Source organism: Streptomyces abikoensis (genome assembly GCF_014648775.1).
Classification (GTDB): Bacteria; Actinomycetota; Actinomycetes; order Streptomycetales; family Streptomycetaceae; genus Streptomyces; species Streptomyces abikoensis.
Genome location: NZ_BMRT01000004.1, coordinates 57,003 through 171,585, shown reverse-complemented (window position 1 = coordinate 171,585; position 114,583 = coordinate 57,003). Strand labels below are relative to the sequence as shown.

Annotated in this window: 97 protein-coding genes, 1 other RNA gene and 1 pseudogene (2 of these 99 only partly in view); 49 read left to right on the top strand and 50 right to left on the bottom strand. The window is 72.0% G+C overall.

The genetic code is table 11. From position 1 onward, the window contains the following. The 6 genes from IE096_RS14755 to IE096_RS32270 form a co-directional block, all read left to right on the top strand. Positions 1-189: the final stretch of an aldehyde dehydrogenase gene (locus tag IE096_RS14755; protein WP_189451918.1), read on the top strand. 1,281 nt of this gene lie to the left of the window's left edge; the window shows 189 of its 1,470 coding nt (coding positions 1,282-1,470); its start codon lies beyond the left edge, outside the window; its stop codon occupies positions 187-189. Next, entirely contained in the window at positions 182-430 is a 249-nt protein-coding gene (locus IE096_RS14750; RefSeq protein WP_189451917.1) for a ferredoxin, read from the top strand. The genes IE096_RS14755 and IE096_RS14750 overlap by 8 nt, the downstream gene beginning before the upstream one ends. Positions 431-646: 216 nt before the next feature. Further along, positions 647-3,325 (top strand): class III lanthionine synthetase LanKC, encoded by a 2,679-nt coding sequence (gene lanKC / locus IE096_RS14745; RefSeq protein ID WP_189451916.1) that lies wholly within the window; start codon positions 647-649, stop codon positions 3,323-3,325. Positions 3,326-3,373: 48 nt separating this feature from the next. Continuing rightward, positions 3,374-3,496, top strand: a complete 123-nt coding sequence (locus IE096_RS14740; RefSeq protein ID WP_189451915.1) for a SapB/AmfS family lanthipeptide — start codon at positions 3,374-3,376, stop codon at positions 3,494-3,496. A 254-nt stretch (positions 3,497-3,750) separates the two neighbouring features. Continuing rightward, positions 3,751-5,460: an ABC transporter ATP-binding protein gene (locus IE096_RS14735; protein ID WP_189451914.1), complete on the top strand. Its 1,710-nt coding sequence runs from the start codon at positions 3,751-3,753 to the stop codon at positions 5,458-5,460. Between the two features lie 56 nt (positions 5,461-5,516). Next, positions 5,517-7,370, top strand: coding sequence for an ATP-binding cassette domain-containing protein (locus tag IE096_RS32270; RefSeq protein ID WP_229820203.1), 1,854 nt, complete (start codon positions 5,517-5,519; stop codon positions 7,368-7,370). On the opposite strand, the pseudogene IE096_RS14725 reads toward IE096_RS32270, so the two are convergent. Continuing rightward, positions 7,296-7,757: pseudogene (locus IE096_RS14725) on the bottom strand (LuxR C-terminal-related transcriptional regulator); the annotation flags it as partial. The gene IE096_RS32270 and the pseudogene IE096_RS14725 sit on opposite strands and share 75 nt — an antisense overlap. Before the next feature lie 292 nt (positions 7,758-8,049). Continuing rightward, on the bottom strand, positions 8,050-8,709 hold the full coding sequence (locus IE096_RS14720) for a TetR family transcriptional regulator (protein ID WP_189451913.1): 660 nt from the start codon (positions 8,707-8,709) through the stop codon (positions 8,050-8,052). 240 nt (positions 8,710-8,949) lie between these two features. On the opposite strand from IE096_RS14720, the gene IE096_RS14715 reads away from it, so the two are divergent. The 6 genes from IE096_RS14715 (at position 8,950) to IE096_RS14690 (ending at position 15,251) form a co-directional block, all read left to right on the top strand. Continuing rightward, entirely contained in the window at positions 8,950-10,308 is a 1,359-nt protein-coding gene (locus IE096_RS14715; protein ID WP_229820201.1) for a glycosyltransferase family 4 protein, read from the top strand. A 115-nt stretch (positions 10,309-10,423) separates the two neighbouring features. Then, entirely contained in the window at positions 10,424-11,158 is a 735-nt protein-coding gene (locus IE096_RS14710; RefSeq protein WP_189451912.1) for a class I SAM-dependent methyltransferase, read from the top strand. Further along, positions 11,155-12,237 (top strand): prenyltransferase/squalene oxidase repeat-containing protein, encoded by a 1,083-nt coding sequence (locus tag IE096_RS14705; RefSeq protein ID WP_189451911.1) that lies wholly within the window; start codon positions 11,155-11,157, stop codon positions 12,235-12,237. Before IE096_RS14710 ends, IE096_RS14705 begins: the two co-directional genes overlap by 4 nt. A 159-nt stretch (positions 12,238-12,396) precedes the next feature. Next, positions 12,397-12,963: a hypothetical protein gene (locus tag IE096_RS14700; RefSeq protein ID WP_189451910.1), complete on the top strand. Its 567-nt coding sequence runs from the start codon at positions 12,397-12,399 to the stop codon at positions 12,961-12,963. 58 nt (positions 12,964-13,021) lie between these two features. After that, a complete protein-coding gene (locus IE096_RS14695) occupies positions 13,022-13,810 on the top strand; it encodes a maleylpyruvate isomerase family mycothiol-dependent enzyme (RefSeq protein ID WP_189451909.1) in 789 nt (262 codons plus the stop codon). A 13-nt stretch (positions 13,811-13,823) separates the two neighbouring features. Then, positions 13,824-15,251 (top strand): M1 family metallopeptidase, encoded by a 1,428-nt coding sequence (locus IE096_RS14690; protein ID WP_189451908.1) that lies wholly within the window; start codon positions 13,824-13,826, stop codon positions 15,249-15,251. Between the two features lie 10 nt (positions 15,252-15,261). On the opposite strand, the gene IE096_RS14685 is transcribed toward IE096_RS14690, so the two are convergent. From IE096_RS14685 to IE096_RS14660, 6 genes are all read right to left on the bottom strand, one after another. Next, complete coding sequence (locus IE096_RS14685; protein WP_189451907.1) at positions 15,262-16,278, bottom strand: LLM class F420-dependent oxidoreductase; 1,017 nt, start codon at positions 16,276-16,278, stop codon at positions 15,262-15,264. Between the two features lie 135 nt (positions 16,279-16,413). Continuing rightward, complete coding sequence (locus IE096_RS14680) at positions 16,414-17,316, bottom strand: DUF5336 domain-containing protein (RefSeq protein WP_189451906.1); 903 nt, start codon at positions 17,314-17,316, stop codon at positions 16,414-16,416. Between the two features lie 161 nt (positions 17,317-17,477). Beyond that, positions 17,478-18,425: an N-acetylmuramoyl-L-alanine amidase gene (locus tag IE096_RS14675; RefSeq protein WP_189451905.1), complete on the bottom strand. Its 948-nt coding sequence runs from the start codon at positions 18,423-18,425 to the stop codon at positions 17,478-17,480. A 23-nt stretch (positions 18,426-18,448) separates the two neighbouring features. Beyond that, the gene (locus IE096_RS14670; RefSeq protein ID WP_189451904.1) at positions 18,449-19,093 is read right to left on the bottom strand and encodes a class I SAM-dependent methyltransferase; all 645 of its coding nucleotides are present in this window, start codon (positions 19,091-19,093) and stop codon (positions 18,449-18,451) included. 124 nt (positions 19,094-19,217) lie between these two features. Then, entirely contained in the window at positions 19,218-19,823 is a 606-nt protein-coding gene (locus tag IE096_RS14665) for a response regulator transcription factor (RefSeq protein WP_189452786.1), read from the bottom strand. 8 nt (positions 19,824-19,831) lie between these two features. Beyond that, the gene (locus IE096_RS14660) at positions 19,832-21,010 is read right to left on the bottom strand and encodes a sensor histidine kinase (protein ID WP_189451903.1); all 1,179 of its coding nucleotides are present in this window, start codon (positions 21,008-21,010) and stop codon (positions 19,832-19,834) included. 203 nt (positions 21,011-21,213) lie between these two features. Here IE096_RS14660 and IE096_RS14655 point away from each other — a divergent pair, with 203 nt between their 5' ends. The 3 genes from IE096_RS14655 to IE096_RS14645 are packed head-to-tail and all read left to right on the top strand — an operon-like array spanning position 21,214 to position 24,147. After that, on the top strand, positions 21,214-22,098 hold the full coding sequence (locus tag IE096_RS14655) for a MaoC/PaaZ C-terminal domain-containing protein (protein WP_189451902.1): 885 nt from the start codon (positions 21,214-21,216) through the stop codon (positions 22,096-22,098). A gap of 43 nt (positions 22,099-22,141) precedes the next feature. Then, positions 22,142-23,218, top strand: a complete 1,077-nt coding sequence (locus IE096_RS14650; RefSeq protein WP_189451901.1) for a Zn-dependent alcohol dehydrogenase — start codon at positions 22,142-22,144, stop codon at positions 23,216-23,218. Then, positions 23,218-24,147: a 3-oxoacyl-ACP reductase gene (locus IE096_RS14645; RefSeq protein WP_189451900.1), complete on the top strand. Its 930-nt coding sequence runs from the start codon at positions 23,218-23,220 to the stop codon at positions 24,145-24,147. Before IE096_RS14650 ends, IE096_RS14645 begins: the two co-directional genes overlap by 1 nt. Before the next feature lie 92 nt (positions 24,148-24,239). Here IE096_RS14645 and IE096_RS14640 read toward each other — a convergent pair whose 3' ends face one another. Further along, positions 24,240-24,413 carry a hypothetical protein gene (locus IE096_RS14640; RefSeq protein ID WP_189451899.1) on the bottom strand — a complete coding sequence of 58 codons (174 nt, stop codon included), beginning with the start codon at positions 24,411-24,413 and terminating at the stop codon, positions 24,240-24,242. Positions 24,414-24,663: 250 nt separating this feature from the next. Continuing rightward, a complete protein-coding gene (locus tag IE096_RS14635; RefSeq protein WP_229820199.1) occupies positions 24,664-25,740 on the bottom strand; it encodes a hypothetical protein in 1,077 nt (358 codons plus the stop codon). 282 nt (positions 25,741-26,022) lie between these two features. On the opposite strand from IE096_RS14635, the gene IE096_RS14630 reads away from it, so the two are divergent. The 4 genes from IE096_RS14630 to IE096_RS14615 all read left to right on the top strand — a co-directional run bounded on the left by IE096_RS14630 (position 26,023) and on the right by IE096_RS14615 (position 29,923). Then, positions 26,023-27,069 (top strand): ABC transporter substrate-binding protein, encoded by a 1,047-nt coding sequence (locus IE096_RS14630; RefSeq protein WP_189451898.1) that lies wholly within the window; start codon positions 26,023-26,025, stop codon positions 27,067-27,069. 76 nt (positions 27,070-27,145) lie between these two features. Further along, complete coding sequence (locus IE096_RS14625; RefSeq protein WP_189451897.1) at positions 27,146-27,985, top strand: Nif3-like dinuclear metal center hexameric protein; 840 nt, start codon at positions 27,146-27,148, stop codon at positions 27,983-27,985. A 14-nt stretch (positions 27,986-27,999) separates the two neighbouring features. Then, complete coding sequence (locus IE096_RS14620) at positions 28,000-28,743, top strand: zinc ribbon domain-containing protein (RefSeq protein ID WP_189452784.1); 744 nt, start codon at positions 28,000-28,002, stop codon at positions 28,741-28,743. A gap of 7 nt (positions 28,744-28,750) precedes the next feature. Beyond that, on the top strand, positions 28,751-29,923 hold the full coding sequence (locus IE096_RS14615; RefSeq protein WP_189451896.1) for a bifunctional RNase H/acid phosphatase: 1,173 nt from the start codon (positions 28,751-28,753) through the stop codon (positions 29,921-29,923). Positions 29,924-30,031: 108 nt separating this feature from the next. On the opposite strand, the gene IE096_RS14610 is transcribed toward IE096_RS14615, so the two are convergent. Next, positions 30,032-30,622 carry a response regulator transcription factor gene (locus IE096_RS14610; protein WP_229820197.1) on the bottom strand — a complete coding sequence of 197 codons (591 nt, stop codon included), beginning with the start codon at positions 30,620-30,622 and terminating at the stop codon, positions 30,032-30,034. A gap of 159 nt (positions 30,623-30,781) precedes the next feature. On the opposite strand from IE096_RS14610, the gene IE096_RS14605 reads away from it, so the two are divergent. Then, positions 30,782-31,240, top strand: coding sequence for an RICIN domain-containing protein (locus tag IE096_RS14605; RefSeq protein WP_229820196.1), 459 nt, complete (start codon positions 30,782-30,784; stop codon positions 31,238-31,240). A 470-nt stretch (positions 31,241-31,710) separates the two neighbouring features. Here the strand turns inward: IE096_RS14605 and IE096_RS14600 are convergent, their stop codons facing one another. Beyond that, positions 31,711-32,058, bottom strand: coding sequence for a hypothetical protein (locus IE096_RS14600; RefSeq protein WP_189451894.1), 348 nt, complete (start codon positions 32,056-32,058; stop codon positions 31,711-31,713). Positions 32,059-32,168: 110 nt separating this feature from the next. Between IE096_RS14600 and IE096_RS14595 the strand changes: the two genes are divergently transcribed. Together IE096_RS14595 and IE096_RS31450 are read left to right on the top strand one after the other, a co-directional pair. Further along, a complete protein-coding gene (locus IE096_RS14595) occupies positions 32,169-33,107 on the top strand; it encodes a helix-turn-helix domain-containing protein (RefSeq protein ID WP_229820193.1) in 939 nt (312 codons plus the stop codon). Next, complete coding sequence (locus tag IE096_RS31450) at positions 33,058-33,192, top strand: DUF397 domain-containing protein (protein ID WP_229820286.1); 135 nt, start codon at positions 33,058-33,060, stop codon at positions 33,190-33,192. The genes IE096_RS14595 and IE096_RS31450 overlap by 50 nt, the downstream gene beginning before the upstream one ends. On the opposite strand, the gene eda is transcribed toward IE096_RS31450, so the two are convergent. Both eda and yaaA read right to left on the bottom strand, forming a co-directional pair. Beyond that, complete coding sequence (eda, locus tag IE096_RS14590) at positions 33,189-33,824, bottom strand: bifunctional 4-hydroxy-2-oxoglutarate aldolase/2-dehydro-3-deoxy-phosphogluconate aldolase (protein WP_189451893.1); 636 nt, start codon at positions 33,822-33,824, stop codon at positions 33,189-33,191. The genes IE096_RS31450 and eda overlap by 4 nt on opposite strands. Positions 33,825-33,880: 56 nt before the next feature. Then, complete coding sequence (gene yaaA, locus IE096_RS14585; RefSeq protein ID WP_189451892.1) at positions 33,881-34,681, bottom strand: peroxide stress protein YaaA; 801 nt, start codon at positions 34,679-34,681, stop codon at positions 33,881-33,883. A gap of 140 nt (positions 34,682-34,821) precedes the next feature. On the opposite strand from yaaA, the gene rnpB reads away from it, so the two are divergent. Then, positions 34,822-35,231: RNase P RNA component class A (gene rnpB / locus IE096_RS14580), an RNA gene on the top strand. A 69-nt stretch (positions 35,232-35,300) separates the two neighbouring features. On the opposite strand, the gene IE096_RS14575 is transcribed toward rnpB, so the two are convergent. Both IE096_RS14575 and IE096_RS14570 read right to left on the bottom strand, forming a co-directional pair. Next, the gene (locus tag IE096_RS14575) at positions 35,301-35,603 is read right to left on the bottom strand and encodes a hypothetical protein (RefSeq protein WP_189452887.1); all 303 of its coding nucleotides are present in this window, start codon (positions 35,601-35,603) and stop codon (positions 35,301-35,303) included. Beyond that, on the bottom strand, positions 35,600-35,980 hold the full coding sequence (locus IE096_RS14570; RefSeq protein WP_229820191.1) for a DUF6247 family protein: 381 nt from the start codon (positions 35,978-35,980) through the stop codon (positions 35,600-35,602). Before IE096_RS14570 ends, IE096_RS14575 begins: the two co-directional genes overlap by 4 nt. A 180-nt stretch (positions 35,981-36,160) precedes the next feature. Between IE096_RS14570 and IE096_RS14565 the strand changes: the two genes are divergently transcribed. Further along, on the top strand, positions 36,161-39,010 hold the full coding sequence (locus tag IE096_RS14565) for a M4 family metallopeptidase (RefSeq protein WP_229820190.1): 2,850 nt from the start codon (positions 36,161-36,163) through the stop codon (positions 39,008-39,010). Between the two features lie 21 nt (positions 39,011-39,031). On the opposite strand, the gene IE096_RS14560 is transcribed toward IE096_RS14565, so the two are convergent. After that, the gene (locus IE096_RS14560) at positions 39,032-40,114 is read right to left on the bottom strand and encodes a hypothetical protein (RefSeq protein WP_189451890.1); all 1,083 of its coding nucleotides are present in this window, start codon (positions 40,112-40,114) and stop codon (positions 39,032-39,034) included. A gap of 153 nt (positions 40,115-40,267) precedes the next feature. On the opposite strand from IE096_RS14560, the gene IE096_RS14555 reads away from it, so the two are divergent. Beyond that, a complete protein-coding gene (locus tag IE096_RS14555) occupies positions 40,268-40,819 on the top strand; it encodes a superoxide dismutase family protein (protein WP_189451889.1) in 552 nt (183 codons plus the stop codon). 10 nt (positions 40,820-40,829) lie between these two features. On the opposite strand, the gene IE096_RS14550 is transcribed toward IE096_RS14555, so the two are convergent. Then, complete coding sequence (locus tag IE096_RS14550; protein ID WP_189452775.1) at positions 40,830-42,629, bottom strand: stealth family protein; 1,800 nt, start codon at positions 42,627-42,629, stop codon at positions 40,830-40,832. 537 nt (positions 42,630-43,166) lie between these two features. Here IE096_RS14550 and IE096_RS14545 point away from each other — a divergent pair. Genes IE096_RS14545 through IE096_RS14535 form a run of 3 tightly spaced genes read left to right on the top strand, consistent with a single transcriptional unit; the run spans position 43,167 to position 49,241 of the window. Continuing rightward, positions 43,167-44,237 carry a hypothetical protein gene (locus IE096_RS14545; protein ID WP_189451888.1) on the top strand — a complete coding sequence of 357 codons (1,071 nt, stop codon included), beginning with the start codon at positions 43,167-43,169 and terminating at the stop codon, positions 44,235-44,237. Between the two features lie 46 nt (positions 44,238-44,283). Continuing rightward, positions 44,284-47,181 (top strand): stealth family protein, encoded by a 2,898-nt coding sequence (locus IE096_RS14540; protein WP_189451887.1) that lies wholly within the window; start codon positions 44,284-44,286, stop codon positions 47,179-47,181. Between the two features lie 11 nt (positions 47,182-47,192). Next, positions 47,193-49,241 (top strand): PIG-L family deacetylase, encoded by a 2,049-nt coding sequence (locus IE096_RS14535; protein WP_189451886.1) that lies wholly within the window; start codon positions 47,193-47,195, stop codon positions 49,239-49,241. 71 nt (positions 49,242-49,312) lie between these two features. Here the strand turns inward: IE096_RS14535 and IE096_RS14530 are convergent, their stop codons facing one another. The 4 genes from IE096_RS14530 to IE096_RS14515 all read right to left on the bottom strand — a co-directional run bounded on the left by IE096_RS14530 (position 49,313) and on the right by IE096_RS14515 (position 54,933). Next, positions 49,313-50,854, bottom strand: coding sequence for a trypsin-like serine protease (locus IE096_RS14530; RefSeq protein ID WP_189451885.1), 1,542 nt, complete (start codon positions 50,852-50,854; stop codon positions 49,313-49,315). A gap of 91 nt (positions 50,855-50,945) precedes the next feature. Then, a complete protein-coding gene (locus IE096_RS14525; RefSeq protein ID WP_189451884.1) occupies positions 50,946-52,541 on the bottom strand; it encodes a S1 family peptidase in 1,596 nt (531 codons plus the stop codon). Between the two features lie 112 nt (positions 52,542-52,653). Next, the gene (locus IE096_RS14520; RefSeq protein ID WP_189451883.1) at positions 52,654-54,324 is read right to left on the bottom strand and encodes a trypsin-like serine protease; all 1,671 of its coding nucleotides are present in this window, start codon (positions 54,322-54,324) and stop codon (positions 52,654-52,656) included. Between the two features lie 120 nt (positions 54,325-54,444). Continuing rightward, positions 54,445-54,933, bottom strand: coding sequence for a hypothetical protein (locus IE096_RS14515; protein ID WP_189451882.1), 489 nt, complete (start codon positions 54,931-54,933; stop codon positions 54,445-54,447). A gap of 525 nt (positions 54,934-55,458) precedes the next feature. On the opposite strand from IE096_RS14515, the gene IE096_RS14510 reads away from it, so the two are divergent. After that, entirely contained in the window at positions 55,459-58,989 is a 3,531-nt protein-coding gene (locus IE096_RS14510; protein ID WP_189451881.1) for an ALF repeat-containing protein, read from the top strand. Next, positions 58,989-59,429, top strand: a complete 441-nt coding sequence (locus IE096_RS14505; RefSeq protein WP_189451880.1) for a hypothetical protein — start codon at positions 58,989-58,991, stop codon at positions 59,427-59,429. Before IE096_RS14510 ends, IE096_RS14505 begins: the two co-directional genes overlap by 1 nt. A gap of 76 nt (positions 59,430-59,505) precedes the next feature. Here IE096_RS14505 and IE096_RS14500 read toward each other — a convergent pair whose 3' ends face one another. The 7 genes from IE096_RS14500 to IE096_RS14470 all read right to left on the bottom strand — a co-directional run bounded on the left by IE096_RS14500 (position 59,506) and on the right by IE096_RS14470 (position 69,550). Beyond that, entirely contained in the window at positions 59,506-61,491 is a 1,986-nt protein-coding gene (locus IE096_RS14500; protein WP_189451879.1) for an FG-GAP-like repeat-containing protein, read from the bottom strand. 85 nt (positions 61,492-61,576) lie between these two features. After that, positions 61,577-63,136, bottom strand: coding sequence for an FG-GAP-like repeat-containing protein (locus IE096_RS14495; RefSeq protein ID WP_229820189.1), 1,560 nt, complete (start codon positions 63,134-63,136; stop codon positions 61,577-61,579). Positions 63,137-63,229: 93 nt separating this feature from the next. After that, entirely contained in the window at positions 63,230-64,843 is a 1,614-nt protein-coding gene (locus IE096_RS14490; protein WP_189451878.1) for a S1 family peptidase, read from the bottom strand. Between the two features lie 116 nt (positions 64,844-64,959). Beyond that, positions 64,960-65,448, bottom strand: coding sequence for a hypothetical protein (locus IE096_RS14485; protein WP_189451877.1), 489 nt, complete (start codon positions 65,446-65,448; stop codon positions 64,960-64,962). A 251-nt stretch (positions 65,449-65,699) separates the two neighbouring features. Further along, complete coding sequence (locus IE096_RS14480) at positions 65,700-67,718, bottom strand: FG-GAP-like repeat-containing protein (RefSeq protein WP_189451876.1); 2,019 nt, start codon at positions 67,716-67,718, stop codon at positions 65,700-65,702. A gap of 213 nt (positions 67,719-67,931) precedes the next feature. Further along, positions 67,932-68,435 carry a WD40 repeat domain-containing protein gene (locus IE096_RS14475; protein WP_189451875.1) on the bottom strand — a complete coding sequence of 168 codons (504 nt, stop codon included), beginning with the start codon at positions 68,433-68,435 and terminating at the stop codon, positions 67,932-67,934. A 242-nt stretch (positions 68,436-68,677) separates the two neighbouring features. Then, a complete protein-coding gene (locus IE096_RS14470) occupies positions 68,678-69,550 on the bottom strand; it encodes a PhzF family phenazine biosynthesis protein (RefSeq protein WP_189451874.1) in 873 nt (290 codons plus the stop codon). A gap of 235 nt (positions 69,551-69,785) precedes the next feature. On the opposite strand from IE096_RS14470, the gene IE096_RS14465 reads away from it, so the two are divergent. Next, positions 69,786-70,979: a multidrug effflux MFS transporter gene (locus IE096_RS14465; RefSeq protein ID WP_229820283.1), complete on the top strand. Its 1,194-nt coding sequence runs from the start codon at positions 69,786-69,788 to the stop codon at positions 70,977-70,979. Positions 70,980-70,989: 10 nt separating this feature from the next. Beyond that, complete coding sequence (locus tag IE096_RS14460; protein ID WP_189451872.1) at positions 70,990-72,024, top strand: small ribosomal subunit Rsm22 family protein; 1,035 nt, start codon at positions 70,990-70,992, stop codon at positions 72,022-72,024. A gap of 39 nt (positions 72,025-72,063) precedes the next feature. Here the strand turns inward: IE096_RS14460 and ddaH are convergent, their stop codons facing one another. Next, a complete protein-coding gene (gene ddaH / locus IE096_RS14455; protein WP_373298123.1) occupies positions 72,064-72,966 on the bottom strand; it encodes a dimethylargininase in 903 nt (300 codons plus the stop codon). A gap of 31 nt (positions 72,967-72,997) precedes the next feature. After that, positions 72,998-73,183 carry a DUF6243 family protein gene (locus IE096_RS14450; protein WP_189451871.1) on the bottom strand — a complete coding sequence of 62 codons (186 nt, stop codon included), beginning with the start codon at positions 73,181-73,183 and terminating at the stop codon, positions 72,998-73,000. Between the two features lie 264 nt (positions 73,184-73,447). Here IE096_RS14450 and IE096_RS14445 point away from each other — a divergent pair, with 264 nt between their 5' ends. Further along, complete coding sequence (locus IE096_RS14445) at positions 73,448-74,182, top strand: bifunctional DNA primase/polymerase (RefSeq protein WP_189451870.1); 735 nt, start codon at positions 73,448-73,450, stop codon at positions 74,180-74,182. A gap of 121 nt (positions 74,183-74,303) precedes the next feature. Here the strand turns inward: IE096_RS14445 and IE096_RS14440 are convergent, their stop codons facing one another. The 7 genes from IE096_RS14440 to IE096_RS14410 form a co-directional block, all read right to left on the bottom strand. Then, positions 74,304-75,212 (bottom strand): SCO2278 family lipoprotein, encoded by a 909-nt coding sequence (locus tag IE096_RS14440; protein ID WP_506005073.1) that lies wholly within the window; start codon positions 75,210-75,212, stop codon positions 74,304-74,306. Beyond that, positions 75,148-76,131 carry an iron uptake transporter permease EfeU gene (efeU, locus tag IE096_RS14435; protein WP_189451868.1) on the bottom strand — a complete coding sequence of 328 codons (984 nt, stop codon included), beginning with the start codon at positions 76,129-76,131 and terminating at the stop codon, positions 75,148-75,150. The genes IE096_RS14440 and efeU overlap by 65 nt, the downstream gene beginning before the upstream one ends. 31 nt (positions 76,132-76,162) lie before the next feature. Further along, positions 76,163-77,638, bottom strand: coding sequence for an iron uptake transporter deferrochelatase/peroxidase subunit (gene efeB, locus IE096_RS14430; protein WP_229820186.1), 1,476 nt, complete (start codon positions 77,636-77,638; stop codon positions 76,163-76,165). A 15-nt stretch (positions 77,639-77,653) separates the two neighbouring features. After that, a complete protein-coding gene (gene efeO, locus IE096_RS14425) occupies positions 77,654-78,787 on the bottom strand; it encodes an iron uptake system protein EfeO (protein ID WP_189451867.1) in 1,134 nt (377 codons plus the stop codon). A 138-nt stretch (positions 78,788-78,925) separates the two neighbouring features. Further along, positions 78,926-79,759, bottom strand: a complete 834-nt coding sequence (locus IE096_RS14420; RefSeq protein ID WP_189452767.1) for a heme ABC transporter ATP-binding protein — start codon at positions 79,757-79,759, stop codon at positions 78,926-78,928. Positions 79,760-79,904: 145 nt separating this feature from the next. After that, positions 79,905-80,981, bottom strand: a complete 1,077-nt coding sequence (locus tag IE096_RS14415) for a FecCD family ABC transporter permease (protein ID WP_189451866.1) — start codon at positions 80,979-80,981, stop codon at positions 79,905-79,907. 1 nt (position 80,982) lies between these two features. Beyond that, positions 80,983-81,951 (bottom strand): heme/hemin ABC transporter substrate-binding protein, encoded by a 969-nt coding sequence (locus tag IE096_RS14410; RefSeq protein WP_189452765.1) that lies wholly within the window; start codon positions 81,949-81,951, stop codon positions 80,983-80,985. A gap of 193 nt (positions 81,952-82,144) precedes the next feature. Between IE096_RS14410 and IE096_RS14405 the strand changes: the two genes are divergently transcribed. Together IE096_RS14405 and IE096_RS14400 are read left to right on the top strand one after the other, a co-directional pair. Continuing rightward, positions 82,145-83,665 carry an HtaA domain-containing protein gene (locus tag IE096_RS14405; RefSeq protein ID WP_189451865.1) on the top strand — a complete coding sequence of 507 codons (1,521 nt, stop codon included), beginning with the start codon at positions 82,145-82,147 and terminating at the stop codon, positions 83,663-83,665. After that, positions 83,662-85,200, top strand: a complete 1,539-nt coding sequence (locus IE096_RS14400; protein WP_189451864.1) for an HtaA domain-containing protein — start codon at positions 83,662-83,664, stop codon at positions 85,198-85,200. The genes IE096_RS14405 and IE096_RS14400 overlap by 4 nt, the downstream gene beginning before the upstream one ends. Before the next feature lie 166 nt (positions 85,201-85,366). On the opposite strand, the gene IE096_RS14395 is transcribed toward IE096_RS14400, so the two are convergent. Both IE096_RS14395 and map read right to left on the bottom strand, forming a co-directional pair. After that, positions 85,367-86,029: a biliverdin-producing heme oxygenase gene (locus IE096_RS14395; protein WP_229820185.1), complete on the bottom strand. Its 663-nt coding sequence runs from the start codon at positions 86,027-86,029 to the stop codon at positions 85,367-85,369. 155 nt (positions 86,030-86,184) lie between these two features. Beyond that, entirely contained in the window at positions 86,185-87,042 is an 858-nt protein-coding gene (map, locus tag IE096_RS14390; RefSeq protein ID WP_189451862.1) for a type I methionyl aminopeptidase, read from the bottom strand. A gap of 45 nt (positions 87,043-87,087) precedes the next feature. Here map and IE096_RS14385 point away from each other — a divergent pair, with 45 nt between their 5' ends. After that, positions 87,088-87,297, top strand: coding sequence for a hypothetical protein (locus IE096_RS14385; protein ID WP_189451861.1), 210 nt, complete (start codon positions 87,088-87,090; stop codon positions 87,295-87,297). 145 nt (positions 87,298-87,442) lie between these two features. On the opposite strand, the gene IE096_RS14380 is transcribed toward IE096_RS14385, so the two are convergent. Together IE096_RS14380 and IE096_RS14375 are read right to left on the bottom strand one after the other, a co-directional pair. Beyond that, positions 87,443-88,735: an MFS transporter gene (locus IE096_RS14380; RefSeq protein ID WP_229820282.1), complete on the bottom strand. Its 1,293-nt coding sequence runs from the start codon at positions 88,733-88,735 to the stop codon at positions 87,443-87,445. A gap of 162 nt (positions 88,736-88,897) precedes the next feature. Then, a complete protein-coding gene (locus IE096_RS14375; protein ID WP_189451859.1) occupies positions 88,898-89,524 on the bottom strand; it encodes a hypothetical protein in 627 nt (208 codons plus the stop codon). A gap of 99 nt (positions 89,525-89,623) precedes the next feature. Between IE096_RS14375 and npdG the strand changes: the two genes are divergently transcribed. Together npdG and IE096_RS14365 are read left to right on the top strand one after the other, a co-directional pair. Further along, entirely contained in the window at positions 89,624-90,340 is a 717-nt protein-coding gene (gene npdG, locus IE096_RS14370; protein ID WP_189451858.1) for an NADPH-dependent F420 reductase, read from the top strand. A gap of 121 nt (positions 90,341-90,461) precedes the next feature. Next, positions 90,462-90,650 (top strand): hypothetical protein, encoded by a 189-nt coding sequence (locus tag IE096_RS14365; RefSeq protein ID WP_189451857.1) that lies wholly within the window; start codon positions 90,462-90,464, stop codon positions 90,648-90,650. 22 nt (positions 90,651-90,672) lie between these two features. Here IE096_RS14365 and IE096_RS14360 read toward each other — a convergent pair whose 3' ends face one another. After that, positions 90,673-91,482 carry a site-2 protease family protein gene (locus IE096_RS14360; protein WP_189451856.1) on the bottom strand — a complete coding sequence of 270 codons (810 nt, stop codon included), beginning with the start codon at positions 91,480-91,482 and terminating at the stop codon, positions 90,673-90,675. Between the two features lie 110 nt (positions 91,483-91,592). On the opposite strand from IE096_RS14360, the gene IE096_RS14355 reads away from it, so the two are divergent. Beyond that, positions 91,593-95,045: an AfsR/SARP family transcriptional regulator gene (locus tag IE096_RS14355; RefSeq protein ID WP_189451855.1), complete on the top strand. Its 3,453-nt coding sequence runs from the start codon at positions 91,593-91,595 to the stop codon at positions 95,043-95,045. A 78-nt stretch (positions 95,046-95,123) separates the two neighbouring features. On the opposite strand, the gene IE096_RS14350 is transcribed toward IE096_RS14355, so the two are convergent. From IE096_RS14350 to panB, 3 genes are all read right to left on the bottom strand, one after another. After that, positions 95,124-95,948, bottom strand: coding sequence for an ABC transporter permease (locus IE096_RS14350; RefSeq protein WP_189451854.1), 825 nt, complete (start codon positions 95,946-95,948; stop codon positions 95,124-95,126). After that, a complete protein-coding gene (locus IE096_RS14345; protein WP_189451853.1) occupies positions 95,945-96,994 on the bottom strand; it encodes an ATP-binding cassette domain-containing protein in 1,050 nt (349 codons plus the stop codon). The genes IE096_RS14350 and IE096_RS14345 overlap by 4 nt, the downstream gene beginning before the upstream one ends. A gap of 164 nt (positions 96,995-97,158) precedes the next feature. After that, a complete protein-coding gene (gene panB, locus IE096_RS14340; RefSeq protein ID WP_189451852.1) occupies positions 97,159-98,028 on the bottom strand; it encodes a 3-methyl-2-oxobutanoate hydroxymethyltransferase in 870 nt (289 codons plus the stop codon). Between the two features lie 233 nt (positions 98,029-98,261). Between panB and IE096_RS14335 the strand changes: the two genes are divergently transcribed. The 5 genes from IE096_RS14335 to IE096_RS14315 all read left to right on the top strand — a co-directional run bounded on the left by IE096_RS14335 (position 98,262) and on the right by IE096_RS14315 (position 103,351). After that, complete coding sequence (locus IE096_RS14335; protein WP_189451851.1) at positions 98,262-99,902, top strand: DHA2 family efflux MFS transporter permease subunit; 1,641 nt, start codon at positions 98,262-98,264, stop codon at positions 99,900-99,902. An 11-nt stretch (positions 99,903-99,913) separates the two neighbouring features. After that, on the top strand, positions 99,914-100,579 hold the full coding sequence (locus IE096_RS14330) for a TetR/AcrR family transcriptional regulator (RefSeq protein WP_229820183.1): 666 nt from the start codon (positions 99,914-99,916) through the stop codon (positions 100,577-100,579). 212 nt (positions 100,580-100,791) lie between these two features. Continuing rightward, positions 100,792-101,826, top strand: a complete 1,035-nt coding sequence (locus IE096_RS14325; RefSeq protein WP_189451849.1) for an endonuclease/exonuclease/phosphatase family protein — start codon at positions 100,792-100,794, stop codon at positions 101,824-101,826. A gap of 75 nt (positions 101,827-101,901) precedes the next feature. Beyond that, positions 101,902-103,131, top strand: a complete 1,230-nt coding sequence (locus tag IE096_RS14320) for an MFS transporter (RefSeq protein ID WP_189451848.1) — start codon at positions 101,902-101,904, stop codon at positions 103,129-103,131. After that, on the top strand, positions 103,079-103,351 hold the full coding sequence (locus tag IE096_RS14315) for a DUF2277 domain-containing protein (protein ID WP_189451847.1): 273 nt from the start codon (positions 103,079-103,081) through the stop codon (positions 103,349-103,351). Before IE096_RS14320 ends, IE096_RS14315 begins: the two co-directional genes overlap by 53 nt. A gap of 19 nt (positions 103,352-103,370) precedes the next feature. Here IE096_RS14315 and IE096_RS14310 read toward each other — a convergent pair whose 3' ends face one another. Next, entirely contained in the window at positions 103,371-105,125 is a 1,755-nt protein-coding gene (locus tag IE096_RS14310) for an NAD+ synthase (RefSeq protein WP_189451846.1), read from the bottom strand. Positions 105,126-105,307: 182 nt separating this feature from the next. Here IE096_RS14310 and IE096_RS31445 point away from each other — a divergent pair, with 182 nt between their 5' ends. Continuing rightward, the gene (locus IE096_RS31445) at positions 105,308-106,132 is read left to right on the top strand and encodes a DUF4234 domain-containing protein (protein WP_229820182.1); all 825 of its coding nucleotides are present in this window, start codon (positions 105,308-105,310) and stop codon (positions 106,130-106,132) included. A gap of 72 nt (positions 106,133-106,204) precedes the next feature. Here IE096_RS31445 and IE096_RS14300 read toward each other — a convergent pair whose 3' ends face one another. After that, positions 106,205-107,815, bottom strand: coding sequence for a multicopper oxidase family protein (locus IE096_RS14300; RefSeq protein WP_189451845.1), 1,611 nt, complete (start codon positions 107,813-107,815; stop codon positions 106,205-106,207). An 86-nt stretch (positions 107,816-107,901) separates the two neighbouring features. Continuing rightward, complete coding sequence (locus tag IE096_RS14295; protein WP_189451844.1) at positions 107,902-108,357, bottom strand: DUF6153 family protein; 456 nt, start codon at positions 108,355-108,357, stop codon at positions 107,902-107,904. Positions 108,358-108,546: 189 nt separating this feature from the next. On the opposite strand from IE096_RS14295, the gene gadC reads away from it, so the two are divergent. Together gadC and IE096_RS14285 are read left to right on the top strand one after the other, a co-directional pair. Further along, the gene (gadC, locus tag IE096_RS14290; RefSeq protein WP_189451843.1) at positions 108,547-110,034 is read left to right on the top strand and encodes a glutamate/gamma-aminobutyrate antiporter GadC; all 1,488 of its coding nucleotides are present in this window, start codon (positions 108,547-108,549) and stop codon (positions 110,032-110,034) included. A 69-nt stretch (positions 110,035-110,103) separates the two neighbouring features. After that, positions 110,104-111,009, top strand: a complete 906-nt coding sequence (locus tag IE096_RS14285; RefSeq protein WP_189451842.1) for an alpha/beta fold hydrolase — start codon at positions 110,104-110,106, stop codon at positions 111,007-111,009. A gap of 22 nt (positions 111,010-111,031) precedes the next feature. Here the strand turns inward: IE096_RS14285 and IE096_RS14280 are convergent, their stop codons facing one another. Next, the gene (locus tag IE096_RS14280) at positions 111,032-111,613 is read right to left on the bottom strand and encodes a Uma2 family endonuclease (RefSeq protein WP_189451841.1); all 582 of its coding nucleotides are present in this window, start codon (positions 111,611-111,613) and stop codon (positions 111,032-111,034) included. A 220-nt stretch (positions 111,614-111,833) separates the two neighbouring features. On the opposite strand from IE096_RS14280, the gene glnA2 reads away from it, so the two are divergent. Together glnA2 and IE096_RS14270 are read left to right on the top strand one after the other, a co-directional pair. Then, positions 111,834-113,195, top strand: coding sequence for a gamma-glutamylpolyamine synthetase GlnA2 (gene glnA2, locus IE096_RS14275; protein WP_189451840.1), 1,362 nt, complete (start codon positions 111,834-111,836; stop codon positions 113,193-113,195). A gap of 58 nt (positions 113,196-113,253) precedes the next feature. Further along, positions 113,254-114,583 carry the 5' end (the start) of a bifunctional [glutamine synthetase] adenylyltransferase/[glutamine synthetase]-adenylyl-L-tyrosine phosphorylase gene (locus IE096_RS14270; protein WP_189451839.1) on the top strand. 1,784 nt of this gene lie beyond the right edge of the window, so the window shows 1,330 of its 3,114 coding nt (coding positions 1-1,330); it begins with the start codon at positions 113,254-113,256; its stop codon lies beyond the right edge, outside the window.

Here is a 114,583-nt window from a genome sequence, read left to right as displayed (position 1 = left end):
CGCGGCCTGGAGGTCGCCCGCCGGGTGCGCACGGGCACGTACTCCGTGAACACCTTCAGCCTCGACCTGTTCGGCCCCTTCGGCGGCTACAAGGACTCCGGCCTCGGCCGGGAGGGCGGCCCCGAGGGCTACGCCGAGTACCTGGAGCAGAAGACCATCCACCTGCCGAAGGGGACGGGCGGTGGATGACCTCCGCTGGCGCGTGACCGTCGACCGGACGCGCTGCGTCGGCTCGGGCCAGTGCGCGGGGGTCGCCCCGGGGGCGTTCCGGCTGGACGCGACGACCCGGCGCTCGCACCCGGTCGCGGAGGAGACCGCCCCCGCCGACGAGCTCCTCGCCGCGGCCGAGTGCTGCCCCGTGGAAGCCGTCGCCATCCGGGTGCTCGGCACGGGCGAGGCGGTGTTCCCGCCGGAGGAGCCCTGTGAGTGAGCCCCGGAACCCCTGCGAGTGAGCCCGGGGAGCCCGGGGAGCGTGCCCGCGCCTCCGGCGCGCCGCGTGCGCCCCGGTATCGGTCCTGACCTGCGTTCGCCCTGGTCCGTACATATGTTTACGCGTGCGTTCCGCACGACATGTTCGTGACAGATACGACTGTCCCGGCCCCCCGTGGCGTGGAAATCTCTTCCCGTCGCAGCTCAAGGGGGGCCGATGGAGAAGCGGTACGAGGTCTACTGCCTGGCCGACAGGCACTTCTACGAGATCCCGGACCGGCTGTCCCGCCCGGCGTCCGGTACGGGCGGCAGCCGGGTCGAGGACGCGCTGTTCGAAACCGCGCGGCGGCCCGTGCCCGAGGGGTGGACGAGCGGCCGCAACGGCGACTGGCTCCACCTCGCGCCCCTCGGCGCGGACGGACGGCAGCCCGCGCAGGGCTGGAAGATCCATGTGTCGGCCACGGCGGACGGCGCCGACAAGACCGCCGCCGACGTGTGGGACTACTGCGTCCCCCGGGGCATCCCGTTCAAGTTCGTCCCCGCGCCCCACCTGCTCCACCTCCGCAACAACAAGTACGCGCCACGCGACGCCAGCGGAAAGTTCGTCACGATCTACCCCGCCGACGAGGAGGGCCTGCGCACCGTCCTCACCGACCTGGAGGGGATCCTCGGCGGGCGCCCGGGCCCGTACATCCTCACCGACCTGCGCTGGCACGAAGGGCCGCTGTACGTGCGCTACGGCGCCTTCGCCCGCCGCTACTGCGTCGACGCGCGCGGCAGCCTCGTCCCCGCCATCGAGGACGCGGACGGCACGCTCGTCCCCGACCCGCGCGACCCCGCCTTCCAGGTGCCCGCGTGGGTGACCCTGCCCGCGTTCCTGGAGCCCCACCTGGCCGCCCGGAACGCGACCACCGTCGCCGACCTGCCCTACCGCATCGAGAAGGCCCTGCACTTCTCCAACGGCGGCGGCGTCTACCGGGGCACCGACACCCGCGACGGCTCGCGCGTCGTGCTCAAGGAGGCCCGCCCGCACGCCGGGCTCGCCGCCGACGGCGCCGACGCCATCGCCCGGCTGGAACGCGAGAAGGACGCCCTCGACCGGCTCGCCGGCCTCGGCGTCGCCCCCGGCGTCCGCGACTGGCTCACCATCGGCGACCACCGCTTCCTCGTCATGGACTTCGTCGAGGGCCGCCCCCTCAACTCCTTCTTCGGCGAACGCCACCCGCTGCTCGCCGCCGACCCCGACCCGGCCGCCGTCGCCGACTACACCGCCTGGGCCCTGCGGATCCACCGAGGGGTGGAACGAGCCGTCGAAGCCGTCCACTCCCGGGGCGTGGTCTTCAACGACCTCCACATGTTCAACATCATGGTCGGGCCCGACGAGGAGTCCGTCACCCTCATCGACTTCGAGGCCGCCGCGCCCGCCACCGAGGGCGGCCGGCAGATCGTCGCCCACCCCGGCTTCTTCGCCCCGCCGGACCGCACCGGCACCGATGTCGACCGCTACGCCCTCGCCTGTCTGCGGATCGCGCTGTTCCTGCCCGTCACCACGCTCTTCGTCATCGACCGGGCCAAGGCCGCGCACCTCGCCGACATCATCGCCGAGCACTTCCCCGCCGTGCCGCGGGAGTTCCTCGACGAGGCCGTCGCCGAGATCACGCGGGAGGCGTCCGGTGGTACCGTCACCACCGCCGCCACCGCACGGTCCGGGCCCGCCCTGGTGGGGCCCGTGTCCGCCGGGCCCGTGGCGGCCACGGTCCTTCCCCCTACGGACGACTGGCCCGCCGCCCGCGACTCCATGGTCCGCGCGATCCTCGCCTCCGCCACACCCGAGCGCGACGACCGGCTCTTCCCCGGGGACATCGCCCAGTTCTCCGAGGGCGGCGGCCTCGGCCTCGCCCACGGCGCCGCCGGCGTCCTGTACGCGCTCGCCGAGACCGGCCCCGACCGCTACGAGCAGGGCGAACGCTGGCTGCTCGCCCACACCGACCCCGGCGCGACCCCGCCCGGCACCCCGCTCGGCCTCTACGACGGACTCGCGGGCGTCGCCCACGTCCTCCACCGCCTCGGCCACACGCGGCGCGCCCTCGACCTCACCGCCACCCTCCTCGGCGAGAAGTGGCAACGCCTCACCTCCGGCCTGCGCGGCGGGCTCGCCGGCATCGGCCTGCACCTCGACGACCTGGCGCGCACGACGGGTGAACGCCACTTCCACGAACGCGCGGTGGAAGCCGCCCAGTTGCTGGCCGACCGGCTCGCCGCCGACGGCGGCGAGGCGCGGCAGCGCGCGGGGCTGATGCGCGGTGCCACCGGCTCCGCCCTCCTCTTCCTCCGGCTGTACGAACGCACCGGCGCGCCCGCCCTCCTCGACCTCGCCGGCACGGCCCTGCGCGCCGACCTCGCGCGCTGCGTCCGCACCGCCAACGGCGCCCTCGACGTCGACGAGGGCTGGCGGACCATGCCCTACCTCGGCGACGGCAGCGTCGGCATCGGCGCCGTCCTGGACGACTACCTCGCCCACGTCCCCGACCCGGACGAGGAGCTCATCGAGGCCCGCGCCGCGATCCTGACCGCCGCCCGGTCCCGCTTCTACGCCCACCCCGGCCTCTTCCAGGGGCGCGCCGGAATGATCTGGCACCTCGGCCGTACGACGACGCCGGGGTCCGCTCCGGCCGACCTGGCCGCCCAAGTGGCCGCCCTGGGCTGGTACGGCATCCCCTACCAGGGCGAACTCGCCTTCCCCGGCAGCCAGATGATGCGGCTGTCGATGGACCTCGCCACGGGCACGGCGGGCTGTCTGCTCGCGCTCGGCTCCCTCCAGGGCGACGCCCGGCTGCCCTTCCTCCCGCCCCCACGGGGGCCCCAGAGCCGGCTCCACCACGTCGTGGAGTCGTGACCAACCGTTCCACCGTTCACTTCCGTCCCCACGAAAGGAATCAGAACCATGGCGCTTCTCGACCTGCAGAACATGGAGTCCGACAGCCACGACGGTGGCCACGGCGGCGGCCAGAGCACGGTCAGCCTGCTCTCGTGCATCAGCACGGCCAGCGTGCTGCTGTGCCTGTGACGACTCACGCTCGCGGGTGACCGCTCAGGGTGGGCCCTCCCCGAGAGGGGAGGGCCCACCCGGGCGTCGTCGGCCGGTGGGGTTCCTCCCCTGCCCGGGCCCGGGGCGAAGCCCTCGGGCCGCGGGGGCCGGGGCGCAGCCCCGGGAAACGGTGAAAGGGCGGGACCGGGGCACTGCTCCGCCGCCACGGCGCCCAGCCACCGCCTGCCGGCCCGGCGGTGCCGAACCCGCCCCCGGTACAGGAGGACGACCGCATGACCTCGACGGCACTGCACGAGGCAACGCGCCGCGACGGCGACCGCCTCCTCGCCACCACCCTCCGCACCGCCGCCCCCCGCACCGCCGCCCTCGTCCTGATCGCCACCGCGAGCACGGGCGCGGCCCTGCTGCTGCCCGCCGTGCTCGGGCACACCCTCGACCTGCTGCTGAAGGGGCAGGCGACCCGCCGCTGGGTGGCCCTCTGCGCCGCCCTCGTCTGCGTCCCCGCGGCCCTCGACGCGCTCGGCGAGTACCTCAACGCCACCACCACCGCCCGCACCACCGCCCGGCTGCGCCGCACCGCGCTCGGTCACGTCCTCGCGGCGGGCCCCCGGGCCACGGCCCGGATGACGCCGGGCGACCTCGTCGCCCGGCTCGTCGGCAACGCCGCGCAGGCAGGGACGGCCCCGGCGACCGTCGCCGGTACCGTCACCGCCGTCGTCGGCCCGATCGGCGGCATCGTCGCGCTCGCCCTCCTCGATCCGTGGCTCGCCCTGGTGTTCCTCGCGGGCGCACCGCTGCTCGCGCTGCTGCTCCGGGCGTTCACCCGCGCCTCCACCGACAGCCTCGCCGGCTACCAGCGCCTGCAGGGCGAGCTCGCCGGGCGGCTGATGGAGGCCGTCGGCGGCGCCCGGACCATCGCGGCCGCCGGCACGGCCGCCCGCGAACGGGACCGCGTCCTCGAACCCCTCCCCGGCCTCTCCCGCCACGGCCACCGCATGTGGCGGGTGCAGGGCCGCTCCTCCGCCCAGGCGACGGCCCTGGTGCCGCTGCTCCAGATCGCCGTCCTCGCCGTCGCCGGACTGGAGCTGTCGCGGGGCGCGCTGAGCGTCGGCGACCTGCTGGCGGCGTCCCGCTACGCGGTCCTCGCGACGGGCGTCGGCATGCTCGTCGGGCACCTGGGGGCGCTGGTCCACGGGCGTACCGCCGCGCGCCGCCTGGCCGAGGTCCACGCCCTGCCGCCGACCGTCCACGGCACCCGGCGGCTGCCCGCCGACGGCGACGGGACGCTGCGGCTGCGCGGCGTCGCCGCCGAGCGGGGCGGGCGGACGGTGCTGCGCGGCGTGGACCTCGTCGTACCGGGCGGCTCGACGACGGCCGTCGTCGGCCGCTCCGGCACGGGCAAGTCCGTCCTCGCCGAACTGGCCGGCCGGCTCGCCGACCCCGACGCGGGCGAGATCACCCTCGACGGGGTCCCGCTGCGCGAGCTCGCCCACGACGAACTGCGCCGCCAGGTCGGCTACGCCTTCGCCCGCCCGGCGCTGCTCGGCGGCACGATCGGCGGGACGCTCGCCTTCGGCTCGTTCGCGCCCCCGCCCGAGGTCGTCGTCGACGCCGCCCGCGCGGCGTGCGCGGACGACTTCGTACGCCGGCTGCCGGACGGCTACGACACGGCGTGCGCGGCCGCGCCTCTCTCCGGCGGCGAGGCCCAACGCCTCGGCCTCGCCCGCGCCTTCGCCCACGCGGGCCGGCTGCTGATCCTTGACGACGCCACGTCCAGCCTCGACTCGGTCACCGAGTCGCGGGTGGCCGACGCGCTGCTGCACGACGTCGCCGCCCGCACCCGGCTGATCGTCGCCCACCGGCTCGCGACGGCGGAACGGGCTGACCGCGTCGCCTGGCTGGACGGGGGCCGCGTACGGGCTGTCGGCCCGCACACGGAGCTCTGGCGCCTGCCGGGGTACCGGGCGGTGTTCGAGGGGTGACGGGGAGAAGGCCGCCCCGCCGCCACGCCGCGCAACCGAAACGGAGGCTCCCGGCGGTGCCGAACCAACCGAACCACCCCCTCCTCACCCACCTGTCACGCCACCGCCGCGTCCTCGCGGTCCTCGCCGCCTGGTCCGCCGTCGAGGCCGCCCACACCCTCACCACCGGCTACGCCCTCGCCCGTGCCCTCGACACCGGTTTCCTGGCCGGTCGCCCGGCCACCGGCCTGCTCTGGCTCGCGGCCGCCGCGGTCGCCGTCGTCGTCGGCGCCTACGGCACCGGGCGGACCTTCCGGGGCGTGGCCGCGCTCGTCGAGCCCTTCCGGGACGCGCTCGTCCGCCGCGTCGTGACCCGCGCGCTGGGCGACGGCGACGCCGCCGCCGTCTCACGGCTCACCCACCAAGTGGAGATCGCCCGCGACACGTTCGCCGGCCTGGTGATGGTGACGCGCTCGTTCGTCTTCACGGCCGCCGGCGCCCTGGTGGGCCTGTTCCTGCTCGCGCCCGTCCTCCTCGCCGTCGTGGTCCCGCCACTCCTCCTCGGCCTCGGGCTGTTCCTCGCGACCCTGCGGCCGCTGGCCCGCCGCCAGGAGGCGTTCCTGGTCGCCGACGAGGCGCTGGCGCAGTCGTGCGGCGAGGCGTGCGCGGGGCTGCGCGACATCGCCGCGGGCGGCGGCGAGGCACGCGTACGCACGGACACGGGCGCGCTCGTCGACGCCGAGCTCCGCGCCTCGACCGCGCTCGCCCGCTGGTCCGTGGCGAGGGCGGCGGCCCTGGCCCTCGCGGGCCGCTTCCCCGTCGTGCCGCTGCTCGTCGCGACGCCCTGGCTGCTGGACCACGGGGTGACCCCGGGCGCGCTCGTCGGCGCGCTGGCGTACCTGACGCAGTCGCTGCTGCCCGCGCTCCAGAGCCTCATCCACGGGCTGGGCACGAGCGGTTCACGGCTGGCGGTGGTCGTCCGCAGGCTGACGGCGCCGGGCCCGGCCCCGGCCTCGGCCCCGATCCCGGCCTCGGCCCCGGCGCCCGCCGTCACCGACGCCACCGCTCCCGCCGTCGAGCTGCGCCGCGTCACCTTCGGCTACGGCGCCCACGCCGAGCCCGTCGTCCGCGACCTCGACCTCACCCTCCCGCCCGGCACGCGGCTGGTCGTCGTCGGGCCGAGCGGGGTGGGCAAGTCCACGCTGGCGTACCTGATCGCGGGGCTGCTGGAACCCTCGTCCGGCGAGGTGCGGGTGGGCGGCGCGGCGGCACGCGCCGAGGGGGCGGCGGCGCGGCGCGTGCTCATCCCGCAGGAGGCGTACGTCTTCTCCGGCACCGTCGGCGACAACCTGCGCTACCTGCGCGACGACCCCGTCGGCGAGCGCGAGGTGCTGGCCGCCGCCGAGGCGATCGGCGCTGACGCGCTCGTCCGGCGGCTGGGCGGGCTGGACGCCCCGGTGACACCGGACGAGCTCTCGGCGGGGGAGCGGCAACTGATCGCGCTGGTCCGCGCGTACCTCTCGCCGGCCCCCGTGGCGCTGCTGGACGAGGCGGCCTGCCATCTGGACCCCGCCGCCGAGGCGCGCGCCGAGGGCGCCTTCGCGGCGCGCCCCGGCGGCACCCTCGTGGTCGTCGCGCACCGCGCGGGCTCGGCCCGGCGCGCGGATCGCGTGCTGGTCATGGACGGTCCCGGTACGGTCGCCGGCACCCACCGGGAGCTCATGGCGCGTTCGGCGTCGTACCGGGAGCTGATGGGCGGGGGGCGGCGTTCCTCACACCCAGCCGGCGCCGCGCGAGATGCGGATCGCGTCCACCCGGTTGCGCGCCCCGGTCTTCCGGGTGATGGCGGCCATGTAGTTGCGCACGGTTCCGTTCGACAGGTGGAGGCTGCGCGCGATCTCGCCGACGGAGGCGCCCTCGGCGGCGAGTGAGAGCACGCTCAGCTCCCGCCGGGTCAGGGGGATCTCGGCCGCCTGGAGGAAGCCGAAGCCGAGGGTCTCGTCGATGTAGCGCTCGCCCTTCGCGACTTGCCGTATGCCTTCGACCAGCCGGTCAGGAGAAGCGTTTTTGCTGAGGTAGCCCAGGGCGCCGGCCTCATAGGCGCGGCGCAGCGGGCCGGGGCGTCCGGTGGTCGTCAGCGCCAGCAGGACGGGCCGGCCGACGACCCGTTCGCCGCCGTCGACCTCCGGACATCGCCCGTCCCCGTTCCGCCCGTCCCTGTTCCGTCCGCCCCCGGTCCGTCCGTCCCCCGCCCGGACGTTCCCCGGCCGGGTGTCCGCCCGCAGGTTCACGCACTCGACCGCGTCCGGGCTGTCCATGTCGGCCACGCACACGTCGGGCCGGGTCGTCCGGGCCGCGGTGGCCGCGCCCCGCCAGGAGGTCGAGAACACGTCGAGGTCCGGTTCTCTGCCGAGGAGTGCCGCCAGTGCCATGCGCAGCAGATAGGTGTCGTGTATCAGAAGGACCCGTATCACGGTCTGCCTCTCCCGCTCCGTGTGGCGAAACGCCTCGGACACGCCAGTAAATTCATACCGGCGCGAGCCATCGCTCCGGGTGCAGTTACCCGCTACCCGGGGGGCGTAAGGGCGTAGGGGGCAGGTCGGGTCCGCCTCAACTCCGGGCGCTGTACGCCTGGCGCGACGGCTCCGGGCCGATGAGGCGGCAGACCGTCTCGATGTCGATCCTCACCTGCGCGATGGACGCCCGCCCCGACAGCCAGGTGATCAGCGCCGAGTGCCAGGTGTGCTCGATGACGCGGACGGCCGACAGCTGGGCCGGGGTGGGCGGGCCCGCCGGGCCCATGGCGTCCAGGATGATGGTGGTGGTCAGCCGGGAGACCGTGTCCACCTCGGCGCTCACCGACCGGTCGGCGAAGGTCAGGGCGCGCACCATGGCGTCGGCCAGATGCGGTTCGCGCTGCATCGCGCGGAACGCCCGCATCAGGGTCTGGGCGACGCGGGCGGCCGGGTCGTCCTCCGTCGGGGGGCGCTCGCGCAGCGCGGCGTGGAGCTGCTCCAGCTGGTCGCGCATGACGGCGACGAGCAGATGGACCTTGGACGGGAAGTAGCGGTAGAGCGTGCCGAGGGCGACGCCGGAGGACTCGGCGACCTCCCGCATCTGGACGGCGTCGAAGCCGCCGCGGCTCGCCAGCCGGGTGGTGGCCTGGAGGATCCGGCGGCGCCGGGCCTCCTGACGCGCGGTCAGGGCGGGGGCGGACACGAGGGGCGGCACGGCCGACGTGGATTCCGTCGTCCTGGATTCCGTCGTCATATGTCCCGTTTCATCGTGTCGTGCAACACTCCGTCCGGTGGCACCCGGGGGCCTTGCCGGGGGGCCTTGGACGGCACAGCATGACAGGGGTCGGGTCGTGGCGCGAATCACCCGGCGACGCTCTTTCGGTCCCCTGACATCCCGGTAGATTCAAGCTTCTGACGACCCAGTCTGAAACTTGTTCTAGATTAGCGCGACCCGTTACGCTCCGGCGGAACAGCCAGCGAGAAGGAGGCCGGAGTGACCGCTGAGGCCACGGAGGCATCGGTCACGCGAGCCCGCAGCAGCCTCCCGGCCGGGGGCGACCCCGCGCGTGGCGATTCGCCGCTGCGCATCGCGATGCTCACCTACAAGGGCAACCCCTTCTGCGGCGGCCAGGGCGTCTACGTCCGCCACCTCTCCCGCGAGCTCGCCCGCCTCGGCCACTCCGTCGAGGTCATCGGCGCCCAGCCCTACCCCGTCCTCGACGAGGGCGTGCCGCTCACCGAGCTCCCCAGCCTCGACCTCTACCGGCAGCCGGACCCCTTCCGCACCCCGCGCCGCGAGGAGTACCGCGACTGGATCGACCTCCTGGAGGTCGGCACCATGTGGGCCGGGCGCTTCCCCGAGCCGCTGACGTTCTCGCTGCGCGCCCGCCGTCACCTCGCCGCCCGGCGCGGCGACTTCGACGTCGTCCACGACAACCAGACCCTCGGCTACGGGCTCCTGGGCGGCCCCGGCGCCATCGGCGCGCCGCTCGTCACCACCGTCCACCACCCCATCACCGTCGACCGGCAGCTGGAGCTGGACGCCGCGAAGGACTGGAAGCGCCGGGCGTCCGTACGCCGCTGGTACGCGTTCACCCGCATGCAGAAACGTGTCGCCAGGCGGCTGCCGTCCGTGCTGACCGTCTCCGGCTCCTCCCGCCAGGAGATCGTCGACCACCTCGGGGTGCGCCGGGAGCGGGTCCACGTCGTCCACATCGGCGCCGACACCGATCTCTTCTCGCCGGATCCGTCCGTCGCCGAGGTGCCGGGCCGGATCGTCACCACCTCGAGTGCGGACGTCCCGCTCAAGGGCCTGATCCACCTGATCGACGCGCTCGCCTCGGTTCGCGCCCGGCACCCGGACGCCCACCTGGTCGTCGTCGGCAAGCGCGCCGAGGACGGGCCGGTGGCCACCGCGATCCGCCGCCACGGCCTGGAGAACGCCGTGGAGTTCGTCAAGGGCATCACGGACGAGGAGCTCGTCGACCTCGTCCGCTCGGCGCAGGTCGCGTGCGTGCCGTCGCTGTACGAGGGGTTCTCGCTGCCGGCCGCCGAGGCCATGGCCACGGGCACCCCGCTGGTGGCCACGACCGGGGGAGCGATCCCCGAGGTCGCCGGGCCGGACGGCGAGACGTGCCTGGCGGTGCCGCCGGGGGACGCGGACGCGCTGGCCGCCGGGCTCTCCCGGCTCCTCGGCGACGCGGACCTGCGGCGGCGCCTGGGTGCGGCGGGCCGGGAACGCGTCCTGGCCAGGTTCACCTGGCGGCAGGCGGCGATCGGGACGGCCGAGCACTACCGCGCGGCGATCGCGCGGGCCGGAGCGACGCCGGGCCGGTCGGGCACCGCCGGATGACGCCGGCGGGGGCCGACCAGCGCCGCGGCGGTGGGGGCACCCCTCCCGCCGCGACGGCGCGCAACCACCGTCAACGAGCCCGGCGGTGCCGAACCCACGAGAAAGTGAACACTCCGTGCTGACCGTCGATTTCTCCCGCTTCCCGCTCGCCGCGGGCGACCGCGTCCTCGACCTCGGCTGCGGCGCCGGCCGCCACGCCTTCGAGTGCTACCGACGCGGCGCCCGCGTCGTCGCCCTCGACCGCAACGCGGACGAGATCCGCGAGGTCGCCAAGTGGTTCGCCGCCATGAAGGAGGCTGGGGAGGCCCCCGAGGGCGCCACCGCCACCGCCATGGAGGGCGACGCCCTCGCCCTGCCCTTCCCCGACGCGAGCTTCGACGTCGTCATCATCTCCGAGGTCATGGAGCACATCCCGGACGACAAGGGCGTGCTCGCCGAGATGGTCCGCGTCCTCAAGCCCGGCGGCCGGATAGCCGTCACCGTGCCCCGCTACGGCCCGGAGAAGATCTGCTGGGCGCTCAGCGACGCGTACCACGAGGTCGAGGGCGGCCACATCCGCATCTACAAGGCCGACGAACTCCTCCGCAAGATGACCGAGGCCGGCCTCAAGCCCTACGGCACCCACCACGCCCACGGCCTCCACAGCCCCTACTGGTGGCTCAAGTGCGCCTTCGGCGTCGACAACGACAAGGTGCTGCCCGTCCGCGCGTACCACAAGCTGCTGGTCTGGGACATCATGAAGAAGCCCGCCGCCACGCGCGTCGCCGAGCAGCTCCTCAACCCCGTCATCGGCAAGAGCTTCGTCGCCTACGCGACCAAGCCGCACCTGCCCGAGGGCGCCGCCAAGTGACCGCCTTCAGCGGCCCCGGCCGCACCGAACGCCTCGTCCTGCCGGGCGTCCTCACCGCCGAGGAGGCGGCCGGCACCGTCGCGGGCATCGCCGCCGTCCAGCGCCCGGACGGCGCCATACCGTGGTTCACCGGCCACCACCTCGACCCCTGGGACCACGTCGAGGCCGCCATGGCCCTGGACGCCGCGGGCGAGCACCCCCGCGCCGAGGCCGCCTACCGCTGGCTCGCCGACCACCAGAACCCCGACGGCTCCTGGTACGCCGCCTACGCCGACGGCGACGCCGCACGGCCCGCCGACCGCTCCCGCGAGACGAACTTCGTCGCCTACGTCGCCGTCGGCGTCTGGCACCACTACCTCTCCACCGGCGACGACGCCTTCCTCGACCGCATGTGGCCGACCGTCTTCGCCGCCGTGGAGTTCGTCCTCCGGCTCCAGCAGCCGGGCGGCCAGATCGGCTGGAAGCGGGAGGACGACGGCACGGACGTCACCGACGCCCTGCTCACCGGCTGCTCCTCCATCCACCAGGCGCTGCGCTGCGCGCTGGCCATCGCCGAGCACCGCGAGGAGCCGCAGCCGGACTGGGAGCTGGCCGCCGGCCTCCTGGCCCACGCCATACGCCACCACCCGGAGCGCTTCCTCGACAAGAGCCGCTACTCCATGGACTGGTACTACCCCGTCCTCGGCGGCGCCCTGACCGGCCCGGCGGCCAAGGAGCGCATCGAGGAGCGCTGGGACGACTTCGTCGTCCCCGGCCTCGGTGTCCGCTGCGTCGTCCCCAACCCCTGGGTCACCGGCGGCGAGAGCTGCGAACTGGCGCTGGCCCTGTGGGCGATGGGCGAGTCCGACCGGGCCGTCGACATCCTCCAGTGGATCCAGCACCTGCGCGCCGAGGACGGCATGTACTGGACGGGCTACGTCTTCGACGACAAGGCCGTCTGGCCCGAGGAACGCACGACGTGGACGGCGGGCTCCCTGCTGCTCGCCGTCGCCGCCCTCGGCGGCGACGAGGCGACGACGGCGGTCTTCGGCGGCGAGCGACTGCCGTCCGGCCTGGAGCCCGACTGCTGCGACGGCTGACGGCCCGGAGGCCCCGGCCCGCTCGGTGTGCCTGACGAAATCGTCGCCGCGCGCCGGGGCGGCGTGGAGGGGGACGCTGTCGCCACCGGTCGGCGCGAACCGGTGGCGGAACCGCACGCGGTGGGTGAACCTGTGAGGGACCACCCCCGGGAGGTATCCGTGTCCCAGCGCGCCCGCCGGGCGGCCGTCGCCCTGCTCCTGGCCTGCGGCCTGCTCCTCACGGGCACGGCCTGCGGCGGCGGCAAGACCGCGAAGAGCGGGACGCAGGGCGGCGAGCCCGGCCCCACCGCCACCGGATCGGCGGAACGCCAGCGGTTCGCCAAGACCCGCTTCGTCACCAACGCGGGCCTCGCCGCCGGCGCCACCTACCAGTGGATCGTCAAGCCCTTCCGGAACGGCGCCTTCAAGAAGGGCGCCGACGGCCGCACCGGCTCGCTGATCAAGGCGGGCCTGGCCGGTACGTTCGCGTACAACCGGCTCAAGGCCGCCGTCAACAACGCCAAGGGCGATCCGACGCTCAGCAAGGCCCTGGCCCCGGTGACCGCCGGCATCGAGTCCCTCAAGGGGCTGGGGACCAAGCTCCGCAAGGGCGAGGCCGGGGACGCCGACATCAACGACTTCGACAAGGTCGTCACGAGCGTCAAGGACGCGGGCAGGAGCGCGGGCGCCCCGGTCACCGACAAGGTGCCGTCGTTCTCCGACGTCCAGAAGGGCGGAGGGAGCTGACGCCCGAACGGGGCCACGCGCCCTGTGCGTTGTCATACCCCCGCTCTAAAGTGGCGTCATGACCCTTTTGAGCCACGCCCGTTACTGTTCGGAGATCCTCGCCCAGACCGACCGGATGCGCGCCGTCCTGCGCGGCGTCCCCGTCGATACCACCGTGCCCACATGCCCCGACTGGACCGTCGCCCAACTGGCGCGGCACCTCGGCCACGCCCACCGCTGGGCGGCGGGGCTGGTGCGTGAGCGGATCGTCGACTTCACCCCGGACCCGTCCCTCGATTCCACCGCCGGGGCCGAGGAGCTGGACGCGGCCGGGCTCGACGCGTGGCTGGCCGAGGGGGCCGAGGAAGTGGTCGCGGCGCTGCGGGAGGCGGGGCCGGACGTGCCGGTGTGGACGTTCGGGCGGGAGCGCACGTCGGGCTTCTGGGCCCGCCGGATGACGCACGAGACGGCGATGCACCGCGCCGACGCCGCCTCCGCCGCCGGCGCCCCGTTCACGCTCGAGCAGGACGTCGCCGCGGACACCATCGACGAGTGGCTGGACATCATCACGTCGCCGCTCGCGATGGCCTGGAAGCCGCAGCTCAAGGAGCTCCTGGGGGAGGGGCGCACCCTCCACCTCCACGCCACGGACACCCCGCCGGAGCTGAACGCCGAGTGGTTCATCGACGCGAGCGGTGAGAGCGTCGAGTGGCGCCGGGCGCACGAGAAGGCGGCCGTGGCCGTCCGGGGCCCGCTGACGGAGGTCCTGCGCGTGTTCTACCGGCGGCTCCCGGCCGACACCGGCCTGGTGGAGGTCGTGGGCGACCGCGCGGTGCTGGAGCACTGGCTGGAGCGGGCCTCCTTCTGATGAAGGGCCGTCGATGAAGGTGAGGACACGGCGGCGGCCCGCCGTGTCCGCCCTGCTGGCGCTCCTGGCCGCCACCGCGTGCGTCGGCGGTGGCGGCGGCCACGGCCCCCGCCCCGGCGCGGCCGGCGTGGGCGACGCCCTCTTCCCCCGCCTCGGCAACGGCGGCTACCACGTCCGCCACTACGGACTCACCCTCGACTACGACCCCGGCACCCGCCGCCTCGCGGCCACCGCCGTCATCAGCGCCCGCGCCACCCAGGACCTCTCCTCCTTCGACCTCGACCTCGAGGGCCTGACCGTCCGCGCCGTCCGCGTCGACGGAAAACCGGCCCGGACGCGCCGCGCCGGCGGCGAACTGACGGTGCGCCCGGCCGCGCCGCTGCGGAAGGACGCCGCCTTCGAGACGGTCGTCGAGTACGCCGGCCGGCCGGAGGAGATCACGGACGCGGACGGCTCGATCGAGGGCTGGGTCCGCTCGGCGTCGGTCGACGGCGCGGTCGCCCTCGGCGAGCCGGCGGGCTCGACGGCCTGGTTCCCCGGCAACCACCACCCCTCCGACAAGGCCGCCTACGACATCACCGTCACCGTCCCCGACGGCTACACCGCCGTCGCCAACGGCGAGCTCGTCCGGACGGAGCGCGAGCCCGGCGGCCGGACCGCCTTCGTCTGGCACAGCGGGGAGCCCCTGGCGAGCTATCTGGCGACCGTCGCCGTCGGCCGGTTCACCGTGACGGCCGGCAGGACGCCGCACGGGCTGCCCTACTACATCGCCGCCGCCCCCGAGGAGACCGCGGCCGTGCCGGACATGGTGAAGCTGCTGCCCGAGGTCGTCGAGTGGGAGAGCGGGCTGTTCGGCCCGTACCCCTTCTCCTCGACGGGCGGGGTCGTCGACCACAACGTCCGGGTCGGCTACGCCCTGGAGACCCAGCCCAAGCCGTACTACCAGGGCGCCCCCGGCGCCACCACGATCGTCCACGAGCTGGCCCACCAGTGGTTCGGCAACGCGGTCACCCCGAGCACCTGGCGGGACGTCTGGCTCAACGAGGGCTTCGCCACCTACGCCGAATGGCTGTGGGAGGAGAAGCGGGGCGGCCGTACGACGCGGGAGATCTTCACCGACTACTACGACGGGCGGGACCCGAACAGCAAGGGCCCCGGTGGCACGACCATCTGGGACTTCCCGCCCGACTCGCCCACCCCGCGGAACCTCACCGACCCGCCCGTCTACGGCCGGGGCGCGATGGCGCTCCAGAAGCTCCGGGAGGCGGTCGGCGACCGCGAGTTCTTCGGCATCCTCCGCGCCTGGGTCCGGGAACACCGCTACGGGAACGCCGACACGAAGGCGTTCGTCCGGCTCTGCGAGAGCCGGACGGGCAGGGATCTGGGCGGTCTCTTCGACACCTGGCTCCACAAGGAGGGCAAACCCGCGCTCACGGGATGAGCCTTCGAGCTCAGGAGTTCAGCTCTGCCAGCAGGGTGAGGGCGTCCGGGTCCCGGGTCGTCACCAGGAGGTCGGTGACCGGGCCCGCACGCCACAGCGCCAGCCGCTCGGCGATGCGCTCGCGCGGCCCGACCAGCGAGATCTCGTCGGCGAAGGCGTCGGGCACGGCCCCGACCGCCTCCTCCCGCCGCCCGGCGAGGAACAGCCGCTGGATCCGGCGCGCCTCCTCCGCGTACCCCATCCGGCCCATCAGGGCGGCGTGGAAGTTGCGGGTGGCGTGGCCCATGCCGCCGATGTAGAAGGCGAGCATGGCCTTCACCGGCCGCAGCCCCTCCGCGAGCTCACCCGCCGGGCAGACGCGCACCTGCGCCATGGGGGCGACGAGGAAGCCCTTCGGCGCCTCGGCGAGGGCCTCGGCGTGGAGCCCGGTCCGGTTCGGCGACCAGTACAGGGGGAGCCAGCCGTCCGCGATGCGCGTGGTCTGGGCGATGTTGCGCGGGCCCTCGGCGCCCAGCAGGACCGGCAGGTCCGGGCGGAGGGGATGGGTGACGGACCGCAGCGGCTTGCCGAGCCCCGTCGCTCCGGGCCCCGGGTAGGGGAGGGGGTGGTAGCGCCCGTCGAGGGCCACCGGCGCCTCGCGACGCAGCACCTGCCGGACGACGTCCACGTACTCGCGGGTCGCGGTCAGCGGACTGTCCGGGAACGGGCGCCCGTACCAGCCCTCCACCACCTGCGGCCCCGACAGCCCCAGCCCGAGCAGTAGCCGGCCGCCGGAGAGGTGGTCGAGGGTCAGGGCGTGCATCGCGGTGGCGGCGGGGGAGCGGGCGGCCATCTGGGCGACGGCGGTGCCGAGCCGGATGCGGCGGGTGTGGGCGGCGATCCACGTCAGCGGGGTGAAGGCGTCGGAGCCCCAGGACTCGGCGGTCCAGACGGAGTGGTAGCCGAGCCGCTCGGCGTGCCGGGCGAGCTCCACGTGCCGGGGGTCGGGGCGGCGGCCCCAGTAGCCGAGGGCGAGACCGAGCCGCATCGCGGACCTCCTCTGACGCACCGTCAGGCGAAGGACTTTAGGCCCGCCGGGTGGCGGTGACAAGGGCGACGAGGCCGGACGCGCGACGGCCCGCCGGGTGGAACCCGGCGGGCCGTCGCTACGAACTCGGGGAACTCAGCCGCGCTGAATGCCCGTCGTGTCCTGCAGCAGGCCGCGACGGCCGTCCTGCGTCTGCGCGACGATCGCGGCACCGCGCTGGTCGACCGCGAGGTACCAGGTGCCCGGCGCGAGCTCACCGACCTGGTTCGAGGAGCCGTCCTCCGCGAACAGCGGCCGGTTCACCGGCACCGCGAACCAGAACGGGGCGAAGTCCGCGGCGGGCGCGCCCGGCTGACCGGCGGCGGGCTGCGCGGCGGCCGGCTGGGCCTGCTGCTGCGGCTGGGCCTGCGCCGGCTGAGCCTGCTGGGCCTGCTGCGGCTGGGCGGCCGGGCCGCCGAACGGCATGGTGGCCTGCGCGCCGTACGGGGACGGAGCCCCCGGCTGCGGGGCACCGGCCGCCGGGCCAGGGTAGCCGTAGCCCGCGTGCGGCGGCTGCGCGCCGTACGGGGCGGGGGCCGCGGCCTGCGGCGCGGGCATCAGCGGGGCCTTGAGGGCGGGCGTGCGCGGCGTCAGCACCGCGACGGCCGCGAGCACGAGGTTGGCGATCAGCCCCAGGATCTGGCCGACACCGGGCGAGATCTGCTCCACGTCCGGGCCACCGAAGATCGTCCACAGCGAGGACCAGGCCGCGAACACGGCGAACGCGGTGCCCCACTGGTCGAGGCTGAGCCCGACGAGCTTGCGCCCCTCCGGCTGGAACCGGGCGGCGACGATCAGAGCGGCGGCGATGATTCCGGCGAGGAAGATCGACGGCAGTACGGGGAAGAGTTCAGGCTTCCAGCCGATCGGCTCCTTGGGGCAGCCGACCGTCGCCTGCCCGCAGTCGTACGAACGGAAGCTGAGGAACGAGGCGATGAACAGCAACACCGCTGCTCCGATCACCCCGCCGTCGCCTCGAGTGAGGGAGCGGATGTTCACCTAAAATCCTTTGTCAGTACTGTCAGTAATCGTCGCTGCGGGGGTGGCGGCCACCCATCGTAAGGGGAACCTATCGCCTGGGCGGCCAGGGCGTCCTCTTCGTATCACCCTCGTGACACGGCCGTGGCCTGCCTGTTCGGGGGCCCGCGCTCCGGTCCTCCTTACCCGTGCAAGAAGTCCGTAATGCCGTCCGCGATCCCCTGCGCCGCCTTTTCGCGCCAGTTCCCGTCGGTGAGCAGAGCGGCGTCCTGCGCGTCGCGCATATTGCCGCACTCGATGAACACCTTGGGAATCGTCGACAGATTGAGACCGCCCAGATCCCCCCGGGTGTCGAGCCCGGTGCCGTGCCCGATGTAATTGGACGGCGCGCTGCCGGTGACCTTCACGAAGTTCCCCGCGACGCGCGCCCCCAGCTCCTTCGACGGCTCCACGATCGGGGCGGTGTCGGCCGCGCCGCCGCGCACCCGCGCGGGCAGGATCACATGGAAGCCGCGCTGGCCGGGCTCCGCGCCGTCCGCGTGGAGGGACACGGCGGCATCGCCGTGCGCCTTGTTCCCGATCTCGGCGCGCTCGGTGACGCACGGCCCGTACGGCCGGTCGCCGTCGTGCGTCAGCACGACCTTGGCGCCCCGCGACTGGAGGATCGCGCGCAGCCGGTGCGCGACGTCGAGGCTGAAGGACGCTTCCGCGTACCCGGAGTTGGTCTCGGTGCCGGTGGTGTCGCACTCCTTGTGGCCGGTGCCGATGTCGACCTGACGGTTGATCTCGGCGGAGTGCTCGGCGTTGTGGATGTTGTGGCCGGGGTCGATCACGACGACCTTGCCCCGCAGCGGCCCGTCACCGGCGGGGGCGGCCTCGGCGCCCTTCGGCTCGGCGGAGGCCGGCTCGCTCTTGGCGGGCTGGGGCGCGGAGCTCGCGGGCGACGGGGAGGAGGGCGAGGGCGCGCTCGGCGAGGACGACGAAGCGGCGGCCACGGGCTTCTTCCCGTCGTCACCGCCGCCCGTACCGACCGCACCACCGCCGCACCCGGCCAGCCCGGCCGCCAGGAGCACCACTGCCGGCCCGGCGGCGAGACGCCGGGCTATGGGGAGAACGCTGCCGTGGGACACGCGGGCGATGCTAGCGCCGCCGCTCAGTTTCCGAGACCCGTACGCCGCAGTACGCGCAGCGAGCGCGTCACGGAGACCTCGGTGAACGCGCCGGACGCGAGCGCCCGGAGATACACGCGGTACGGGGCCTGACCGCCGTCGGCGGGGTCGGGGAACACGTCGTGGATGACGAGCAGACCGTCGGGCGCGACGTGGGGCGCCCACCCCTCGTAGTCGGCGTTCGCGTGCTCGTCGGTGTGCCCGCCGTCGATGAAGACCAGCCCGAGCGGCGCCTGCCACACCTTCGCCACCTGGGGCGATCGCCCGACGACGGCGATGACGTGCTCCTCCAGGCCCGCCTTGTAGAGCGTCCTGCGGAACGTCGGCAGCGTGTCCATCCGGCCCACGCCCGGGTCGTCGTCCACGACGGACGGGTCGTGGTACTCCCAGCCGGGCTGCTGCTCCTCGCTGCCGCGGTGGTGGTCCACGGTCACCGTGACGGTGCCGGCTTCGCGGGCCGCGTCGGCGAGGAGGATCGTCGAACGGCCGCAATACGTGCCCACTTCCAGCAGCGGCAGCCCCAGCCGCCCCGCGTCCCGCGCGGCGGCGTACAGGGCGAGGCCCTCGTCCACCGGCATGAATCCCTTCGCGGCCTCGAAGGCGGCGAGTATGTCGGGCGTGGGTGCCATTGCGTGTCCGTCCCCGGTTCTGAGTGCGTGCTGGTCGGTGGCCATGCTGCCGTATTCCCCGGGGGCTCCGCCCCCGGACCCCCGCGCCTCAAACGCCGGCGGGGCTGGAATCAGCCCTTGGGGCCTACAACCACCCGTTCTGGCGGGCCGCCCGAACGGCCTCCATCCGGTTCCGAGTCCCGGTCTTCCCGATCGCCGCCGACAAATAATTCCGCACCGTCGCCGGCGACAAGTGCACCTTCGCCGCGATGTCGGCGACCGTCGCCCCGTCGACGGCGGCGCTGAGAACATCCCGCTCCCGCTGCGTCAGCGGATTCGGCCCCGCGCTGAGCGCCGCCGCCGCCAGCGCCGGGTCGATGACCCGCTCGCCCGCCAGCACCCGGCGGATCGCCGCCGCCAGGTCCTCGACCGGGCCGTCCTTGACCAGGAACCCCGACGCCCCCGCCTCCATCGCCCGCCGCAGATAGCCGGGGCGGCCGAACGTGGTCAGTATCAGCACCCGGCACTCCGGGAGCCGGGTGCGGAGGTCGGCGGCGGCGTCGAGGCCGCTGCGGCCGGGGAGTTCGATGTCCAGCAGCGCGATGTCGGGGCGCGTCTCAAGGGCCTTGGGGACGATGTCGTCGCCGTTGCCGACCTGCGCGACGATCTCGAGGTCGTCCTCCAGCCCGAGCAGCAGCGCCAGCGCGCCCCTCATCATCCCCTGGTCCTCCGCCAGAAGCACCCTTGTCAGCTCGCTGCTCACGCGACCCGCTCCTCCTCGTCGCTCTCGACCCCGTCGTTCTCGTCCACCGGAAGCTCCGCCACCAGTCGGAAGCCCCGCTTCCCGTCGGGGCCCGACGTCAGGGAGCCGCCACCGGCGGCCAGCCGCTCGGCCAGGCCCTTCAGACCGTTGCCGCCCGACCCGGGCGCCCCGCCCGGCTCCGACCCTACGCCGCGCCCGTCGTCGCTGATCTCCAGATGAACCCGGTCCTCCGCGCCCCGGACCTCGATCACGCACCGCTGCGCCCTGCTGTGCCGGACGACGTTGGTGACCCCCTCCCGGACGACCCAGCCCAGCAGCGCCGCCGTCTGCGACGGCAGCGGCGGGCCCGACTGGCGGATGTCGGCCGTGATGCCGGACGCGTCGAGCACCGAACGGGCGCGGTCGAGCTCCGTGGTGAGGCTGCCCTCGCGGTAGCCGGTCACCGCCTCGCGGATCTCGGTGAGGGCCTGCCGGCCCACGGCCTCGATGTCGGCGGCCTGGCCGAGGGCGGCCTCCAGGTTCCTGGGGGCGAGCCGGCGCACCGCCTCCGCCTTGACCACGATCACGGACATGGTGTGGCCGAGCAGATCGTGGAGATCGCGGGAGAAACGCAGCCGCTCCCGCTCCACGGCCGAGCGGGCCAGCTCCTCGCGGGTCTCGCGGAGTTCGGCGACGGTCTCGAAGAGCCGCAGCACCGCCGACGTCACCATGCCGGACATGACGGAGCCGTAGCCCGTGATCATCGCGTTCTCGGCGCCGCTGTGCCAGCCGGCGATCACCCCCGCCGACGCCGCGATGCCCAGCACCGCGAAGGCCAGCGCCCGGTCGCCGCGCAGGACGATGCCGGCGGCCAGGGACAGCACGGGGAAGCACATCAGCCATTCGCCGCCGTACCCCAGCGACAGCGCGTAGGCGGTCACGGCCACGCCCAGGAGCAGCAGCCGGGGCGTCCGGGTGCCCAGCCGCGCCCGGTCCAGGCCGAGCACCACCGCCGCCGTGTAGAGGGCGGCGAACACGGCGACGCCCAGGCCGCCCAGCCAGGGATGCGGGAACGCCCCCTTGGCGAGGTCCTGCACATCGCCGGAAATCATCAACAGCCAGGGCAGGAAGGCGAACTTGCCCGGCGGTTTGTGCCGCTCCATGTCGTCGAGCGGGGCCCCCGTGGTCTTTCTCATGACCGGAATCCTAGGGAAGGGGTTAACGGAGGGTCAGGTCCGGATGTCCGCGGTCGGCCATGACATTTGTCGGTCGCGTGCCGCCCGGTGTCTTCCGGCGTCAACGGGAATCGGCTATACATGAGGGCCCGTTGAGTAGAACGCGTTCTAGTCATCGGCCTCGTGCATCACCGATTCCGGACGGCGAAGGAGCGCACACCTCCATGCCCATCGACCCGGTCAAGGCGACCACCGCCGCACCCCGGACCGCCTCGCTCGCCTGGGACCACAAGGACGTCCTGCTCTACCACCTCGGCATCGGCGCGGGCTCGCACCAGGACGGACGGAGCCTCGCCACCGACCCCGGCGAACTGCGCTACACCCTGGAGAGCCGGCTCCACGTCCTCCCGAGCTTCGCGACGGTCGCCGGCGGCGGCCGAGCCGTGGCCGGCGCCCTGACCATGCCCGGCATCGACATCGACCTCGCCGCCGTCCTCCACGGCGGACAGACCGTCACCCTCCACCGCCCCCTGCCCATCCGCGCCACCGGCGTCACCCAGACCTCGCGCGTCGCCGCCGTATACGACAAGGGCAAGGCGGCCGTCATCGTGCTCCGCTCGGACACCGAGGACGACGACGGACCCTTGTGGACCGGCGTCAGCGAGATCTTCGTCAAGGGCGAGGGCGGCTTCGGCGGCGAACGCGGCACCACCGAGCGCCTCCCCGCCCCGGACACCGAGCCCGGCCTCACCGTCGACCGGCACGTCCGCGAGGACCAGGCCCTCCTCTACCGCCTCTCCGGCGACTGGAACCCCCTCCACGCCGACCCCGAGTTCGCCCGGATCGCCGGTTTCGACAAGCCGATCCTCCACGGCCTGTGCTCCTACGGCATCGTCCTCAAGGCCGTCGTGGACACCGTGCTCGGCGGCGACGTGACCCGGGTGCGCTCCTACGCCACCCGCTTCGCCGGCGTCGTCTACCCCGGCGAGACCCTGCGCGTACGGATCTGGCGCGACACCCCGGGACCCGGCCGCGTGCAGGTCACGGCCGGGGTCGTCGAACGCGACGACGCGCCCGTGCTGACCGACACGCTCGTCGAGTACGCGTAACCGCAACCACCGAGGCACCCGCACCCGTGAAGGGAGCACCGCCATGCGCGCCGCCGTACAGCACAAGACCGGGCAGGAGACCCTCGACGTCCTCGACGGCGTCCAGACCGTGGGGTTCGGCCCCGGCAAGGTCAGGATCCGCGTCCGGGCCGCCGGACTGTGCCACTCCGACCTCTCCGCCATGTCCGGGGTCCTGCCCCAGCGCGCTCCCCTCGTCCCCGGCCACGAGGGCGCGGGCGACGTCGTGGAAGTGGGGGAGGGCGTCACCCACGTCCGGCCGGGCGACCGCGTCCTGATCTGCTGGCTGCCCCCCTGCGGCGACTGCGCCTCCTGCGCCCGCGGCCAGACCCACCTCTGCCTCGCCGGCCTCGCGAACGCCGCCGCCCCCAACTTCCGCCACCGCTCCGAGGACCTCTACGGCTTCGCCGGCACCGGCACCTTCGCCGAGGAGGTCGTCGTCGGCGCGGGCTGCGCCGTGCCCATCCCCGACGACGTGCCCTACGAGATCGCCGCCCTCCTCGGCTGCGGCGTCACCACCGGGCTCGGCGCGGTCCTCAACACCGCCAAGGTGGAACCCGGCGCGTCCGTCGCCGTCATCGGCTGCGGCGGCGTGGGCATCTCCGCCGTCCAGGGCGCGAAGGTCTGCGGCGCCGCCCGGATCGTGGCCGTCGACCCGGTGGCCTCCCGCCGCGAGGCGGCCCTGCGCTTCGGCGCCACCGAGGCCGTCGCCCCCGAGGGCCTGACCGACGCCTCCTCACGCGTCACCTCCGGCGAGGGCTTCGACTACGTCTTCGAGGTCGTCGGCACCTCCGCCACCGCCCGCACCGCCTACGAGGCCACCCGGCGCGGCGGCACCCTCTGCGTCGTCGGCGCGGGCGCCCTCGACGACCACTTCCGCATCAGCATGTTCGAGCTGTTCTTCGACGAGAAGCGGATCCTGCCCTCCCTGTACGGCGGCGGTGACGTCCGCCGCTCCTACGACCGCGCGATCGCCCTCTGGCGGGCGGGCCGCGTCGATCTGGAGGGCCTGATCACCCACCGGGTGCCGCTCGCCCGCGTCAACGACGCCATCGAGCAGATGCGCACGGGCGAGGCGCTGCGCACCTGGGTGATGCTGTGATGCCGCCGCGCCCGCTGCGCGGCAGGACGGCGATCGTCACCGGCGCCGGGCGCGGCCTCGGCCGGGCCGAGGCCCTGGAGCTGGCCCGGCACGGCGCCCGTGTCGTCGTCAACGACTACGGCCGCCCGGGCCGCGACGGCACCGGGGCGCCTTCCGCCGCCCCCGCCGAGGCCGTCGTCGCGGAGATCCGCGCGGCGGGCGGCGAGGCCGTCGCCCACACCGGCGACGTCTCCGACTTCGGGCAGGCCCGCGCGCTGGTGGAGCTGGCCGTCGCCACGTACGGCTCGCTGGACATCCTGGTCAACAACGCGGGCATCCTGCGGGACCGGATGGTCTTCTCGATGTCGGAGGACGAATGGGACGCGGTCGTCCGCGTCCACCTCAAGGGCCACTTCAATACGATCCGCTTCGCCGCCGCGCACTGGCGCGACCGCTCCAAGGCGACGGGCGGCGCGCCGGTCCACGGCCGGATCGTCACCACCTCCTCCGAGGCCTTCCTGGCCGGTTCGCCCGGCCAGCCGAACTACGCGGCGGCCAAGGGCGGCATCGTCGGCCTGACCCTCTCGACGGCGGCGGCCCTCCGGAAGTACGGCGTCACCGCGAACGCGATCTGCCCGCGAGCGCGGACCCGGATGACGGAGGACGTCTTCGCCTCCGCCCCGGCCGCAGGCGAGGGCGGCGTGGACCCCCTCGCCCCGGAGCACGTGGCTCCGCTGGTCGCGTACCTGGCGTCACCACCGGCGGCGGGCATCACGGGGCAGGTCTTCGTCGTCCACGGCGGGATGGTGGCGGTGATGGAGCGGCCGAGGGTGGCGGCGCGCTTCGACACGAAGGGCGACGTCTTCACGATCGAGGAGCTGGACGGGGTCCTGACCCCTTATTACGCGGGGCGCGACGCGGGCGAGGGCTTCGCGGCGCTGCTCCCCTGACAGGCGTCGTCCTCAAACGCCGGACGGGCTGACAAAAGTCAGCCCGTCCGGCGTTTGAGGACCGGGGGTCCGGGGGCGGAGCCCCCGGGACGTCAGTCGGTTTCCCGCCGGTGCTTGCCGTGCGCGGCACCAGCCACCGCGCTGTCGTCCGGCGACGCCGGACCACGGTGCCTGCCGGCACCAGTGCCGGCGCCGGCGGCTGCGGCCCGGGCGGCGGACGCGTCGAACGGGCGCGCCTCGGTCGTGTCGGTTCGGGCATCGGGCATGAGGAAAAGTCACTCCGTCGGATGGGGAAGCGTACGCATCGGGGGCCACGGCACCGCCTCACACGGCGTAAGCTCGGCATAACACCACGTCAGACGCAACCGCCAACACGCCACCCAGCCACGGTCGTTGGGAAGACCGGCCACGGCCGCGCGACCCCCATCCGAAGTTTAACGGGGCCTTGATCAACGGGCCACCCGTCCCCTACGGTGTGTCCGCCTTGTGCCCCGTTACGGAGTACGTGGTGCCCCGTTAGGGAGTACGCGCACAGGGAGGCGCCTGCTGGAGCGGCGCCTGCTGCAGCGGCACGGGCCGCGGCGGCCGCGGTACGGGCACCGCGGTCATGGCCGACGCCGCCGAGGGGTCGGAGAGTTCCTCGACGAGCTCGTCGACCTCCTCCGGCACCCGCGCCAGCCCGCACGGCACGCTCGCCGTCACGAACGGCAGCCGCAGTTCCCCGCTCGCCGTCCACAGCCCGGCCCCGGCGAGCCAGCCGGTCGGGCCGGGGAAGCGGCGCAGCCGTTTGGCGGCCGGGCTCCACACGCCCACCCAGTCGCCGCCCGCCCCCTGGTCGACGCGGAACGCCACCGCGCAGTCCTCGGGGGCCAGGCCCTGGCCGGGCCGGGCGGCGAAGGGGGTGAGCTCGGCGTCCGCCGGCAGCAGGCACTCGGGGAAGCGCACGGGCCGGGCCGAGCCGAGGACGCCCCAGCCCAGCCGGTCGACGCCGGGCGCGTCGGAGCGGACGAGCAGCAGGCCGCTGTCGGGCTCGGCGAGGAGCAGGCGGTCGTTGCTCTTCTCGGTGATCTGGAGCAGCGGGCTGGTCTCGCCGCCCCGGCCCAGGTCGACGACGACGGCCTTGGTCAGCCCGTCCAGCTCGCGGTCCAGGGCGAGCAGCCGTCCGGAGCGGTCGAGCCAGGCGCCGCCCTCGCACCGGCCGGGCACGGTGGCCAGCAGCTCGGGGCCGCCGCTGCCGCCGTGCACCCGCCAGAGGGTGGTCTGTGTCTCGCCGTGGACGAGCGCGTAGGCCGACCTGCCGTCGGGCGCGGGGGGCAGCAGGCACAGGTAGGGGCACTCGATGGCGCCGAGCGGCAGTTCGCCGGTGCCGGGCCCGGCGGGGTAGAGGAGCGACAGCGCGTACCGCTCGGCGACGCGGCGGCGGATGAGGACCCGGCCGTCGCTGAGCGGGAGCAGCTGGCTGTCGGGCTCCTCGGGCTGGGTGCCGGGCAGGGAGACCGCGTAGGGCTCGGGGCCGTCGAGGGTCCAGCGCTCGGGGAACCAGCCGTCGGTGCCGCGGCCGAGGGCGAGCCAGGCCGCGTACGAACCGTCCACCGTAACGGTGAACGCCGGGCGTCTCGGTTCCTCCGGCGGCGCGCTCCGCGGAAGGCTCTGCGGAGTGCTCTGGGGGCCGTGGGGAGCACAGACCGTCATGGGAAACGTCACCTCCGGCACAGAACGTAGTTATCCGGATTCCTGTGGAGCGTCACGACCCCGGGTGCTTCACCTGTATGGGTGGTTAGTTGTCCGGTTCGCCGGAGAAAAGGGGGTGAGTGTGCTTCCTGGAGGGCATGTGATTAAGGTAAGGCGATCCTAAGTACCTAGCCGGGAGGCTCCATGTCCCTCCGCCGCCGCGGCACCACGACCGCCGCCGCAGCCCTGTCCATAGCCGCCGCCGTCGCGCTCACCGCCTGCGGCGGTTCTTCCGGCGGCTCCTCGGAATCGGGCAAGGACGGCGGCGCCGGTTCGAAGGCGGTGTCCGAGAAGGGCAAGGACTTCGGCAAGGCCGCCGAGCAGACCGCGAAGATGGGCACGGACGCCGCCCCCGGCCAGTTCCCGCGCACCATCACCCACGCCCTGGGCAAGACGGAGCTCAAGCAGCGCCCCCAGCGCGTCGTCGTCCTCGACGTCGGCGAGCTCGACAACGTCGTCTCGCTCGGCCTCAAGCCCGTCGGCTGGGCCCCCAGCGAGGGCAGCAAGGGCATCCCCGACTACCTCAAGAAGGACGTCGGCGACCCCAAGAGCGTCGGCACCGTCAGCAACCTCAACCTCGAGGCGATCAACGAGCTCAAGCCCGACCTGATCCTCGGCAGCAAGCTCCGCGCCGAGAAGCACTACAAGGACCTCTCGAAGATCGCCCCCACCGTGTTCTCCGTCCGCCCGGGCTACACCTGGAAGGAGAACTACCTCCTCAACGCCGCCGCGCTCGACAGGACGGCCGAGGCCAAGAAGCAGCTGGCGGACTACGAGGCCAAGGCGAAGAAGCTCGGCGCCGACCTCGGCGACAAGAAGCCGACGGTCAGCATGGTGCGCTACCTGCCGCAGTTCACCCGTCTGTACGCGCAGCAGTCGTTCATCGGCACGATCCTCAAGGACGCCGGCCTGCCCCGGCCCAAGAACCAGCAGGTCGACAAGCTCGCCGTGGAGATCAGCCCCGAGAACATCGACCAGGCCGACGCCGACTGGATCTTCACCGGCGTCTACGGCGACCCCGACAAGACCAAGCGCGACACCGCCGAGGACAACCCGCTCTGGAAGAGCCTCAAGGCGGTCAAGGACGGTCAGGCGAAGAACGTCCCCGACGAGACCTGGTACCTCGGCCTCGGCGTCACGGCGGCCAACAGCGTCCTCGACGACCTCCGCGGCTTCCTCGTGAAGAAGTAGGGAAAGAAGTAGGCCGGAGCTGCGGAGCCACCCGCGTCAGCGAAGGCCGGGCACGGAGGAAGGTAGCCTTTCCTCCGTGCCCGTACTGTCTGAAGTCATCTCCGCCCTCGAAGCCCTCTGGCCCCCGGAGCGAGCCGAGCAGTGGGACGCCGTCGGTACGGTCTGCGGCGACCCCGACGCCGAGATCACCCGGGTCCTGTTCGCCGTCGACCCCGTCCAGGAAGTCGTCGACGAGGCCGTGGAGCTCGGCGCCGACCTGATCGTCGCCCACCACCCGCTCTATCTGCGCGGTACGACGACGGTCTCGGCCGGCACCTTCAAGGGCCGCGCCGTGCACACCCTGATCAAGAACGACATCGCGCTGCACGTCGCGCACACCAACGCCGACCGCGCCGACCCCGGCGTCTCCGACGCCCTCGCCGGCGCCCTCGACCTGCGCGTCGTCGCCCCCCTCGTGCCCGATCCCAGCGACCCCGCCGGCCGCCGGGGCCTCGGCCGGATCTGCGAGCTCGACCCGCCGCTGACCCTGGCCGCCTTCGCCGAGCGCGCCGCCAAGCGCCTGCCCGCCACCGCCCAGGGCATCCGCGCCGCCGGCGACCCCGAGCAGCTCATCCGCACGGTCGCCGTCTGCGGCGGCTCCGGTGACTCCCTCTTCGAGGACGTACGGGCCGCCCGCGTCGACGCCTACGTCACCGCCGACCTGCGCCACCACCCGGCGTCCGACGCCCGGGCCGAGAGCCCGCTGGCGCTCGTCGACGCCGCCCACTGGGCCACCGAATGGCCCTGGACCGAGCAGGCCGCCGCCCAGCTCGACGAGATCTCCGACCGCCACGGCTGGGGCCTGCGCACCCATGTCTCCCGTACGGTCACCGACCCCTGGACCGCCCACGCGGCGTCGTCCTCCCATCACCAGTAATCAGGAGCCCCCAAATCAACGCCGCGCCCGCCGACCAGATCCGCCTCCTCGACCTCCAGGCCCTGGACGTCCGTCTCACCCAGCTCGCCCACAAGCGCAAGAGCCTCCCCGAGCACGCCGAGATCGTCTCCCTCGAGGGCGACCTCGCCCAGCACCGCGACCTCCTCGTCGCCGCGCAGACCGAGGAGAGCGACTGCGCCCGCGAGCAGGCCAAGGCCGAGCAGGACGTCGACCAGGTCCGCCAGCGCGCCGCCCGCGACCAGCAGCGCCTGGACTCCGGCGCCGGCATGTCCCCCAAGGACCTGGAGAAGCTCCAGCACGAGATCGCCTCCCTCGCCAAGCGCCAGGGCGACCTGGAGGACGTCGTCCTCGAGGTCATGGAGCGCCGCGAGGCCGCCGCCGAGCGGGCCGCCGAGCTGACCGGCCGCGTCGCCTCCGTCCAGGCCAAGGTCGACGACGCCGTCGCCCGCCGCGACGCCGCCACCGCGACGATCGACGCCGAGGTCGCCACCGTCACCAAGGAGCGCGAGGTCGTCGCCGGCTCCATCCCGGCCGACCTGATCAAGCTCTACGACCGGCTGCGGGAGAAGCAGGGCGGCGTCGGTGCCGCCCGCCTCTACCAGCGCCGCTGCGAGGGCTGCCAGCTGGAGCTCGACATCACCGAGCTCAACGAGGTCCGCCGGGCCGCCAAGGACGAGGTCGTCCGCTGCGAGAACTGCAGCCGCATCCTGGTCCGCACGTCCGACTCGGGCCTGTAAGCCGGCCATGCCCAACCGCTTCATCGTCGAGGCCGACGGCGGCTCCCGGGGCAACCCGGGCCCCGCCGGCTACGGCGCGGTCGTCCTCGACGCCGTCACCGGCGAGGCCCTCGCCGAGGCCGCCGAGTACATCGGCACGGCCACCAACAACGTCGCCGAGTACAAGGGCCTGATCGCCGGCCTGGAGGCCGCCCATGCCCTCGACCCCGACGCCGAGGTCCAGGTCCGCATGGACTCCAAGCTCGTCGTCGAGCAGATGTCCGGCCGCTGGAAGATCAAGCACCCCGACATGAAGCCGCTCGCCGCCCGGGCCCAGCGGGCCTTCCCGGCGGGCCGGGTCTCCTACCAGTGGATCCCGCGCGAGAAGAACAAGCACGCGGACCGGCTGGCCAACGAGGCCATGGACGCGGGCAAGGCGGGCCGGCAGTGGGAGCCCAGCCTCTCGTCGGCGGACCGGGGCACTACCGGTGTCGCCGCGGCCCTGGAGGTCCCCGCCGCCGAACCGCTCGCCGAGCCCAAGGCCGCCCCCGTCGGCTGGGCCGCCCCCGCCGACCTCGGCGCGCCCACCACGTTCGTCCTGCTCCGCCACGGCGAGACCGCCCTCACCCCGGAGAAGCGTTTCTCCGGCAGCGGCGGCAGCGACCCGGAGCTGTCCCCCGCCGGCCGCCGCCAGGCCGAGGCGGCCGCCGCCGCGCTCGCCGCGCGCGGCACCATCCAGGCGATCGTCACCTCACCGATGCGCCGGTGCCGGGAGACGGCGGAAGCCATCGCCGGCCGTCTCGGCCTGGACGTCCGCGTCGAGGAGGGCCTCCGCGAGGCCGACTTCGGCGCCTGGGAGGGCCTGACGTTCGCCGAGGTCCGCGAGCGTTTTCCGGCGGACCTCGACGCCTGGCTCGCCTCGACCAAGGCCGCCCCCACGGGCGGCGGCGAGAGCTTCGCGACGGTCGCCCGCCGCGTCTCCCTCTCCCGCGACAAGCTCCTCGCCCGCTACGCGGGCCGCACGGTGCTGCTGGTCACCCATGTGACGCCGATCAAGACCCTGGTCCGGCTGGCGCTGGGCGCCCCGCCCGAGTCCCTCTTCCGCATGGAACTCTCGGCGGCGTCGCTCTCGGCGGTGGCGTATTACGCGGACGGCAACGCGTCACTGCGCCTGCTGAACGAGACGTCGCACCTGCGGTAGCCCAAACCCCTCCGGGGTTTGGGGCGGAGCCCCAGGAAACTGGGGGCACCTCCCAGCGGTAGCTGGGGGAGAAAGGGCGGGACCGGGGCCTCAACCCCCACCCGCCCCTCACAGCCAGCCCTCCTCCCAGGCGAGCTGCGCCGCTTCAAAACGCGTACGCGCGTTGAGTTTGGTCATGGCCGAAGACAGATAGTTGCGCACGGTCCCGGGCGACAGGCTGATCGACTGCGCGATCGCCGCGACAGCGTTCCCCCGCCTCGTGTGCAGCAGAACGTCGAGTTCCCGCGCGGTCAGCGGACACCCCGGCCGCGTCAGGGCCAGCGCCGCCACCTGTGGATCCACATACCGCTCGCCGGAATGCACCCCCCGCAGGATCCCCGCCAGCTTCGACGCGTCCGTGCTCTTCGGAACGTACCCGTGCACGCCCGCCGCGAGCGCGCGCCGCAGCGCCCCGGGCCGGGTGCACCGGGTGAGCAGGACGATCGGCACGTCCCCGGCCCGGCGGATGGTCCGTGCCGCCTCCGCCGCGTCCCGAGCGGGCGGTTCCAGATCCAGGACGACCAGATCCGGTCGCTGTTCGGTCACGGCGTCGACGGCGCCGAGGCAGTCATCGGTCTGTGCGACGACACGGAAGTCGGCCTCACGCTCCAGCAGCGCGGCCAGCGCTCCACGGCAGAGGGGGTCGTCGCCGGTGAGCACGACACGGATCGCGGATGCGCAGGCGCGTGACATGTGTCAGACCCTTTCCGTGCGAACTCCCGGCGAACCGATGACTTCTCGCACTACTGAGTCAATTCTTCGGCGTTCAAGCTGTGTTCGAACGAAACAGCAGCTAACGGGTTCGACAGGGAGGCATCAATGAGGTCCATGTTCAAGGGCCGGACGTCCGCGCTGGCCGCCGGAGCCGTCGTGATCACCGCAGCGCTCACCGCGTTCGCACCGTCCGCCGGCGCGAGCGCGTCGTCGGCGCTGGACGGTCCCTTCCAGTTCCAGAACGTCGCGACGGGCAAGTGCCTGGACACCAACGGCTCGTCGATCTACCCGCACGAGTGCAACGGCGGCAACTACCAGCGCTGGTACAGAAACGTCGGCGGCGGCTACCAGCTGCAAAACGTGGCGACGGGCAAGTGTCTCGACACCAACGGCTCGTCGCTCTACCCCCACGACTGCAACGGTGGCAACTACCAGCGGTGGATCTTCAACGGCTACCCGTACCAGCTCCAGAACGTGGCGACGGGCAAGTGCCTGGACACCAACGGCTCGTCCATGTACCCGCACGACTGCAACGGCGGCAACTATCAGCGCTGGATCATCTGACCACCATCCGACCACCGGGACCCAGCCCGCGCCCCGCGATCACGCGGGGCGCGGCTTTGTCACGACGAGGCGAGGGTCGATCCGACCCGGTCGCAAGTGGGGCACTCCCAGCGGTCCGGTGCGCCCATACGCGGCGGAATCATGTCGACATCGCACTCCGGGCACCGCATGGTGATCGGCTCCACGTGCCCGCACGTCCCGCACACCCACAGCGGCCCCTCGGAGTCGTGCTGCCGCCAGGCCGTCCGCAGGCACCGGGAACACCCGGTCGTGACGATCCCGGCCCCCCGGCTTATCACCGGGGGCTCGGGCGTCGTGTCGGCGTACTCGATGATCTGCGCCCGGAGCCGGTCATCGGTCGTATTGGCCATCCGGAGCAGATGTGCGACTCGCGAGCGTGCTTCGTCAACGAAATCGTTCATGGCGGCAGCAGGTTAGCGCGCCACCGGTCACGTGCCGGGCAGATGTTGTCAGTGAACCGCTCGTTGGTGTCTCCCCATGGCCGTGGCGGCGGCGGCCGCCGTGGTCATGTCCTTGTCCCTGATCGCCTGGGCGCGTCGCCGTTTGATCGCCGCGCACTCGGCACAACGGTTGTTGAGCAGCCGCCGCAGCCCGGCGACGATTTCCTGCGCCACGTCCACACGAAGCGGCGGGAACTGCACATATGCGCTGCCGTTCGCGGGTTCGCCCGCGGTGATGTGCAGGGCCCACCCGTGATCGCGGCAGACGCTCTGCAGCTCGCCCGCCGTCTGCGCGGAGAGCCGGCGCAGGTCGGCGTCGGAGGGGGGTGGGGAGGTGGAGTAGGTGAGAGGAACCATCGGTTTCCTTGATTTCGGCCGTTGAATCACGCCCATGTGGGTGACCAACTACTTGTTGTAGGGACAGAGTTGCGGACGGCTGCCTACGCTCTCAACGTTCTGCACGTGCCATGGGCAATCTGGAACAGGGGGAGGACAGTGCGATGCGGCAAGGAGCCACGACGGCGGCGGTCTTCGGAGAGGTGCTCCGGCACCACCGGGAGGTCGCGGGACTGACGCAGGAGGGCCTGGCGGTCAAGATCCCGTGCGATCGGTCGCTGGTCGCGAGGGTGGAGACGGGGACGCGGGTTCCGCAGGAGCGGTTTGTACTGGCGTGCGACCGGGTGCTCGGCGCGGGTGACATCTTCTCCCGGCTGTGGGAGAAGATCGACTGGTATCCGCAGGTCACCCACCCCGACTGGTTCAAACGACGGGTGGAGATGGAGGCGAAGGCGGTCGAGCTCCAGACGTACCAGATCGACGTGGTGCCGGGCCTGTTGCAGACCGAGGAATATATGCGAGCGCTGTTCTCGCAATTCTTCTCGGGGCGCGAAATGGAAGAGCGGGTCGCGGCCCGCATGAGCCGAAAGCAGCACTTCCTGAAGCCTGATAGCCCGCTACTGGTGGTGGTCCTGGACGAGAGCACCATTCGCAACGTCGTGGGGAATGAGGCGGTGATGCGCGATCAGTGCGAGGAGCTGCTGCTCGCGGGTGAACGTCAGAACATGCGCATCCAAGTGGCGCCCTTCGCCAAGCCGCTGATCAGGCCGAAGGGCTCGATGTCGCTGATCACCCTGCCTGATGGCCAGGACTGGCTGTACTCGGAATCCTTGGAGGCGGGCCACTTCATCAACGATCCGGCGATTACCGCGCGCTATACCAAGCTCTACGATGTGCTCAGGGCTGACTGCCTCTCAGGCTCCGACTCCGCCGCCTTGATCAGAGACGTGATGGAAGGGTATGGGCGCGATGGCAACGTGGCACAAAAGCAGCTACAGCGGGAACGACGCCGGCGACTGCATAGAAATAGCCCCCGGTATCCCCGACTTCGTCCCCGTAAGGGACAGTAAGTTCGCCCCCCAGGGCCCCGCCCTGGTGTTCCGGGCCGCCGCCTGGGCGGCCTTCGTCAACGGGTTGAAGCGGGGCGCCTTCTAGGCGCCCGCGCCCCGCAGGGCCGCCGCCTGCGCGGCGAGCTCCCGGACCCGGCCCCAGTCATGGGTGCGCACCGCGTCCGCAGGCAGCATCCACGTACCGCCGACGCACCCCACGTTGGGCAGGGCCAGATACTCGCGGGCCGACTCCGGCCCGATCCCGCCCGTGGGGCAGAAGCGGGCCGTGGGCAGGGGCGCGGACAGCGACCGCACATAGCTCACCCCACCCGCCGCCTCCGCCGGGAAGAACTTCATCTCGCGCACCCCGCGCTCCAGCAGCGCCAGTACCTCCGACGCGGTGGCGACGCCCGGCAGGAAGGGAACGCCCATCGCCTGCAGGGCGTCCAGCAGCCGGTCCGTCCAGCCCGGGCTGACCAGAAAGCGGGCCCCGGCCTCGACGGCGGCTTCGGCCTGCGCGGGGCGCAGGACCGTGCCGGCGCCGACGATCGCCCCCGGTACCTCAGCGGAAATCGCACGGATCGCGTCGAGCGCGGTGTGGGTTCGCAGGGTGACCTCGATGACCGGCAGCCCTCCGGCGACCAGCGCCCGCGCGAGCGGTATCGCGTCGGCGGCGTCGTGGAGGACGACGACGGGGATGACGGGCGCGAGATCAAGGAGATCGGTCACGCCCGTCATCCTGCCGAGCGGGGCCGTTCACCACAACGGACGTTGCACCACGTGCAACGGACCCGTCAGAGCTCGGTCACGATCACGTCCAGAGCCTGCGGCTTTCCGCGCTTCGCGGGGGCGTCGTCGCCCTCCACGACGTAGCCGAGCTCCCGCAGGGCGGTCGCGAGGTCGGCCGGGGTGGCGGGGTCGAGCCCGGCGGTCAGCAGCTCGCGGACGAGCCGTCCCTTGGTGGCCTTGTTGAAGTGGCTGACAACCGTCCGCTTCTCCACGCCGGCGACGGTCTTGGAGTGGAGCACCCGGACCGTGGCGGTCCGCTCGGCGAGCTCGCCCTTGGGCTTCCAGGCGGTGGCGTAGGCGGCGGAGCGCAGGTCGAGGACGAGGCCGTCGCCGGCGGCCTCGGGCAGGACGTCGGCCATGGGGGCGCGCCAGTAGGCGCCGAGGGCGCCGAGGCCGGGGAGCTTGACGCCCATGGAGCAGCGGTAGGAGGGGATGGGGTCGGTGATCCGGACGGCGCCCCAGAGGCCGGAGAAGACGAGCAGGGAGCGCTCGGCGGCGCGGCGGGCGGGGGCGGTGAGGGTGGCGAGGCCGAGGGCGTCGTAGAGGACGCCGGTGTAGATCTCGCCGGCGGGGCGGGTGCCGGAGGCCCGCAGGGCGGCGTTCTTGGCGATCTCGCCACGGAGGCCGGGGCTGAGGCCGAGGGTGTCGGCGGCCTTGTCCTGGTCGCCGGTGCAGAGATCGACGAGCTCGGCCAGCACGGTCTCGCGGGCGGCCGTGAGGCCGGGGAGCGAGAGCTTCCCGGTGTCCAGGGCGGGCCCGGTGCCGCCCGTGGCCTTGCCCTCGGACGGCGGCAGCAGCACGAGCACGGTCGATCTCCTTGGGTGAGCGTCTTGCGTATACGTATGCGTATCCGTGTCGTCGCACCCTAACGCGGCCGGTGATCGCCCCGGCGTGACCGGAGTGAACGGGCCTGGTGGCGGGCCGGTAGCATGGGGGGCACGGCGGACGAGCCGGCCGGGCGGCCGCGTGGGACCTTTCGGGGTCTCCCGAGGAACGTCCGGGCTCCATACGGCAGGGTGGTGGGTAACGCCCACCCGGGGTGACCCGCGGGACAGTGCCACAGAAAACAGACCGCCGGGGATCTTCGGATTCCCGGTAAGGGTGAAACGGTGGTGTAAGAGACCACCAGCGCCTGGGGTGACCCAGGCGGCTAGGTAAACCCCACCCGGAGCAAGGTCAAGAGGGGCGGTCGCTTCACGGCGACGGCCCTGCGCGGACGATCGAGGGCTGCCCGCCCGAGTCCGCGGGTAGACCGCACGAGCCTGTCGGCAACGGCAGGCCTAGATGGATGGCCGCCGCCGCGGCTCCCGCAAGGGACCGCGCGCACAGAACCCGGCGTACAGGCCGACTCGTCCGCCCCTTACCCCGTCTGACCTGCGAAAGCAGGCAGGCGCTGGGGCGCGTCATGGTTACTGCGCATTGTGGCTACTGCCAGAAGAGTTCTTCGATCACGATCTGCGGGTCCGCGGTGCGGCGGAAGAAGACGAAGCGGGCCCATCCGCGCCCGCCGTCGAAGGCCAGGATGTGGGGGCCCCGGAAGCGGGTGGACCTGGCGGGTTCGACCGGGATGTGCTCCCCGGGCCGGTAGGGGTCCTTGGCCGTGAGGATGTCGATCAGAGCGTCCCGGAAAGTCTTCCGCACGTCTTCGGGCAGCGAGTCGCGGTAGGTGCGGGCGGCTTCGACGTAGTCGATCTGCCACGGCGGGCCCATGAACCCGTCGTCGGTCACTGGCCGGGCTCCGTGTGTCCGGCTTCCCGCCGCAGGTGCGCGGCCTGTTCGAGCAGCGCGCGGGCCTCTGCGGCGTCACCGGCTTCGGCGGCGCGGTCCTCGAGGTCGGACACCAGGGCGTCCAGTCGGGGGTCGCGGGCGAGGGCGTACTCGGTCCACCAGCGGGCCATGAACGCCGGGACAGGTGTGAGGTCGTAGGTGTCGGCGATGTCCCGCTTCCAGTGCCGGTCGAAATCGGCGAGGAGTTGCGGGGCATGGGCGGCGATCGCTTCCCGGAGCGCCTTCGGGTTGCGTTCGGGCATGGGCGGGACATCGGCGGGGCGCTGTGTGGCGGAGTGGGCGCTCAAGTGGAGCTCCTTCTCGGGCGGCGCAGTCATCGCTCTCGGAAGCGTGTGGGTACAACAGTAGCCACGCCGTACGTCCCTCGGCCCATTCGGGCCGAAAAGCCACCCAACCCCGCGCCGCCCCGCGCCCGCCCCATTGTGCGACCCACCCCCCACCGGTTGCATATGCGCCGACCGAAGGTATTCCGGTTCCGGTACGTACGAGGGGGAGTCGTGCGCACATCCAGAGCGCGTTCAGGTAGAGGATCGGGCAGAAGACAGGCCGCCGCGAGGAGCGGCATAGCAGGGGCGGCCGCGCTGATCGGCGCGGCCGCCCTTGTCGTGTCGGCGGTGCCCGCACAGGCCGTCGCCGCGCCGCCCACCCCGGGGCCCGCCGAGGTGGTGCCGGGGAAGGGGACCTCCACGCCCTCCCTGGTGGGCGGTATCCGCGAGGACGCCGGGGCGGCCGGCAGCGCCGCCGACGCGGCGAAGCGGCACCTCGCGGGGAAGAAGGACCGTTACCGCATCGACCGCCCCGACCGTGACCTCGCCCTCGTCCGGGCCGTCACGAGCGGCACGGCCGAGACCGTGCGGCTCCAGCAGAAGCACCACGGGGTCGACGTTCTCGGCGGGCAGTACGTCGTCCGCATGCAGCGTCAGAACGGTCAACGTGTCGTGACCGGCACGTCCGGCAAGTACTTCACAGCGCTGACCACCGGCACCACGCCCGAAGTGAGTGAGGAACTCGCTGTCGAGCGTGCCGTCGACGCCACGCTCGCCCAGCTCGGCCGCGACGGCTTCGCCGTCGACACCGGCGACGAGGGCGACGCGCCACCCCTCAGCGGCACCGCGCGCGGCCTGGTCGTGCTGCCCAAGGGGCCCGGGGTGCTCACCCACCACGTGACCGTCCGCGGCACCGACCCCGCCACCGGGCAGCCCGTGCTGCGCGAGGTGTACATCGACGCCCAGGCCGGATATCCCGTCCTGCAGTACAGCGGTATCAAGACATTCGGCACCCCAGGAGGCGGCAGCTCCGCGTCCGGAACCAAGGCGACCACCTCCGGGGCGCGGTCCCTCGCCGACGGCTCCGCCGTCAAGGGGTCCGGCGTCAAGTTCGACGGGACGACCGTCGAGCTCGATCTGACCCACGACGCCTCCAACAACCAGTACGTCATGCGCGACGACGCCCGCATGCGCGACGGCAGCAAGGCCGCGATCTCGACCTGGGACGTCCGCAAGAAGAGCGTCGACGAGGTGTCGAAGCAATGGCCCGCCGACGTCCTGGAGTTCAGGTCGGCGAACCCCGCCTTCGACAAGGAGGCCACCGAGGCCGGGGCCGTCGACGCCCACTGGGCGGCCGGGAAGGTCTACGACTACTACAAGTCCGTGCACGGCCGGGACAGCCTCGACGGCCGGGGCATGGCCATCGACTCCATGGTCGGCGCCACCTTGTACGGAGGGCCGTTCGTCAACGCCTTCTGGGACGGCGCCAAGATGGTGTACGGCGGCGGCGACCAGGAGTACCGCCCGTTCTCCGCGAGCCTGGACGTCGTCGGGCACGAGATGACGCACGGCGTCGTCGAGAACAGCGCCGACCTCGTCTACGCGGGCCAGTCCGGCGCCCTCAACGAGGCGATCGCCGACTACTTCGGCAACGCCATCGACACCGACGCGCACGGCATCGCCATGGACAGCCCCGAATCGGGCCTGCTGGGCGAGGGTCTGTGCCGGACGAAGTCGCCGCGCGCCTGCGCCACCCGGGACATGAACGACGGGAGGGCGACCTCCAAGGGCTTCCTCGGCGTCGACTTCGCCACGGACAACGGCGGCGTCCACCTCAACTCCACGATCTTCTCCGGTGCGTTGTGGGACATCCGCAAGGACCTGAACCGCACCCTCGCCGACAGGATCGTCTACCGGGCGCTCACCGAGTACATGACCCCGCTGGACGGCTTCACCGAGGGCCGCAACGCCGTGCTCGCCGCCGCCAAGGACCTCAAGGTCCCGGCGAAGGACCTGAACGCCGTCACGCGCGCGTTCAACGGCCACGGCATCGTCCCCGACTGGGAGCTGGCCATCGGCGTGGACACCGACCGGCTGCTGGGCCGGCTCAACACCGTGGACTCGCGCGTCGGCGCGGGCGGCGGCTGGTGGGTCGCCTCGAAGTCGAACGAGAGCGGCAGCGAGCCCTACTCGATCTGGGCCGGCCGCGCGGACGGCACCGGTGAGAAGCAGCTGATCAGCCCCAACGACGGCCGCTACCACGTCAACCCGGTCACCGACGGGAAGACCGTGGTCTGGCAGGCACGGGGGCCCCGTGGCTACGACCTGCTGTCACGGCCGCTGGCGGGCGGTCCCGTCAAGACGCTGACGCACAGCCGGTACGGGTTCCACCAGCAGGCGAAGGTGGACGGCGACGTCGTCGTCTTCGTCCAGCTCTTCCGGCGCGGCGTCTCGCAGCTGGGCTACCTGCGCAAGGGCGACAAGGAGCCGACCTGGGTCGACGACGCCGTCGGCCGCCGCAACGCGATCGGCCAGCACTCCCTGAAGAACGGCAAGATCGCCTACGGCACGCGCGTCTTCAAGGGGCGCGGGACGTACGAGTACTCCACCAAGGTCCTGGACCTCGCGTCCGGGAAGACGACCGTGATGCCGCAGCTCGGCACGCCCCTGGGCGTCGGCCAGACCGCCCTCACGAGCCGTTACGTCTTCTGGACGGTGGACGAGGTCGCCGACCAGGGCCAGCGGGCCGTCCGGCGCGCGAACCTCGACGGCACGGGCGTGGTGGACATCAGCAAGGAACAGGGAGCGGACGCCCTGTACCCGGAGGGGCTGACGGCCTCCGAGGACGCGGTGACCGTCTCGTCGACGACGCCCGGCACGCCGGGGGCCCGCAGCAACGAGACCCTGCCCAAGCTCTGGCAGTTCTCCACCGACGGCTCGCGCCGCGCCCGGGTGTCCTGCAACCGCGGTGAGCAGGGCCTGCCCGCCGCGCTCTCCGGCACGCAGGTGGTGTGGACCGACTCCTCCACCGGCTACGCCGACCTCGTCACCCGCACCCGGCCGGCGGGCAACTGCGGCTGACGGCACCAGTTCTCAAACACTTCACGCCGCCTCCTGCGGCTCGCACCCCGCGCCCGCGTACGGCCGGGCGTGCGGACCGCAGGAGGCGTTCATCACCGCCAGGCCCTGGTCGTCGACGAACTTGGTGAACACCTGCTGGGCGTAGCCGAAGATCAGGGCCCAGGCGATGATCTGCCCGGACGAGTCCAGGGCGCTGAGGCCGGGCAGGAAGTCGCCGCGCATCAGCACCAGGCCCAGGACGGCGGTCAGCGCCCCCATCGGCAGTTTCAGCAGCGCCAGCGCCACCGGCACGTTGTAGGGGGCGGACGTGCCCCGGATGTGGCGCAGGGAGAGCGCGGCGGCCACCGACGCCGCCACGGTCCCGGTCATCTCGACCACGGGGTAGTCCCACTTCGACACGGCGCGGCCGAACGCCTCGTCGAGGTCCTTCACGTCGGACGGCGGCTCCATGCCCGTCGGGCAGACGACGCCGATCCCCTCCGGCCGGAAGCACAGCGGCACCACGTCCGGCGCCCAGACGCCGAGCAGGGCGACCGCGAGCGCCATCACCGCCAGCCCCAGGCTGACGATCACCACGATGCGGACGAAGCCGAGGGCGCGGAGCTTCTCGCGCTGCAGGGCCTGCTGGGCGGTGACGACCGCGCCGACGAGGGCCGCGCGCCGGTCGGAGGTCAGCGGGGTCTCGCAGATCTCCCGGGCGATCTCCTCGGCCCGCTTCCTGCGTTCGTCGGTGACCGGCAGCTGTTCCCGGACGAGGGCCACCAGGCCGGGGATCAGCGCCTGGACGTCGGCCAGCGGGGCCATGCGCAGCATCAGGCCGTACGCCGCGTCGATGTGGACGTTCGCGACGGCGAGGTGCTTGTTCGGCCGGTGGCCGGGGTGGGAGCCGTGGCTGAGGGCGTCCTCCGCCGCCTGGAGCTCCGCGAACGCCTCGTCGGCCAGGGCCGGGGCCGCGGCCCGCACCTCGATGTCGGCGTCCGCGAGCGCCCTGTCCTTCGCGATGCGGACGCGCGCCCGGAGTTCGCCGATGCGCGAGCGGGCCCCTTCGCGGAGCTCCCACGTGCCCTTCTCGAAGCGACGCTGATGGTGTCGGTTCCCGGCCATAGCGGCGAATATCGCCCATCGCGGTGGGCGGGGTCGGCGCGATGCGGCCGGGTTAACCCCATTGGTCCATCGGGGCCGCGCGCTCTTCGCGGTACGCGGCTAGCGTGAACGAGGATCCACCCTGCCGAGCACCGCGCCTGAAAGGGGCGGAACATGCCCTTCCTTGTCTCAGCCGTCGCCGCTGCCCTTGCCGTCGCCGCGCCCCTGGGCGCGACCCCGGGGCACGGCCCGAACGTCCACGGGCAGTTCGAGGCCGCCGGCAGCGGTAACCACCGGGCGGTGACGTTCGACAAGAAGGCGGTGCCCGAGAAGAGCCGGGTCGCCGTGGTGGAGCGGACGGTGAAGGACGGGACGCGGATCGTGCTGAGGGTGCGGGGGATCCAGGCCGGCCGGGCGTACGGGGCCCACGTCCATCAGAAGCCGTGCGGCAACGCGCCCGACGACTCCGGGGCGCACTACCAGAACGTCAAGGACCCCAAGTCCCCGTCGGTGGACCCGAAGTACGCCAACCCGCAGAACGAGGTGTGGCTGGACTTCACCACCGACAAGCGCGGGAACGGCCGCTCGACCGCCACCGTGAAGTGGCGCTTCCGCGCCGGCGAGGCCCGTTCCGTCGTCATCCACGAGCACGCCACCGAGACCGCGCCCGGCAAGGCGGGGACGGCCGGGGCCCGGCTCGCCTGTGTGAACGTGCCGTTCACGTAGGAGAAGCGGCTCAGGCGCGCTTCTCGAACGGGCTCGGCACCGGGAAGTAGCTCTCCAGGAACGGGGCTATCAGCGCGTCCGTGCGCGCCATGTCCTCCGCCGTGGACACCGTGTCGTTGATGCAGAACACGTCCAGGTCGCGGTTGGCCAGCAGGCGGTTGAGACGGCGCGAGGTGTTCTGGTGCGCCAGGTCCACGTACACGTAGCGGAGGTCGGACGGTATCGCCCGGGCCTGGTGGTACGCGTAGTAGTGGTGGAGCGAGGAGGCCAGGGAGAGGTCCTCGGGGCTGCGGAAGCGCGCGGCGGCGGTGGCCGCGTGGGCCTCGGCGTAGCGCTCCTCCAGCTCGGTGAGGACGGCGCGGCTCAGCGCGTGCGGCACGTGCCGCATCTTCTGGGTGAAGGTGGTGGAGAAGCCCTCCTCCACCAGCGCCCGGTTGTTCTTCGCGGCCGCCGCCACCGGCGGGTCCTCGGGGCGGTGCTCGCCGAGGGGGACCAGCGCGGGGGAGGGGAAGAACTTCGTGAGGCCGTTGGAGAGGAAGAACGTCTGCGGGGTCAGCGGGTTGCCGAGGAAGACGTCGTCGTTGAAGTAGAGGAAGTGCTCCGAGAGGCCCTCGATGTGGTGCAGCTGGCTCTCGATGGCGTGGGAGTTGAACGTCGGCAGGACGTCCGGGTCGGAGAAGATCTCCTTGTGGCTGACCACACGGATCCCCGGGTGGGAGGTGTCCAGCCAGGACGGCGTCTGGTCGTCGGTGACCAGGAAGACGTTGCGCACCCACGGCGCGTACTGGTGGAGCGAGCGCAGCGAGTACTTCAGCTCGTCGCGGCTGATGTAGCGGGCGTCGTTCGCCGCCTCCTCGTGGAGCTCCTCGACGGACGCGTCGGCGCCCTGCGCCTTGGCGCGGCGCGCGGCCCAGGCGGGGTCGCTGCCGTCCACCCAGGTGTAGACGACGTCGATGGGGAAGGTGATGTCCTGCGGCAGCCGGATCGTGAACTGCGGGCGGGTGCGGACCGTGGTCCGCTCGGGGCGCGGCGCGTACCCCAGCGGGCCGGTGAACAGCTCGACGGGGGCGTCCACCGACGCGTCGGCCTCGTCCGCCGGGACCTCCTCGACCACGCCGTTGCGGCGCGGCGCGACGAGCAGCGGCCCGTGCGGGCCGTCCTCGCGCGTCCAGAACTGGATGTCGCAGCCGTGCTCCTGCCCCAGGACCAGCGAGCCGTCGGCGGTGGTGCGGAACCAGGTCACACGCGTGGCCGGGCTCTTCTCCACCTGGCGCCAGGTGCCCTGGACGAAGCCGGGAAGCGCCTGACCAGGGGTGTTCTCCCGGTTCACCGGGGCGACGTAACCGGGTATTCGGGCGCACAGCCGGGCCAGCTGCTGGTGGACCCGGCGGCGGTCGGCGGCGGCGACCGCGACGACCGGGGCGGACTCGGTGGTCGCGGCCCGGACGCAGAAGTAGTCGATCCCGGCCTGCTCCAGCGCGGTGCACACCAGGTCCAGGGCGGCGGCGCGGGAGCCGTGCGGGGTGAGATCCGGGTCGACGAGCGCGATGTGGGCCTTGCCGTCGACGAGGACCACGCGCGGCTGGGCGGCGGCCGTGTCCGAGGAGTCGGTGAATCGGCGCTGGAGGCGCTTGCCGCGCAGCTTCTGGCGGCGCTGCTCCAGGTCGAGGGAGTCGGCCATGTGCTGCATCAGGGCGCCGCGGGTCTCGACGGAGACCCGCTGGGCGATCGCGCGGCGCGCACTCTCGGGGAGCAGCCGGCGGTAGGCCTTGACCAGGCCGGACTTCTCGGGGTTCGCCCCCCGCTTCACCGGAGCGGGAGCGGAGGCGGCGGCCGGGGCGGTGACGGGCGTGGCGTCGTCCGTGCGCTGGGCCGGGACGGAACCACCCGTGCCCGCGGCGGCCGGGGTCGAGGTCGAATGGTCGATAGTCAAGATCGCTTCAACCCCTCGGCCGCATCTCGGCGATGCGGCGCAACGCGTAAAACAACCAGTACGTCCAGTGACGACCGGTCCGGAAAAAGACAGAGACTCAAGTAATTACCAGAGCGCTCAACAGCGAGGCAATCGCAGGCCACCGCCCCGATGCCCCTCCGGAGCCGCCGGGGGGCGCCCGGGGGCGACCCGCGCGCACCGCTCCCGACCGTGCCCCTCAAGGGATCCACGCCCGTCGGCCGCGCTTGGTTGCCTCGTCGCCCTGTGGGGTATTTCACCACCCGGTAACGTCCCCGTAGAACCGGGGTGGTAGGGGAATTATCCGATTCCGCCCTCCGGGCCGGGCCCCGCCGACGTTTACTCTGAATGGGTGCACGCTCAGATCATGACCCCCGGCGGCCGCGAGGAGCGCCCGTGACCGCGCCCCGTCACGCCCTGCGCGTGATCAAGAAGTCGGCCCGTATCGCGCTGACCCGCAGCCCTGCCTGGAAGGTCGGCCAGACGGTCCGCCGCCGGGTGAACACCGGGCTGGCGACCGGCCGCGACACCTACGTCGATTCCGTCCTGATGCCCGCCTCCCAGGGCTCCGCGGCGCGCGTCCAGTACGCCGCCGTGCTCGACGGCCACACGCTGAACCTGCACGCGACGCTGCCCGCCGGCACCCTCCCCGAGGGCGACACCGGCACCACCGCCCACCTCGTCCTGCTCAGCGGCGCCACCCGTCTGCGCACCGAGGCCGCGCTGAGCCGCGAGGAGAACGGCGAGATCTCCGTGACCGCCACCGCCCTCCTCGGCGAGCGCCTAGGCGGCGTCCCCGTCACCCCCGGCCGCTGGCACCTCTCCCTGGAGCTGGAGCCCGCCCGGCACGAGGGCCGCGCCGCCCTGCGGCTGCGCCTCCTCGGCGACGGCGCCCCCAGCTACACCGGGCCCACCCGCGCCCTGGCCACCTGCGCCGTCACGGGCCGCCGCCACCGGCTCGGCATCACCCCCGCCGGCCAGCTGCGGCTGACCGTCGCCCCGGCCCGGCCCCGCGCCGAGGTGCTGCGCGTCGAGCGCTCCTTCAGCGGCGTCGGCGTCCTCTTCGCGATCTACGGCTCCGGCACGGCCGTCGCCGACGGGGAACGCCCCGTCGTCGAGGTCGCCGAGCTCGACCGCAAGCACGCCCTCGACCGCAGGCCCGCCGAGCCGCTGCCCGGCGATCCCAGCGCCTGGCGGCTGACCGTGCCCCTCGCCCAGCTGCTCGACACCTCCCGTCGGCAGACCCTGACCCTGCGCCTGCCCCGCGGCGCCTGCGGCGGCAAGCCGCTGGAGATCGGCCGCCGCGAGCACGACCTCCGCTCCCCGCGCCAGGTCGTCACCCCGCCCAAGTTCACCGTACGGGCCGAGGACGGCACGTTCGTCCAGGTCAAGCCCCAGTACACCCGCCGCGGCGCGCTCCAGCTCGTCTGCACCCCGCGCACCCCCGTCGCAGGCTCCCACCAGTGACGCGGGGAAACCGCCACCGGACCGCCGCACACCACGAAGGCCGCACGTGAAAATCACCTTTCTGCTGACCTCCGCCGACACGATGGGCGGGACCGAACGCGCCACCATGACCCTCGCCGAGCTGCTGGCACGGCAGCACGACGTGGAGATCCTCAGCGTCTTCCGCACGGAGGACGAGGCGTTCTTCGACAGCGGTGCCGTGCGCGTCCGCCACCTCATCGACGCCCGCGGCGACGCCCAGCGCCCCGTGCGGAGCGACGCGGCCTCCGGCTCCGACATGGCCGCCGCCCACCGGCGCCTGGCCGCCGCCCACCGGCGCCTGGCCGCCACCCCCAGCGAGCTGGTCCGCCCCGAGTGGGAGGCCGCCTTCAACCGGCTGGCCGACCTCGAGCTCTCCGAGGCCCTCGGCACCATCGACACGGACGTGCTGGTCTCCACCACCCCGGCCCTGATGGCGTACATGGCCCAGCTCGCGCCCCGCCGGGTGCTCACCGTCCACCTCGACCACCGCGTCTCCGAGCTGCGCGGCGTCACCGGCGAGCCCCTGCGGATGTACACCTCGCACATCGACGCCCTGGTCTCCCTCACCAGCCGCACCCGCGACTGGTTCGCCGAGACCCTCGGCGCCTGCGCCCCCCGCCTGGCCACCATCGGCAACTCCCTGCCCGACGGCTTCCGCCCCCGCTCCACCCTGGAGACCCGCACCGTCGTCCTGGGCGCCCGCCTGGCCGGCGAGAAGCAGGTCGAGCACGCCATCCGCTCCTTCGCCACCGCCGCCGCCGACCGCCCCCGCTGGACCCTGCGCGTCCTCGGCGGCGGCCCGCGCATGCGTGCGCTGAAGAACCTGGCCGCCCACCTCGGCGTCGCCGACCAGGTCCAGCTCGTGGGCTCCACCGCCAACATGGCCGAGGAGTGGGCCAAGGCGTCCATCGCCATGCTCACCTCCCGCGTCGAGGCCTTCGGCCTCGTCCTCGTCGAGGCCCAGGCCGCCGGCGTGCCCGTCGTCGCCTACGACTGCCCCAACGGCCCCGGCGAGATCCTCACCGACGGCCGCGACGGCCTGCTCGTCCCGCTCGGCGAGGAAGGCGAGCTCGCCGACGCCCTGGCCCGGCTCATGGACGACGACGACCTCCGCCGCGAGATGGGCGCGGAAGCGCATCGGAACTCCGCCCGCTTCACCGGCGGCCAGGTCACCCAGGAGTGGAACCGCCTCCTGGAGGAGCTCGCCCGGGACCGTGACGGCGGCGACCGCGACGCCGCCAAGGCCCGCCGCCGCGCCCTCCAGGCCGCCGCCGACGCCGAGGGCGGCATCGCCGGCGCGGCCGTCCCCAAGGGCGTCGACCGGCCGTTCTCCGACGTGGCCCACAAGGCCCAGGAAGTACGCGTCGAAGCCGCGCGCCCCGACGTCAAGCGGGCCGGTGGCCAGATCTGCCTCGTCAAGGAGAACACCACCCCCTTCGAGGTGATGCAGGACAACCTCGACCTCGCCGTCGACGTCCTCGACGCGCTCGGCCTCGCCTACGCGCTCACCCCCACCGCCATGCTGCGGCACACCATCACCGTCGACGGCGCCGACCGCGACGCCTTCGTCGCCGACTTCGCCGAGCGCTACCGCGACGAGCCCGTCTACGCCGGCCTGCTCAACGACCGCGGCTCGGTGCTCCGCACCGTCCTCGCCTCCTTCCTCACCCCCGACGTCATCCCCGCCAACTGCAGCCGCATCCGCGTCTTCCGCCCCGTCCTCACCGGCGGCGGCCAGCTGCGCGTCAGCGGCGTCTACGGCTGCGACGTCGTCTTCTGGCAGGACACCGAGGACGACGAGACCACCGTCACCATCCCCGGCAACACCCGCTACGGCGCCACCCTGCCCCGCACCGAGCTGGAGCGGCCCGCCGTCACCCGCATCGGGGAGCGCGACTACCGCACCCTCGACGCCTTCGCCAAGACCTTCGTCGACGAGGTCGACTTCCCCATCGACGTCGTCTACACCTGGGTCGACGGCACCGACCCCGAGTGGCTGGCCCGCAAGGAGCGGACCCAGGCCGAGCACGGCATCCTCGCCGCCGAGTCCGCCGGCAGCTCCGCCCGCTTCCGCAGCCGCGACGAGCTCCGCTACTCCCTGCGCTCCCTCGACCTCCACGCCCCCTGGGTGCGCACCATCTACCTGCTCACCGACGACCAGACCCCCGACTGGCTCGACACCGACCACCCCCGGGTGCGCGTCGTCAGCCACCGCGAGGCCTTCGGCGACACCGGCAAGCTGCCCTCCTTCAACTCCCACGCCATCGAGAGCCGCATCCACCGCATCGAGGGCATCGCCGAGCACATCCTCTACTTCAACGACGACGTCTTCCTCGGCCGCCCGATGAAGCCCGAGTCCTTCTTCCACGGGTCGGGCGCGGCCAAGTGCTTCATGTCGCCCACCGCGATCCCGGCCGGCGACCCCTCGCTCGACACCGACCTCGTCTTCGCCGCGGCCAAGAACAACCGCGCCCTGATCGAGAAGGAGTTCGGCAAGACCGTCGCCAACACCTTCCTCCACACCCCCCACCCGCTGCGCCGCAGCACCCTGGAGGAGATGGAGGAGCGCTTCCCCGAGGAGATCGGGCTCACCGCGTCCGCGCAGTTCCGCGCCCGCACCGACCTCGCGATCGCCTCGTCGCTGCACCACTGGTACGGGCTCTTCACCGGCCGCAGCATGCCGGGATCCATCAGCTCCGCGTTCGTGAACGTCGGTCTGCGCGAGCACCACGTCCGGCTGCACCGCATCCTGGCGACCCGTTCCCACGACGTGTTCTGCATCAACGACTACCACGACGGCGACGTCCCCGAGGACGAGCAGGCCGACGCGCTCGCGGTGTTCCTCGCGAGCTACTTCCCCGTCGCCTCGCAGTTCGAGAAGGGCTCCGAGCGCAACCGTCGCCTTGTCCACGGTGGTGAGTGAGGAGCATGGACATGCGTGCCTTCCGCCGTAGAACGGTCCTGACCGGGCTCCTCGCCCTGGCCGTGGCCGGCTGCTCGACCGGTACGCCGCACTCGTCCTCCACCGCCCAGGGGGACGTCGCGGCCGACCGGTCGAACGGCGCGGTCACCACGCTGCAGATCGTCGCCCACCCGGACGACGACCTGTACTTCATGAACCCCGACGTCAACCAGTCGATCGGTGGTCAGCACCGCGTCGTCAGCGTCTACTTCACCAGCGGCGAGGCCAACGGCATCAACAAGGTGCCCGGTTCGAAGGACCAGCCGCGCAAGGACTTCGCCGGCTACGCGGGCGCCCGCCAGCAGGGCCTGCGCCAGGCGTACGCCTTCATGGCCACGGGCAACGCCCACGCCGAGTGGAAGCGCGGCGCCCTGGAGCTGCCGGGCGGCCTCAAGGCCGAAACCGACAGCCTGGCCGACAACCCCGCCGTGACCCTGGTCTTCCTCGGCATCGCCCAGCACACCCAGGACCGGCCGGGCCAGCCCGACGTCCGCGTCTCCACCCTGTGGTCGAACCCCAAGACCAAGAGCGAGAACCGGGTCGCCACCGGCTCCACCGTCACCGAGGCCCGCTCGCTCACCAAGGCCCAGGTCACCGACGCCCTCACCGGCGTGCTCGACCGGTTCAAGCCCACGCTCGTCCGCACCATGGACCTCGACCCCGACATGCAGGTCCACGACGAGGCGAACCGGCTCCACCACGACCAGCGCGGCTACTCCGACCACCCCGACCACACGGCCGTCGCCCAGTTCACCTACGCAGCGCTCCAGCGCTACAAGGGCCCGGGCAACGGACGGCACTACGTCGTCGCCGCCTACCGCGGCTACTACAACGAGCGCTGGCCGCGGAATCTGCCCGTCTCCGTGGTGCGCCGCAAGGCCGACGTCCTCAACGTCTACGGCGGCGAGCCCGGTTCCTGCGGCTTCGCCGCGGGCTGCGGCGACTACGACGTCGGCAAGGACCGCTCGTACGGCACGGGCTGGATGCAGCGCACCAGCCCCCGCTACCCGGGCAACGCCACCTGGATGCTGCCCGGCCCCGACGGCCGCCTCACCGCTTTCGGCGTCCTCGACCAGCAGGCCGCCATGTGGCAGGAGACCGCCCCGGGCAGCGGCACCTGGGACGGCCCCAAGCTCCTCGGCGGCGGCCAGCTGCTGCCCACGCTCACGGCGAGCCTCACCAAGGACGGCCGCTGGCAGCTCTTCGCCGAGCGCATCGCCGGCCTCGGCGTGAAGCCCGAGGAGAACCGCCGGGAGATCGTCACGGTCGAACAGCGGGACAAGGGCGGCGCGTTCGGCTCCTGGACCTCGCTCGGCAACCCCGAGCAGGACCCGGCCCGCGGCCGCCGCGTCGGCGCCCCCGTCGTCGCCCGCAACGCCGACGGCTCCCTCCAGCTCTTCGCCCGCAACTGGGCCAAGGGCGTCGCCACCCGCCAGCAGCAGCCCGACGGCTCCTGGTCCCCGTGGACCGACCTGCCGGAGGCGGAGGTCCAGGAGGGCCTGACCGCGATCACCGACGCCAAGGGCCGCGTCCACCTCTTCGGCGCGGGCCACGACACGGTCAGCCACTGGGAGCAGCAGACCCCCGGCGGCCCCTTCTCCCTCGACCGCTCCAACCTCCCCGCCTCGGTCGACCCCCCGGCCGCCCTCGCCAAGCGCGACGGCTCGGTGCAACTGGTCTTCCGCGAGGCCAAGTCCACCAACATCGTCGCCTACCGCCTCCCCCCGGGCGGCGGCACCTGGCAGCGCGAGAACGTCGACCTGGCGGGACGGGGCTTCGGCGCCCTGAGCCTCCTGGCCGCCCCGTCGGGCGACGGCACGCTGATCGCGGCCCGCAACAACGACGGCTCCACCAGCCTCGCCACGATCGGCGTCGGCGGCAACCGTGCCCCGCGCTGGTCCACGGTGCCGGGCGCGGTCGTGGGGACGGCGTCCCTGGCGACGAGCTCCGGTTCCGGTGACAAGCCGCTGCTGGGCTGGCTTGGGCCGGACGGGAAGCTGCACAGCGCGCGGGTGAAGTAAACACGTGCGAAGGGGTCGGCCCCCACCTCGTAGAGGTGGGGGCCGACCCCTTTCACATTCAGGTCCGGTTGTCAGGCACCGAGCCAGAAGACACGACCGTCGGCGAGGGCACCCTTGCCGTCACCGGCGTACCAGCGCAGGTTGCCGCGGCCCCAGCGGGTGAAGAGGTCGCCCTTGCCGTCGCCGTCGAAGTCGCCGCCGAGGACGTACTGCATGGTGTCCCAGGACGCGTCGCGCCACATGTCGCGACCGTTCTCGAACGAGCCCTTGCCGTTGCCCGCGTAGAAGTGCAGCTGGCCGTTGGCGGCCACCGCGGCGATGTCGTCGCGGCCGTCGCCGTTGAAGTCACCGGTGGCGATGTGCTTCTTGGTCCAGGTCTTGTCGCGCCACATCTCCTTCCGGGCACCGTCGGCCAGCGTGCCGTCGGGGGCGGTCGAGTAGGCCATCAGCGTGCCGTCGTCCCACTGGGCGATCAGGCCGTCGCGCTTCCAGCCGTCGCCCTTGTAACGGGCCACGAGCGGGATCTTGCCCCAGGAGGTGTCGTTCCAGGCCTTCTTGCCCGGCGCGAGCTTGCCGCTCTCGGTGCCGGCGTAGAGGGCCATGCTGCCGTCCGCGCCCACGGCGAGGATGTCGGCCATGCCGTCGCCGTTGAAGTCACCGCCGATGATCTTCTTCTTGCCGTCCCAGGTGTTGTCCTTCCACAGGGCGCGGCCGTAACCGAGGGTGCCGTCCGGGCCGGCGTAGAAGGCCAGCAGCGAACCGTCCTTCATGACCGCGGCCACGTCGGTGCGGCCGTCGCCGTTGAAGTCGGCGGTCGTGACGACGTTGGTGAGCTGGTCGGACTTGCCGGTCAGCCGCAGCTGCTGAATCCAGGCGTTGACGTCGTCGACGCGGGCGGAGACGGCGCCGGTCCGGGTCTCGCTGTCGGGGGTGCCGAAGCAACCGCCCTGCCAGGAGGTGCTGTTGACGGCCGCGAGCTCGGGCTTGCCGTCCTTCTCGCGGAAGGCGGGACCGCCGGTGTCACCCTTGCAGAGGGCGGCGCCGGTGGACTTGCCGCCGAGGTCGACGGTGGTGCCGGAAACGGCGCCGACCCCGAAGACGGCGGTGTGCAGGAGGTCGGGGGCCCACTCGTCCTTCGTCCGGCCATAGCCGGTGACGCGCAGCTCGTCACCCGCCTTGGGCTCGTAGCCGGCGACGTTCACCGGGGCGATGCCGGTGACGGGCTTGGCCAGCCGGACCATGACCACGTCACGGTCGCCGCGGGGCGTCAGCTCGGCACCCTCGATGGTGACGCCACCGTCACGGCTGAGGTCGGTGCGACCGACGGTCACCATGGTCTTCATCTTCGGGGCGCCGCCGGTGATGCGGAAGCCCTGCGAGGGGTCGTCGGCGAAGCAGCTGGCGGCGGTGAGCACCCACTGCTCGTCGACGAGCGCGCCGGTGCAACCGCGCTTGCCGTCGCCGATGTCGAGCCGGGCGGTGAAGGCGTACTGGCCGTCCTTGGCCTCGTCACCGACGACGGCGGAGGCGGGCACGGCGCTCAGGGCGACGGCGCCGACGGTGGACGCGATGAGGCCGGTGGCCCATGCGACGCGCGAACGCTTGTCAAACATGAAGGATTACTCCTGGGATGGTTCAGGAATGTGGCGAAAAAGGGGAGGGCCGCCCCATGGGCGAAGGGGCGGCCCTGCGATGCGAAGTGGCTCAGCCGACGAGCTGGACTTCGCCCTTCGGGGTACCGGTGCCGGTCACGCCCGGGTAGTAGCTGAGGTTGCCGTCGTTCCAGCGGACGAGCAGGTCGCTCGGACCGCCGTTGGCTGAGGTGAAGTTGCCCACCGTCATCTGCGCGATGTTCTTCCAGGCGGACTTCACCGGACGGACCTCGGTCCGGCCGTGGTAGCCGGCGGTGTCGAGGCCGGGGAAGACCTGGTTCTGACCGTCGTTCCACTGGATCATCAGGTCGCCGGTCTTCTTGCCGGTGAACTCACCCGCCGCGATCAGCTGCGCGTTGTTCCAGCCGGCGTCGGCGCTGGTGAGCTGGGTCTGCTTCTCGACACCGTTGACGCCGGTGTCGGAGTACATCGACGTCGAGCCGTCCTTCCACAGCACGTAGAGGTCATCGCGCAGCGGGTTGGAAGTGAAGCGGCCTGCGGTGATCTTGAGGGCGCTCTGCCAGGAAGGACGGTAGGCGAGGGTCTTCTCGTCGTGGAAGCCCTGGGTGTCGACGTGGGTGTACGTCGACAGCTTGCCGCTGGCCCAGCGAACGGTGATGCCGTCGCTGCCGCTCTCGGCGACGCGGGTGCCGGTGATGGTCGCCGCGTCCTTCCAGTAGCTTCCCGGGGCGCTCAGCTTGTACTCGGCGACGAAGGGCACCTTCGGGTCGCTGCCGTCGGAGCCCTGGAAGAGGGAGGTGGAGCCGTCGGTCCAGACGACGAACAGGTCCATGCGGCGCTTGCTGTTCGTCGCGCCACCGTCGGTGAAGTGACCGGACGCCAGGTGGGCGGCGTTCCTCCAGTTGGACCGGGACAGCAGCGTACGGGCGTAGGTCTGCTGGACCCAGTCGGCGATGTCGTCGACGCGAGTGCTCGCGACACCCTTGCGCTTCTCGGCCTCGTCGGTGCCGAAGCAGCCGCCCTGCCAGAAGTTGGTGTTGATCGCGGCCAGCTCGGGCTTGCCGTTGGCCTCACGGAACGCGGGGCTGCCGGTGTCGCCCTTGCAGAGGGCGCCATCGGCGGAGGTGCCGTTGAGCTCGACACCCGTGGCCGAGACTCCGCTCACGCCGAAGGCGGCGTGGTGCAGGCGCTCCGGCAGCCACTCGTCCTTGGTGCGGCCGTAGCCGGCGACGCGGAACTCATCGCCCTGCTTGGGCGAGTAGTTGGCCAAGGCGACGGGCATGACATCGGAGACCGCGCTCTTGAGCTTGACCATGACGAGGTCGCGGTCGCCGCGCGGGACGAGCTCCTCAGCCTCGACGGTGGTGCCGGTCTCACGGGTGAGGTCGGTGCGGCCGACGGTCACCTTGGTCGGCATCTTCGGGGCGCCGCCGGTGATGCGGAAGCCCTGCGAGGGGTCGTCGGCGAAGCAGCTGGCAGCGGTGAGCACCCACTGGCTCTCCACCAGTGCGCCGGTGCAGCTGCGCTTGCCGTCGCCGATGTCGAGCTTGGCGGTGAAGGCGTACTGGCCGTCCTTGGCCTCGTCACCGACGACGGCGGAGGCGGGCACGGCGCTCAGGGCGACGGCGCCGACGGTGGACGCGATGAGGCCGGTGGCCCATGCGACGCGCGAACGCTGGTCAAACATGAGGGAACGCTCCTGGGAATGAGGGGCTGCGAGATCGGGGAGGGCCGCCCCTGGTCGGAGGGGCGGCCCTGGGATGCGCGGTGGCTTAGTCGACGGGCTGGATTCGGATCCTTCAGTCCAGCCCGTTGTCCCAGACACGACGTGGGTCTGCGAATGTGCCGCCCTTGCTCGCGAACGCCCACAAGCCGATCTGAGCGCGTCCGGCCTTGTTCAGGCCGTAGTCGTAGGTGATGGTCAGGTCGGCCTTGCCATCGCCATTGAAGTCACCGGCGACGGGCTCACTGGATGCCCAGTTCCAGCTCTCCTTGCCGTTCATCCACGTTGCGGTGTCCCAGACCTTGCGGGGCTCACCGAAACCGTCCTTGCTACCGTCGAAGACCCACAGGCCGGTGCGGTTGCGGCCGTCGAGCTTGTCGTAGCCGTAGAGGACGGCGAGGTCGGTCTTGCCGTCGCCGTTGAAGTCACCGGACGCTAGCTTGCTGGCATCCCAGCTCCAGCTCTTCCAGACGCTGGTGGAGCTGTCCCAGACCTTGCGCGGTTCGTCGACGCCGTTCCCGTTGCTGGTGAACGTCAGCAGCGCGCTCCCATTGAGGCCGTCCGCGCCCTTGCCGTAGTTGTAGAGGACGGCGAGGTCGGTCTTGCCGTCGCCGTTGAAGTCGCCGGAGGTCAGCTTGCTGGCGTTCCAGTTCCAGCTCTTCCAGGTGCTCGCCGCGCTGTCCCAGACCTTCCGGTGGGAGTCGAAGTGATCCCCCTGGTTGGTGAACGTGAACAGGCTCGACCGCATCCGGTTGCCGTCCAGACCGTAGTTGTACAGGACGGCGAGGTCGGTCTTGCCGTCGCCGTTGAAGTCACCCGTGGTCAGCTTGCTGGCTTCCCAGCGCCAGCTGTCCGTGCCGCTGTCCCAGACGGAGCGCGGACTGCGGTAACCGTCACCGTTGGCGGTGTAGATCCACAGAGCCGCGCGGGAGCGGCCGTCGGCCGTCTGGCCGTAGTCGGTGAGCATGGCCAGGTCGGCCTTGCCATCACCGTCGAAGTCGCCGCTGGCGGTCGCGAATCGCTTGGGCAGCGAGCTGACTTGGAGCACCCAGTCGGCGACATCGTCGACGCGGATGCTGCTGATGCCCTTGCGGGTCTCGGCCTCGTCGGTGCCGAAGCAGCCGCCTTGCCAGAAGTTGGTGTTGATGGCGGCCAGCTCGGCACTGCCGTTCTTCTCACGGAAGGCGGGGGATCCGGTGTCGCCCTTGCAGAGGGCGGCGTCGGCGGTCTTGCCGGTCAGGTCAAGGGTGGCTCCGGAGACACTGCTGACGCCGAAGGCAGCGGTGTGCAGGCGCTCGGGTGCCCACTCGTCCTTGGTGCGGCCGTAACCCGCTATGCGCAGGTCGTCGCCTGTCCTGGGCGCGTACTTCGTGAGCTCGACAGGCTTGACGCCGGACACGGGGGTCTTCAACTTGACCATGACGAGGTCGCGGTCGCCGCGCGGGACGAGCTCGATGGCCTCGACGACGGTGCCGTCATTATGGGTGAGGTCGGTGCGGCCGACGGTCACCTTGGTCGGCATCTTGGGGGCGCCGCCGGTGATGCGGAAGCCCTGGGAGGGGTCGTCGGCGAAGCAGCTGGCGGCGGTGAGCACCCACTGGTTCTCCACCAGTGCGCCGGTGCAGCTGCGCTTGCCGTCGCCGATGTCGAGCTTGGCGGTGAAGGCGTACTGGCCGTCTTTGGCCTCGTCGCCGACGACAGCGACAGCCGGGGTGTTGGTCATGACGCCGGCGGCGACGCAGGTCACGAGAAGACCCGCTATCCGCGCAGAGCGAGGACCCTTGCCTGACATGTGGTTTTCCTAAGCGTGCGGTGGACCGAGATCGGGCCGTGTAGGAGGCGGAGTCTTAGGGCAAGAGATGTGTCGCTACTTCTTGGCGACGATCTCCAGCAGCGTGAAGTCGCGCTGCTGGTCGTCAGCGGTGTCGCCGACCGGAGTCCAGTTTTCCTTGCTGAGATCCCAGTGCTTTTCTTCGCTGCCAGTGATCATGTTGAGGCGCACCGAGAAGCTCGAACCCTTGGCGTTCGCCCCGTACGTCCTGGGCAGATCCAGGGTCAGGCGGCCTTCCTTGCCTGTGAGGCGGAAGCAGAACTTGCCTCCGCCCTTCTTCTCCTTCAGGCCCCACGCATGAATGGTGATGAGGTCGGGACGGCTGTCGCACTCAACAAGCGTGATGTGACCATCGCCTCGCAGCAGCTTGATGCCGCGCTCCTGGTAGATCTTGTCGGCCTGCGGGTAGTCGAAATCCTCGACGCCAGTCGGAGGGATCTCGGCAGCGGCAGCGGAGACAGTGCCGGTCAGTGCCATCGTGGCCGCGATGGCACCTGTGGTCAACGCACGAGAAAACAGACGCATCAGTTGGTTCCTTGCCTCTTGTAGGAAAGCGTGAAGAAGGCCCGGCATGCGGGAGCACGCAGGCGAGTAAGCCCGCCGGGCAAGGAACCGGTGAGTTGGATCAGACCCCCAGCAGCTGGTACACGATCTGAGCGCGCCTCAGCTGTCCCCCTGTGCTCGGACTGGCGAGCTATTGATATCACCTGAGTCGCTTGTCCGGAAAACGGGGTTGGCGGGGCGTCCACCCCCTCCGCAGCTGTCTGTTGCGGTGTGTCCGTCACGCCGTGGCGGAGACTTCCGCACGAGGCGCAGCTCAAAAGACCGTCTTGCCGGTTTCACTATACGATCAGGCGCTGTGTGTCGTGGTGACCGCGACCGCATGACAGGTCCCCCGGGTGGGAGCCTGCAACGTATTGAGGGGATATGATCAACAAGAGAACAGTGCCGTCATATGCAGCGAGAGTGCGCTCATCGGGGACTGTGGGCATAGCCCTTGCGCTTGCAATGGGGGTATTCGCCACTTCGTTTCTAGGCGCCGCGCCAGCGATGGCCGAGTCGGCGACCGTGAGCGACCGGGCCCAAGCCTTTGAGCTCTGGAGCCATGGGGGCAAGAGCGTCAAGGCCGCTGCGGAGAAGGCGCTCCTAGGCTCGGACGAGCAGGTGAAGGAGTTCCTTGGCAGCGGTAGGCAGTCCGCTCAGCAGGAGGATGACCGCAGAGCGGTCCTCGGAATGCTGGGATCCAGCGGCAAGTCGGTCCGGGAAGCAGCAGACCAGGCTCTGAGCGGTTCCCCGGACGACGTACGGAAGTTCCTGGAATCCGGCTGGAAGGGGCCTTGGGAGGACGACCTCCGGGCCTCGGTTCTGACGCTCATGAACGTGGGTGGCAAGAGCGTCAAGAAGGCTGGATCGGATGCGTTGGACAACGGTTCGGTCGCTGCCTTGCAGAACTTCGTCCTGGAGGGCAGCCGTCAGGCCAGGGAGGACGACGATCGGGCCAGCGTTCTGCGAGTCATCGCCTCCGGCGGTCCTCAGGTAAAGAAGGCGGGTTCGGAGGCTCTCGACGGTTCGGCGGCAGACGTCGCAGATTTCCTGGAGAATGGTCAGTACCTGGCCCGGGCGCGCGACAAGGAGCAGATGACGCTCTCTCAGCTCGCTGATGCGGCGGCCACAGCCGGTAAGAAGGCTCGCGAGGAGACCGAGGCGGCCAAGGAAGCCTCAGCTCGCGCGGTAGCCGCGGCGAAAAGGGCGAAGGAAGCCGCTCAGCGTGCGGCTGCCGAGGCCAAGGCAACGAAGAATTCGGCAGATCGTGCGGCCGGAGCGGCCAACCATGCCGCAGAGGCTGCCAGCGAGGCCGCAGCTGCTGCTCAGACTGCAATTGACGCGGCGAACGAGGCACATTCGGCCGCACGGGTCGCGGCAAGCGCGGCATCGAACGCTGCATACCTTGCCGCAGCGGCAGGTGAGGCGGCTTCTCGCGCGTACATGTCAGCTAATGCGGCCGCAGCGGACGCGAGTCAGGCCGCTGCCGCTCGTAAGGCTGCCGAGGAGGCGCGCGGGGTAGTCGAGAAGATCGACAATGTCATCGCGACGCTGGACTCGGCAGTGACCGCGATGGTTGAGGCCGTCGTCGCCGCACAAGCCGCCGCCAGTGCCGGAGCCAACGCCGCTGACGCTGCGGAGGCCGCCGCCGAGGCCGGCAGCCTATCTGAGGCTGCCGGAGCGGAGGCCGAGCGAGCCAATGCGGCTGCCGCACAGGCTCGACAAGCCGCCGCGAGGGCGAACCGTGCCGCCAGCGCCGCCGAAAGCCTGGCGAACGAGGCTGCATCGGCGGCAAGGGAAGCCCGCCAAGCCGCTCGTGATGCGGCCGTGCACGCCCGGAAGGCGGCAGACGCCGCTGACGATGCCGCGAAGCACGCCGGGCAGGCTGCGAAGGACGCCAAGCTGGCGACCGATCACGCGGATGCCGCGGTAGCGGCGGCGACCACGGCATCTGATGCCGCTGACAAGGCACGCAAGGTCGAGGAGGCCGCGCGCAAGGCTGAGGCAGCGCAGTTGGAAGCCGATAAGGCGAAGTCCGTGCAGAAGGCCGAAGAGCTGCGCAAGGAGTACGAGGCGGAGCAGGCCAAGAAGGCTCGGGGCGAGCTTGAGGGCGCTCGAGTCGACACGGAAACGAAGCAACTGCTCGATGAAGCCGTCAAGCCCGGCACGGAGGCGAGGGTGGCTGCGACCCTCGGACGCAAGGCCGCCTTGCGGTTGGTGACCGTTGGTAGCCCCTGGACCCAGACTGCGGCGGCAATCGCATTGTCCGGTGACGATGCCGATGTGAAGCAGTGGCTGCGGTCGGGCAGGCAAACTGCCGCTGAGGAGGATGACCGGGCTCGCGTTGCTTACCTTGCGGAATCGGATAAGGAAGGGCTGCGAAAGGCGGCAGTCGCCGCACTGCCTGGTTCCATCGACGAAGTTCAGAAGTTCCTGCGTACTGGGCAGCACGTGGCTCAGGCTGACGATTACCGGGCCCAGATCCTCAGGATCATGAATGCGGGCGGTCGCAGCGTCAAGGCAGCCGGCACTGCCGCGCTTGATGCGGATACTCCCGACGCCTTCCGGGAATTTCTGGAGTCCGGTCAGCACAAGGCTCGTGAAGATGACGATCGTGCAGCTGCCCTGCGACTCAAGGACAAGGGCGGCCCCTTGATGCAGGCGGCCACTGAGGTCGCGCTGGCTGGCCCTCCTTCGCTGCTGCACGAGTTCGTAGCCGTCGGACAGTACAAGGCGGCCAAGAAGGATTACGACACGGCTGTCCATGTGGCCGGTGTGCAGCGCCTCGTCGCCGATGCTGCGCGATCGGCGGCACTGGCTCGACAGAACGCGGCAACGGCAGCCGCAGCGGCGCAGAACGCGCGTGGCGCGGCCGACAAGGCGGCAGGTTACGCGGAACAGGCAAAGAACTCTGCCAACGAGGCAGCGGGATACGCCGAAAAGGCGAACAAGTCCGCAGTGGAGGCCGAGCAGTCCGCTGAGCGTGCTGCGGCGTCGGCCCGAGAGGCCCGGAACGCAGCGAATTCCGCAAATGAAGCGGCCGCTGCAGCAACGAACTCTGCTGCCCAAGCAGACGCCTCGGCGGCACAGGCGCGCACATATGCGGAAATGGCCTACGACTCGGCAGACCGTGCTCGCGCCTCGGCGATATCCGCGCAGAAGGACGCGGACGCGGCAGCCAAGGCGGCAGACGAAGCGGTCGCGCTGTGGACGTCCAAATTGCTCAAGCAGGTAGAAGCGTGGAGCAAGGCCCAGGAGAAACCGTCGGAGGGTGAGGGCTCAGGCATTGAAGGCCTCCGCAATTATGAGAACGGTTCGGTTCTCCTCACCTTCGATGGCGCGTGCATTCTCAACGGTGTGCCGTTGCCAAAGAATCTGGGTACCTCCTGCAAGTCCCTAGCTTCTGGTTTCGACAAGTGGGTCGGTGACTTTTCGGGAAATATTCGCTGGGAGCGAATAAAGGGCGACGATAAGGCCAGCGCCATGCTGCTGGCCGCTTACTGCAATTACGATGACGATCGTCCTTTCTTTGGGTCGGGTAGTAACCGTGGGAAATGTGGTGACGACCTCCTGAAGCAGCTGGGCCCGGAAAGCTTCGGCCTCTACTATCGCGAGAGCGGAATCGGATCGGGGACTCTCAAGGGAATCTTCAAGCCTGTTGCCAGGAAGTTTGGCATGAGGTTTGCCCGGCCGATGGAGCAGGTGGCCCACAACCGTTACCTCTTCGAGGAGTACAAGGACATCCTCCGCGAGGAAATGAAGAGGCCGACTGCAGAAGACCCTGAACTTGCGAAGCACATCAACTACCTCTACCGTGAGAATGCCAAGATTGGAAGTGGTAGTACTGCTGCAGCCGTTCGGTTCGAGTTGAAGAACGCTGGGGCCCGGGTGGGCGGGGCGAGTCACTCCCAGAAAGCCAAGGACTCCATCAGGTTTTTGGAGAAGTGGCTGTATAACAACCCTGAGGCGAGTCAGGCTGACACGGCTGTTGCGCGGGACTTGATCCGTGATATGGAGAATGCGTTGAAGGGGAAGTGATGTCCACGCCGTCGTGGTGGGAAGAGCTGATCGGAAGCAGCGAAATCCTTGCGACTGTGGATCGAGTCGCGGTAAGGGAGTGGCAAGGAAATCCGGGCAGTGTGGATGAAGGGGCTGCTCAGATCGATCCGGATGATGTTCCACCGTTGACTGTTCGCCTCGGCAACCTGGCTACTGCTCTCGCTGAGCAATCGGAAGGTTTCACGCTGCAGCAGCGCGTTGACCTGCTTGGCGTTCTCGAAAGTGTTTTGGTTAGCGGTGCCGAGTACGACCAGACGGCTGTCGTCACCGGATTCTTCGAGACTTTGCTGGCACAGAGCGATGAAGGGCTTGATCTGCGTCCCATATGGGATGAGATGGGTCCTAAGGCGCGGGACGTCTGTGTGTCTTTGAATGAGTTCTGGGGTGTTGAGATGCCTTCGTGGATGCGCAAGCCTTAACGCTGTCGCTCAACAGGGGTGGGCCCCGATCCTCTATGGGGATCGGGGCCCACCGCGCTTTTTGGAATTCGGCTGGTCACCACCCGTCCGTCAGCCGCAGCGGCCTGCTGAAGTCCGCGCCGCCCCTGTTCACCCACTCCCGCAGTACGCCCGATTCGTCGTCGCGGGCCAGGAGGTGGGACGTGCCGCCGCCGTAGAAGGTGCCGGCCGTCGTTTCCGAGTAGTGCCAGCCGCCCGTCAGGGGCTTGGAAAGGTCGGGGCGGGTGAAGGTGCCGTCGCCGTCGCCCTTCCAGAGGTGGAGGTTGCCGGCGGGGTCCTTTGCTATCAGGTCCGGTTTGCCGTCGGTGGTGAAGTCGCCTGCCGTGGTTTCGGTGTAGTTCCAGTCGCCCGACAGTCGGGTCGGCTCGCCGAGGGTGCCGCCCTTTTGGCCCGTCCAGCGGTAGAGGTTGCCCTTGGCGTCGCGGGCGATGAGGTCGGCCACGCCGTCGCCGGTGAAGTCGGCTGCGGTGGTTTGGGTGTAGTCCCAGGCGGTGCGGATGGCGCGGCGCGCCTCGAAGGTGCCGTTTCCTCGGCCCGCCCACAAGTACAGGTTGCCGTCCGTGCCCTTGGCGATCAGGTCGGCTTTTCCGTCGCCCGTGAAGTCGGCCGCCTTCGTCTCCGTGAAGTGCCAGTCGTCGGTCATCGGGTGGGCCAGGTCGGGGCGGGTGAAGGTGCCGTCGCCCAGGCCCTTCCACATGTAGAGGTTGGCGTTCCTGTCGCGGGCGATGAAGTCCGCCATGCCGTCGCCCGTGAAGTCGGCCGCCGCCATTTGCGAGAAGTTCGGGGTGAAGGGGACCGGAGGGACCGGGCCCGCGAGGGTGTCGGCGAGGACCTGGGCACCGTTGTCGGTGAAGTGGAGCTTGTCCTCGTCGGCGCGGTAGGCCGTGAAGAGTCGGGCCGGGTCGAGCGGGTCGCGGGTGGCCGCGTCGAAATCGACGTACGCGTCGATGTCACGGGTGGTGCGGAGGTAGGCGTTGACCTGTTGGCGCTCCGCTTCCTTTTCCGCGGTGAAGTTCCAGTTCCCCTTGAAGGGCGGGATCGTGGCCGCTGTGAAAGGGAGGCCCGCCGCGCGGGAGCGGTCGGCGAGCCGGCGGATTCCGGCGATGAGGTCCGTCGCCTTCGCGCCGTTGGTGATGTCGTTGATGCCCTCGTAGAAGACGACGGATTTCACGTTCGGGACGGCCAGGACGTCGCGGTCGAAGCGTTCCAGAGCGCTTTCGCCGTACGCGGCGCGGGCGCCGCGCGACAGGACGCGGTTCGCCGAGATGCCGGCGTTCGCCACACCCATCGGGCGGCCCTGGGCGCGGAGGGCGCGGGCGTAGGCGTCCGTCCAGCGGCGGTTCGAGGACCGTGTCGTCGCCGCCACGTCCGTCTGCGAGTCGCCGATCGCGACGACCGTTCCCACGCCGCTGTCGGCCGTCACGTCGAGGCCGCTGAGGAACGCCCAGTGTGTGTATTCCGAGCGGAAGTTCGCGCCCGTCGGCTCGTCGGTGTGGTCTGTTGTGTCCCCTGGCGCCGATATGTATGAGGTGGTCCAGGCATCGGGGTGGTACGGCGCCGCCTTCACCGGGTTCGGCAGATGGACGCTGACCAGGAGGTCCTCGTCAGCCCTCACCGGGAAGGACGCCGCGTCGCTGTACACGCTCTGTCCGGGTGCCAGCACCACCTCCCGGCTGCCCCCGAACGTGAGCGTCACCGGCCTGTCGGTGGCGGACGAGCCGCTCGACTGGCGAGCGAGGGTGGCGTGCCCGATCGTCACCGGCTCCTGGCTGAACGTGTTGCTCAGCTGGATCCTCGCCGTACCGCCCCCGACGCTCGTGTGCACCACCATGCGCAGGGTCTGCCGGCCGGTCACGCCGGACTCGTCAGCGGGTGCGGAGGTGGTCAGGGCGGTGCCCCACGTCCGCGTCCAGGTGGCGGGCGGCGCGGCTGCCGCGGGGTGTGCCACGAGCGTTCCGCAGACGAGGAGGGCCGCCGCGGCCGCTCCCACGTACCTGCCGCTCGACGACATGGGGTGTCTCATCCGTCCTGACTCCTTACCGCCAACAGATGGAGGGCATCGGCACTCGGTGCCGATGCCCTCCATCTCAACGCCTATTCAGGACATTTTACGAACGCGGCCACGCCGAGCGCGCGTCCGCCAGCGCGCCCTTGCCGTCACCCGCGTAGAGGTAGACCTTGCCCGGGCCGACGATCGTGCGGGCCCAGCGGGCGAGCAGGTCGGGCTTGCCGTCACCGTCGAAGTCACCGGCGAGGACGTTCTGCATGGTGCCCCAGGACTTGTCCCGCCACATGGAACGGGCGCCGTCGAACGAGCCCTTGCCGTTGCCGGCGTACAGGGCGAGGCCGCCGTCCTTGGCGCCCGCGACGATGTCGTCGCGGCCGTCGCCGTTGAAGTCACCGGTGACGATGAAGTTCTTGGTCCAGGACTTGTCGCGCCACATCTCGGTCTTCTTGCCGGTCAGCACGCCGTCGGCCCCGGACGGGTACGCGAACAGCGAGCCGTCGTCCCACTGGGCGATGAGGCCGTCGCGCTGCCAGCCGTCGCCCCGGTAGCGGGCGATGGCGGTCATCTTGCCCCAGGAGGTGTCGGTCCACATCTTCTTGGCGGAGGCGAGCTTGCCGTCGGGCTTCCCCGCGTAGAGGTGGAGGTTGCCGTCGGGGGCGACGGCGGCGATGTCGGTCAGACCGTCGCCGTTGAAGTCACCGGCGATGATCTGCTGCTTGCCGTCCCAGGTCTTGTCGTACCAGAGGTCGCGGCCGTACTCGAGGGTGCCGTCGGGGCCCGCGTAGTAGGCCACCAGCGAGCCGTCCCTGAGCACGGCGGCGACGTCCGCGCGGCCGTCGCCGTTGAAGTCGCCGGAGGTCATGACGCCGGTGAACTGGTCGAGCTTGTTGAACAGGCGCAGCTGCTGGACCCAGCTGTTGACGTCGTCGACGCGGGTGGCGACGGCGCCGGTGCGGATCTCGGTGTCGTCGTCGCCCCAGCAGCCCTTCTTCCAGGAGCCGGTGGCGACGCCGGCGAGCTCGACCGCGCCGTTCGTCTCGCGGAAGACCGGGCCGCCCATGTCGCCCTGGCAGAGCGAGGCGTCGGCGGGGGCCTTGGGGGCGAGGCCGACGGTCTTGGCGTCCACGGCGCCGGCGCCGAAGACGGCGGTGTTCAGGCGGGTGGGGGACCACTCGTCCTTGGTGCGGCCGTAGCCGGTGACGCGCAGGTCCTCGCCCTGCCGGGGCTGGGCGGTCGACACCTGGACGGGCGTGACGCCGGCGACCGGCTTGGCGAGACGGACCGCGACCAGGTCACGGTCGGTGCGGGGGACGACCTCGGCGGCCTCGGTCACGGTGCCGCCCGTGCTGCCGAGGTCGGTACGGCCGACGGTGACCGTCGCCTTCAGCGCGGGCACGCCGGGGGTGACGTTGCCGCTCGCGTCGGCGAAGCAGGACGCGGCGGTGAGCACCCAGATCGGGTCGACCAGCGCACCCGTGCAGGCGCGCTTGCCGCCGCCGATGTCGAGCTTCGCGGTGAACGCGTACTGCCCGTCCTTGGCGGCGTCACCGACGACGGCGCTCGCCGGGGCGGCGGCGGTCAGGGCGCCGGCGGCGACGGCGGTGGCGAGGGCGGCGGTCGTCCACGCGGTGCGTGAACGCTTCCGGGATATCTGAGACAACAGTGCTCCTGAGACTGCCCTGTAGGGGTACGGGTCTGGGTACGGGTACGAGTACGGGGCGTGGTGAAACGGCGTCAGACGTGCGAGGTGGCCTCAGCCGACGAGCTGGACCTCGCCAACGGGGCCCCGGTCCTTGGACGGGATGGCGTTGGGGGTCACGTTCGGGTAGTAGCTGAGGTCGGTGGTGTCCCAGCGGACCAGGATGTCGTTGAGCGGGCCACCGGGCTTGGTGAAGTTGCCGACGGTGATCTGGGCGGCGTGCGTCCAGTGGTAGCCGACCGGGGTGACCTGGATGCGGGTGCGGTCGTTCTTGGTGTCGCCGCCGGGGAAGATCTGCGTCTGGCCGTCGCTCCAGCGGATCATGAGGTCGGCGGTCTTGCCGCCCGTGAACTCGCCGGCGTTGATCTGGACGGCGTTCTTGAACCCGTCGTCCTTCAGCGTGAGCTGGGTCTCCTTCTTCACGCCGTTGACACCGGTGTCGGTGTACATGGACGTGGAGCCGTCCTCCCAGAGGACGAGGAGGTCGTCGCGCAGCGCGTTGGCGCTGAAGCGGCCGGAGGTGATCAGACGGGCGTGGGACCACCAGGAGCCCGGCTCGGCGAGGGTCTTCTCCTCGTGGAAGCCCTTCTCGTCGACGTGGGTGTAGGTGGAGAGCTTGCCGTTGTTCCAGCGGACGGTCAGGCCGTCGGTGCCGGTGTCGGAGTAACGGCCGGCGGTGACCGCGACGGCGTACTTCCAGTAGCTGCCCGCGCCCTCGAGCTGGATCTCACGGGTGAAGGGGTACTTCGGGTCGTCGTAGTCGGCGCCCTGGAAGAGGCTGGCGGAGCCGTCCTTCCACGCGACGAACAGGTCCATGCGGCGCTTGCCGGTGGGCTCACTGGTGAAGTAGCCCGACGCCAGGTGCACCGCGTCGCCCCAGCCGCGCCGCCCCAGCAGCGTGCGGGCGTACGTCTGCTGGACCCAGTCGGAGAGGTCGTCGACGCGGGTGGCGACGGCGCCGGTGCGGGTCTGGGTGCCGTCGGTGCCCCAGCAGCCGTTCTGCCAGGAGGCGGTGGCGACGGCGACGAGCTCGGCGGTGCCGTTGGTCTCGCGGAGGACCGGGCCGCCCATGTCGCCCTTGCAGAGGGCGGCGTCGGCGGGGGCCTTGGCGGCGAGGTCGACGGTGGTGGCGGCGACGGAGCCGGCGCCGAAGGCGGCGGTGTTCAGGCGGGTGGGGGCCCACTCGTCCTTCGTGCGGCCGAAGCCGGCGACCCGCAGGTCCTCGCCCTGCCGGGGCGCGGCGGTGCCCAGGGGGGCCGGGGCGACACCGGTGACGGGCTTGGCGAGCTTCACCATGACCAGGTCGCGGTCGCCACGGGGCACGAGCTCGACGGCGTCGACGGTGGCGCCGCCGCTCGTCGCCGTGAGGTCGGTGCGGCCGACGGTCACGGTGGTCCGCTGCTTGGGCGCGCCGGCGGTGATGCGGAAGCCCTGCGAGGGGTCGTCCGCGAAGCAGCTCGCGGCGGTGAGCACCCACTGGCTCTCCACCAGCGTGCCGGTGCAGGAACGCTTCCCGCCGATGTCGAGCTTCGCTGTGGAGGCGTACTGTCCGTCCTTGGCCGCGTCACCGACGACGGCCTGCGCGGGAACGGCCGTGAAGGCACCGGTCGCCACGGAACCGGCGATGAGCCCTGCTATCCACGCGACGCGCGGACCTTTGCCAGACATGTTGCTTTCCTTACGGACCTTGAGGCTATGAGGACTTCGAGGAACAGCCGGTGGCGCGCGGATACCGGCTCGCGCGCCACCGAGGAGAAGGACGTGCTGTGGGTTACTGCTGTGGGTTACTTCTTCGCGACGATCTCGAGCAGCGTGAACTCACGGCCCTGCGGGTCGGCGCTCTCGCCGACCGGCGTCCACTTGTTCTTGTCGAGGTCGAAGGACTTCGACTCGTTGGAGGTCACCATGTTGACCTTGACCGCGTAGTCGTTGCCCTTGGCGCCGTAGACGGTCGGCAGCTCCAGGCTCAGGTAGCCGGAGGGGCCGTTGACCTTGAAGCAGAACTTGCCCTGGCCGACCTTGTCGCGCTCCTGCATGCCGCGCGAGTAGACCTCGATGAGGCCCGGGGAGCTGTCGCAGGTGGCGAGCATGATGTGCCCGTCGCCGCTCTTCAGCTTGATGCCGCGCTCCTGGAAGATCTTGTCCGCCTGCGGGTACTCGAAGTCCTCGACGATGGGCGGCGGGGTGTCGGCGGCCATCGCGGCGTTGGCGCCGGTGATCGCGACACTGCTAGCGATGACGGCGGTGGCCAGCACGCGGGAAATAACCTTCATTGTTCCTTGCCTTCGTAATGAATGCGCTAAGAAATCGTTTGGTGTTCGGCAAAAACGCGCGTGGGCGGTTACCGCACACATGCCTGTCCGGCAAGGAAACCGGGATGGTTGGTTCCGCTCTCCGCCGGACCGGGCGACCTATTGATATCACCTGGATCGGCGCGGCTAGAAGTGGAGTTGCATTCCCCGATGTGAAATCACAGATTCCGCTTTTTGGGCCGATGGGAGGGGCGACCGGCCCTTGCGCGGTGTCAGCTGTCGGGGTGCCGCAGCGGGCGGCTGAACTGGGCGTTCCCCAGGTTGAACCAGGTGTGGAGCACGCCCGTTTCCGCGCTTCGGCCGAGGAGATGGGCGATGCCACCCTTGCGCAGGGTGAACGCCGAGAGCCCGGGGGACGTCCAGTCGCCGAGCACCTTTTTGGGACCGGTGAAGGTTCCGTTATCGTGGCCCGTGAAGAGCTGGAGGTTTCCGGCGCCGTCCTCGGCAATGAGATCGGCCTTGCCGTCACCCGTGAAGTCGCCCGCCGCGGTGCGGGTGAAATTCCACTTCTTGAGAACGGGCCGAGCGGGGCCGAAGGCGGTTTTCCGGTTGCCGGGCCAGAAGTACAGGCCGCCGTCGCTGCCACGGCCGATGAGATCGGGAATTCCGTCGCCGCTGAAGTCGGCGGCGACGGTCTGGGTGACGGCCCAGCCGTCGAGGAGCTTCTTGGGCTTGCCGAAGGTGCCGTTGCCACTGCCGCTGATGAGCTGCAGGTTTCCGGCGCCGTCCTTCGCGAGGAGGTCGTCATGGCCGTCGCCGTCGAAGTCGCCGGCCACGACCTGGGTGTAGTTCCAGTCGTGCATGACCGCCTTGGGGCCGCCGAAGGTCCCGTCGCCGTGACTGCTGTCGTCGACGTCCTTGTTGCCGGGCCTGAGTCGCAACTCGCCGTTGGCCTCACGGGTGATGAGGTCGGGAATGCCGTCCCCGGTGAAGTCGGCGACGACGGTCTGCGGGGGAGCGTTGGACGTGGGCGCGGCGGGGGAGCGGCCGGAGGCGATGGCGTCCGAGAGCGCCTGGCTGCCGTTGTCGCTGAAATGCAGACGGTCGTCGCCACGGCCGTAATAGCCGGCGAAGAGCCGGGCGGGATTCAGCGGATCGCGCGTGGCCAGGTCGAAGTCCACGTGCGCGTCGATGTCCGGGGTGGAGCGGATGTAGTCATTGACCTCCTGCCGCACCTTGTCCTTCGCCGGGGTGTACCTCTCGAACCCCTTGAACGGGGGAATCGTGGCCACGGTGAAGGTGAGCCCCGCCGAATGGGCGCGCGCGGCGAGCTGCCGTATCCCGGATATGACCTCCGGGGCGGACGAGCCGGCGAGGCCGATGTCGTTGATGCCTTCGTAGAGGAGGACGGACTTGACGTTGGGCACGGCCAGGACGTCGCGATCGAACCGGTTGAGCGCACTCGGACCGGCCTCCGCCTGGTCCCCGTCGGCGAGTAGCCGGTTCCCGGAGATACCGGCGTTGACGACGGTCATCGGCTTGTCCCGGTCCGTCGCCCGGAGTGCGCGCGCGTACGCGTCGGGCCAGCGGCGATTGCCGTCGGCGGTGGTGTGGGCGCCGTCGGTCTGGGAATCGCCGAGGAGAACGACGGTGCCGGCGCTGCTCGCCATGACGTCGACGCCGTCGAGAAAGGCGAAGTAGGGGAATTTGGTGGTGAAGCCACCGTCCGCCGTATCCATGGTGCGGTCACCCGTATCCCCGGCCGCGGATGTGTACGAGGTCGTCAGCGCCCATTTGTGATAGGGCGCCGTACGAACGGGGTTGGGGAGATAAATGCTGACCAGCAGATTCTCGTCGGCGTTGACGGGAAACGCGACCGCGTCACTGTAGACGCTCCCGCCGGGCGCGATGACGGTGCCCGGACGGCCGCCGAAGGTCAGGGCCATCGGGGCTGCCGCCGCGGCGGCACCGCGCGCCTGCCGGGCGATGGTGGCGCGCCCGATGGCCACGGGTTCCTTGCTGAAGGTGTTCACCAGGTGGATGCGGGAGGACACCCCGGCGACACCGGCGTGCACGACCATGCGCAGCGTCTGACGGCCGGTCACATTGGTTCGGTCGGACGGATAGGCCGTGGCCATGGCGGTGTTCCAGGTCCGCGTCCAGGTGGGCGGGGTGGGCTTCTTCTCGACGGCGGCCTCGACGTCGACGCCGTCGGGGCCGGATGAGTTGTCGGAGTGACCGAACAGTGTCGTGAGTGAGAGAGCCAGACCCGTGATCAGGGTGGCCACCACCGCCGTGACGGTGGCCAGAGGAGCCTTCCGGGGTGACCGTCGGGCCCGCGCACCGTGCCGCGCACGACGGTGACTCGCCACTGCTGCTTTCTCCTCGCTGAGCGCGCGTGGGTCGCACACTCAGCGAATGGCCTCACGCTCGACAAATCAGGCTCGATGATAAGCAGCGCGGATCGCTCGCCTCGACCGGATATCCGCAGGGGGGGGCGGCCCCTACGCCGTGTTGAACGTGAAGTTCGAGTGGCCCGTCGCCAATTGCGCTCCCTCCGGGCTGAAAGCCGTCACCTGGAGCTGCCAGTGGACCGGCGGGGTCGGGACTATGAAGGTGGGCTTCCAGTCCGTGCTGTCCCAGTTGAGGGCCGGGGTGCTGATGGTGCTGTCCTCGCTCATGGAGAGCTTGGTGGTGTCGTTGTACGTGTGCCACTTGATGTAGCCCGAGCGGCCCTTGAGGCCCGTCCAGGTCATCGTCACCTGGACCTTCGTCACCGTCGGGGTGACCGCGCCCAGGGGGACGATGCTGGTGATCCTGGCGGTGACGGGGGGCCGGGTGGGGGCTGTGGGTGGGGTGGTGCGTGGAGGTGTGGTGTTGAGTTCCGGGCGCGGGGGTGCCGGGATGGTGGGGGAGGCCGTGGGGGTTGGCTTGTTCGGGGCGAAGGGGCCCTTCTGGAGCAGGACCGGGATCACCGCCGCCAGGACCACCGCGAGGCCGCCCGTCACCCAGTACGTCCAGACGCGAGGCCAGAAGGGTGCGTGGGCCGGTGGTCGAGGTGGGTCTCCGTCCGGGTTCACTTCGCCGTCCCCCTCGGATCCGGTGCCGTCTGCCGTCTCGCTCCGGGCGCTTCGTCCGCCGCCCCCGCGCATCCGGACCGTACACCCGGAATTGGCCATTCAGGCGTGGGGCGGGCTCGGTTGGGGGCGCGCGTCGCCCGATGGCGCCCCCGGAACCGTGAAGCCGGCACTCAGGCGATTCGCGTCGCCGTACCGCTCACCCGCACCCTCCGGTCGCCCTCCCGCAGCTCCACCCCCAGCAGTCCCGGCCGTCCCATGTCCGCGCCCTGGTGGAGGGTGAGCCGGGCCGCCGCTCCCACCAGGCCGTGCTCCCGCAGGTAGGCGCCCAGTGCGGCCGCCGCCGCGCCCGTCGCCGGGTCCTCCACGACACCGCCCACCGGGAACGGGTCCCGTACGTGGAAGACCGTCTCGCTCTCCCGCCACACCAGCTGGACCGTCGTCAGGTCGTGGGCGCGCATCAGCGTCGCCAGGCGGTCGAAGTCGTAGTCCAGGTGCGAAAGTCGCTGCCTGGTGGCCGCCGCCAGGATCAGGTGGCGTGCTCCGGCGTACGCGATGCGGATCGGGAAGGCCGGGTCCAGGTCGTCCGGCTGCCAGTCCAGGGCCGCCAGGGCTTCCGTCAGGGTCTCCGCCGGCACCTCTTCCGTGTGCGGGTCCACGCTCGTCAGGGTGGCGCGCAGCTGCTCGTCGACCTCCACCGGCACCGTCCCCACCGGCGTCGCGAAGACGAACTCGCCCGGACCTCTCCGTTCCGCCAGCGCCACCGCCGTCGCCACCGTCGCGTGGCCGCAGAACGACACCTCCGCCAGCGGGCTGAAGAAGCGCAGCGTGAACGCCCGTCCCGGCTCGCCCAGCCCCTCCGGCGGTGCCGTCAGGAACGCCGTCTCGCTGTAGCCCAGCTCCGCCGCGATCGCCAGCCGTGCCGAGTCGTCCAGGGCCGAGGCGTCCAGGACGACACCGGCGGGGTTGCCCCCGGACGGGTCCGAGGAGAAGGCCGTGTAACGGAGGACGTCGCCGGTGCCGGGGGAGTGCGTCTGTGTCTTCATGAGCAGGTCAACTTTTGGTCACCGGCCCCCTATTCCGTAGCGGATCTCACCTCCGTAAGGGGTGGGATCCGGCCTCGGCCATGACATCATGGAAGTAATTTGAAACTACAAGTATTGCGACTTCCATGGAGCGACGATGACGGACTCCGGCCGTACCCAGGCCGTTGACGAGGGCACGGCCGGTCGCGTACGCGGTGACGAGCCGGAGGCGCGGGGGCGTCGGGCCGGGCTGGTCATGACGCTCGTGCTCGGCGGGCTCACCGCTCTGCCGCCCCTCTCCATGGACATGTACCTCCCGGCCCTGCCCGAGGTCACCTCCGCCCTGCGCTCCCCGGCCGCCACCATTCAGCTCACCCTCACCGCGTGCCTCATGGGCATGGCGCTCGGCCAGCTGATCGTCGGGCCGATGAGTGATCGCTGGGGGCGCAGGCGCCCGCTGCTCGTGGGCATGGTCGTCTACGTCCTCGCCACCGCCGCCTGCGTCGTCGCGCCCACGACCGAGCTGCTGATCGGCTGCAGGCTGGCGCAGGGGCTCGCCGGGGCGGCCGGAATCGTCATCGCCCGGGCCGTCGTCCGCGACCTGTACGACGGCGTGGCCATGGCCCGCTTCTTCTCCACCCTCATGCTGATCTCCGGCGTCGCCCCCGTCGTCGCCCCGCTCATCGGTGGGCAGATCCTGCGGCTGACCGACTGGCGGGGTGTCTTCGTCGTCCTCACCGTCATAGGTCTTCTTCTCACGCTCGTCGTCTGGCGGCGGCTGGACGAGACCCTGCCGCCCGCCCGCCGTCAGGACGGCGGTCTCGGCCAGGCGCTGCGCACGATGCGCGGGCTGCTCGCCGACCGGGTCTTCACCGGCTACATGCTGGCGGGCGGCTTCGCCTTCGCCGCGCTCTTCGCCTACATCTCCGCCTCGCCGTTCGTCGTCCAGGACATCTACGGCGCCTCCCCGCAGACCTTCAGCCTGCTCTTCGGCCTCAACTCCATCGGGCTCGTCCTGGTCGGCCAGATCAACGGCAAGGTGCTCGTGGGACGCGTCAGCCTCGACAAGACGCTGGCCGTCGGCCTCGCCGTGATCACCCTCGCGGCCGGGGCCCTGCTGCTGATGACCTCCGGGGTGCTGGGCGAGGTGGGGCTCGTCCCGGTCTCCGCCGGGCTCTTCGTCCTGATGTCGGCCATGGGCCTGGCCATGCCCAACACCAACGCCCAGGCCCTGATGCGCTCCCGGGACGCCGCCGGGTCGGCGTCCGCGCTGCTGGGCACGTCCACGTTCCTGCTGGGCGCGATCGCCTCGCCGCTCGTCGGTATCGCGGGCGAGCACACGGCGGTGCCGATGGCGCTCGTGCAGCTCGGCTGCGCGCTCGCGGCGGTGGTCTGCTTCGTGGGGCTGTGCCGGCCCTGGCGGCGGCGATCGGATGAGCTCACCGCATAGACTTCGCCAAATGCACGCCCCCGCACACGCGCCGACCGGCGAGGCCCCGGTCACCGGCGAGACCCTGCGCACCGCCCTCGCCGGACTCCTCGACGGCCTGCCGCCCAAGCAGGCCGCCCAGGCCGTCGAGCGGCTGATCGCCAACTACCGGGGGCGCACCCCCACCCACACTCCCGTCCTGCGCGACCGTTCCGACGTCGCCGCCTACGCCGCGTACCGCATGCCCGCCACCTTCGAGGCCGTGCGGTCCGTGCTGGAGGCCTTCCGCGACCGGCTGCCGGACTTCCACCCCGCCACCCACGTCGACGTCGGCGGCGGCACGGGTGCCGCGACCTGGGCGGTCGCCGCCGCCTGGCCGGGCGACGCACGGACGACCACCGTCCTGGACTGGGCCGAGCCCGCGCTCGCCCTGGGCGCCGAGCTGGCCGGAACGGTACGGTCCGAGCCGGCGCTGAGCGGCGCGCGCTGGCAGCGCCGGGCCATCGACGCCGGCCTCGACCTGCCCGAGGGCACGGACCTGGTCACGGTCTCGTACGTGCTGGGCGAGCTCACCGAGACCGACCGGCACGCGGTCACCGACGCCGCCGCGCGCGCGGCGCGGGCCGTCGTGATCGTCGAGCCCGGGACGCCCGAGGGCTATCTGCGGATCATCGAGGCGCGGGACCGGCTGATCGCGGCCGGTTTCCGGGTGGCCGCTCCCTGCCCGCACAGCGCGGCTTGTCCTATTGAGCCGGGCACGGACTGGTGCCACTTCTCGGCGCGCGTGAGCCGGTCGTCGCTGCACCGGCAGGTGAAGGGGGGATCGCTGCCCTACGAGGACGAGAAGTTCTCGTACGTGGCGGCGGTACGGGACATGGAGATTCCCCCGGCGCCCTCGCGGATCGTGCGGAAGCCGCAGATCCGCAAGGGCCAGGTGCTGCTGGAGCTGTGCACGCCCGAGGACGGGCTGGCCCGGGAGACCGTCACCAAGCGGCACGGTTCGCTCTACCGCGCGGCGCGCGACGCGGAGTGGGGCGGGGAGTGGCCCCCGCCCGGGGTCGACTGACGGCCGGGGCCGGCATGGGGGCGGGGTCGCCCGGAGCCGTTACCTCAGCTCCTGCGTGCAGCACTTCACGCTGCCGCCGCCCTTGAGGAGTTCGCCGAGGTCCATGCCGATCGGTTCGTAGCCTCTCGCTCGTAGGGGGTCGAAGAGGCCGACCGCCGCCTGGGGGAGCAGGACGTGCTTCCCGTCGCTCACCGCGTTGAGGCCCAGGGCCGCGGCGTCCTCCTCGGTCGCGATCAGCGCGTCGGGGAAGAGGCGCTCCAGGACCGCCCGGCTGCCGGCGGAGAAGGCGCCGGGGTAGTACATGACCTCGTCGGCGGCGTCGTCGAGGACGCACAGGGCCGTGTCCAGGTGGTAGTAGCGCGGGTCCACCAGGTCGAGGCCGATCACCGGGCGGCCGAAGAACTCCTGGGCCTCGGGGTGCGAGAGGGGGCTGCTGCGGAAGCCGCGCCCCGCGAGGAGCCAGGTGGCCGTGACGGCGAAGTCGCCCTCGCCCTCGTTGATGTGCTCCGGCTCGCGCACCGCCTCGTAGCCGTGGGCGCGGAACCACTCCCGGTGCGCCGCCGCCTCGGCCCAGCGCTCGGGGTGGGCGAAGCGGGCGCCGAGGACGCGGCCGTCGACGACCGTGGCGCCGTTGGCGGCGAAGACCATGTCGGGCAGACCGGGGCGCGGGGCGAGTTCGTCGACGGTGTGGCCGAGGGCGCGGTAGCGGTCGCGGAGCTCCTCCCACTGCGCGAGGGCGAGCTGTAGGTCGACCGGCTTGCCCGGGTCCATCCAGGGGTTGATCGAATATGTGACCCGGTAGTACGTGGGCGGGCACATCAGATAGCGGCGCGGGGTGGATGCACGCGGGGATGTACGCAAGTCGCGCTCCTCACGGTGGTGTTGGGCACGCACGTGGATCGTGCGTGCCCAAATGGTCCACGCTGTGAGGGCGTCGCGCATGAACCGTACGGGTGGTTTACAAGCCGCCCGTTCACCTACTGGTGTCACCGTTCCGCTGCGCCTTGAGGGCGCGCAGCAGCTCGCGTTTCTGCGCGTTCGGGTCCGTGCCGCCGCCCGCCCCCCTGCCGCCCCTGCCGCCGCCGCGCAGAGAGGCGCGGGAGAGGTTGCTGCGGGTGCCGCCTACGCCGAGCATGCCGCGTGCGTTGCCTCGAGTCATGGTGGGTCTTCCTCTCGTTCCGGTCGTTCTCGTTCTGACGGTTCTGAACCGCTCCGGCGAGACGGTGCGTCTCGCGATGCCCTTTACTTTGAACGAGACGGTTCGTCTTGTCAATGGGGTGGGGAAGGCCCTTGCCGTGGATGCCGCCTCCTCAACCGGCCCCGACGCGGCCGGTCTCACACCCCCCGGATGCGTCCGGCGGTCACACCAGGAGCAGGATGGTGGCAGCATTGACCGAAGACCGCGGTCGAAGTGAGGGGATAGATGGAACGCAAGAGCAGATTCTCCCAATGGCTGCGCCGCCCCAGGAGCGGAGCGGGCGGCGATACGGGCACGGGGGCGGCGATCGGAGCCGCCCGCGAGGAACTGCTCCTGGCAGCGGCCGCCGCGGGGTTCCCCCTGGCGCCCGCCGCGCACCCTTCGGGCTACGGCTGTTCCTGTGAACGCATCGGGTGTCCCACCCCCGGCCGGCACCCCGTCTCCTTCGCCTGGCAGACCCTCGCCTCGACCGACGCCGACAAGGTCACCAAATGGCTGCGCGGCCAGCCGGAGGCCAACTTCGTCACCGCCACCGGCATCGCCCACGATGTCCTCGACGTCCCGGCCGAGGCCGGCCGGCAGGCGCTGGACCGGCTGACGGCCGCCGGAGTGGAAGTCGGCCCCGTCGCCACCGTCGCCCCCGACCGCATGCTCTTCTTCACCGCCACCCGCGGCACCCCCGACGACGAGGACGAGTGGTGGCCCTGCGAGCTGGACTGCCATCCCGAGACGATGGACGAGCATCCGGGGCTGCGGTGGCACTGCCGGGGCAGCTATGTGCTGCTGCCGCCGTCCGTGCTGCCGGGGGAGGAGCGGGTCGCGTGGGTGGTCGGGTTCGGGTCCGACCGGCCGCTGCCGGATCCGCTTTCGTTGCTTGAGGCGCTTACGGATGCGTGTGCGGCTTACGCCGGTGAGCGGCAAGAACACGAGCCGGCTCATCCCTGGCCTATCGGGCGTTGAGGGGCGCTGAGCGGCGCTTGCGGCGCTGAGGCCGGTGGTCGGGTTGTGCCCGCCCGTTCCGCCCTGCGGAACGCCCGCCCACAACCGGGCCTGGGCGGAACATCCGCCCACAACCGCGTTCCTACTCCGCCCGCGCCTCCGTCAGGGACTCGATTCTGTTGAGGAAGACGACCGGGCCCTTGCGGGGGATGGTGACCGCCGACTCCGAGACGCGCGTGTAGGTCACCGCCTGCTTGAGGTCGCCCTTCAGGAGCGCCTTCGTGCGCGGGTCGGTGACCTCCGGGCGGACGCCCGCGACCGCCGTGCGGCGCTCGCGGTGGTGGGCCGTGAAGAAGGCGAGCGCGCCGCCGTCCTTGGTGCGCAGGGCCGGGGCCGGGAAGCCCGGGGCCTTTTCCGGGGTGTCGATGTACTCGGCCCAGAACGTGGGCGTCCGGGCGAGCTTCGCGCGCTCCGCCCGGATCTGCGTGGTGGAGGTGCCGGGGGCGAAGACGTCGCCCGCGCCCGAGCGCAGATAGTCGGTGTACGCGGGGCTGAGCGCCTCCGGTCGTACGGCGAGGGGTTCCTTGTTCTCGCCCGGCACCGCCTGCGCGTAGCCGTCCTTGTCCAGCGCGAACTCCGGGACGCTCCCCTGCTTCAGCAGCGAGAGGTACGCGGCCTTCCACGGCCGGCCCGCGTCGGCGCGGGTGAAGACCAGCAGCCAGCGGTGCTGGTCACGGTTGCTGTGGGTGTCGGCGACGAAGAACTTCGGCCAGCCCGCCATCTTCGGGATCGTGAACCGCGCGTCGTCGAGGACGAGCGGCGGATAGCCCGGGTTGCCGCCCGGCGTCAGCGCGCGCTGCGCCGCCAGGTCGGCCCGGGCTATCTCGGCCGGCGCACCGGTCTCGACCCGGTCCACGAGGGCCGGGTCGAGCTTGCGGTACGCGTCGTTGTAGCCGTCGGTGAAACGGCGGAGGACCTTCTCGGCCTCAGCCTTCCCGCTCACCGCCGGGATGACCGCCCGTTCCCCGTGCACCGTCACGCACCCGGTCACCGTCGCCGTCAGCAGCACCGGCACCACCGTCAGAACCGCCGCCCGACGCGGGAACACCCGATGCGGGAACCTCATCGCGCTTCGACTCCTCCGTGACTGCCCGGGACGGCGCAACCCTACCCGTCCGCCCCGGAGCGAAGAACACCAGCAGGGTCGGCACCACGTACAGCGCCCACACCGCCACCTGAAGCCACGTCGGGTCCGGCTGGAAGTTGAAGACGCCCTTCAGCAGCGTGCCGTACCAGCTGTCGACCGGGATCTGCTCGCTGATGTCGAACGCCTTGTCCCCCAGGCCCGGCAGGACGTCGGCCTCCTGGAGGTCGTGGAAGCCGTAGGCGAGGACGCCCGCCGCGACCACGATCAGCATCCCGCCGGTCCACGTGAAGAACTTCGCCAGGTTGATCTTCAGCGCGCCCCGGTAGAACAGCCAGCCCAGCACCACGGCCGTCAGCAGCCCCAGCAGCGCGCCGACCAGCGGCCGCACACCGTCGTTCGTCGCCTGCACGGCCGTCCAGATGAACAGCGCCGTCTCCAGGCCCTCCCGGCCGACGGCCAGGAACGCCGTGACGACCAGCGCGCCCGTGCCCATCGCCAGCGCCGCGTCGAGCTTGCCGTGCAGCTCCTTCTTCAGGTGCCGCGCGGTGCGCCGCATCCAGAAGACCATCCACGTCACCAGGCCGACGGCGATGACCGACAGCGAACCGCCGAGCGCCTCCTGGGCCTTGAACGTCATCGTCTGCGAACCGAACTGCAGCACGGCACCGAAGGCCATGCTCAGCAGCACCGCCGCCGCGATGCCCGTCCACACCGGCCGCAGGGCGTCCCTGCGGCCGGTCTTGACCAGGTAGGCCACGAGGATGCAGACGACCAGGCTGGCCTCCAGGCCCTCGCGCAGGCCGATCAGGTAGTTGCCGAACACCCGGCATCTCCTCTCAGAAAGGGACCAGCGGTCAGGCGAAGAGGGCCTTGCCCCACCAGTCGCCCTTGTCCCGGACGCCAGGCGGGACGGCGAAGACCGCCGACCCCACGTGCTGGATGTACTCGTTCAGCGCGTCGTGGCGCGAAAGGTTCGTCTGCAGCGGCACGAAACCGTCCCGGACGTCGCGCTGGTACGCGATGAAGAAGAGCCCCGCGTCGAGCCGGCCCAGGCCGTCCGTGCCGTCCGTGAAGGAGTAGCCGCGGCGCAGGATCGTCACACCGTTGTTGGAGTCCGGGTGCGCGAGACGCACGTGCGCGTCCGGCTTCATCGCCTTCAGCAGCGGCTCGTCGTGCTCGCGCTGCTTGCCCACGGGCGCGCCCTCGGACTTGTCACGGCCGAAGACGTCCTCCTGCTCGGCGAGCGAGGTGCGGTCCCAGGTCTCGATGTGCATCCGGATGCGGCGCGCGACGAGGTAGGAGCCGCCGACCATCCAGTCGGGGCCGTCCTTCTCGCCCACCCACACGTGCTTGTCGAGACGGGCGGTGTCGTCGCCCGCGATGTTCCGGGTGCCGTCCTTGAAGCCCATCATGTTGCGGGGCGTCTGGGCGTCGGGCGTGGTCGAGGACGTCTTGCCGAAGCCCAGCTGCGACCAGCGGATCGCCACCCGGCCCATGCCGATGCGGGCGAGGTTGCGGATCGCGTGCACCGCGACCTGCGGGTCGTCGGCGCAGGCCTGGACGCACAGGTCGCCGCCGCTGCGCGCGGCGTCGAGGTTGTCCCCGGGGAAGGCCGGCAGGTCGATGAGGGCCTGGGGACGCCGGGCCTTCAGGCCGAAGCGGTCCTTGCCGTCCTTCTCGAACAGGCCGGGGCCGACGCCGAAGGTGAGGGTCAGCCGGGACGGCTTGAGGCCGAGGGCCTCGCCGGTGTCGTCCGGCGGCAGCTCCTCGTTGGCGCTGATCGCGCCCGCGCCGACCTCGTGCCCGGCGGTCATCGCCCGGGCGGCGGCCGTCCACTCCTGGAGCAGCTTGATCAGCGCGGCCCGGTCGGTCGTCGTCACGTCGAAGGAGGCGAAGTGCAGCCGGTCCTGGACGGGCGTGGCGATGCCGGCCTGGTGGGCGCCGTGGAACGGCACCGCGTCGCCGGTGGACGCGCTGGGGGAGGCGTCGGAGCCGACGCGCAGCGCGGCGGCCGTGCCGCCGGCCGCGGCGGCGCCGAGCGCGAGGCCCGCGCCGCCCCAGCCGAGCAGGGCGCGACGCGAGGGCGCCCGCCGGGGCTCGGCCCCGGCGCCGGCCTTCGCCTCGCCGGCGGCCTCGGCCTCGCGGGTCGCCTCGGCCGTCGCCCGGTCGGGCGCCCCGGCCTTCGCCTCGCCGGTCGCCGTGCCGGTGACACCACCGGCGGTCGGGGTGGCCTCGGCGGCCTCAGCCGTTTCCGCGGCCCCCGTCGGCGTGGCCCCCGCCGCTTCCGCGGCTTCCGGGGAGGAGGACTTCGGGTTCGAGGATTCCGTCATCGTCGTTCCCCCGCCTTACTTCGCGACCGCGGCGGCGAGCTTCGACAGCGGCTCGGACAGCGCGTTCACCGCGTCCGAGAGCTTCTTGCGGTCGTCCTTGCCCACGGTGTCGTACGACTTGAAGCCGTCGCCGTCGCGGTAGTCGCCGAGCGCCTTCTTCACGGCGGCGAACTGCGCGTCCAGGGTCTTGACGAGGTCCGCGTCGTTCTTGGCGGCGACCGGCTTCAGCAGCTCGTACGCCTTCTCGGCGCCGTCGACGTTGGCCTCGAAGTCGACCAGGTCGGTGTGGCTGTAGCGCTCCTCCTCACCGGTGATCTTGTTCCGGTAGACCTCGTCGAGGAGCTCCTTGGCGCCGTTGGCCATGCTGGTCGGCGTGATCTCGGCGGTGCCGACGCGCTTGCGCCAGTCCTCGAGGTCCTTCATCAGCTGGTCGGCGAGGGCCTTGTCCTCGTCCGTGATGGCCTTGGCGTCCCAGAGCGACTTCTCCAGCTTGTGCCAGCCGGTCCACTTCTGGTCCTTCTCCAGGCCGTCCTCGCGGACGTCGACCTTCGGGTCGATGTCCCCGAAGGACTCGGCGACCGGCTCGGTGCGCTCCCAGCCGGTGCGGGAGGAGGCGTAGTTCTTCTTCGCCTCGTCCAGGTCGCCCTTCTTCACGGCGTCCACGAACTTCTGCGCGGCCGGGATGGTGTCGTCGGCCTGCTGCTGCACGTACTTGCGGTACTCGGCGACCGCCTTGTCCAGCGCCGGGTCGCTCTTCTTCTCCGCGCCGCCACCGGTGACGGTGATCTTCTGGCGGATGCCGTCGCCCTTCATGCCGGGCTTGCAGGCGATTTCGTACGAACCCGCCTTGATCGTCGCCGTGATCTCCGCCTTGGTGCCCGGGCCTATGTTCTCCCGCTCGGTGACAATTCGGTCATCGGGGGCGTAGACATAAACCTCGGTGACCTTGGAGCCCTTGTTCTCCACATTGATCTTGACGTGCCCGGCCGGGAACGTGGTCTTGGAGACCTCGCACTTGTCGTCGGAGGCCGCCACATTGACGGCGCCGTCCGAGCTCTTCCCGTCGGACTTCTCTGCACAGCCGGACACGGCGGTCAGGGCCGCCACCGCGGCGACGGCGGTGACGGCGGAGGAGCGGAGGACTCGCATGTGGGCTCCAGGCTTGCTCGGAGAGGGCGGATATCGGCCATGGCTCGGTCATGGCCGAAAGAGCATGGCCGAATAAGGCCGCCCTAACTTATCTGAGGCTTGCCTACCCTGTTCCCCACCGGGTGCGTGATTCTGCTCTCACGAGGCAAAATCTCGGCCATCCCGTCTCGGCAGGACCAAAGGTTCTCCCGTGCGTGGATGATCAATTACTTCGACCGGCTGCGAATAGACACGACTCAGCAATTCGGGCGCGTAGACCCGGCCGGGCGGGCCGTCCGCCGCGATCCGGCCCTCGTGGAGCACGGCCACGCGATCCGCGTGGGCGCCCGCGAGCCCGAGGTCGTGGAGGACGACGACCACCGCGGCCCCGGCGGCCGCGCGCTCCCGGCACACCCGCAGCACCAGCTCCTGGTGGCGCAGGTCCAGCGCGGCCGTCGGCTCGTCGAGCAGCAGCAGCGGGGTGCGCTGCGCGAGCACCCGGGCCAGCGCGACCCGGGCCCGTTCGCCGCCCGACAGCTCCGCGAACGGCCGGGAGGCGAATCCGGCCACCTCGGCGGTGGCCATCGCCTCCCGGACGGCCGGATCGTCCTCGTCCTCGGCGGGCGTTCCGGCCCAGGGGGCCCGGCCCATCCGGACGACCTCCTCGACGGCGAACGGGAACGAGAGCCGGGCCGACTGCGGCAGCACGGCCCTGCGCAGGGCGAGTTCGCCGGCGCTCCATTCGTCCGCCGGACGGCCGTCGATGCGTACCTCGCCGGACTCGGCGGGCAGGTCCTGGGCGAGCGCGGCGAGCAGCGTGGACTTGCCGGCGCCGTTCGGGCCGACGAGGGCGACGACCTCGCCGGCGGCGACACGCAGGTTCACGTCGGCCAGGACGGTACGGCCGCCGAGCCGCACCCGCAGGGCACGGGCCTCGGCCCGTACGGTGCCGAGGGGGACGGGGGAGGGGAGTCGCCGCGCGCGGCGGCGCAGCCCCCGGAAAAGCGTGCGCGTCACGCCCAACCCCCCTGACTCCGTCGGGACCTCCGTAGCAGCCAGCTGTGCTTTCCCGGGGGACAACCCCCGGACCCCCGGCCGGGCACCCTCGGGGGCTGACGCCGATCTCGTGTGCGGATGCTCACGCCCAACCCCCCTGACTCCGCCGGGACCTCCGTAGCAGCCAGAAGAAGAACGGGCTGCCGAACAGTGCTGTCAGGACGCCCAGGGGCAGTTCCGCCGGCTGGGCGGCCGTGCGGGCCGCGAGGTCGGCGGCGACGAGGACGAGCGCGCCGCCCAGCGCGCTGCCCGGCACGAGGAAGCGGTGTCCCGGGCCCGCCGCCATGCGCAGCAGATGCGGCACCAGCAGCCCGACGAACGTGATGATGCCCGCGACCGCCACCGCCGCCGCCGTCAGCAGCGCGACCACCAGTACCAGCACCATCCGCAGCCGTTCGACGTCCACGCCCAGGTGCCGCGCCGGGCGTTCGCCCAGCGCCAGCAGGTCCAGCTTGCGGGCGTACCAGGGCGCGATCGCCAGCCCCGCCAGGGCGCACGGCAGGACGGCCAGCACCTTGGGCCAGGTCGCCTGGGCGAGGGAGCCCAGCTGCCAGAAGGTGATCTGCGTGATCTGCGCGTTGTCCGCGACGAAGACGCACAGCCCGATGAGCGCGCCCGCGAAGGCGTTCACCGCGATGCCGGTGAGGATGAGCGTCACCACCTCCGTACGCCCGCCCGACCGCGACAGCGCGTACACCAGCGCCACCGTCACCAGTCCGCCCACGAACGCGCAGACCGTCACCGTCCATGTGCCGAAGAGGCTCAGGCCCAGCGAGATGGAGGCGACCGCGCCCACGGCCGCGCCCGACGAGATCCCGATGACGCCGGGCTCGGCGAGCGGGTTGCCGAACACGCCCTGCGTCAGCGCCCCCGCGCACCCCAGCGACGCCCCGACCAGCAGCGCCAGCGCCACGCGCGGCAGCCGGACGTTCCACAGCACGCTCTCGCCCACGCGGTCGAGGGCCGCGCCCCCGAGCCCGGCGCGGTGGAGGAGCGAGCCCAGCACGTCGCCGACGGGGATGTCGTAGGCGCCGAGCCCGGCGGAGAGGAGGCAGAGGACGGCGAGGGCGACGGCCATCGCGGAGCCCAGCAGTACGGGCACGGCGGGACGCGCGCGGGGCGCCGCCCGTGGCACGGTTTCCTCGACGGTGGTCGTCATGTCACGCCCCGCCCTTGTGGTTCCGGCCGCCCTTGTGGATCTGCTCGACGAGGGACTTGAGGACGGCGTCGGTGCGCGGGCCGAAGTTCAGCAGGACGCCGTCGTCGACGGAGGCGATCCGGCGGTCGAGCCCGGCCGGGGTCTGGCCGACGCCCGGGATCCTGAGCAGCCCGTCCACGCCGCCGACCGAGTCCAGGCCCTTGCTCATCACGAGGATCACATCGGGCGCGGCCTTGGCGAGGGCCTCGCTGGTGATGGGCGTGAAGTCCTTCTTCAGGCCCGAGTCCACGCCCGCGTCGACGCCGCCCGCCGCCTCGATGAGCGAGTCGGCCCCCGAGCCCGCGCCGCCGAGGAGGTAGACGGACGCCGAGCCGCGCAGGTACAGGAAGGCGACGCGCGGCTTCTTCCCATGGGGAACGCCTTGCTTCGCCGCCTCTATACGGCTCTCCGCGCGCTCGCGGAGTTCCGCGCCGGCGGCGGGGACGCCGAGCGCGGCCGCCACCTTGTCGATCCGGGTGCCGACGTCGCCGAGCTTCTTCGCCGGGTCGAGGACGACGAGGGGCACGCCCGCCGCGCGGATCTGGCCGATGGCCTCGGCCGGGCCGGTGGTGGCCTCGGCGAGGACGAGCGTGGGCCGGAGCGAGAGCACGCTCTCCGCCGAGACGTCGTGCGCGCGCGTCACGACGGGCAGTCGGCGGGCCTGTTCGAAGGTGGCGGTGATGTCCCGGGCCACGACGCGGTCGCCGAGGCCGAGGCTGAAGACGATCTCGGAGAGCGAGCCGGACAGCGGAACGATCCGGTCGGCGCCCCCGACGGTGACGTCCCGGCCGTCGGCCGAGCGCACGGTGACGGGCAGTCGGGGCGCGGGCGCCGGCGCGAGCGGTTCGACGCGGTCGGCGGTCGAGGGCGCTTCCGAGGGCTTTCCGGAAGCCCCGCCCGCCGTGCCGCAGCCGGTGAGGACGACGGCCATGGCGAGCAGGCCCGCGAGGGCGCCGACGAGCCTGCCGACGAGGCGTGGGACGCGCAACAGGGCTCCTGTCGAGTGCCGTTGAAACACGTTCCCGCCTTTCCGGTGCGGATTCCTCCGGATGGGCTGTCCACCCGCTGAGCTGTAGCTTAGGTTAGCCTTACCTTATTCGCCATTGCTCCAGAGGGGTTCCTCGATGCTGCCGTCCAGACCTGCCCGCGCGCCCGTCGTCGCGCTCCTCGCGGCGCTGCTGACGGCACTGTCGGTGGCCGCGCCCGCGCCCGTCCCGGCCGCCCACGCGGCGGACGGGCGCGACGCGTCATCCGGAACCCGGGAGGTGTCCGGCGGGCGGCTCGACTGGGGGATCAAGTCCTCCTTCCAGAGCTATGTCACCGGGCCCATCGCGCAGGGCGGTTGGGAGCTCCAGGGCGGGGCGGCGACGATCGGCGGCAGCCGGTTCCGCTTCCACTCCGCCAAGGGCTCCCACACGCCCGGAAGCGGCGCCTTCGAGGCGGCCTTCTCCGGCGGCGTGCACTTCACCGGGCACCGCAAGCCGGACGGCTCCCACGAGCTGGACCTGACCATCAGCCGCCCCACCGTCCGCGTCGCGGGCGGCGCCGGAACCCTCTACGCCGACATGACGAGCAAGGCCAGGGGGACGGGCGAGGTCACGACCGCCACGCAGGTGCCGCTCGCCGCCCTCGACGTCTCCGGCGTCGACCTGCGCGGCGGCGGCACCCACGTCGGCCTCGCCGACGTCCCGGCCACCCTCACCGCGCAGGGCGCCAAGGCCTTCGCCGGCTACTACGCCCAGGGCACGGCCCTCGACCCCGTCACCCTCTCCGCCGACGTCCTGGCGTCCGCCGACCGGGCGGCGGCACCGAGCGCGAGCCCGTCCACGGCGGGGGAGGAAAAGCGGACGCCCAAGGGCGGGTTCACGGAGGCGGTCGTCGACTGGGGCGTGCGGCGCACGTTCCGCGAGTACGTCACCGGGTCCATCGCCCAGGGCTCCTGGAAGCTCGCCGACGGCGCCCAGGACGGCGGCGCGCTCTTCCGCTTCCCGCACGGCAAGGGCACCTACGACGCGGGTTCTCTGGACGCCGCGTTCGCCGGCACCCTCCGCTTCACGGGCAGGCACCTCGACCTCACCCTCGGCGGGGTCACGGTCGCGGTGAAGGACGGCCGGGGCACGCTGTCGGCGGACGTGACGGGGATGGCGGACGCGTCCGGCGGCGGCCGTGCGGCCGCCAAGGGCGTACCGCTCGTCACCTTCGACGCCTCCCGCATCGAGGAGAAGGACGGGCTCGCCGCCGTCGCCGAGGCCCCGGCGAAGCTCACGGCCGAGGGCGCGAGGGCCTTCGGCGGGATGTACCAGGAGGGCACGGACATGGATCCGGTCTCCCTGGCCGTCTCGCTGGACGCCAAGGCCGCGCTGCCGCCGCTGCCGGACCTCGGCACCGCGCCGGGCGACTCCTCCCCCTCCCCGGCGGAGCCGCGTACGAAGTCCGCCTCCTCGTCGGCCTCCTCGTCGGCGTCCGGTTCCGCTTCCTTCCCCGTGGTGCCCGTCGCGGCGGCCGCCGCCGTGGTCGTGGCGGCGGCGGTCGCCACCTTCCTGGTGACCCGCCGGCGCCGGGCGACGAGCCGCGCGGCCTCCGCAGACCCTCTCCCTTCCCCCGAATCCACCAGCACCCCCGACCGAGGAGACAACAGACCATGACCGTCGCCGCACGCCGACGCCCCCTCGCCCTCGCGGCCGCCGTCGCCACGGCCGCCGCGACCCTGGGCGCCACCGCCCTAGCCGCCCCGGCCGCCCACGCGGCGGGCGGGCCGCCGCCGATGACGCTGAAGGACGGCACGCTGGGCTGGGGCCTGAAGAAGTCCTTCCGCGACTACGTCGAGGGCGGCTTCGCCAACGGCGCCATCAAGGTCACCGACGGCGCGCAGCGCGCCGGGGACGGTTCCTTCGCCTTCGCCGACGGCAAGGGCACGTACGACATGTCCACGCACGCGGTCAGCAGCACCTTCAAGGGCGGCGTGCGCTTCACCGGCCACGACGGCGAACTGGACATCACCTTCGCCGACCTGAAGCTCGCGGGCGACGCCGGTGGCAAGACCGGCCGCATCACCGCCGACGTCACGAAGGACGGCGCGACCCAGGACGACGTGCCGATCGCCGCGCTGGACCTGGCGGCGGCGAAGCGCACCATGGGCGCGGGCGGCAAGGTCACGTTCGACGGGATACCCGCGACGCTGACGGCCGAGGGCGCGAAGGTCTTCTCGTACCAGGGCCGTTCCATGTACAAGCAGGGCGCCGAGCTCGACAAGGCGACGTTCACGACTACGGCGGTGACGGAGGCCCGGCCGCAGCCCCAGCCGGACCCGAAGCCGAAGCCGGACCCGAAGCCGAAGCCCTCGGAGGACGGCGGGGCGTCGAAGGACGATGCCGCCGCCAAGGGTGACGGAAATCCCAAGAACGACAAGGCTCCTGGCAAGGCTCCTGCGGAGGCTCCCGCCAAGGCCGACGACAAGCCCGTCTCCGGCACCGTCAACGACGGCAGGCTCGACTGGGGTCTGAAGAAGTCCTTCCGCGACTACGTCACCGGCGGTTTCGCCCAGGGCAAGGCCGAGGTCTTCGGCGACGCCGTGAAGCTCGCAGACGGCTACCGCTTCACCAAGGCCGCCGGCACGTACGACGCGGCCGCGAACACGCTCGACGTCGCCTTCAAGGGAGAGGTCCGCTTCACGGGCCACGAGGGTCAGCTGGACCTGCGGTTCAGCAACTTCAAGGTCAAGGCGTCCGGTTCCGGCGACGCCACGCTCAGCGCGGACGTGGCCGCCAAGGGCACGGTGACGCTCGCGAAGCTGAAGCTCGACGCGAACGCCCTCAAGGCGCGGGACGGGGTGGTCACCCTCTCCGCCGTACCGGCGACGCTGACCGCCGAGGGCGCGGGCGTCTTCTCGTACGAGGGCCGCGCCATGTACAAGGAGGGGACCGCGCTCGACCCGGTGAGCCTCGCCGTCACGGTTGGCAAGGGGGCCGAGCTTCCGGCCGCCGATGGGCAGGTGGCGGCCTCCGCCGTAGGCGGTACGCCCGCCGGCGGTGGTGGCGTCACCGGCGGCGAGGCTTCGCTCGCGGCGACGGGTGCCGGTGTGCCCACCGGGGCGCTCCTCGGCGGGGCGGGGGCGCTCGCGCTGGCGGGTGGGGCGGCGGTTTACGCCACGCGGCGGCGGTCGGTGCTCGCGAAGGGCTGACGCCCTTCTGCGCAGCCCGTGAACAGCCCGCGCCCCCCGGTTACGGTCACCAGGGGGCGCGGGTTTCGTTTGCTTGTGCGGGCCGTCGTGGGCGTTGTGCCCACCCTCCCCCAGCTACCGCTGGGAGGTGCCCCCAGCCTTGCGGAACGCCTGCCCACAACGCGCTCTACGCACTCAGCGGGAACTCCTCGCCCAACTCCCTGAAGACCGCCGTGTTGAGGGCGAACGCGCGCTTGCACTCGTCGATGACGCGCTGCTTCTCCAGGTCGTCCAGCGGGAGGGCGTCGAGCAGCTCGCGGTACTCGCGCTTGAAGGCGGCCGGGTTGGGGATGCCCTCGAAGACGTAGAAGCGGACGCCGTCGCCCTTGCGGGCGAAGCCCCACGTCTTCTCGGCCGTGCCGCGGATGATCTGGCCGCCGGAGAGGTCGCCCAGGTAGCGCGTGTAGTGGTGGGCGACATAGCCGGCGGGCCAGTCGCGGACGCACTCCTCGATCCGGGCCGCGTACGCCGCCGTCGCGGGCAGGGGCGTGATGCCCGTACGCCATCCGGGGCCGCCGAGGTGGGCCAGATCGCGCTCCAGCTCGCCGGAGCGCGTCAGCTCGGGCCGTATGAACGGACCGACCACGGGATCGTCGGCGAGGACGCCGGAGGCGGACTCCAGGGCCTGGTACACGAACCAGAGCTGCTCCGTGTAGCGGCGGTAGGCGGCCACCCCGAGGCGGCCGCCCAGCATGTCGCTCATGAACGACGAGTTCTCCGCTTCCGTGTGCTGCTCGTGCGAGGCGGTACGGATGAGGGTGGAGAACGGAGTCGTGGCGGGGGCGTCCAAGGTGGACCTCCGGTGACCGAGGGCGGAAGAAGCAGGGAGAGAACAGGCGGTAACGGGTGCGCCGGAGCGCGCGCCGCCACCGCCCATCCTCCCTACTTAGGCTTACCTAAGTCAATTGCTTCCCGACATGCTGTCGGCAAAATCCTGCTGTCACGTTACGGCAAGGTCAGGATCTCCGCACCCGATTCCGTCACAACGAGCGTGTGCTCGAACTGGGCCGTCCGCTTCCGGTCCTTGGTGACGACCGTCCAGCCGTCCTCCCACATGTCGTACTCGTGCGTGCCCAGCGTGAGCATCGGCTCGATCGTGAAGGTCATGCCCGGCTGGATGAGCGTGTCGTGGTGGGGGCTGTCGTAGTGGGGGACGATCAGGCCGGAGTGGAAGGACGAGTTGATGCCGTGCCCGGTGAAGTCGCGCACGACGCCGTAGCCGAAACGCTTGGCGTACGACTCGATGACGCGGCCGATGATGTTGATCCGGCGGCCCGGCTTGACGGCCTTGATCGCCCGGTTGAGCGCCTCGCGCGTGCGCTCGACGAGGAGGCGCGACTCCTCGTCCACGTCGCCGCAGAGGTAGGTGGCGTTGTTGTCGCCGTGCACGCCGCCGATGTAGGCCGTCACGTCGAGATTGACGATGTCGCCGTCGCGCAGCACGGTCGAGTCGGGGATGCCGTGGCAGATGACCTCGTTGATCGAGGCGCACAGCGACTTGGGGAAGCCTCGGTAGCCGAGCGTGGAGGGGTAGGCGCCGTGGTCGCACATGTACTCGTGCGCGACGCGGTCCAGCTCGTCGGTGGTGACGCCGGGGGCGATGTGCTTGGCTGCCTCCTCCATCGCCCGCGCGGCGATGCCGCCCGCGATCCGCATCTTCTCGATGGTCTCGGCGTCCTGGACCTCGGGGCCGTCGTACGGGGTCGGCGCCGGCTTCCCCACGTACTCGGGGCGCCGGATCGAGGCGGGGACGGGGCGGGTGGGGGAGAGTCTCCCCGGGACAAGAAGCGACTGGCCAGACATGTCTGCGAGTGTAGTTGCGATGGAACACACGCTGGAGGAGAGCTGATGGCACTGTTCAAGCGGCGCGCGGCCGGGAAACCGGGCGAGTGGTACTACTGCCTCAAGCACGGCACGGTCGAGGAGGGCCCGCAGTGCCGGGCGGCGGACCGCATGGGCCCGTACGGCTCGCGCGAGGAGGCGTCCCACGCGATGGAGACGGCGCGCGAGCGGGAGGAGGAGTGGCGGGAGGATCCGCGCTGGAAGGACGAGGGGTAGGGCCTCCACCTGGGGCGAAGCCCCTCGCCCCTCCGGGGGGCCGGGGGCTTGCCCCCAGGAAACGGTGAAAGGGCGGGACCGGGGCATCCTCCCGCCGCGACGGCGAGCAACCCCCGGCCGCGGAGTCCGGCGGTGCCGGACGGCCTCAGGCCGCCTCCGCCACCGCGTCCGGCCCGGTCGCCCCCGCCGCCTTGCGCCGCCGCATCGCCTCCGCGTGCGGATCCGTCCGCTGGTCGTAGGCCATGAGCTTGGGCAGGGACACCGCCAGCAGGCCCACCGCCGCCACGCACGCCAGGCCGCCCGCCCAGACGGACGTGCGGACGCCCGTCAGCGTGGCCATGCCGCCCGCGCGGACCTGGCCGAGCTGCGGGCCGACCGAGTAGGACAGCAGCTCGATGCCCGCGAGGCGGCCGCGCAGCTCGTCCGGGATGGTCTGGTCCCAGATCGCCGAGCGGAACAGGCCGCTCACCGTGTCGCAGCCGCCCGCGACGGCCAGGAAGAACAGCACCGGCCAGATGTCGTCCAGCCATCCCGCCACCGCCATGGCCGCACCCCAGCCCGCCGCCGCGAGGACGACCATCCGGCCGTGCCGGTGGACGCGGGAGACCCAGCCGCTGGTCAGGCTGACCACGAGGGAGCCGACCGCGCCCGCCCCGTACATCAGGCCCAGCGCCCAGGGGGCGTGGAGCTCGTCCGCCAGGAACGGGAAGATCGCGGTGGGCATCGCGAAGAACATCGCCGCCAGGTCCACCGCGTACGTGCCGAGCAGCTCCTTGCGGCCCCACGCGTAGCGCGCGCCCTCCACGATGCCGCGCAGCGACGGCTTCTCGGCGTCGTGCGAGGCGGGGGAGGGGGAGAGCCCGGCGGTCAGGACGAGCGAGACGGCGAAGGTGGCCACGTCCAGCCCGTAGGCCAGCGGCAGTCCGGCGAAGGCGATGACGACGCCCGCCAGGGAGGGGCCGACGATGGCCCCGAGCTGCCAGCGCATCGAGTTCAGCGCGATCGCGGCGGGCAGCTGCTCGTGCGCCACGATCCGGGGGACGATCGCCTGGAGCGCCGGCCGCTGGAGTCCCGTGAGCGCGCTGACCAGCGCGGCGACCACGTACAGCGGCCAGATCATGGGATGCGGCAACAGCGTGTTGAGCAGCAGCAGCGTGCTCAGGACGGCGAGCCCCGCCTCCGTCCACAGGATCAGCTTGCGGCGGTCCATGGCGTCGGCGAGCGCGCCGCCGTAGAGGCCGAAGACGATCAGCGGTACGAGCTCGACCGCGCCGACCGCGCCCACCGCGAGGGCCGAGCCGGTGAGCTCCTTGAGCTGGAGCGGCAGCGCGATGAAGGTCAGGAAGCTGCCGAAGACCGTGACGAGGCCCGCCAGCCACATGCGGCGGAAGTCCCGGGAGGAGTGCCAGGGGGCGAGGTCGGGCAGCAGGGCGCGTATCCGGCCGCCGGAGCCGCCGGAATCGTCGGAGGACGCGCCGGAAGAGGCGTCGGAGGACGCGTCGGAGTGAGGGGGATGGTGCTCGGTCACGGAGCACCATGGTCCGGCGCCCGCGAGCCCTGAGCAAACCGTTTTTCACCGGCTGCCGCTCGCGCGCAGCGCTCACCACCGGTGCGGTGGCGCCGCCAGCTGGTCCACCAGCCGCGACAGCCGGTCGCGGAAGCGGCGCCCCCGCGCGCCCGGGAGCGGCCCGTTCTCCCCGGCGGCCGCGCTGACCAGGTGCTGCACCGTGTCGAGGTCCAGGCCCGCCGAGTCCGGCACGGCCAGCGCGTCATGGGCGAGCGAGCACAGGTCCCGCTGCGCCACGGGCTCCGGACCGCCGCCGGCCGTCCCGTCCAGGGCCAGTACCGTCGCCCCGCCGCGCCGGGCGTCGTGCACCCGCTCCAGCAGCCCCTCGCCGGCGTTCCCCTCCGCCACCACCAGCAGCGTCTCCCCGCGCCCCGCCGCCTCCAGCCTGCCCAGGCCCACCGACAGGTGCGCGGGCGCGCCGGGCGGCGGGCGGTGCCGGACGAGCGTGGGGGACAGCTCCGGCATACCGGACCAGGCGGCCTCGTCGTCCAGGTGCGCGGCCAGGTGCCAGGGCTCGTAGTGGGCCGTCCCCACCAGCAGCAGCCCGCCGCCGTGCGCCCCGACCGAGCCGCGCAGCGTCCCCGCGAAGCGGCGGGTGTCGCGCAGCCACTCGGTCCCGGCCAGTGCCTCGCGCAGCAGCGCGACCCTTACGGCGTCCATGCGCCGCATCCTGCCCCAACCGCCTCATCCGAAAGCGGAGTTGGCGAATGGCTCACCCGTTCGGACGCGGCGGGAGGTGGGCGTGACAGTATCGCTGTCATGACTACTTCTGAAGCAGCCAAGGAAGACGCCAAGAAGGTGCCCGCGAAGGACCCTTGGGACCTTCCCGACGTGTCCGGCCTGGTGGTCGGCGTCCTCGGCGGCACCGGTGACCAGGGCCGCGGCCTCGCCTACCGGCTGGCCAAGGCCGGCCAGCGGGTGATCATCGGCTCCCGCGCGGCCGAACGCGCCCAGGTGGCGGCGGAGGAGCTGGGCCTGGGGATCGAGGGGCTCGACAACGCCGAATGCGCGCGGCGCAGCGACATCGTGATCGTCGCGGTGCCGTGGGAGGGCCACGCCAAGACCCTCGAGGCGCTGCGCGAGGAGCTCGCGGGCAAGCTGGTCGTCGACTGCGTGAATCCGCTCGGCTTCGACAAGCAGGGCGCCTACGCGCTCAAGCCGGAGGAGGGCAGCGCCGCCCAGCAGGCCGCCGCGCTGCTGCCGGAGTCGCGGGTGACCGCCGCCTTCCACCACCTGTCCGCCGTGCTGCTCTCCGACCCCGAGGTCGCGGAGATCGACACCGATGTGATGGTGCTGGGCGAGAAGCGGGCCGACACCGACATCGTGCAGGCCCTCGCCGGCCGGATCCCCGGGATGCGCGGCGTCTACGCGGGCCGGCTGCGCAACGCCCACCAGGTCGAGTCGCTCGTCGCCAACCTGATCTCCGCCAACCGCCGCTACAAGGCGCACGCGGGCCTGCGCGTCACCGACGTCTGACAGCCGGCGTCACCGGCGTCCGGCGGTCGGTGTCACCGGCGTCCGGCGGCCGGCGGGCATGGGGGACAATGACCGGGATCGTACGTACATGCGCCCCGGACCCGGAGTAGGAGCCGCCCCCATGCCCCGCCTCGCCCTCTACGCCTTCGCCGTCTGCGTCCTCGCCGTCGCCGCGGCCGTCGTCTCGTTCGCGCGGGGCAGCTGGCTCGGCGTCGTGTGGATCCTGCTGCTGGGCGTCTCGTCCAACATCGCCTGGTACTACGTGCGCAAGGCGAAGAACGACAAGGCGGCGGCCGCCGCCGGGCGCTGACGCGCCCGGCGCGAGCCGCTGATCAGCCCAGGTCGAGCGCGTTCAGCGGGGGGATCTCCGGCGTCCCCTGCCAGAAGCGGAACAGCTCCTGGCCCCAGTAGGTGTCCCACTCCGTGATGCCCAGGGCCCGCAGGACCGCGTCGACCATGTCGAAGAACGCGTGGTTGACCTCGGGGATCCACAGGAAGCCGAAGACCGCGAGCAGCCCGAACGGCGCGAACGGCTCCACCTGCCGGCGCACCTTCGGCGACAGCCACGGCTCGATGATCCCGTAGCCGTCCAGGCCCGGCACCGGCAGCAGGTTCAGGATCGTGGCGGTGACCTCCAGCAGGGCCAGGAACGCGAGGGCGTAGCGGAAGTTGTCCGGGACGCCGTCCAGCGCGTGCAGCCAGAACGGGGCGGTGACCACGACCGCGAACACGAGGTTCGTGAGCGGCCCGGCGGCGGAGATCAGGCTGTGCTTCCAGCGGCCCCGGATGCGGTGGCGCTCGATGAAGACGGCACCGCCCGGCAGACCGATCCCGCCCATGATCACGAAGACCACCGGCAGCACGATGCTCAGCAGGGCATGGGTGTACTTGAGCGGGTTGAGGGTGAGATAGCCCTTCGCCCCGATCGTGATGTCACCGCCGTGGAGGGCCGTGCGGGCGTGCGCGTACTCGTGGAGGCACAGCGAGACGATCCAGGCCGAGACGACGAAGAGGAAGACCGCGAAGCCCGGCGACGCCGAGTAGTCCGTCCACACCGCCCATATGGAGACCGCCATGATGGCGACGAGGGCGAGGAAGACAGGGCTCACTCGCCCTTCGCCACGGGTCGCTTGCGTTGCCATGCCTGTGCTCCTGAACTCGTCTGGACCGCGGGAATTGTCCGGGCGTACGAACGTACCGGGTGACCGTACTCGGTGGGCCCGGGCCACGCGTAGTGGCCGACTGCTCGATCATGTACCGGACACGGGACAATGGGCCGGTGCGTTACGGCATCCTTGGCACCACCTCGGCCCACTCCGACGACGGTCAGCCCCTGGCCCTCGGCGGTTCCCGGCTGCGCGCGCTCCTGGCAGCGCTGGCCCTTCGCCCCGGACGGATCCAGAGCGTGCCCGCGCTGATCGACGCCGTCTGGGACGGCGAGCCGCCCGCCGACGCGACGGGCGCCCTCCAGGCGCTCGTCGGACGGCTGCGCCGGGTCGTCGGCCGGGAGGCGGTGGCCTCCGCGCCCGGCGGCTACCGGCTGTGCGCCGAGCCCGACGACGTCGACCTCCACCGCTTCGAGCGCCTCGCCGACGAGGGGGAGCGGGCACTCGCCGACGGCGACCCCGCGAAGGCGGCGGTCCTCCTCGACGACGCCCTCGCCCTCTGGCGCGGCCCGGCCCTCGCCGACCTGCCCGGCGCCACCGCCACGGCCGGCGCCCGGCCCGAGGCCCGCCGCCTCGCCGCCCGCCGCGCCCGGCTGGCCGCGACGGTGGCCCTGGGCGACGCGGCCGGGGCCCTGCCCGCCCTGGCCGAGCTGTGCGCCGAACACCCGCTCGACGAGCCCCTCCAGGCCCTCCGCCTGCGCGCGCTGCGCGCGGCGGGGCGGCCGGCGGAGGCGCTCGCCGCGTACGAGGCCGTGCGCCGGCACCTGGCCGATCGCCTCGGGACGGAACCGGGGCCCGAGCTGCGTGCGCTCCACGCGGAGCTGCTCGCCCCCGAGGCGGCGGCCGGTTCGGCACCGCCGGGCTCCTCGACGGCGGCCGATCGCCGTGGCGGCGGAGAGGGCGCCCCGGTCCCGCCCCTTCCCGTTTCCCGGGGGCACGCCCCCGGCCCCCCGGAGGCCCGGGCCCGGGAAGGGGCGGCGAGCCCGGCGGTGCCGGACAAAGCGCATCGTGGCAACCTCCGCGCCCGCCTCACCTCCTTCGTCGGGCGCGAGGACGACATCGACCGCATCCGTGAGGACCTGACGCGGCACCGCCTGGTCACCCTCCTCGGCCCCGGTGGCGCCGGGAAGACCCGGCTGTCGCAGGAGGCCGCCGAGACCGCCGCCGGGCCGTGGCCCGACGGCGTGTGGTTCGCCGAGCTCGCGCCCGTCGACGACCCGGCCACCGTGCCCGAGGCGGTGCTGACCGCCCTCGGCGCCCGCGAGACCGTCGTGCGCGGCACCACCGCCGAGGGGCTCCGGGCGGCCACCGACGCCACCGCGCTCGACCCCCTGGCCCGGGTCGCCGAGCACTGCGAGCGGCGCCGAATGCTGCTCGTCCTCGACAACTGCGAGCACGTGATCGACGCCGCCGCCCGGCTCGCCGAGACGCTCCTCGCCCACTGCCCCGGCGTCACCGTGCTCGCCACCAGCCGCGAACCGCTCGCCGTCCCCGGCGAGCTGGTGCGTCCCGTGGAGCCGCTGCCCGACCCGGTCGCGCTGCGGCTGCTCGCCGACCGGGGCGCGGCCGCCCGGCCCGGCTTCCGGGTGGCGGACGACCCCGAGGCCTGCGCCGAGATCTGCCGCCGCCTGGACGGCCTGCCGCTGGCCATCGAACTGGCCGCCGCCCGGCTGCGGATGCTCACGCCGCGCATGCTCGCCGACCGGCTCGACGACCGCTTCCGGCTGCTGACCTCGGGCAGCCGTACCGTCCTGCCGCGCCAGCAGACCCTGCGCGCGGTCGTCGACTGGTCGTGGGACCTGCTGGACGAACCCGAGCGCGCGGTGCTGCGCCGGCTGGCGGTGTTCTCCGGCGGCTGCGGCCTGGAGCCGGCCGAGGAGGTGTGCGCGGACGGCACCGCCGTCACGGCCCCGGACGTGGCGGCGCTGCTCGGCTCGCTGGTCGACAAATCGCTGGTGGTGGCCGTGCCCACGGCGGACGGCGAGATGCGCTACCGGTTGCTGGAGACCGTCGGGGAGTACTCCGCCGAGCGGCTGGAGGAGGCCGGTGAGCGGGCGGACGTCCAGCACCGGCACCTGGTGGCCTTCCGGGAACTCGCCCGTACCGCCGACCCGGCGCTGCGCGGCCCGGGACAGCGCGCCTGGCTGGACCGGCTGGAGCTGGAGCACGACAACCTGCGCACCGCCCTGCGCCACGCCGTCGCCATCGGCGACGAGCAGGAGGCGCTGTGTCTGGTGCTGTCCCTGGGCTGGTTCTGGCAGTTGCGCGACCACCGGGCCGACGCCCGGCACTGGGCCGACGCGGCGGCCGGGCTGGGCCCGGACCCGTTCGCCGAGCCCGTCCCGCTCGCCCGGCCGCTGTTCGAGTCCTGCACCGCCGAGCCCCCGCCGATGGTGGGGGAGGTCCTGCTGGAGGCGCGGCGCGGGGTACGGCTGCTGGCGCTGGCCAACAACGAGTCGGACCTGCGGGTGCTCGGCACACCGGAGACGCAGCGGCGGCTGCGGGGCATCATCACCGCGTACGGCGAGGGGCAGCCGCAGAACTGCCGGGTGCCCGGGATGATGTGGTTCTTCGCGCTGTTGCTGACCGGCTCGGTCGAGAATCTGTGCGCGGTCGCGGACCGGGCCGTGGAGCGCTGCCGTGAGCTCGGGTACACGTGGGAGCTCGCCAACACCCTCCAACTGCGGGCCAAGCTGCTCAACGAGCAGCCGGAACGGGCCGTTCAGGGCAGCCGGGACGCCGACGAGAGCCTGGAGATCTTCACCCGGCTCGGTGACGAGTGGGGCATCGCCGAGGCGCTGTCCAGCCGGGCGGAGGCCCACCAGCGGGAGGGCCGCTTCCACCACGCCGCCGAGGACTACCGTGCCGCGATCGAGCGGGTGCGCGCCGTCGGCTCCGAGGGGCAGGTGCCGCACCTGAGTTCCCGGCTCACCGATGTGCTCCTGGAGGCCGGCGCCATCGACCTGGCGGAGGGGGAGCGACGGTACCGCGAGGCGCTGGAGGCGCTGGAGAAGGACCACCCCGACGCGGCCGCCTTCATCCACGTCCAGCTCGGCATCCTGCTCGCCCGCTCGGGCCGCACCACCGAGGCCCGCGTGCACTTCGGCCATATGGTCGACGAGTTCGGGCGGCGTCACCTGGCCCTCTTCGAGGGCATGATCCTGGGCCTGACCGCCTGGCTGGACACCCTGGAAGGCCGGCCGGAGGCGGCGCTGCCCAAGCTGCGCGAGGGGCTGGCGAGCCTCGACGGCGATCCGCTGGTCCACCTGGTCGCCGCGCACCTGCCGTCGGTGCACCTGCTGACCGCCGCGTTCGCCCACGTGGAGACCGGCGGCCGGGAGCGCGCGCTGCGGGCGGCCCGGCTCCTGGGCGCCGCCGTGACGCAGCGGCCGGCCGGCCACTTCGTCATCGCGCACGAGCGGGAGATCCGGGAACGCATCGCGGCGCGGGCCCGCGCCGAGCTCGGCGCCGAGGCGTACGAGCGCGCGTACGCCGAGGGCGCCCGTCTCTCCCCCACGGAGGCGGCCGCCCTCGTCTGAACCCGCTGAACCCGCGCCGACCGGACCGGCAACGTCCGGATCGCGCGCCGTATGACGCGACCGGTGGCCGCCGTGCCGTCAGGTCTTGCGGCGGAACTTCGACACCGCCAGCGGCGCGGTCACCAGTGTGATCGCCGCCGCCCAGGCCAGCGTCATCCACACCGAGTGGGCCACCGGACCGCCGTTGATCAGGTTGCGGGCGGCGTCGGCGAGGTTGGAGAGCGGGTTGTACTTGGTGAAGCCCTCCAGCCAGCCGGGCATCTTCGTCGTGGGGGCGAAGATGGAGCTGCCGAACTGCAGGGGCATGAGCACGAGCATGGCGACCCCCTGGACGGCCTGGGCCGTCTTCATGGTCAGACCCAGCAGGATGAAGATCCACATCAGCGAGGCGCCGAAGGCCATGGCCAGCGCCACGGCCGCCAGCAGGTGGAGCACCGAGGTGTGGACGGTCAGGCCGAGGGCGAAGCCCATGGCCAGCAGGATCGAGGTCGCGACGAGCATCCGGCCGGCCTCGACGACGATCTTCGCGATGAGGACGGAGGACCGGGCTATCGGCATCGTGCGGAAGCGGTCCATCACCCCCTTCTTGAAGTCGTCGTTGACGCCCGTGCCGACCGCCATGGCGATGTTCATGCCCATCATCGCCATCAGGCCGGGCACCAGGTAGTTCACGTACTCCTGCTCGTGGCCCTTGCCGGCGATGTTGCCGCCGAAGACATAGGTGAACAGCAGGATGAAGATGACCGGCATCAGGACGGCGTCGAACATCGACTCCGGGTCCGCCTTGATCTGCAGCATGTTGCGGCGCGCGAGCGCGCTGATGTGCCGCAGGTTGGCGCGCGGGCCGATCCGGCCGTCGTGGGCGGGCGCCGCCACGGGCGCGTCGATCGTCGCCGCGCTCATGCCGCGACCTCCTCGGGTGCGTCGGTACGGATGGTGTCGTCGCTGCCGGTGGCGTCCGCGGGCTCGGCCCCGGTGGACGCCTTCTTGCCCGTCACCGCCAGGAACACCTCGTCCAGGCTGGGCAGATGGGTGCTGATCCCCGAGATGGCGAAGCCGCGCTCGCCCAGCAGCCCGACCACGGCGGTCAGCTGCTCGTCGCTGACGATCGGGACGTTGACCACGCCCTCCGCCTCGTCGGCGGTCGCGCCGGCGAGGCCCGCCAGCCCGGCCAGCTCCACCGCCTCGGCCATCCGCGCCAGCTCGGCGCGGTCGGCCGGGCGTATCTGCAGGGTGCGGCCGCCGACCTTGGCCTTGAGCTCGTCGATCCGGCCGCCCGCGATCACCCGGCCCCGGTCGACGACCGTCAGCTCGTCGGCGAGCTGCTCGGCCTCCTCCATGTACTGGGTGGTGAGCAGGACGGTCGCGCCCTCGGCCACCATCCGCTGGACCTCCGTCCACACCTCGTTCCGCGTGCGCGGGTCGAGACCGGTGGTGGGCTCGTCCAGATAGAGGACCGACGGCTGCCCGATCATGGAGGCGGCCAGGTCGAGCCGGCGGCGCATGCCGCCCGAGTACTGCATGGCGGGGCGCTTGGCGGCCTCCGTCAGCGAGAAGCGCTCCAGCATCTCCTCGGCCCGGCGGCGGGCGTCCTTGCGGGAGAGATCGAGCAGCCGCCCGATCATGTAGAGGTTCTCCACGCCGGAGAGCTTCTCGTCGACCGAGGCGTACTGGCCGGTCAGCCCGATGACCCGGCGCAGCTGCCGGGGCTGGGTCAGCACGTCGTACCCGGCGACCCGGGCGCTGCCGGCGTCCGGCCGGAGCAGTGTCGACAGGCATCTGACGAGCGTGGTCTTGCCGGCGCCGTTGGGGCCGAGGACACCGAGGACGGTGCCCTCGCGTACGTCCAGATCGACCCCGTCGAGGGCCTTGGTGGCACCGAAGTGCTTGACCAGGCCCCGCACTTCCACCGCGTTGCCGCCGCGGCGGGGGATGTCGTTTCGCGTCATGCCCACCACGGTGCCAGGGGGCACTGACATCGGGCCGACAGCCTGTGGACGACGTCGGCGGCCCACCGACAGATCGCCGACAGGCCGCCGACACCGGACGGGCCGGAATCAGCCCGTCCGGCGTTTGAGGACGACGCGCGACAGCGCGGCCCTCGAGAATGCGCCTAGTGGAACGAGTGCTCCTCCGCCGGGTAGGCGCCGTTCACGACGTCCTCGGCGAATCCCTTGGCCGCGTCCGCGAGGACATCGCGCAGCTTCGCGTACTGCTTGACGAAGCGCGGCAGGCGGCCGGCCGTCATGCCGGCCATGTCCGTCCACACCAGGACCTGCGCGTCGCACTCCACGCCCGCGCCGATGCCGACCGTGGGGATGTGGAGGATGCGGGTGACCTCGGCGGCGAGCTCCGCCGGGACCAGCTCCAGGACGACCGCGAAGGCGCCCGCGTCCTGGACGGCCTTGGCGTCGCGCAGCAGCTGCTGGGCCGCCTCCTCGCCGCGGCCCTGGACCGGGTAGCCGCCGTAGGCGTTGACGGACTGCGGGGTGAGGCCGATGTGGGCCATCACCGGGATGCCGGCCTGGACCAGCAGCTCGATCTGGTGGGCCGAGCGCTCGCCGCCCTCCAGCTTGACCGCGCCGACCCCGGCCTCCTTCACCAGCCGGGTGGCGCTGCGCAGCGCCTGGACCGGCCCCTCCTGGTACGAGCCGAAGGGCAGGTCGCCGACGATGAGGGCGCGCTTGGTGCCGCGTACGACGGCCGCCGACAGCAGGGTCATCTCGTCCATGGTGACCGGCACCGTGGACTCGTAGCCGAGGTGACAGTTGCCCATGGAGTCGCCGACGAGCATGACGGGTATGCCGGCCTCGTCGAAGACGGAGGCCGTCATCGCGTCGTAGGCGGTGAGCATGGGCCACTTCTCGCCGCGCTCCTTGGCGGCGGCGATGTCACGGACGGTGATGCGCCGGGAACTCGTACCGCCGTACAGCGCCTTGTCGCTCTTGCGGCTGCTGTCGGGGGTCTTCAAGGCATGCGTCATTGCCGTGGCTCCTGTATTCGTCGTCTCGAGGCGCCCTGACGGCGTCCCCGGATCACCTCCATGCTGACACGCCCCTCCCGGGGGCGGTAGTGACCCCCCGGGAAACTTCTTGTACGACGCATGCGGTGTGTGGCGCCCCGCTCACGGGCGTAAAGACGGCTGCGTAGAGACGGCTGCGTAAAGACCGCTCAATACGGAACGGGTCCGTCTCGAAATAACCGTAGGGTGGGCGCATGGCAACCCCCGGGGCCGCGCCGCCCCCCTCCCGCCGGGTCCCCGAGGCCGTCCACCGCAGACGCTGGGCGATCCTCGCCGTGCTGCTGCTCAGCCTGCTCATGGTCGTCCTGGGCAACTCCGTCCTCAACGTGGCGATGAAGACGATCGCCGCGCCCGCCCCCACCGGTCTCGGCGCCACCCAGAGCGAGCTGGAGTGGGCCATCAACGCCTACACGCTCGTCTTCGCCGGGATACTGTTCACGGCCGGCCTGCTGGGCGACCGGCTGGGCCGCAAGAAGGTCCTGCTCTTCGGCATGGTGGTGTTCGGCCTCGGCTCCGCCCTCGCGTCCGTGTCGGGCTCGCCCGGAGAGCTGATCGCCTACCGGGCCGTGATGGGCCTCGGCGGCGCGTTCGTGATGCCCGCCACCCTCGCGATCATCATGAACGTCTTCGAGCGCGAGGAGCAGCCCAAGGCCATCGGCATCTGGGCGGGCGCGGTCGGGCTGGCCATCGCCATGGGGCCGATCGCCGGCGGCCTGCTGCTGAGCCGCTTCTGGTGGGGCTCGGTCTTCCTGATCAACATCCCGATCGTGGCCGTCGCCCTCGTCGCGATGACGATCCTCGTCCCCGACTCCAAGGACCCCCGCCCGGGCCGGCTCGACCCGCTCGGCGTGCTGCTGTCCGTCGTCGGGCTCGTCCTGCTGGTCTACGGCATCATCACGGGCGGCCGGCTCGCCGACTTCACCGTGCCCGAGGTCTACGGCACGGCGGCCGCCGGGCTGCTCGTACTGACCCTGTTCGTGCTGCACGAGCGGCGCAGCGAGCACCCCGCCCTCGACGTGCGCTACTTCCGCAACCCGGCCTTCTCCGCCGCGGTCACCTCGCTGGCGCTGGTCTTCTTCGCCCTGATGGGCGTCACGTTCCTCATGGTCTTCTACCTCCAGAGCGCCCGCGGCTACAGCCCGCTGCACAGCGGGCTGCTGATGCTGCCGCTGGCCGCCGCCCAGATGGTCTTCGCGCCGCGCGCCCGGCTGGCCGTCGCCCGTTTCGGGGCGCGGGCGGTGTGCACCGGCGGCATGGTGATGATCGCGATCACCATGGCGGGCTACGTCCTGCTGGACCGGGACGGGCCGGTCTGGCTGATGGAGGTGCTCTTCTTCTGCCAGGGCACCGCGATGGCCCACATCAGCCCGCCCGCCACCGTGTCGATCATGCAGTCGCTGCCCCGGGAGAAGGCGGGCTCCGGCTCCGCCGTGAACAACACCTTCCGGCAGCTCGGTGCCGCGCTCGGGGTGGCCGTCCTCGGCTCGCTCCTCTCCGCCGTCTACCGCTCGGGCATCCGCGACCGGCTCGACGCCGTACCCGGCCTGAGCGCGGACGCCCGGCACGCGGCGGGCGAGTCCATCGAGGCCACCCTGACCGCCGCCCGGCGGCTCGGCCCGGCCGGGCACGAGCTCGTCGGCCCGGCCCGCGACGCCTTCGTCCACGCCATGCACGTCACCGTCCTCGGCGCGAGCGCCGTCGCCCTGCTGGGCGCGCTCGTCGCCGCGCTCTTCCTGCCCGCCGGCCGGCCCGGCCGCCCCGGCGGGGGCGCGGCCCCGCCGGGTGCGGCGGAGAAGGCGGAAGAGGCGGAAGAGGGCGCGGGGGCGGGCCAGTGAGCGCGGGGCCGGTGAGCGGTGCGCCCGTCCCGGCGGAGCGGCGCGGGCGGCCGCGCAGCGCGGCCGTCGACCGGGCCGTCATCGAGACCGTGCTGCGGCTCCTCGAGGACGGCGTGACGGTCGCCGAGCTGTCCATGGAGCGGATAGCCCGCGAGGCGGGCGTCGGCAAGGCCACCGTCTACCGGCGCTGGGCGGGCAAGGAGGCGCTGATGCTCGACGTGCTGCGCTCCCTCGACGCCGGCGCCCCCGAGCTCACCGGCGGCCCGGCCCGCGACGACCTCGTCGCCCTGCTGGAGTTCCTGCGCCGGCGCGGCCTGGCCAAACGCTCCTCGGCCGTGCTGCGCACGGCCGTCGCGCAGGTCCGCGCCCACCCCCGGCTGTGGCAGGAGTACCACGACACGGTCGTCGCGGCCCGGCGCCGCGCCTTCCACGAGGTGCTGCGGCGCGGCATGGCGGCGGGGGAGATCCGGGCCGACCTCGACGTCGACCTCCTCACCGACCTCTTCGTCAGCCCCATGCTCTCCCGCGCGATCCTCCACGACTGGCAGGAGCTGCCGGAGGGGCTGGCCGAGCAGATCGTCGACACGGTCCTGGAGGGCGTGCGCGCCCGCCCGGCGGACCGCCCAGGTGACTCGCCCGGGTCGTCCGGCGCCGCCGTTCCGGGCCGGAAGTCCTGATTCCGGTGGGTTCCGGGTGGCCTGGGACGTCCTCATGTGCCCGTTCTGTCACAGCATCCCGTGCCGGGCCCGCAGCGCGGAACCCGGTGGGACCGGACGGTCGTCCTCCCACCCGACGCCCCGGCCAGGAGCGTTCGGGTCAGCCCCGCGTGCCATGATCACCTATCGTCCGGTACCGGGGGCGAGCAGCGATGGAGCAGTGAGGACAGCCGATGCCGCAGGCGCACATGGAGGAGACGGGCCTTGAGGGAGCGGGCCCCGCGCGGACCGATTCCGGGGCCCCGGCGCTCCAGAGCCGGCTGGACCGCTGGCGCCGTCAGTGGCAGGGCCCCGGCATCTGGCGGCGCGGCGTCGTGCTCGCCGTTCTCGCCGGTCTGCTGGGCCTGCTGATGCTGATCCACGCCGACCTGCCGAACAAGGTCGGCAACCTCGGCAGCCTCACCGAGACGTTCCTGCCGTGGCTGGGCCTGTTCGTCCCGGTGCTGCTGGCCCTGGCGCTGTGGCGCCGCTCGGCCACCGCGCTGATCGCCCTGCTGCTGCCCGCCGTCGCCTGGGTCAACCTCTTCGGCGGGCTGCTGACCGACAAGTCCGGCAAGGGCGGCAACTTCACCGTCGCCACCCACAACGTCAACGCCGAGAACCCCGACCCCGCCCGCACCGCCCGGGCCGTCGCCGCCTCCGGCGCCGACGTCGTGGCCCTGGAGGAGCTCAGCGACGCCTCGCGCTACGAGAAGGCGATGGCGGGCACGTACAAGTACCACTCCGTGCAGGGCACGGTCGGCGTGTGGAGCAAGTACCCGCTGACGGACGCCGGGCCGGTCGACATCAAGATGGGCTGGACCCGCGCGCTGCGCGCCACCGTCCAGACGCCGCAGGGCCCGGTGGCCGTCTACGTCGCCCACCTGCCCTCGGTGCGGGTCAAGTTCAACGCCGGCTTCACCGCCGGGCAGCGCGACAACAGCGCCCAGGCGCTCGGCCAGGCCATCGCCCGCGAGCCGGTGAAGAAGGTCGTCCTCCTCGGCGACCTCAACGGCACCATGAACGACCGCTCCCTCGCCCCCGTCACCTCCCAGCTCCGCTCGGCCCAGGGCGCGGCCGGCGACGGCTTCGGCTTCAGCTGGCCCGCGAGCTTCCCCATGGCCCGCATCGACCAGATCATGGTGCGCGGCATGGACCCGGTCTCCGCGTGGACGCTGCCCGCGACGCCCAGCGACCACCTGCCGGTGGCGGCCCGCGTCAAGATCTGACGCACGGGCCCGTAGGCTGGAAGGCTGCTTCGTACACCCGATTCGCACACCCTTCCGCCCTTCGAAAGGTCTCTCATGCCCCTGGCGCTGCTGGCGCTCGCCGTCTCCGCCTTCGGCATCGGAACGACCGAGTTCGTGATGATGGGCCTGCTGCCCAACGTCGCGGACGACCTCGGCACCTCCGTCCCCACCGCCGGCTACCTGGTCTCCGCCTACGCCCTCGGCGTCGTCTTCGGCGCCCCCCTGCTCACCGCCCTCGGCGCGCGGATCCCGCGCAAGCGGATGCTGATCCTGCTCATGGCGGTCTTCACGGTCGGCAACCTGGCCTCGGCCCTGGCCCCGAACTTCGGGCTGCTCACCGCGGCCCGCGTCCTGGCCGGACTGCCGCACGGCGCGTTCTTCGGCGTGGGGTCCGTGGTCGCCGCCCGCCTCGTCGACGAGGGACGGCAGGCCCGGGCCGTCTCCATGATGTTCCTCGGCCTGACGGTCGCGAACATCGTCGGCGTCCCCGCGGCCACCCTCCTCGGGCAGCACCTGGGATGGCGCGCGACGTTCCTCGTCGTGGCCGCGATCGGCCTGGCGGCGATGGCCGCCCTCGCCCGGCTGATCCCCGAGCTGCCGCCCGAGCAGGGCGGGGGACTGGCCAAGGAGCTGCGCGCCCTGGGCGGCCGTCAGGTGCTGCTGGGCCTGCTGACCACGGTCTTCGGTTTCGCGGGCGTCTTCGCCGTCTACAGCTACCTGTCCGCGATGGCGGTGGAGGTCACCGGCTTCTCCGAAACCTCGGTCACGTTCGTGCTGGCGCTGTTCGGCACCGGCATGACCCTGGGAGTCCTCGCGGCCGGCCCCCTCACCGACCGCGCCCCGCGCCCCACGCTCTACGGAGCCCTGGCCGGCCTCGCGGCGGTCCTCGTGGCCTTCGACCTCACCGTGCACGTGAAGTGGGCCGCGCTGGTGACGGTCGTCCTGCTCGGCGCCGCCGGCTCCATGACCAGCACGCCCCTCCAGATGCTCATCATGAACAAGGCCAAGGCCGCCCCCACCCTGGCCGCCGCCTCCAACCACTCGGCCTTCAACCTCGCCAACGCGGGCGGCGCCTGGCTCGGCGGCGTCGCCATCGCGGCGGGCTGGGGCTGGACCTCGCCCACGCTGGTGGGCGCGGCCCTGGCGGTGGTGGGCCTGACGATCGCGGTCCTCGCGGGCGCCCTGGACCGGGGAGAGACCTCGCGCGTGGTCACGGGGGCACACTTGGAGCATGTGCCGCAGCATCAAGACGCTCAGACCGCCGGCCACACCGGAGCCCACTGAGGCCGACGTCCGCGCCGCCGCCCTCCAGTACGTCCGCAAGATCTCCGGCTTCCACACCCCCGCCGCCCACAACCGGGCCGTCTTCGACGAGGCCGTGGACGCGGTGGCGGAGGCGACGGAACGGCTCCTGGCCGGGCTGGTCGTGCGCGGGGCGTCGGCCACGAACCCGTCCACGAACGCCGGACGGGCCGGCCATGTGGCCGGCCCGTCCGGGGGTTGATCAGGGGTCGCGGGTTCGGTCAGGCCGTCTCGCGCCAGCCGTTGGTGATGGGAAGACGGCGGTCCTTGCCGAAGCCCTTCGGAGAGATCTTGGTGCCCGGCGGGTACTGGCGGCGCTTGTACTCCGCCGTGTCGACCAGGCGCAGGATCCGGGTGACGAGCTCCGGGTCGAAGCCCGCCGCGACGATGTCGGCGCGGCCCCGGTCGCGGTCGACGTAGAGCTCCAGGATGCGGTCGAGGACGTCGTAGTCCGGGAGGGAGTCCGTGTCCACCTGGCCGGGGCGCAGCTCGGCGCTCGGGGGCTTGGTGATGGAGTTCTCCGGGATCGGCGGGGTCTCGCCGCGCTCGGCCGCCGCCTGGTTGCGCCAGTTGGCGAGGCGGAAGATGCCGGTCTTGTAGACGTCCTTGATCGGGCCGTACGCGCCGACCGAGTCGCCGTAGAGCGTGGAGTAGCCGCAGGCCAGCTCGGACTTGTTGCCCGGGGCCAGGACGATGTGGCCCTCCTGGTTGGAGATCGCCATCAGCATCGTGCCGCGCAGCCGGGACTGGAGGTTCTCCTCGGCGAGGCCGGTCAGGCCCAGCGAGCCCATGTACGCGTCGAACATCGGGGCGATCGGCACGGTCCGGAAGTGGAGGCCCGTCCGGCGGGCGAGCTCCTCGGCGTCGGCGATCGAGTGCTCGGAGGAGTAGCGCGACGGCATGGCCACGCCGTACACGTTGTCCGCGCCGACCGCGTCGCAGGCGATCGCGGCGACCAGCGCCGAGTCGATGCCGCCGGACAGGCCGATGAGGACGCTCCGGAAGCCGTTCTTCTCCACGTACGCCCGCAGGCCCGCGACCAGGGCCGTGTAGACCTCCTCGTCGTCGCCCAGGTGGGGGGCGAGGCCGCCGGTGAACTCCGGCTCGTAGGCGGGGAGGGGGTCGGCGGAGACGGTGACGTGCTCGACGCGCAGGCCGTCGTCGACGACGCCGGAGGGGACGGTCGCCGGGGCGGCCGGCAGGTCCAGGTCGAGGACGAGGCAGGTCTCCTCGAACTGCGGGGCGCGGGCGATGACCTCGCCGTCGCGGCCGACGACGATCGAGTCGCCGTCGAAGACCAGCTCGTCCTGGCCGCCGGTCGTCGCGAGGTAGGCGGTGACGCAACCGGCCTCCTGGGCGCGCTTGCGCACCAGTTCCAGCCGGGTGTCGTCCTTCTCGCGCTCGTAGGGGGAGGCGTTGATGGAGAGCAGCAGCCCGGCCCCGGCGGAGCGCGCGGCGGGCACGCGGCCGCCCTCCTGCCAGAGGTCCTCGCAGATGGCCAGCGCCACGTCCACGCCGTGGACGCGCAGCACCGGCATCGTCTCGCCGGGCACGAAGTAGCGGAACTCGTCGAAGACGCCGTAGTTCGGCAGGTGGTGCTTGGCGTAGGTCAGCACGGCCTCGCCCCGGTGCAGCACGGCACCGGCGTTGCGCGGGGCCCCGGCGGGGCGGCCCAGGCGCGGGCGGGCCTCCTCGCTGCGGTCCAGATAGCCGACGACCACGGGCAGCTCGCCCAGGCCCTCGGCCTGGAGGCGGGCGGCCAGCGCGCGCAGCGCGTCACGGCTGGCCGTGACGAAGGAGGAGCGCAGGGCGAGGTCCTCGACGGGGTACCCCGTCAGCGCCATCTCGGGAAACGCCACCAGGTGGGCGCCCTGCTCGGCGGAGCGCCGGGTCCAGTGGACGATCCGCTCGGCGTTCCCGGCGATGTCGCCGACGCGGGAGTCGATCTGGTTCAGGGCGAGACGAAGTTGAGCCACGCGCCTCAGTGTAATCGTCTGACTGACGCGATGTGGTGTGAGGGCGGCCACGGCGACTCGGGAGAGATCCGTACCGATCTGGCCACGGAATGTGATCTTGTGACAAGCTGCGCGATCTGCCCATGGGGTGTCCTGCCGTGGGCCGGATGATGTTTTATCAGCATTTATCCCTAGGAGACCCGTTGAGCACGCAGCCGCCGCCGCAGTGGAACCCGCAACCTCCTGACGGCGGCCCCTACCCCCCGGCCATGCCCGGCCAGGGCACCCCCGGCCCGTACCAGGGCGGTTACGCCCAGCAGCAGCCGCCCTATGGCGGGCAGCCGCCGCAGTACGGCGGCGGTCAGCAGCCTTATGGGGGTCAGCAGTCGCCTTATGGCGCGCAGCAGCAGCCCTATGGCGGTCAGCAGCCCCAGGGTGGGCAGCAGGCGTACGGCGGTCAGCAGGCGTACGGCGGCCAGTCGCCCTACGGTGGTCAGTCGCCCTACGGTGAGCAGCCGGCCCACGGCGGCCAGCCGCAGCCCTACGGTCAGCAGGCTTCCGGTTACGGCTACCCGCCCGCCGCCGCCCAGCCCCCGGCCCCCTACGGGCAGCCGCAGGGCTCGGCCCACTACGGCCTGGCCATGAAGCGCCGCAACATCTTCGGCGTCTGGCTGGGTCTGCCGATCATCACCCTCGGAATCTATCTCCTGGTCTGGTACTACAAGATTCACAAGGAGATGGCGGAGTTCGACAGCCGGCGCAAGATCAGCCCGGGTGGCAGTCTGCTCACCATCATGTTCGGCGGCATCCTGATCGTTCCGCCGTTCGTCTCCGTCTACAACACCGGCAAGCGCATCGCCGACGCCCAGCGCGCGGCCGGTCTCCAGCCCAGCTGCAGCGGCGGTCTCGGCCTGCTGCTCGTCTTCCTCTTCGGCCTGTGGCCGCTGTACTACCAGAGCGAGCTCAACAAGATCGTCGAGCACTACCGGGGGACCGCGCCCGGCACCCAGGTGCCGCTCGCGGTCTGAGCCCGGGTGAACCGGTGAAGGGGAGGGCCCGGTGCGGGGCCCTCCCCTTTTCCCGCCCTACGCGGCCCCGCCCTACGCGCGGTAGCCGAGGACCGTCATCATCCCCGACTCCGCGTGGTAGACGTTGTGGCAGTGGATCATCCACAGCCCCGGGTTGTCCGCGTCGAAGTCGACCTCCAGCCGCTTGCCCGGCAGCACGATGGCCGTGTCCTTGCGCGCCCCGCCGCCCGGCAGCGCGAACGTGTGCCCGTGCAGGTGCATGGGGTGCCACATCGTGGTGGCGTTGACGAAGGCCAGCCGCACCCGCTCGCCCGCCGCCACCGGCTGGCGGTAGGAGGGCGAGTACGTCCGTCCGTTGATCGCCCAGTCGTACTTCGCCATCGAACCCGTCAGCTTCAGCGTGATCGTGCGGTCCGGCCGGCGCTCCTTGAGCGCGACCCCGCCGTCCGCCTTCAGCCGGTCCGCCGTCAGCGGGGCGCTCTCCAGCTCCCGGGGGCGCACGTCCGCCCCGGGCGCCGAACCGCCGCCCGTCCGCAGCAGGGCCAGCGCGGTGCGCTTCTTGCCCTCGGCCAGCGCGGTCAGCGGGAAGACGCCGTCCTTCACCTCCACCAGGACGTCGTAGCGCTCTCCCATACCGAGCAGGAGCGCGTCCGTCTGTATGTGCTCTACGGGGAAACCATCCGTATGGGTGACGGTCATCCGGTGATCGCCGAGGGCGACGCGGAAGGCGGTGTCGCCGCCCGCGTTGATCAGCCGGATCCGGACCCGGTCGCCGGGCTTCGCGCTGAAGGTCTCCGGCTCCTCCGGCGTCCGCCCGTTGACCAGGTAGTACGGGTAGGCGACATCGCCGGCGTCACCGCCGAGGACGTCACTGGTGGCGCCCATCAGCATCCGGGGCGGGCCGGTGGGGGAGGGGGAAGCGGCCCGTTCGGCGGACGTCATCGACATGTGCGACATGTCGTGCCCCCCGCCGTGGCTCATCCCGCCCCCGCCGCTGCCGCCCCCGCCGTGGTCCATGCCGCCCATGTCCATGCCCTTGGCGAGCTCCGCGAGCACCGCGTCCGGAGTGCTGCCGTCGACCCCGTCGACCCAGTCGTCGAGCACGACGACCCACTCCTTGTCGTACGTCAGCGGCTCCTTCGGGTCCTCCACGATCAGCGGCGCGTACAGCCCCCGGTCCTGCTGGGTGCCGGAGTGCGGGTGCAGCCAGTACGTGCCCGGGTGGCTGACCGTGAAGCGGTAGTCGTGCGACGCCCCCGCCGCGACCGGGCGCTGCGTCAGCCCCGGGACGCCGTCCATGTCGTTGCGCAGCGCCAGCCCGTGCCAGTGCACGGACGTGGGGACGGGCAGGTGGTTGGCGAGGGTGAGCGCGAGGGTGTCACCGGCCGTGACGCGGACCTCCCGGCCGGGCAGCGTGTCGCCGTAGGCCCAGCTCGCGACCGTACGGCCGCCCCCCAGGTCCAGCCGCGCGGGAGTCGCGGTGAGCCGCACCTGGCGGACCGGCCCCGTGCCGCGCCGGGCCTCGGCGGCCGCCACCTCGCGGCCGTCGGGGGAGACGAATCCGCCGGGGGCGGCGGAGGGGGAGGGGCTGTCGCCGCTGCCCTTCGAGCAGGCGGCCAGCAGTCCGCTTCCGGCAGCGGCGATCCCCGCGCCGAGCACGGCGCGGCGGGTGGTTTTGCGCATGGGAGTGCACCTCTGTGGTGTCGGTGGGTGTGCGTGATGACGAGCGCGTGCGCTGCCGCCGACGAGGCGGGCAGCGGAACGCGCCCCTATACGCGCAGCACCGACAGCCGGGCGAGGGCCTTCTGCCGTGGCGGGGGCGGGACGGGCCACAGCGCGCGCGAGAACCACGCGCGGGTGGCCACCGGGCCCGTACCGGGCCGGTCGGGGAAGAAGCGGAGGAAGGCGGCCAGGGCGAGGGCGAGCAGGAAGGCCGTGGCCGACCCCGTGCCGAGCACGGCGAGACATACGGACAGCGGATCCATGCCGCCGTGACCGCCGCCGTGGGGGGTGGACGCTGCCGGAACGGAGGCGTGTCCCGCACCCGGCGTGGCGTGGCCGGCCGATGCCATCGCGTGCCCGCCGGACGCCGTCGCGTGCGTCCCCGCCGTCGTCCCGTGGTCACGCGGGTGCCCGAGTGTGTGCATCGTCACGATGCCGAGCAGCAGCGCGGCGAACAGCAGCAGCCGGCCGCACCACGCGGCGACCCTCCGCCGTCCGTGCATCGCCCGCCTCCACAAGCCCGTTGACCTCCGGGCACCCTACCCCTCCGGGGTATCCGCCCTCCAGGCGGGCAGCGGCACGAGCCGGGGGCGCGATGTGCGAACGACGGCCCGAAGGCCCGATTATGGGACGAAACCGCTCGACGAACCGCACACGCGTGACGCACCGCCCGAAGGACGCTCTCCCCAGCAATGACCATCACGGAACAGGTCCGGGACGAACGTCCCCACACGGCTGCCCCCGCCACCGGAGCCGACGCCACAGGATCCGGCGCCACCCGTACGCAGTTCATCTCCTGGGCGACGCTCGCGATGATGACCACGGCGTCCGTGGCCAACCTCCGCCCGGCCCCCTCCATGGCCCTCTACGGCCTCGCCGCCGTCTTCCTCTACCTCCTCCCCGCCGTCGTCTTCCTGCTGCCGACCGCCCTGGTCTCGGCCGAGCTGGCCTCCGGCTGGACCGGCGGCATCCACCGGTGGGTGACCGAGGGCCTGGGCAAGCGGCTCGGATTCCTCGCGGTCTGGTGCCAGTTCGCGATGACCATCGCGTACTACCCCAGCCTGCTGGCCTACGTGGCGAGCACCTTCGCGTACGTCATCGACCCGTCCCTCGCGAACAACGGCCTCTACGTCGCGCTCGTCATCGTCGTCGTGTACTGGGCCGGGGTGCTGATCTCCGCGCGGGGTACGAAGGCCGTGGCCGGGCTCTCCAGCGTGGGGCTGGTCGTCGGCACGCTGATCCCGGGCGTCGTGCTCGTCCTCCTCGGCATGGTCTTCCTCGCCCAGGGCAACCCGTCGGCCGCGCCCATGGACGGCGGCCACGTCCTGCCGCCGTGGACCGGGCTCGCCAGCCTCGTCCTCATCGTCGGCAACTTCCTGTCGTACGCGGGCATGGAGATGAACGCCGTGCACGTCTCCTCGCTGCGCGAGCCCGGCAAGGAGTACCCGCGCTCGGTCTTCGCCGCCACCGGACTCGTTCTGCTGATCTTCATCCTCCCCGCGCTGGCCATCAGCTGGGTGATGCCGGGCAAGGACCTGAGCCTGACGGCCGGTGTGATGCAGGCCTTCCAGGGCTTCTTCGACCACTTCCACGTGGGCTGGCTGACCAAGGTCGTCGGCGTCCTGCTCGTCGCCGCGGCGCTCGGCGGCATGCTCACCTGGCTGGCCGGGCCCTCGCAGGGCCTGCTGATGGTCGCCCGTCAGGAGGGCTATCTGCCGCCCGCCCTGCAGAAGCTCAACAAGAACGGCGTCCCGCGCAACATCATGGTCGCCCAGGGCGTCCTGACCACGCTGATCGCCCTGCTCTACGCCTTCATCCCCGATGTCTCCAGCGCGTACTGGATCTTCTCGGTGGTCACGACGCAGATCTACCTCGTCGTCTACCTGCTGATGTTCGCCGCCGCCCTCCGGCTGCGCCGCACCCGTCCCGACCAGCCGCGCGGCTTCCGGGTCCCGGCGCTGGGCCTCGTCGCGGGCGTGGGCTTCGCGGCCTCCGTGGGGGCCATGTTCATCGGCTTCGTGCCGCCGGAGCAGTTCGGCGGCCAGCCGCTGTGGCGCTATCTGCTCATCGTCGGCGGCGGGCTGCTGACGCTCGGCTTCCTCGTCCCGCTGGCCTTCCTCGCCCTCCGCAAGCCGCACTGGGTGACGGCCGGGCGACAGGAGGCCACCCCCGTCGAGTAGCTTGTCCGTGCTCTCCGAAGCGGGCCGCCGACGACCGCCGGCCCGCGGGGACGGACCGAGGGGGACTCGATGAGCGCTACGGGCGGCGGCACGCACGGCACGGAACGGCCACCGGGACGGCCGCCGGGCCGGATGCTGCGGGTCGGCGGCGTGACCCTCCACGTGCTGCGCGAGGGCTCGGGGCCCGTGTGCGTCCTGAGCGCCGGGCTCGGCATGGGCTGGTTCGACTGGGAGCCGGTCGTCCCCCTGCTCACCCCGCACCGCACGGTCGTCCGCTTCGACCGCCCCGGGCTCGGCTTCAGCGCGGCGCCGCTGGAACCCCCCACCGCCGCCGCCGAGGCCGCCCGGATGGCGGGCGTCCTCGACGCGCTGGGCCTGCCCGGCCCGGCCACGGTCGTCGGCCACTCCCTGGCCGGCTTCCACGCCGAGGCCTATGCCCGGATGTACCCGGAGCGCACGGCCGGGCTCGTCCTCGTCGACGCCAGCGTCGTGCCGGACGCCCGGCCCGTGCCCGGCCGCGAACTGCGCACCGCCGCCGCCCGGGTGCGCGGCCGGGCCCTCGCCGCCGCCGGGCTGCCGCGCGCCCTCGGACCCGCCCTGCGCCGCCTCGCCGTCCGCGCCGCCTCCGTCACCCGCCACGACCCCGCCCCCGAGGACGTGGTGCGCCGGACGTACGGCACCGCGCGCGTGGCGCGCGCCATCGTCATGGAGAACGCCCGCTACCGCGACGTCGCCGCCGAACTCGAGGACCTGCGCGCCCACCACGGGCTGCCGCCCGTCCCCGTCACCGTGCTCGCCGCCTCCCCGGGCACCGGCTCCGCCGAGGAACGCCGCTGGCTGGAGCGCCAGCGCGCCCTCGCCGACCGCCTCGACGGCCGCTTCGAGGCCGTGGCCCCGGCCGGCCACCTGCTGATGTACGACCGCCCCCAGGCCATCGCCGCGGCGGTGCTCGCGACTCCGTTCATACGGGCGTGAGGGGGCTACGGGCCCGTTCGGCTCAGCGCACCCAGTCCTTGAGGGGCTCGGTGTCCAGTTCGATGCCCACCGGGTCGGGGAGCGTCAGCGACTTGCCGAAGGGGACGATGCGGACCTGCTCGTAGCGGACGCCGTCGGGGTCGCTGTACACGACGGCCTCGCAGGTATCCCGGTCGATCAGGAGGTACGCCGGAATCCCGGCCTCGGCGTAGGCGCGGGGCTTCTCGGTACGGTCGCGCCGGTCGGTGTCCGAGTCGTAGGAGGTGACCTCCACGACCATGAGCACGCCCTCGGTGGAGGCCCACTCGCCCTGGCCGACGAAGGCGTCACTGGGCGCGAGCGTGCCGTCCGGGCGGGCATTCCCCTTGCGGTAGGCGGGGAGGCTCAGCCCCTGCTCGTGCAGCCACAGCTCGGGACGTGCCTGGATGCAGACACGCGTCAGCCACTGGATGATGCGGCCGTGGTCGCCGTCCGGCACGGGCTTGACCCCCAACTTCCCGTTGATGAACTCCAGGCGCACGCCTTCCACGGTGCGGGCGGCCAGGCGCGCGAACTCCTCGAACTCCTCGGGCAGCATCTGCGGCCGGTCGGAAATCGCGGTCATCGGCTGTCCTCCCTCGCTCCGTCTCGGACGATAGCGGACTACGTCCCCGTATGCGGCCGGCGGCGCTTTTCGTATGGGCATAAGTACGATGACTGAAGGAAACCGAGGGGGGAGCGGCGTCGTCCGGAAACCCACCGGTAACCCGGGGACGTGATACTCAAGGTCCAGCCCGTGCCGCACCCGGTGAAACGAGCCGTCTGACCTGCAAGGATAGGTTGCCATGGATAAGCAGCAGGAGTTCGTGCTCCGCACGCTCGAAGAGCGCGACATCCGGTTCGTCCGGCTGTGGTTCACCGATGTCCTCGGCTATCTGAAGTCCGTGGCCGTGGCCCCCGCCGAGCTCGAGCAGGCCTTCGACGAGGGCATCGGCTTCGACGGCTCGGCGATCGAGGGCTTCGCGCGGGTGTATGAATCGGACATGATCGCCAAGCCGGATCCGGGCACCTTCCAGATCCTGCCCTGGCGCGCCGAGGCCCCCGGCACCGCCCGGATGTTCTGCGACATCCTGATGCCGGACGGCTCCCCGTCGTACGCCGACCCGCGCTACGTCCTCAAGCGCATCCTCGCCAAGACCTCCGACCTCGGGTTCACCTTCTACACCCACCCCGAGATCGAGTTCTTCCTGCTCAAGGACAAGCCCGTCGACGGCACCCGCCCCGTGCCCGCCGACTCCTCCGGCTACTTCGACCACACGCCCACCGGCGTCGGCATGGACTTCCGCCGCCAGGCCATCACGATGCTCGAATCCATGGGCATCTCGGTCGAGTTCAGCCACCACGAGGGCGCCCCCGGCCAGCAGGAGATCGACCTGCGCTACGCCGACGCGCTCTCCACCGCCGACAACATCATGACCTTCCGCATCGTGATGAAGCAGGTGGCGCTGGAGCAGGGCGTCCACGCGACGTTCATGCCCAAGCCGTTCTCGGACTTCCCGGGCTCCGGCATGCACACCCACCTCTCCCTCTTCGAGGGCGACCGCAACGCCTTCCACGAGTCCGGCGCCGAGTACCAGCTGTCCAAGGTCGGCAAGTCCTTCATCGCCGGACTGCTCAAGCACGCCGGTGAGATCTCCGCCGTCACCAACCAGTGGGTCAACTCCTACAAGCGCATCTGGGGCGGCTCCCAGCGCACCGCCGGCGCCGGCGGCGAGGCCCCCTCGTACATCTGCTGGGGCCACAACAACCGCTCCGCGCTCATCCGCGTGCCCATGTACAAGCCCGGCAAGACCGGCTCCACCCGGGTCGAGGTCCGCTCCATCGACTCCGGAGCCAACCCCTACCTGACCTACGCCGTCCTCCTCGCGGCGGGTCTCAAGGGCATCGAGGAGGGGTACGAACTCCCCGCGGGCGCCGACGACGACGTGTGGGCGCTGTCCGACGCCGAGCGCCGGGCCATGGGGATCGAGCCGCTGCCGCAGAACCTCGGCGAGGCCATCGAGCTGATGGAACGCAGCGAACTGGTCGCCGAGACCCTGGGCGAGCACGTCTTCGACTTCTTCCTGCGCAACAAGAAGCAGGAATGGGAGGAGTACCGGTCGGAAGTGACCGCGTTCGAGCTGCGCAAGATGCTGCCGGTGCTCTGACCGCACGGCCGACACGGCGGACGAGGACCACCCCGGACGATCAGCGAGAGGGCCAGCGATGACCGTGCCCGACGGGCGGCGGAGCAGTACCTACAGCCGGCTGCTGCGCTGCGGGTTCACCGCCGTGGCCGACGCCGAGCGGCTCCTGGGGACCCCCGCGCTGGGGTCCCTGGGCACCGGCCCCGTGCTGCTCGACGCCCTCGGCGCCACGGCCGACCCCGACCTCGCGCTGCGCGGGCTCGTCCGGCTCGCCGAGTCCCTCGCCGCCCGGGACGACGCCGACCGGCAGGCCCTCCTCGACACCCTCGCCGCCGCCAAGCCGCTGCGCGACCGGCTGCTGGGCGTCCTCGGCACGTCCGAGGCGCTCGGCGACCACCTCGCCCGGCACCCCGACGACTGGCACGCCCTCGACAGCTTCGAGGCCACCGACCTCCACCCCGCCGTCCCCGAGTTCGAATGGGCCCTCGCCGACGGGGCCCGCCGCGGCCGCGAGGCCGGGCTGACACCCCCCGACGCGCTGCGCGCCGCCTACCGGCGCGCCCTCCTCGGCATAGCGGCCCGCGACGTCAGCGGCAGCACCGACGTGGCCGAGGCCGCCGCCGAACTCGCCGACCTGGCCACCGCCACCCTCCGCGCCGCCCTCGCGATCGCCACCGAGGAAGAGCCGGCCGACGCCGCCGCCTGCCGGCTCGCCGTCATCGGCATGGGCAAGTGCGGCGGCCGCGAGCTCAACTACGTCTCCGACGTCGACGTCATCTTCGTCGCCGAGGCCCGCGACGGCACCGCCGAGGCCACCGCCCTGCGCTCCGCCACCCGCCTCGCCTCCCGGATGATGCGGATCTGCTCCGACGTCACCGCCGAGGGCACCATCTGGACCGTCGACGCCAACCTCCGCCCCGAGGGCCGCAACGGCCCCCTGGTGCGCACCCTCTCCAGCCACCTCGCCTACTACCAGCGCTGGGCCAAGACCTGGGAGTTCCAGGCCCTCCTCAAGGCCCGGCCCGTCGCCGGCGACCTCGCCCTCGGCCAGGACTACGTCGACACCCTCTCCCCGCTCGTCTGGCAGGCCGCCGAGCGCGACAACTTCGTCACCGACGTCCAGGAGATGCGCCGCCGCGTCGTCGACTCCATCCCCGCCGCCCAGGTCGACCGCGAGATCAAACTCGGCCCCGGCGGCCTGCGCGACGTCGAATTCGCCGTCCAGCTCCTCCAGTTGGTGCACGGACGCAGCGACGCCACCCTGCGCTCCGGATCCACCCTCGACGCGCTCGCCGCCCTCGCCGCCGGCGGCTACGTGGGCCGCGCCGACGCCAGACTCATGGGCGACGCCTACCGCTTCCTGCGCACCATGGAGCACCGCATCCAGCTCCACCGGCTGCGCCGCACCC

What these genes read in the sequence shown, in the direction of transcription:
- lanKC (WP_189451916.1), top strand. Translation starts at nt 647, where the DNA reads ATGGAGAAGCGGTACGAGGTCTACTGCCTGGCCGACAGGCACTTCTAC.
- IE096_RS14740 (WP_189451915.1), top strand. Translation starts at nt 3,374, where the DNA reads ATGGCGCTTCTCGACCTGCAGAACATGGAGTCCGACAGCCACGACGGT.
- IE096_RS14735 (WP_189451914.1), top strand. Translation starts at nt 3,751, where the DNA reads ATGACCTCGACGGCACTGCACGAGGCAACGCGCCGCGACGGCGACCGC.
- IE096_RS14720 (WP_189451913.1), bottom strand. Translation starts at nt 8,709, where the DNA reads ATGACGACGGAATCCAGGACGACGGAATCCACGTCGGCCGTGCCGCCC.
- IE096_RS14695 (WP_189451909.1), top strand. Translation starts at nt 13,022, where the DNA reads ATGACCCTTTTGAGCCACGCCCGTTACTGTTCGGAGATCCTCGCCCAG.
- IE096_RS14690 (WP_189451908.1), top strand. Translation starts at nt 13,824, where the DNA reads ATGAAGGTGAGGACACGGCGGCGGCCCGCCGTGTCCGCCCTGCTGGCG.
- IE096_RS14685 (WP_189451907.1), bottom strand. Translation starts at nt 16,278, where the DNA reads ATGCGGCTCGGTCTCGCCCTCGGCTACTGGGGCCGCCGCCCCGACCCC.
- IE096_RS14670 (WP_189451904.1), bottom strand. Translation starts at nt 19,093, where the DNA reads ATGGCACCCACGCCCGACATACTCGCCGCCTTCGAGGCCGCGAAGGGA.
- IE096_RS14660 (WP_189451903.1), bottom strand. Translation starts at nt 21,010, where the DNA reads ATGAGAAAGACCACGGGGGCCCCGCTCGACGACATGGAGCGGCACAAA.
- IE096_RS14655 (WP_189451902.1), top strand. Translation starts at nt 21,214, where the DNA reads ATGCCCATCGACCCGGTCAAGGCGACCACCGCCGCACCCCGGACCGCC.
- IE096_RS14650 (WP_189451901.1), top strand. Translation starts at nt 22,142, where the DNA reads ATGCGCGCCGCCGTACAGCACAAGACCGGGCAGGAGACCCTCGACGTC.
- IE096_RS14645 (WP_189451900.1), top strand. Translation starts at nt 23,218, where the DNA reads ATGCCGCCGCGCCCGCTGCGCGGCAGGACGGCGATCGTCACCGGCGCC.
- IE096_RS14640 (WP_189451899.1), bottom strand. Translation starts at nt 24,413, where the DNA reads ATGCCCGATGCCCGAACCGACACGACCGAGGCGCGCCCGTTCGACGCG.
- IE096_RS14630 (WP_189451898.1), top strand. Translation starts at nt 26,023, where the DNA reads ATGTCCCTCCGCCGCCGCGGCACCACGACCGCCGCCGCAGCCCTGTCC.
- IE096_RS14615 (WP_189451896.1), top strand. Translation starts at nt 28,751, where the DNA reads ATGCCCAACCGCTTCATCGTCGAGGCCGACGGCGGCTCCCGGGGCAAC.
- IE096_RS14605 (WP_229820196.1), top strand. Translation starts at nt 30,782, where the DNA reads ATGAGGTCCATGTTCAAGGGCCGGACGTCCGCGCTGGCCGCCGGAGCC.
- IE096_RS14600 (WP_189451894.1), bottom strand. Translation starts at nt 32,058, where the DNA reads ATGGTTCCTCTCACCTACTCCACCTCCCCACCCCCCTCCGACGCCGAC.
- IE096_RS14595 (WP_229820193.1), top strand. Translation starts at nt 32,169, where the DNA reads ATGGGCAATCTGGAACAGGGGGAGGACAGTGCGATGCGGCAAGGAGCC.
- eda (WP_189451893.1), bottom strand. Translation starts at nt 33,824, where the DNA reads ATGACGGGCGTGACCGATCTCCTTGATCTCGCGCCCGTCATCCCCGTC.
- IE096_RS14570 (WP_229820191.1), bottom strand. Translation starts at nt 35,980, where the DNA reads ATGACTGCGCCGCCCGAGAAGGAGCTCCACTTGAGCGCCCACTCCGCC.
- IE096_RS14560 (WP_189451890.1), bottom strand. Translation starts at nt 40,114, where the DNA reads ATGGCCGGGAACCGACACCATCAGCGTCGCTTCGAGAAGGGCACGTGG.
- IE096_RS14555 (WP_189451889.1), top strand. Translation starts at nt 40,268, where the DNA reads ATGCCCTTCCTTGTCTCAGCCGTCGCCGCTGCCCTTGCCGTCGCCGCG.
- IE096_RS14535 (WP_189451886.1), top strand. Translation starts at nt 47,193, where the DNA reads ATGCGTGCCTTCCGCCGTAGAACGGTCCTGACCGGGCTCCTCGCCCTG.
- IE096_RS14530 (WP_189451885.1), bottom strand. Translation starts at nt 50,854, where the DNA reads ATGTTTGACAAGCGTTCGCGCGTCGCATGGGCCACCGGCCTCATCGCG.
- IE096_RS14525 (WP_189451884.1), bottom strand. Translation starts at nt 52,541, where the DNA reads ATGTTTGACCAGCGTTCGCGCGTCGCATGGGCCACCGGCCTCATCGCG.
- IE096_RS14515 (WP_189451882.1), bottom strand. Translation starts at nt 54,933, where the DNA reads ATGCGTCTGTTTTCTCGTGCGTTGACCACAGGTGCCATCGCGGCCACG.
- IE096_RS14510 (WP_189451881.1), top strand. Translation starts at nt 55,459, where the DNA reads ATGGCCGAGTCGGCGACCGTGAGCGACCGGGCCCAAGCCTTTGAGCTC.
- IE096_RS14505 (WP_189451880.1), top strand. Translation starts at nt 58,989, where the DNA reads ATGTCCACGCCGTCGTGGTGGGAAGAGCTGATCGGAAGCAGCGAAATC.
- IE096_RS14500 (WP_189451879.1), bottom strand. Translation starts at nt 61,491, where the DNA reads ATGAGACACCCCATGTCGTCGAGCGGCAGGTACGTGGGAGCGGCCGCG.
- IE096_RS14490 (WP_189451878.1), bottom strand. Translation starts at nt 64,843, where the DNA reads ATGTCTGGCAAAGGTCCGCGCGTCGCGTGGATAGCAGGGCTCATCGCC.
- IE096_RS14485 (WP_189451877.1), bottom strand. Translation starts at nt 65,448, where the DNA reads ATGAAGGTTATTTCCCGCGTGCTGGCCACCGCCGTCATCGCTAGCAGT.
- IE096_RS14470 (WP_189451874.1), bottom strand. Translation starts at nt 69,550, where the DNA reads ATGAAGACACAGACGCACTCCCCCGGCACCGGCGACGTCCTCCGTTAC.
- IE096_RS14465 (WP_229820283.1), top strand. Translation starts at nt 69,786, where the DNA reads ATGACGCTCGTGCTCGGCGGGCTCACCGCTCTGCCGCCCCTCTCCATG.
- IE096_RS14460 (WP_189451872.1), top strand. Translation starts at nt 70,990, where the DNA reads ATGCACGCCCCCGCACACGCGCCGACCGGCGAGGCCCCGGTCACCGGC.
- ddaH (WP_373298123.1), bottom strand. Translation starts at nt 72,966, where the DNA reads ATGCGCGACGCCCTCACAGCGTGGACCATTTGGGCACGCACGATCCAC.
- IE096_RS14450 (WP_189451871.1), bottom strand. Translation starts at nt 73,183, where the DNA reads ATGACTCGAGGCAACGCACGCGGCATGCTCGGCGTAGGCGGCACCCGC.
- IE096_RS14445 (WP_189451870.1), top strand. Translation starts at nt 73,448, where the DNA reads ATGGAACGCAAGAGCAGATTCTCCCAATGGCTGCGCCGCCCCAGGAGC.
- efeB (WP_229820186.1), bottom strand. Translation starts at nt 77,638, where the DNA reads ATGACGGAATCCTCGAACCCGAAGTCCTCCTCCCCGGAAGCCGCGGAA.
- efeO (WP_189451867.1), bottom strand. Translation starts at nt 78,787, where the DNA reads ATGCGAGTCCTCCGCTCCTCCGCCGTCACCGCCGTCGCCGCGGTGGCG.
- IE096_RS14415 (WP_189451866.1), bottom strand. Translation starts at nt 80,981, where the DNA reads ATGACGACCACCGTCGAGGAAACCGTGCCACGGGCGGCGCCCCGCGCG.
- IE096_RS14410 (WP_189452765.1), bottom strand. Translation starts at nt 81,951, where the DNA reads ATGGCCGTCGTCCTCACCGGCTGCGGCACGGCGGGCGGGGCTTCCGGA.
- IE096_RS14405 (WP_189451865.1), top strand. Translation starts at nt 82,145, where the DNA reads ATGCTGCCGTCCAGACCTGCCCGCGCGCCCGTCGTCGCGCTCCTCGCG.
- IE096_RS14400 (WP_189451864.1), top strand. Translation starts at nt 83,662, where the DNA reads ATGACCGTCGCCGCACGCCGACGCCCCCTCGCCCTCGCGGCCGCCGTC.
- map (WP_189451862.1), bottom strand. Translation starts at nt 87,042, where the DNA reads ATGTCTGGCCAGTCGCTTCTTGTCCCGGGGAGACTCTCCCCCACCCGC.
- IE096_RS14385 (WP_189451861.1), top strand. Translation starts at nt 87,088, where the DNA reads ATGGCACTGTTCAAGCGGCGCGCGGCCGGGAAACCGGGCGAGTGGTAC.
- IE096_RS14375 (WP_189451859.1), bottom strand. Translation starts at nt 89,524, where the DNA reads ATGGACGCCGTAAGGGTCGCGCTGCTGCGCGAGGCACTGGCCGGGACC.
- npdG (WP_189451858.1), top strand. Translation starts at nt 89,624, where the DNA reads ATGACTACTTCTGAAGCAGCCAAGGAAGACGCCAAGAAGGTGCCCGCG.
- IE096_RS14365 (WP_189451857.1), top strand. Translation starts at nt 90,462, where the DNA reads ATGCCCCGCCTCGCCCTCTACGCCTTCGCCGTCTGCGTCCTCGCCGTC.
- IE096_RS14360 (WP_189451856.1), bottom strand. Translation starts at nt 91,482, where the DNA reads ATGGCAACGCAAGCGACCCGTGGCGAAGGGCGAGTGAGCCCTGTCTTC.
- IE096_RS14355 (WP_189451855.1), top strand. Translation starts at nt 91,593, where the DNA reads ATGTACCGGACACGGGACAATGGGCCGGTGCGTTACGGCATCCTTGGC.
- IE096_RS14350 (WP_189451854.1), bottom strand. Translation starts at nt 95,948, where the DNA reads ATGAGCGCGGCGACGATCGACGCGCCCGTGGCGGCGCCCGCCCACGAC.
- IE096_RS14345 (WP_189451853.1), bottom strand. Translation starts at nt 96,994, where the DNA reads ATGACGCGAAACGACATCCCCCGCCGCGGCGGCAACGCGGTGGAAGTG.
- panB (WP_189451852.1), bottom strand. Translation starts at nt 98,028, where the DNA reads ATGACGCATGCCTTGAAGACCCCCGACAGCAGCCGCAAGAGCGACAAG.
- IE096_RS14335 (WP_189451851.1), top strand. Translation starts at nt 98,262, where the DNA reads ATGGCAACCCCCGGGGCCGCGCCGCCCCCCTCCCGCCGGGTCCCCGAG.
- IE096_RS14325 (WP_189451849.1), top strand. Translation starts at nt 100,792, where the DNA reads ATGCCGCAGGCGCACATGGAGGAGACGGGCCTTGAGGGAGCGGGCCCC.
- IE096_RS14320 (WP_189451848.1), top strand. Translation starts at nt 101,902, where the DNA reads ATGCCCCTGGCGCTGCTGGCGCTCGCCGTCTCCGCCTTCGGCATCGGA.
- IE096_RS14315 (WP_189451847.1), top strand. Translation starts at nt 103,079, where the DNA reads ATGTGCCGCAGCATCAAGACGCTCAGACCGCCGGCCACACCGGAGCCC.
- IE096_RS14300 (WP_189451845.1), bottom strand. Translation starts at nt 107,815, where the DNA reads ATGCGCAAAACCACCCGCCGCGCCGTGCTCGGCGCGGGGATCGCCGCT.
- IE096_RS14295 (WP_189451844.1), bottom strand. Translation starts at nt 108,357, where the DNA reads ATGCACGGACGGCGGAGGGTCGCCGCGTGGTGCGGCCGGCTGCTGCTG.
- gadC (WP_189451843.1), top strand. Translation starts at nt 108,547, where the DNA reads ATGACCATCACGGAACAGGTCCGGGACGAACGTCCCCACACGGCTGCC.
- IE096_RS14285 (WP_189451842.1), top strand. Translation starts at nt 110,104, where the DNA reads ATGAGCGCTACGGGCGGCGGCACGCACGGCACGGAACGGCCACCGGGA.
- IE096_RS14280 (WP_189451841.1), bottom strand. Translation starts at nt 111,613, where the DNA reads ATGACCGCGATTTCCGACCGGCCGCAGATGCTGCCCGAGGAGTTCGAG.
- glnA2 (WP_189451840.1), top strand. Translation starts at nt 111,834, where the DNA reads ATGGATAAGCAGCAGGAGTTCGTGCTCCGCACGCTCGAAGAGCGCGAC.